Source organism: Winslowiella sp. 2C04, assembly GCF_050037805.1.
In the GTDB taxonomy this organism is placed as follows: Bacteria; Pseudomonadota; Gammaproteobacteria; order Enterobacterales; family Enterobacteriaceae; genus Erwinia; species Erwinia toletana_A.
The window spans coordinates 4,432,399-4,547,741 of record NZ_CP188300.1; the positions used below are offsets into that span (position 1 = coordinate 4,432,399).

General features: G+C 52.2%; 101 protein-coding genes (2 of these 101 only partly in view). 35 read left to right on the forward strand and 66 right to left on the reverse strand.

Going from position 1 to position 115,343, the window contains the following annotated elements; translation table 11 throughout:
* On the forward strand, positions 1–361 hold the 3' portion of the coding sequence (malT, locus tag ACP3TC_RS20190; RefSeq protein ID WP_313855112.1) for an HTH-type transcriptional regulator MalT. Its footprint begins 2,357 nt before the window's first position; the window shows 361 of its 2,718 coding nt (coding positions 2,358–2,718); the start codon falls outside the window, past its left edge; it ends in the stop codon at positions 359–361.
* A gap of 58 nt (positions 362–419) precedes the next feature.
* Here the strand turns inward: malT and ACP3TC_RS20195 are convergent, their stop codons facing one another.
* From ACP3TC_RS20195 to glpE, 3 genes are read right to left on the reverse strand one after another with little or no spacing between them, the layout of a single operon-like run.
* Positions 420–1,178: a DeoR/GlpR family transcriptional regulator gene (locus tag ACP3TC_RS20195; RefSeq protein ID WP_313855110.1), complete on the reverse strand. Its 759-nt coding sequence runs from the start codon at positions 1,176–1,178 to the stop codon at positions 420–422.
* A gap of 24 nt (positions 1,179–1,202) precedes the next feature.
* On the reverse strand, positions 1,203–2,030 hold the full coding sequence (gene glpG / locus ACP3TC_RS20200; RefSeq protein ID WP_426817121.1) for a rhomboid family intramembrane serine protease GlpG: 828 nt from the start codon (positions 2,028–2,030) through the stop codon (positions 1,203–1,205).
* A 52-nt stretch (positions 2,031–2,082) separates the two neighbouring features.
* Entirely contained in the window at positions 2,083–2,412 is a 330-nt protein-coding gene (glpE, locus tag ACP3TC_RS20205) for a thiosulfate sulfurtransferase GlpE (RefSeq protein ID WP_313855107.1), read from the reverse strand.
* A 231-nt stretch (positions 2,413–2,643) separates the two neighbouring features.
* Here glpE and glpD point away from each other — a divergent pair, with 231 nt between their 5' ends.
* A complete protein-coding gene (gene glpD / locus ACP3TC_RS20210) occupies positions 2,644–4,152 on the forward strand; it encodes a glycerol-3-phosphate dehydrogenase (RefSeq protein ID WP_313855106.1) in 1,509 nt (502 codons plus the stop codon).
* Positions 4,153–4,205: 53 nt separating this feature from the next.
* Here glpD and glgP read toward each other — a convergent pair whose 3' ends face one another.
* The 6 genes from glgP to asd form a co-directional block, all read right to left on the reverse strand.
* Positions 4,206–6,653 carry a glycogen phosphorylase gene (glgP, locus tag ACP3TC_RS20215; RefSeq protein WP_313855104.1) on the reverse strand — a complete coding sequence of 816 codons (2,448 nt, stop codon included), beginning with the start codon at positions 6,651–6,653 and terminating at the stop codon, positions 4,206–4,208.
* Positions 6,654–6,674: 21 nt separating this feature from the next.
* Positions 6,675–8,108, reverse strand: a complete 1,434-nt coding sequence (gene glgA / locus ACP3TC_RS20220; protein ID WP_313855103.1) for a glycogen synthase GlgA — start codon at positions 8,106–8,108, stop codon at positions 6,675–6,677.
* Positions 8,109–8,173: 65 nt separating this feature from the next.
* Positions 8,174–9,466 (reverse strand): glucose-1-phosphate adenylyltransferase, encoded by a 1,293-nt coding sequence (glgC, locus tag ACP3TC_RS20225; protein WP_313855102.1) that lies wholly within the window; start codon positions 9,464–9,466, stop codon positions 8,174–8,176.
* A 10-nt stretch (positions 9,467–9,476) separates the two neighbouring features.
* Entirely contained in the window at positions 9,477–11,462 is a 1,986-nt protein-coding gene (gene glgX, locus ACP3TC_RS20230) for a glycogen debranching protein GlgX (protein WP_313855101.1), read from the reverse strand.
* Positions 11,459–13,642, reverse strand: a complete 2,184-nt coding sequence (gene glgB, locus ACP3TC_RS20235; RefSeq protein WP_313855099.1) for a 1,4-alpha-glucan branching enzyme — start codon at positions 13,640–13,642, stop codon at positions 11,459–11,461. The genes glgX and glgB overlap by 4 nt, the downstream gene beginning before the upstream one ends.
* A 396-nt stretch (positions 13,643–14,038) precedes the next feature.
* Positions 14,039–15,148: an aspartate-semialdehyde dehydrogenase gene (gene asd, locus ACP3TC_RS20240; protein ID WP_313855096.1), complete on the reverse strand. Its 1,110-nt coding sequence runs from the start codon at positions 15,146–15,148 to the stop codon at positions 14,039–14,041.
* Positions 15,149–15,337: 189 nt separating this feature from the next.
* On the opposite strand from asd, the gene ACP3TC_RS20245 reads away from it, so the two are divergent.
* Complete coding sequence (locus ACP3TC_RS20245; protein WP_426817122.1) at positions 15,338–15,931, forward strand: YhgN family NAAT transporter; 594 nt, start codon at positions 15,338–15,340, stop codon at positions 15,929–15,931.
* 40 nt (positions 15,932–15,971) lie between these two features.
* Here the strand turns inward: ACP3TC_RS20245 and gntU are convergent, their stop codons facing one another.
* The 4 genes from gntU to ACP3TC_RS20265 form a co-directional block, all read right to left on the reverse strand.
* Positions 15,972–17,312, reverse strand: coding sequence for a gluconate transporter (gene gntU, locus ACP3TC_RS20250; RefSeq protein ID WP_426817123.1), 1,341 nt, complete (start codon positions 17,310–17,312; stop codon positions 15,972–15,974).
* Positions 17,313–17,317: 5 nt separating this feature from the next.
* Positions 17,318–17,854, reverse strand: coding sequence for a gluconokinase (gntK, locus tag ACP3TC_RS20255; RefSeq protein ID WP_313855092.1), 537 nt, complete (start codon positions 17,852–17,854; stop codon positions 17,318–17,320).
* A 139-nt stretch (positions 17,855–17,993) separates the two neighbouring features.
* Positions 17,994–18,989, reverse strand: a complete 996-nt coding sequence (gntR, locus tag ACP3TC_RS20260) for a gluconate operon transcriptional repressor GntR (protein WP_426817124.1) — start codon at positions 18,987–18,989, stop codon at positions 17,994–17,996.
* Positions 18,990–19,111: 122 nt separating this feature from the next.
* The gene (locus ACP3TC_RS20265) at positions 19,112–19,807 is read right to left on the reverse strand and encodes a pirin family protein (RefSeq protein ID WP_313855090.1); all 696 of its coding nucleotides are present in this window, start codon (positions 19,805–19,807) and stop codon (positions 19,112–19,114) included.
* Between the two features lie 429 nt (positions 19,808–20,236).
* Between ACP3TC_RS20265 and ACP3TC_RS20270 the strand changes: the two genes are divergently transcribed.
* Together ACP3TC_RS20270 and ACP3TC_RS20275 are read left to right on the forward strand one after the other, a co-directional pair.
* Positions 20,237–21,808 (forward strand): AbgT family transporter, encoded by a 1,572-nt coding sequence (locus ACP3TC_RS20270; protein ID WP_426817125.1) that lies wholly within the window; start codon positions 20,237–20,239, stop codon positions 21,806–21,808.
* Between the two features lie 240 nt (positions 21,809–22,048).
* The gene (locus ACP3TC_RS20275; protein ID WP_313855086.1) at positions 22,049–22,543 is read left to right on the forward strand and encodes a GNAT family N-acetyltransferase; all 495 of its coding nucleotides are present in this window, start codon (positions 22,049–22,051) and stop codon (positions 22,541–22,543) included.
* Positions 22,544–22,579: 36 nt separating this feature from the next.
* On the opposite strand, the gene ggt is transcribed toward ACP3TC_RS20275, so the two are convergent.
* Positions 22,580–24,328: a gamma-glutamyltransferase gene (gene ggt / locus ACP3TC_RS20280; RefSeq protein WP_313855085.1), complete on the reverse strand. Its 1,749-nt coding sequence runs from the start codon at positions 24,326–24,328 to the stop codon at positions 22,580–22,582.
* A gap of 223 nt (positions 24,329–24,551) precedes the next feature.
* Here ggt and ACP3TC_RS20285 point away from each other — a divergent pair, with 223 nt between their 5' ends.
* Positions 24,552–24,842: a DUF2756 domain-containing protein gene (locus ACP3TC_RS20285; protein WP_313855084.1), complete on the forward strand. Its 291-nt coding sequence runs from the start codon at positions 24,552–24,554 to the stop codon at positions 24,840–24,842.
* On the opposite strand, the gene ugpQ is transcribed toward ACP3TC_RS20285, so the two are convergent.
* The 10 genes from ugpQ to ACP3TC_RS20335 form a co-directional block, all read right to left on the reverse strand.
* Positions 24,839–25,582, reverse strand: coding sequence for a glycerophosphodiester phosphodiesterase (ugpQ, locus tag ACP3TC_RS20290; RefSeq protein ID WP_313855083.1), 744 nt, complete (start codon positions 25,580–25,582; stop codon positions 24,839–24,841). The two genes, ACP3TC_RS20285 and ugpQ, sit on opposite strands and share 4 nt — an antisense overlap.
* Complete coding sequence (locus ACP3TC_RS20295; protein ID WP_313855082.1) at positions 25,579–26,652, reverse strand: sn-glycerol-3-phosphate import ATP-binding protein UgpC; 1,074 nt, start codon at positions 26,650–26,652, stop codon at positions 25,579–25,581. Before ACP3TC_RS20295 ends, ugpQ begins: the two co-directional genes overlap by 4 nt.
* 3 nt (positions 26,653–26,655) lie before the next feature.
* Positions 26,656–27,501: a sn-glycerol-3-phosphate ABC transporter permease UgpE gene (gene ugpE / locus ACP3TC_RS20300; RefSeq protein ID WP_313855081.1), complete on the reverse strand. Its 846-nt coding sequence runs from the start codon at positions 27,499–27,501 to the stop codon at positions 26,656–26,658.
* Entirely contained in the window at positions 27,498–28,385 is an 888-nt protein-coding gene (gene ugpA, locus ACP3TC_RS20305) for a sn-glycerol-3-phosphate ABC transporter permease UgpA (protein WP_313855079.1), read from the reverse strand. The genes ugpE and ugpA overlap by 4 nt, the downstream gene beginning before the upstream one ends.
* A 55-nt stretch (positions 28,386–28,440) precedes the next feature.
* Positions 28,441–29,760, reverse strand: coding sequence for a sn-glycerol-3-phosphate ABC transporter substrate-binding protein UgpB (ugpB, locus tag ACP3TC_RS20310; RefSeq protein WP_426817126.1), 1,320 nt, complete (start codon positions 29,758–29,760; stop codon positions 28,441–28,443).
* A 235-nt stretch (positions 29,761–29,995) separates the two neighbouring features.
* Positions 29,996–30,709: a high-affinity branched-chain amino acid ABC transporter ATP-binding protein LivF gene (gene livF / locus ACP3TC_RS20315; RefSeq protein ID WP_313855077.1), complete on the reverse strand. Its 714-nt coding sequence runs from the start codon at positions 30,707–30,709 to the stop codon at positions 29,996–29,998.
* Position 30,710: 1 nt separating this feature from the next.
* Positions 30,711–31,478, reverse strand: coding sequence for a high-affinity branched-chain amino acid ABC transporter ATP-binding protein LivG (gene livG / locus ACP3TC_RS20320; RefSeq protein ID WP_313855076.1), 768 nt, complete (start codon positions 31,476–31,478; stop codon positions 30,711–30,713).
* On the reverse strand, positions 31,475–32,749 hold the full coding sequence (locus ACP3TC_RS20325; RefSeq protein WP_313855075.1) for a high-affinity branched-chain amino acid ABC transporter permease LivM: 1,275 nt from the start codon (positions 32,747–32,749) through the stop codon (positions 31,475–31,477). The genes livG and ACP3TC_RS20325 overlap by 4 nt, the downstream gene beginning before the upstream one ends.
* The gene (livH, locus tag ACP3TC_RS20330) at positions 32,746–33,672 is read right to left on the reverse strand and encodes a high-affinity branched-chain amino acid ABC transporter permease LivH (RefSeq protein ID WP_313855074.1); all 927 of its coding nucleotides are present in this window, start codon (positions 33,670–33,672) and stop codon (positions 32,746–32,748) included. Before livH ends, ACP3TC_RS20325 begins: the two co-directional genes overlap by 4 nt.
* Before the next feature lie 111 nt (positions 33,673–33,783).
* Positions 33,784–34,899, reverse strand: coding sequence for a branched-chain amino acid ABC transporter substrate-binding protein (locus tag ACP3TC_RS20335; protein ID WP_313855073.1), 1,116 nt, complete (start codon positions 34,897–34,899; stop codon positions 33,784–33,786).
* A gap of 402 nt (positions 34,900–35,301) precedes the next feature.
* Between ACP3TC_RS20335 and panM the strand changes: the two genes are divergently transcribed.
* Complete coding sequence (panM, locus tag ACP3TC_RS20340) at positions 35,302–35,703, forward strand: aspartate 1-decarboxylase autocleavage activator PanM (protein ID WP_426817127.1); 402 nt, start codon at positions 35,302–35,304, stop codon at positions 35,701–35,703.
* 105 nt (positions 35,704–35,808) lie between these two features.
* Here the strand turns inward: panM and rpoH are convergent, their stop codons facing one another.
* The 4 genes from rpoH to ftsY all read right to left on the reverse strand — a co-directional run bounded on the left by rpoH (position 35,809) and on the right by ftsY (position 40,124).
* Positions 35,809–36,666, reverse strand: a complete 858-nt coding sequence (rpoH, locus tag ACP3TC_RS20345) for an RNA polymerase sigma factor RpoH (RefSeq protein ID WP_052898428.1) — start codon at positions 36,664–36,666, stop codon at positions 35,809–35,811.
* Between the two features lie 275 nt (positions 36,667–36,941).
* Positions 36,942–37,925, reverse strand: a complete 984-nt coding sequence (gene ftsX / locus ACP3TC_RS20350) for a permease-like cell division protein FtsX (RefSeq protein ID WP_313857853.1) — start codon at positions 37,923–37,925, stop codon at positions 36,942–36,944.
* Positions 37,915–38,583, reverse strand: a complete 669-nt coding sequence (gene ftsE / locus ACP3TC_RS20355; RefSeq protein ID WP_313855070.1) for a cell division ATP-binding protein FtsE — start codon at positions 38,581–38,583, stop codon at positions 37,915–37,917. The genes ftsX and ftsE overlap by 11 nt, the downstream gene beginning before the upstream one ends.
* Positions 38,584–38,588: 5 nt before the next feature.
* Positions 38,589–40,124: a signal recognition particle-docking protein FtsY gene (ftsY, locus tag ACP3TC_RS20360; protein ID WP_426817128.1), complete on the reverse strand. Its 1,536-nt coding sequence runs from the start codon at positions 40,122–40,124 to the stop codon at positions 38,589–38,591.
* Between the two features lie 189 nt (positions 40,125–40,313).
* On the opposite strand from ftsY, the gene rsmD reads away from it, so the two are divergent.
* Complete coding sequence (rsmD, locus tag ACP3TC_RS20365) at positions 40,314–40,919, forward strand: 16S rRNA (guanine(966)-N(2))-methyltransferase (protein ID WP_426817129.1); 606 nt, start codon at positions 40,314–40,316, stop codon at positions 40,917–40,919.
* The gene (locus ACP3TC_RS20370; protein WP_426818305.1) at positions 40,909–41,178 is read left to right on the forward strand and encodes a DUF1145 family protein; all 270 of its coding nucleotides are present in this window, start codon (positions 40,909–40,911) and stop codon (positions 41,176–41,178) included. The genes rsmD and ACP3TC_RS20370 overlap by 11 nt, the downstream gene beginning before the upstream one ends.
* Positions 41,179–41,228: 50 nt before the next feature.
* On the opposite strand, the gene ACP3TC_RS20375 is transcribed toward ACP3TC_RS20370, so the two are convergent.
* On the reverse strand, positions 41,229–41,588 hold the full coding sequence (locus ACP3TC_RS20375) for a DUF2500 domain-containing protein (protein ID WP_426817130.1): 360 nt from the start codon (positions 41,586–41,588) through the stop codon (positions 41,229–41,231).
* A 175-nt stretch (positions 41,589–41,763) separates the two neighbouring features.
* Here ACP3TC_RS20375 and ACP3TC_RS20380 point away from each other — a divergent pair, with 175 nt between their 5' ends.
* Together ACP3TC_RS20380 and ACP3TC_RS20385 are read left to right on the forward strand one after the other, a co-directional pair.
* Entirely contained in the window at positions 41,764–42,390 is a 627-nt protein-coding gene (locus ACP3TC_RS20380; protein ID WP_313855064.1) for a lysoplasmalogenase, read from the forward strand.
* A gap of 126 nt (positions 42,391–42,516) precedes the next feature.
* Positions 42,517–44,772 carry a zinc/cadmium/mercury/lead-transporting ATPase gene (locus tag ACP3TC_RS20385; RefSeq protein ID WP_426817131.1) on the forward strand — a complete coding sequence of 752 codons (2,256 nt, stop codon included), beginning with the start codon at positions 42,517–42,519 and terminating at the stop codon, positions 44,770–44,772.
* Positions 44,773–44,867: 95 nt separating this feature from the next.
* Here ACP3TC_RS20385 and tusA read toward each other — a convergent pair whose 3' ends face one another.
* Positions 44,868–45,113: a sulfurtransferase TusA gene (tusA, locus tag ACP3TC_RS20390; protein WP_313855062.1), complete on the reverse strand. Its 246-nt coding sequence runs from the start codon at positions 45,111–45,113 to the stop codon at positions 44,868–44,870.
* Between the two features lie 219 nt (positions 45,114–45,332).
* Here tusA and ACP3TC_RS20395 point away from each other — a divergent pair, with 219 nt between their 5' ends.
* Positions 45,333–45,998, forward strand: coding sequence for a 7-cyano-7-deazaguanine/7-aminomethyl-7-deazaguanine transporter (locus ACP3TC_RS20395; protein WP_426817132.1), 666 nt, complete (start codon positions 45,333–45,335; stop codon positions 45,996–45,998).
* A 165-nt stretch (positions 45,999–46,163) separates the two neighbouring features.
* Complete coding sequence (locus tag ACP3TC_RS20400; RefSeq protein ID WP_426817133.1) at positions 46,164–46,721, forward strand: DcrB family lipoprotein; 558 nt, start codon at positions 46,164–46,166, stop codon at positions 46,719–46,721.
* A gap of 45 nt (positions 46,722–46,766) precedes the next feature.
* On the opposite strand, the gene iolE is transcribed toward ACP3TC_RS20400, so the two are convergent.
* The 4 genes from iolE to iolD form a co-directional block, all read right to left on the reverse strand.
* Entirely contained in the window at positions 46,767–47,663 is an 897-nt protein-coding gene (gene iolE / locus ACP3TC_RS20405) for a myo-inosose-2 dehydratase (RefSeq protein WP_426817134.1), read from the reverse strand.
* Between the two features lie 46 nt (positions 47,664–47,709).
* On the reverse strand, positions 47,710–48,594 hold the full coding sequence (locus ACP3TC_RS20410; protein ID WP_426817135.1) for a sugar phosphate isomerase/epimerase family protein: 885 nt from the start codon (positions 48,592–48,594) through the stop codon (positions 47,710–47,712).
* A 67-nt stretch (positions 48,595–48,661) separates the two neighbouring features.
* A complete protein-coding gene (locus ACP3TC_RS20415) occupies positions 48,662–49,675 on the reverse strand; it encodes a Gfo/Idh/MocA family protein (protein WP_313855052.1) in 1,014 nt (337 codons plus the stop codon).
* Positions 49,676–49,757: 82 nt separating this feature from the next.
* On the reverse strand, positions 49,758–51,698 hold the full coding sequence (iolD, locus tag ACP3TC_RS20420; protein WP_313855050.1) for a 3D-(3,5/4)-trihydroxycyclohexane-1,2-dione acylhydrolase (decyclizing): 1,941 nt from the start codon (positions 51,696–51,698) through the stop codon (positions 49,758–49,760).
* Positions 51,699–52,233: 535 nt separating this feature from the next.
* On the opposite strand from iolD, the gene ACP3TC_RS20425 reads away from it, so the two are divergent.
* Positions 52,234–54,153 (forward strand): bifunctional 5-dehydro-2-deoxygluconokinase/5-dehydro-2-deoxyphosphogluconate aldolase, encoded by a 1,920-nt coding sequence (locus ACP3TC_RS20425; RefSeq protein WP_313855049.1) that lies wholly within the window; start codon positions 52,234–52,236, stop codon positions 54,151–54,153.
* Between the two features lie 190 nt (positions 54,154–54,343).
* Positions 54,344–55,180 (forward strand): MurR/RpiR family transcriptional regulator, encoded by an 837-nt coding sequence (locus ACP3TC_RS20430; protein WP_313855048.1) that lies wholly within the window; start codon positions 54,344–54,346, stop codon positions 55,178–55,180.
* 79 nt (positions 55,181–55,259) lie between these two features.
* Here the strand turns inward: ACP3TC_RS20430 and iolB are convergent, their stop codons facing one another.
* Together iolB and ACP3TC_RS20440 are read right to left on the reverse strand one after the other, a co-directional pair.
* A complete protein-coding gene (gene iolB, locus ACP3TC_RS20435; RefSeq protein ID WP_426817136.1) occupies positions 55,260–56,078 on the reverse strand; it encodes a 5-deoxy-glucuronate isomerase in 819 nt (272 codons plus the stop codon).
* A gap of 22 nt (positions 56,079–56,100) precedes the next feature.
* Positions 56,101–57,606 (reverse strand): CoA-acylating methylmalonate-semialdehyde dehydrogenase, encoded by a 1,506-nt coding sequence (locus ACP3TC_RS20440; protein ID WP_313855046.1) that lies wholly within the window; start codon positions 57,604–57,606, stop codon positions 56,101–56,103.
* A gap of 447 nt (positions 57,607–58,053) precedes the next feature.
* Here ACP3TC_RS20440 and ACP3TC_RS20445 point away from each other — a divergent pair, with 447 nt between their 5' ends.
* Positions 58,054–58,866, forward strand: a complete 813-nt coding sequence (locus ACP3TC_RS20445) for a TIM barrel protein (RefSeq protein ID WP_313855044.1) — start codon at positions 58,054–58,056, stop codon at positions 58,864–58,866.
* Positions 58,867–58,893: 27 nt separating this feature from the next.
* Here ACP3TC_RS20445 and ACP3TC_RS20450 read toward each other — a convergent pair whose 3' ends face one another.
* Positions 58,894–60,096, reverse strand: a complete 1,203-nt coding sequence (locus ACP3TC_RS20450; protein ID WP_313855043.1) for an MFS transporter — start codon at positions 60,094–60,096, stop codon at positions 58,894–58,896.
* A gap of 196 nt (positions 60,097–60,292) precedes the next feature.
* On the opposite strand from ACP3TC_RS20450, the gene ACP3TC_RS20455 reads away from it, so the two are divergent.
* Positions 60,293–61,339 carry an AI-2E family transporter gene (locus tag ACP3TC_RS20455; RefSeq protein WP_313855041.1) on the forward strand — a complete coding sequence of 349 codons (1,047 nt, stop codon included), beginning with the start codon at positions 60,293–60,295 and terminating at the stop codon, positions 61,337–61,339.
* On the opposite strand, the gene ACP3TC_RS20460 is transcribed toward ACP3TC_RS20455, so the two are convergent.
* A complete protein-coding gene (locus ACP3TC_RS20460) occupies positions 61,336–62,025 on the reverse strand; it encodes a FadR/GntR family transcriptional regulator (RefSeq protein ID WP_426817137.1) in 690 nt (229 codons plus the stop codon). The genes ACP3TC_RS20455 and ACP3TC_RS20460 overlap by 4 nt on opposite strands.
* 189 nt (positions 62,026–62,214) lie before the next feature.
* Between ACP3TC_RS20460 and uxuA the strand changes: the two genes are divergently transcribed.
* A complete protein-coding gene (gene uxuA / locus ACP3TC_RS20465; protein WP_313855038.1) occupies positions 62,215–63,399 on the forward strand; it encodes a mannonate dehydratase in 1,185 nt (394 codons plus the stop codon).
* A 77-nt stretch (positions 63,400–63,476) separates the two neighbouring features.
* On the opposite strand, the gene ACP3TC_RS20470 is transcribed toward uxuA, so the two are convergent.
* Positions 63,477–63,806, reverse strand: coding sequence for a DHCW motif cupin fold protein (locus tag ACP3TC_RS20470; protein WP_313855037.1), 330 nt, complete (start codon positions 63,804–63,806; stop codon positions 63,477–63,479).
* Between the two features lie 167 nt (positions 63,807–63,973).
* Between ACP3TC_RS20470 and ACP3TC_RS20475 the strand changes: the two genes are divergently transcribed.
* Together ACP3TC_RS20475 and proP are read left to right on the forward strand one after the other, a co-directional pair.
* Entirely contained in the window at positions 63,974–65,551 is a 1,578-nt protein-coding gene (locus ACP3TC_RS20475) for an EAL domain-containing protein (RefSeq protein ID WP_426817138.1), read from the forward strand.
* A 430-nt stretch (positions 65,552–65,981) separates the two neighbouring features.
* Positions 65,982–67,487, forward strand: coding sequence for a glycine betaine/L-proline transporter ProP (gene proP, locus ACP3TC_RS20480; RefSeq protein ID WP_313855033.1), 1,506 nt, complete (start codon positions 65,982–65,984; stop codon positions 67,485–67,487).
* A 49-nt stretch (positions 67,488–67,536) separates the two neighbouring features.
* On the opposite strand, the gene ACP3TC_RS20485 is transcribed toward proP, so the two are convergent.
* From ACP3TC_RS20485 to ACP3TC_RS20515, 7 genes are all read right to left on the reverse strand, one after another.
* A complete protein-coding gene (locus ACP3TC_RS20485; protein WP_426817139.1) occupies positions 67,537–68,271 on the reverse strand; it encodes an EAL domain-containing protein in 735 nt (244 codons plus the stop codon).
* A gap of 21 nt (positions 68,272–68,292) precedes the next feature.
* Positions 68,293–68,970, reverse strand: coding sequence for a molecular chaperone (locus ACP3TC_RS20490; RefSeq protein WP_313855030.1), 678 nt, complete (start codon positions 68,968–68,970; stop codon positions 68,293–68,295).
* 1 nt (position 68,971) lies between these two features.
* On the reverse strand, positions 68,972–70,570 hold the full coding sequence (locus ACP3TC_RS20495; RefSeq protein ID WP_390902560.1) for a fimbrial protein: 1,599 nt from the start codon (positions 70,568–70,570) through the stop codon (positions 68,972–68,974).
* Positions 70,571–70,574: 4 nt separating this feature from the next.
* Positions 70,575–73,067, reverse strand: a complete 2,493-nt coding sequence (locus ACP3TC_RS20500; protein WP_313855027.1) for a TcfC E-set like domain-containing protein — start codon at positions 73,065–73,067, stop codon at positions 70,575–70,577.
* A 17-nt stretch (positions 73,068–73,084) separates the two neighbouring features.
* Positions 73,085–73,762: a hypothetical protein gene (locus ACP3TC_RS20505; protein ID WP_390902488.1), complete on the reverse strand. Its 678-nt coding sequence runs from the start codon at positions 73,760–73,762 to the stop codon at positions 73,085–73,087.
* 69 nt (positions 73,763–73,831) lie between these two features.
* Entirely contained in the window at positions 73,832–74,452 is a 621-nt protein-coding gene (gene ecpA, locus ACP3TC_RS20510; protein WP_426817140.1) for a common pilus major fimbrillin subunit EcpA, read from the reverse strand.
* Positions 74,453–74,501: 49 nt separating this feature from the next.
* Positions 74,502–75,047, reverse strand: coding sequence for a hypothetical protein (locus tag ACP3TC_RS20515; RefSeq protein ID WP_313855023.1), 546 nt, complete (start codon positions 75,045–75,047; stop codon positions 74,502–74,504).
* A gap of 685 nt (positions 75,048–75,732) precedes the next feature.
* Here ACP3TC_RS20515 and ACP3TC_RS20520 point away from each other — a divergent pair.
* From ACP3TC_RS20520 to ACP3TC_RS20530, 3 genes are all read left to right on the forward strand, one after another.
* The gene (locus ACP3TC_RS20520) at positions 75,733–76,764 is read left to right on the forward strand and encodes a LacI family DNA-binding transcriptional regulator (protein ID WP_426817141.1); all 1,032 of its coding nucleotides are present in this window, start codon (positions 75,733–75,735) and stop codon (positions 76,762–76,764) included.
* Between the two features lie 269 nt (positions 76,765–77,033).
* A complete protein-coding gene (locus ACP3TC_RS20525) occupies positions 77,034–77,954 on the forward strand; it encodes a TIM barrel protein (protein ID WP_426817142.1) in 921 nt (306 codons plus the stop codon).
* A 13-nt stretch (positions 77,955–77,967) separates the two neighbouring features.
* Positions 77,968–79,140 carry a Gfo/Idh/MocA family protein gene (locus tag ACP3TC_RS20530; RefSeq protein ID WP_313855017.1) on the forward strand — a complete coding sequence of 391 codons (1,173 nt, stop codon included), beginning with the start codon at positions 77,968–77,970 and terminating at the stop codon, positions 79,138–79,140.
* 32 nt (positions 79,141–79,172) lie between these two features.
* Here the strand turns inward: ACP3TC_RS20530 and ACP3TC_RS20535 are convergent, their stop codons facing one another.
* Complete coding sequence (locus tag ACP3TC_RS20535; RefSeq protein ID WP_426817143.1) at positions 79,173–79,952, reverse strand: TIM barrel protein; 780 nt, start codon at positions 79,950–79,952, stop codon at positions 79,173–79,175.
* A 198-nt stretch (positions 79,953–80,150) separates the two neighbouring features.
* Between ACP3TC_RS20535 and ahr the strand changes: the two genes are divergently transcribed.
* Positions 80,151–81,167 carry an NADPH-dependent aldehyde reductase Ahr gene (gene ahr / locus ACP3TC_RS20540; protein WP_313855013.1) on the forward strand — a complete coding sequence of 339 codons (1,017 nt, stop codon included), beginning with the start codon at positions 80,151–80,153 and terminating at the stop codon, positions 81,165–81,167.
* Positions 81,168–81,216: 49 nt separating this feature from the next.
* Here ahr and ACP3TC_RS20545 read toward each other — a convergent pair whose 3' ends face one another.
* Complete coding sequence (locus ACP3TC_RS20545) at positions 81,217–82,731, reverse strand: MDR family MFS transporter (protein WP_313855011.1); 1,515 nt, start codon at positions 82,729–82,731, stop codon at positions 81,217–81,219.
* 85 nt (positions 82,732–82,816) lie between these two features.
* On the opposite strand from ACP3TC_RS20545, the gene ACP3TC_RS20550 reads away from it, so the two are divergent.
* The gene (locus ACP3TC_RS20550) at positions 82,817–83,512 is read left to right on the forward strand and encodes a TetR/AcrR family transcriptional regulator (protein ID WP_426817144.1); all 696 of its coding nucleotides are present in this window, start codon (positions 82,817–82,819) and stop codon (positions 83,510–83,512) included.
* A 37-nt stretch (positions 83,513–83,549) separates the two neighbouring features.
* On the opposite strand, the gene ACP3TC_RS20555 is transcribed toward ACP3TC_RS20550, so the two are convergent.
* The 3 genes from ACP3TC_RS20555 to ACP3TC_RS20565 form a co-directional block, all read right to left on the reverse strand.
* On the reverse strand, positions 83,550–85,544 hold the full coding sequence (locus ACP3TC_RS20555) for a BCCT family transporter (RefSeq protein ID WP_313855006.1): 1,995 nt from the start codon (positions 85,542–85,544) through the stop codon (positions 83,550–83,552).
* Positions 85,545–85,813: 269 nt separating this feature from the next.
* Positions 85,814–86,554: a nitroreductase family protein gene (locus ACP3TC_RS20560; protein ID WP_313855004.1), complete on the reverse strand. Its 741-nt coding sequence runs from the start codon at positions 86,552–86,554 to the stop codon at positions 85,814–85,816.
* A 59-nt stretch (positions 86,555–86,613) separates the two neighbouring features.
* Positions 86,614–88,107 (reverse strand): MFS transporter, encoded by a 1,494-nt coding sequence (locus ACP3TC_RS20565; protein ID WP_313855003.1) that lies wholly within the window; start codon positions 88,105–88,107, stop codon positions 86,614–86,616.
* A 253-nt stretch (positions 88,108–88,360) separates the two neighbouring features.
* On the opposite strand from ACP3TC_RS20565, the gene rluF reads away from it, so the two are divergent.
* Positions 88,361–89,230 carry a 23S rRNA pseudouridine(2604) synthase RluF gene (gene rluF / locus ACP3TC_RS20570; protein ID WP_313855002.1) on the forward strand — a complete coding sequence of 290 codons (870 nt, stop codon included), beginning with the start codon at positions 88,361–88,363 and terminating at the stop codon, positions 89,228–89,230.
* 181 nt (positions 89,231–89,411) lie between these two features.
* On the opposite strand, the gene maiA is transcribed toward rluF, so the two are convergent.
* The 4 genes from maiA to mhbT are packed head-to-tail and all read right to left on the reverse strand — an operon-like array spanning position 89,412 to position 93,179.
* Entirely contained in the window at positions 89,412–90,050 is a 639-nt protein-coding gene (gene maiA / locus ACP3TC_RS20575; protein WP_426817145.1) for a maleylacetoacetate isomerase, read from the reverse strand.
* A gap of 8 nt (positions 90,051–90,058) precedes the next feature.
* On the reverse strand, positions 90,059–90,760 hold the full coding sequence (locus ACP3TC_RS20580) for a fumarylacetoacetate hydrolase family protein (RefSeq protein ID WP_313854999.1): 702 nt from the start codon (positions 90,758–90,760) through the stop codon (positions 90,059–90,061).
* Positions 90,761–90,774: 14 nt separating this feature from the next.
* Positions 90,775–91,812 carry a gentisate 1,2-dioxygenase gene (gene gtdA, locus ACP3TC_RS20585; RefSeq protein ID WP_426817146.1) on the reverse strand — a complete coding sequence of 346 codons (1,038 nt, stop codon included), beginning with the start codon at positions 91,810–91,812 and terminating at the stop codon, positions 90,775–90,777.
* A gap of 11 nt (positions 91,813–91,823) precedes the next feature.
* Positions 91,824–93,179 carry a 3-hydroxybenzoate transporter MhbT gene (gene mhbT / locus ACP3TC_RS20590; protein WP_313854995.1) on the reverse strand — a complete coding sequence of 452 codons (1,356 nt, stop codon included), beginning with the start codon at positions 93,177–93,179 and terminating at the stop codon, positions 91,824–91,826.
* A 117-nt stretch (positions 93,180–93,296) separates the two neighbouring features.
* Here mhbT and ACP3TC_RS20595 point away from each other — a divergent pair, with 117 nt between their 5' ends.
* A complete protein-coding gene (locus tag ACP3TC_RS20595; protein WP_426817147.1) occupies positions 93,297–94,232 on the forward strand; it encodes a LysR substrate-binding domain-containing protein in 936 nt (311 codons plus the stop codon).
* 50 nt (positions 94,233–94,282) lie between these two features.
* Here ACP3TC_RS20595 and ACP3TC_RS20600 read toward each other — a convergent pair whose 3' ends face one another.
* The 5 genes from ACP3TC_RS20600 to ACP3TC_RS20620 form a co-directional block, all read right to left on the reverse strand.
* A complete protein-coding gene (locus ACP3TC_RS20600; RefSeq protein ID WP_426817148.1) occupies positions 94,283–94,819 on the reverse strand; it encodes a fimbrial protein in 537 nt (178 codons plus the stop codon).
* A 42-nt stretch (positions 94,820–94,861) separates the two neighbouring features.
* Entirely contained in the window at positions 94,862–95,911 is a 1,050-nt protein-coding gene (locus ACP3TC_RS20605; protein WP_426817149.1) for a fimbrial protein, read from the reverse strand.
* 11 nt (positions 95,912–95,922) lie between these two features.
* Positions 95,923–98,523, reverse strand: a complete 2,601-nt coding sequence (locus ACP3TC_RS20610) for a fimbria/pilus outer membrane usher protein (RefSeq protein WP_426817150.1) — start codon at positions 98,521–98,523, stop codon at positions 95,923–95,925.
* Between the two features lie 76 nt (positions 98,524–98,599).
* The gene (locus tag ACP3TC_RS20615; RefSeq protein WP_426817151.1) at positions 98,600–99,286 is read right to left on the reverse strand and encodes a fimbrial biogenesis chaperone; all 687 of its coding nucleotides are present in this window, start codon (positions 99,284–99,286) and stop codon (positions 98,600–98,602) included.
* Between the two features lie 91 nt (positions 99,287–99,377).
* Entirely contained in the window at positions 99,378–99,905 is a 528-nt protein-coding gene (locus tag ACP3TC_RS20620; RefSeq protein ID WP_426818306.1) for a fimbrial protein, read from the reverse strand.
* A 510-nt stretch (positions 99,906–100,415) separates the two neighbouring features.
* Between ACP3TC_RS20620 and ACP3TC_RS20625 the strand changes: the two genes are divergently transcribed.
* The gene (locus ACP3TC_RS20625; RefSeq protein ID WP_426817152.1) at positions 100,416–101,135 is read left to right on the forward strand and encodes a winged helix-turn-helix domain-containing protein; all 720 of its coding nucleotides are present in this window, start codon (positions 100,416–100,418) and stop codon (positions 101,133–101,135) included.
* Between the two features lie 413 nt (positions 101,136–101,548).
* Here ACP3TC_RS20625 and ACP3TC_RS20630 read toward each other — a convergent pair whose 3' ends face one another.
* The gene (locus tag ACP3TC_RS20630) at positions 101,549–102,733 is read right to left on the reverse strand and encodes an NAD(P)/FAD-dependent oxidoreductase (protein ID WP_313854982.1); all 1,185 of its coding nucleotides are present in this window, start codon (positions 102,731–102,733) and stop codon (positions 101,549–101,551) included.
* Between the two features lie 242 nt (positions 102,734–102,975).
* Between ACP3TC_RS20630 and pitA the strand changes: the two genes are divergently transcribed.
* Positions 102,976–104,475: an inorganic phosphate transporter PitA gene (pitA, locus tag ACP3TC_RS20635; protein ID WP_313854981.1), complete on the forward strand. Its 1,500-nt coding sequence runs from the start codon at positions 102,976–102,978 to the stop codon at positions 104,473–104,475.
* A gap of 62 nt (positions 104,476–104,537) precedes the next feature.
* Here pitA and uspB read toward each other — a convergent pair whose 3' ends face one another.
* A complete protein-coding gene (uspB, locus tag ACP3TC_RS20640) occupies positions 104,538–104,873 on the reverse strand; it encodes a universal stress protein UspB (RefSeq protein WP_313854979.1) in 336 nt (111 codons plus the stop codon).
* A 357-nt stretch (positions 104,874–105,230) separates the two neighbouring features.
* Between uspB and uspA the strand changes: the two genes are divergently transcribed.
* Complete coding sequence (gene uspA, locus ACP3TC_RS20645; RefSeq protein ID WP_313854977.1) at positions 105,231–105,671, forward strand: universal stress protein UspA; 441 nt, start codon at positions 105,231–105,233, stop codon at positions 105,669–105,671.
* Between the two features lie 47 nt (positions 105,672–105,718).
* Here uspA and rsmJ read toward each other — a convergent pair whose 3' ends face one another.
* Positions 105,719–106,468 (reverse strand): 16S rRNA (guanine(1516)-N(2))-methyltransferase RsmJ, encoded by a 750-nt coding sequence (gene rsmJ, locus ACP3TC_RS20650; protein WP_313854976.1) that lies wholly within the window; start codon positions 106,466–106,468, stop codon positions 105,719–105,721.
* A gap of 8 nt (positions 106,469–106,476) precedes the next feature.
* The gene (prlC, locus tag ACP3TC_RS20655; protein ID WP_313854975.1) at positions 106,477–108,519 is read right to left on the reverse strand and encodes an oligopeptidase A; all 2,043 of its coding nucleotides are present in this window, start codon (positions 108,517–108,519) and stop codon (positions 106,477–106,479) included.
* A 261-nt stretch (positions 108,520–108,780) separates the two neighbouring features.
* Here prlC and ACP3TC_RS20660 point away from each other — a divergent pair, with 261 nt between their 5' ends.
* From ACP3TC_RS20660 to ACP3TC_RS20675, 4 genes are all read left to right on the forward strand, one after another.
* Complete coding sequence (locus ACP3TC_RS20660; RefSeq protein WP_313854974.1) at positions 108,781–109,623, forward strand: 23S rRNA (adenine(2030)-N(6))-methyltransferase RlmJ; 843 nt, start codon at positions 108,781–108,783, stop codon at positions 109,621–109,623.
* A 162-nt stretch (positions 109,624–109,785) separates the two neighbouring features.
* A complete protein-coding gene (locus ACP3TC_RS20665; RefSeq protein ID WP_313854973.1) occupies positions 109,786–110,085 on the forward strand; it encodes a DcrB-related protein in 300 nt (99 codons plus the stop codon).
* Positions 110,086–110,240: 155 nt separating this feature from the next.
* A complete protein-coding gene (locus ACP3TC_RS20670; RefSeq protein WP_313854972.1) occupies positions 110,241–110,552 on the forward strand; it encodes a hypothetical protein in 312 nt (103 codons plus the stop codon).
* Between the two features lie 190 nt (positions 110,553–110,742).
* Positions 110,743–111,168 carry a hypothetical protein gene (locus tag ACP3TC_RS20675; protein ID WP_426817153.1) on the forward strand — a complete coding sequence of 142 codons (426 nt, stop codon included), beginning with the start codon at positions 110,743–110,745 and terminating at the stop codon, positions 111,166–111,168.
* 413 nt (positions 111,169–111,581) lie between these two features.
* On the opposite strand, the gene rnz is transcribed toward ACP3TC_RS20675, so the two are convergent.
* Positions 111,582–112,499, reverse strand: a complete 918-nt coding sequence (gene rnz, locus ACP3TC_RS20680; RefSeq protein ID WP_426817154.1) for a ribonuclease Z — start codon at positions 112,497–112,499, stop codon at positions 111,582–111,584.
* A gap of 162 nt (positions 112,500–112,661) precedes the next feature.
* Between rnz and gorA the strand changes: the two genes are divergently transcribed.
* Positions 112,662–114,014, forward strand: a complete 1,353-nt coding sequence (gene gorA / locus ACP3TC_RS20685) for a glutathione-disulfide reductase (RefSeq protein ID WP_313854968.1) — start codon at positions 112,662–112,664, stop codon at positions 114,012–114,014.
* A gap of 122 nt (positions 114,015–114,136) precedes the next feature.
* On the opposite strand, the gene ACP3TC_RS20690 is transcribed toward gorA, so the two are convergent.
* Positions 114,137–115,343, reverse strand: partial view of a hypothetical protein gene (locus tag ACP3TC_RS20690; RefSeq protein ID WP_426817155.1) — the 3' portion only. 305 nt of this gene lie beyond the right edge of the window; only the last 1,207 of its 1,512 coding nucleotides appear in the window; the start codon falls outside the window, past its right edge; the stop codon is at positions 114,137–114,139.

Sequence of the window (115,343 nt, forward strand, 5' to 3'; positions counted from 1 at the left end):
GCTGAATACCCTGCCCGAACTGGAACAGCACCGTGCGCAGCGGATCTTACGCGATATCAACCAGCATCACCGTCACAAGTTCGCCCATTTTGATGAGACGTTTATCACCCGATTATTAACCCACCCACAAGTACCGGAGCTGATTCGTACCAGCCCGCTGACCCAGCGCGAGTGGCAGGTGTTAGGACTGATCTATTCCGGCTACAGCAACGATCAAATCGCCAGCGAGCTGGACGTCGCGCCAACCACCATTAAAACCCATATTCGTAATCTTTATCAGAAGTTGGGCGTGGTACATCGCCAGGAAGCCGTACAGCAGGCGCAGCAGTTATTGCATTTGATGGGAATGGGCGTGGCGTGATCAATCACCACTAAGAAATGAATGCGCGGCGGCGTTCTCACCGCCCGCAATCATAAATTCAGCACAGCTCCAGATGCACCTCATGCTGCTCAATCACTTTCATCACGCTCGGCGGCGGTGGCTCGTCGGTATACAGATGGTCGATCAGGCTCATATTACCGAGATTAACCATCGCATTACGGCCAAACTTTGAATGGTCGGCCACCAGCATCACGCAGCGCGAATTCTCGATGATCGCGCGCTTGGTGCGCACCTCATGGTAATCAAACTCCAGCAGCGAGCCATCCATATCGATGCCGCTGATACCAAGAATGCCGAAATCCAGACGGAACTGAGAGATAAAATCAAGCGTCGCCTCGCCCATGATACCGCCATCGCGAGTGCGCACTTCACCACCGGCCAGAATCAGGCGGAAGTCCGGCTTGGACATCAGCAGCATTGCCACGTTGAGATTATTGGTCACCACCCGCAGATTATTGTGATTCATCAGCGCATGGGCGACAGCTTCCGGCGTGGTACCGATATCAATAAATAGCGTGGCACCATCGGGTATCTGGCTGGCTACCCGCTGAGCGATGCGCGCTTTTTCCGCTGACCACATCATTTTACGATCCTGCCACGCGGTATTTTCGGAGCTGGAAGGCAGCGCCGCGCCGCCGTGATGACGCTGAATTTTATTCTGATCGGCCAGATCGTTAAGATCGCGGCGGATAGTTTGCGGGCTGACGTCGAAATGCTCCACCAGCTCTTCAGTACTGACATATCCCTGACGACGAACCAGATCGATAATGGCGTCGTGACGTTGCGTCTGCTTCACGAAGATCTCCGAACTTTATACTTTTTATTTGCGTACATGGCGCGTATCGACAAATGCCATTGCAAGCCCCACCAGCAAGCCGGTGACGTGCGCAGCATTGGCAATCGCTAAGCCGAACACGCCAAAGTATCCAATCACCAGCCACAGGATAGCGAAACCCATCAAACCACGCTCAAGGTAAATTCCACTTTCGGGATCGCGCTCGCCTCGCAGCCAGGCATAACCCATCAGCGCATACACTACGCCTGATAAACCACCAAACCAGATGCCGCTGAATTTTGCCTGCATCCAGCCACTGAGCAGCGCCGAAATCAGCGTAATCACGATCAGCTTGCCGCTGCCAAGGCGCTTTTCTACCGCTCCGCCGAGATACCACCACCACATCAGATTGAACAAAATATGCAGCAGTGAGAAATGCAATAAGCTATGGCTAAACCAGCGCCACAGCTGGAAATACTGACCTTCGCCATCCGGCCACGCCAGCCAGGCCATTACGGCGCGGTCGCCGAGCAGCTGCATCAGAATATAGATTGCCACGCAGACAACCATCAGCGTCATGGTCAGCGGACCGGCGCGCTGGCGAATGTTATCGAGCAGCGATGCGCTGGAATAACGCAAGCCGCTGGACGTATTGCCTGACTTCCAGCTGGCGTCCTGATAGCGCGGGTGCAGCGGATCACGCACAAACTGCTGAAGTTCGTTTTCGACCATCGCAGCCTGCGCTTCATCCGGCAGCAGGATATTCCAGCTGCCCTCCTGGTGCTCAATGCGCAGCGTCACGCCGCGCGTCGCCATATAGTCGACAAACGCCTGCGCCAGACGCGGATTATTAAAGTGGGTTATATGCCTCATTATTACTGTCAGCCCCTGTACCTGTCTGTGTTAATTGCCGGTCGGCTGAAAATCAGCTTGCTGTGGTTTCAACCTGCTGTGGGAAAGCGGCGCGCCAGGCGTCAAAGCCACCATCGATACTGTAAGCCTGATCGAATCCCTGAGTCAGCAGATACTGCGCCGCACCTTTACTGCTGTTGCCGTGATAGCACATGACCAGTACAGGCGTGCTGAAATCGGTTTGTTGCATAAAGGTGTTAAGTGAATCGTTAGTCAGATGGAAGGCACCGCTGGCATGGGCGGCTGCAAAGCTTTGCGGGTCGCGGATATCAATCAGCAGCGCCGCGCCTTGTTCCAGACGCTGTTGTGCCTGCTGCACGCTGATACATTCAAATTGTTCCATGGTGTTTTCCAGTCAATTACGAAACGAATTGGCGCTATTGTAACCTGAACCCGGTCGGCAATAACCAGACAAATGTTATTGTTACCGCGCTTTTGTGTCGCTAATTATGTTACCTGCATCACGCATAAATGTTTTTATTCGGTTAACCACTGGCATCAATGTTGGTTTCCGACTAATATCATGTTCGAAAACGAACATAATTGAGCCATTCCGAACATCGGGGGAGATGACGTGGAAACCAAAGACTTGATCGTAATCGGCGGCGGCATCAACGGTGCCGGCATTGCAGCTGATGCTGCAGGACGCGGACTGTCTGTGCTAATGCTTGAGGCGCAAGATTTGGCCTGTGCGACCTCTTCCGCCAGTTCTAAATTAATCCACGGTGGCCTGCGCTATCTGGAACACTACGAATTCCGCCTGGTCAGCGAAGCGCTGGCCGAGCGCGAAGTGCTGCTGAAAATGGCGCCGCATATTGCCTTTCCTATGCGCTTTCGTTTGCCGCACCGCCCGCATCTGCGCCCGGCGTGGATGATCCGCGTTGGCCTGTTTATGTACGATCATCTCGGCAAGCGCACCAGCTTACCGGGCAGCAAAAGTTTGCGTTTTGACTCAGATTCGGTACTTAAACCTGAAATCGTGCGCGGTTTCGAATATTCCGACTGCTGGGTCGACGATGCGCGTCTGGTTGTGCTGAATGCTCAGGAAGTGGTGAAACGCGGCGGTGAAGTCCGTACCCGCACCCGTGTTACCCGTGCATGGCGCGAAAAAGGGCTGTGGATGGTGGAAGCAGAAGACGTCGACAGCGGTAAAACCTTTACCTGGCGTGCCAAAGGTCTGGTGAATGCTGCCGGTCCGTGGGTTAAACAGCTGTTCGATGACAGCCTGAAGCTGAAATCGCCTTACGGTATTCGTCTGATTAAAGGCAGCCATATTGTGGTGCCGCGCGTTCATACGCAGAAACAGGCTTATATCCTGCAGAACGAAGATAACCGTATCGTGTTTGTTATTCCGTGGATGGACGAGTTCTCAATTATCGGTACCACCGACGTGGAGTACAAAGGCGATCCGAAGAGTGTCAAAATTGACGACAACGAGATCGATTACCTGCTGAAAGTGTTTAATGAACACTTTAAGAAAGACCTGGCGCGTGACGATATCGTCTGGACGTATTCCGGCGTTCGTCCACTGTGTGACGACGAGTCCGACTCACCGCAAGCCATCACCCGCGATTACACGCTGGATGTGCGCGATGACGAAGGTAAAGCCCCATTACTGTCGGTGTTTGGCGGCAAGCTAACCACTTATCGTAAGCTGGCGGAGCATGCGTTAGAGAAACTGTCGAAGTACTACCCGAATATCGGTGAAGCCTGGACGCGCAACTGCGTACTGCCGGGTGGTGATATCGCGGGTGGCCGTGATGACTACGCGGCCAGCCTGCGCCGTCGTTATAGCTTTATTACTGAAGGAATGGCGCGTCACTATGCGCGGACTTACGGCAGCAACAGCGAAGCGCTGCTGAAAGATGCCACCAGCCTCGAAGATTTAGGTGAGAACTTTGGTCACGATTTCTACGAAGCCGAGCTGCGCTACCTGGTGCAGCACGAGTGGGTGCGCGAACTGGATGATGCCATCTGGCGTCGTACCAAGCAGGGTATGTGGCTGAACGAGCAGCAGCAAGCGCGCATCAGCGAATGGCTTGCTACCCACCAGAAAAAGCCGGCGTTGTCGCTGGCGTCTTAAAAGATACGGGCGGCTATACAAGAACGCCGCCCGACTTCCTGCCAGTACCCTTGCTACAGCCTTATCGGTGAAATATGCCAGATCTCATCGGCATATTCCTGAATGGTACGATCCGACGAGAAGTAACCCATATTGGCAATATTATAAGCCGCACGACGCTGCCACTCTTCCGGATGACGATACAACTCATCGACCTTATCCTGGGTATCAACGTAGCTGCGATAATCGGCCAGTAACTGATAGTGATCGCCAAGGTTAACCAGCGAATCAAACAGGTTGCGATAGCGACCCGGTTCCTGCGGACTGAACACGCCAGTGGCAATCTGCGTCAGCGCCTGGCGTAACTCCGGATCTTCATCATAGTACTGATGTGAGTTGTAACCGTTACGTCTCAGCTCCTCAACCTGCGGCGTGGTATTGCCGAAGATAAAGATATTCTCTTCCCCGACGTGCTCCAGCATCTCAACGTTTGCGCCATCCAGTGTGCCAATCGTCAGCGCACCATTCAGGGCAAACTTCATATTACTGGTGCCGGAGGCCTCAGTCCCTGCCAGCGAGATCTGCTCGGAAAGATCCGCCGCCGGAATAATGATCTGTGCCAGGCTGACGCCGTAGTTAGGAATAAACACCACTTTCAGCTTATTCTTCACCTGCGGATCGCTGTTGATCACCTTCGCTACATCATTGATCAAATGGATAATATGTTTGGCGGTGTAGTATGCCGAAGCGGCTTTACCGGCAAAAATATTCACCCGCGGCACCCAGTTGGCGGTGGGATCGGCTTTGATGCGGTTATAGCGCGTAATGATATGCAGCACATTTAACAACTGACGCTTGTACTCGTGAATACGCTTAATCTGCACATCAAACAGCGCAGTTGGATCGAGCACCACATCAAGATTTTTCGCCACCCAATCTGCCAGCCGCTTTTTATTGGTCAGCTTGGCATTGGCGATATCCTCGATAAAGGTCGGATAGTCGATATGCTGTTTTATTTCACTCAGCTCGCCCAGCTCGGTGCGCCAGGTGCGGCCAATCGCTTCGTCCAGCACGCTGGACAGCGGCGGGTTAGCCAGCGCCAGCCAGCGACGCGGGGTCACGCCATTGGTTTTATTACAGAAACGACCGGGGAATATTCTGGCGAAGTCGGCAAACAGCGACTGCACCATCAGATTAGAGTGCAGCTCTGATACGCCGTTCACCTTATGGCTGACCACCACCGCCAGCCAAGCCATACGCACCTGGCGACCATTATTTTCATCAATAATTGAGATGCGTGACAGCAGCTCCCATTCGTCGGGATAGTGCTCCTGAACGGTTTTCAGGAAGTAGTCGTTGATATCAAAGATAATTTGCAAATTACGCGGCAAAATTTTGCCGATCATATCAACCGGCCAGGTTTCCAGCGCTTCACTCATCAGCGTGTGGTTGGTGTAAGAGAACACCTGGCAGGTCACTTCAAACGCCTCATCCCAGCTGAATTTATGCTCATCGATCAGCAGGCGCATCAGCTCAGGAATCGCCAACACCGGATGGGTATCATTCAGGTGAATGGCGATTTTATTGGCAAGATTGTCGAAAGTCTGATGCATGGTCCAGTGTCGATGCAGAATGTCCTGCACCGTCGCCGAGACCAGGAAATACTCCTGACGCAAACGCAGCTCACGTCCGGAATAGGTTGAATCATCGGGATAGAGCACCCGCGACACGTTTTCCGAGTGGTTTTTATCTTCTACCGCCGCGAAGTAATCACCCTGGTTAAATTTGCCGAGGTTAATTTCGTTACTCGCCTGCGCGCCCCAAAGCCGTAGGGTATTGGTTGCGTCGGTGTTGTAGCCGGGAATAATCTGGTCGTAAGCGGTTGCCAGCACTTCCTCGGTTTCGACCCAGCGCGCCTTACTGCCTTCATGCTGAATACGGCCACCGAAGCGTACTTTATAGCGGGTATTAAAACGCTGAAATTCCCACGGGTTGCCATATTCCAGCCAGTAATCCGGTGACTCCGCCTGGCGACCATCGATAATATTCTGTTTAAACATGCCGTAGTCGTAGCGGATACCGTAACCGCGCCCCGGCAGACCCAGCGTTGCCAGCGAGTCGAGGAAACAGGCAGCCAGTCGGCCCAGACCACCATTGCCCAGCCCCGGATCGTTCTCTTCCTCAATCAGCTCGGCAAGGTCAAAGCCCATCTCCTCCAGCGCCCGGTTGATATCATCATAGATACCCATCGCCAGCAGCGCGTTCGACAGGGTACGTCCAACCAGAAACTCCATCGACAGGTAGTAAACCTGGCGCACATCCTGTGACAACTGGGCCCGATTGGAACGCAGCCAGCGCTCCACCATCCGGTCACGTACTGCCAGCAGCGTGGCGTTAAGCCACTCGTGTTTATTGGCAATCGAAGGATCTTTACCCAGCGTAAACATTAACTTATAGGCAATCGAATTCTTCAGCGCTTCAACACTGAGTGTCGGTGAGGCGTAGGTGAAAGGTGCGTTCATATCAAGTATCCCATGTGCTGGTTACAGCAAGCGTTGATAAAGATCGCGGTAGGCACGTGCGGCCACCTGCCAGCTAAAATCCATCCCCATCGCCTGACGCTGTACATAACGCCAAAGTGAAGGACGGGACCACAACACAAAAGCACGCCGGATTGCTCTGAGCAGCGACCAGGCATTACTGTCCTCGAAGGTGAAACCACTGGCAATACCATCCGCCAGATTCTCCAGCGAGCTGTCGTTAACCGTGTCCGCCAGTCCGCCGGTACGGCGCACCAGCGGTAAAGTACCGTATTTCAGACCGTATAACTGCGTCAGCCCGCAAGGTTCGAAGCGGCTGGGCAGCAGAATGACATCTGCGCCGCCAATAATGCGATGGGAGAAGGCTTCGTGATAACCAATTTGCACGCCAACCTGCCCCGGATGTTCCGCCGCCGCCGCGAGAAAGCCCTGTTGAAGCACCGCATCACCGGCTCCCAACAGCACCAGTTGACCGCCCTGTTCCAGCAGTCCGGGCAGCGACTCCAGCACCAGATCCAGCCCCTTTTGCCGGGTTAAACGGCTGACCACCGCAAACACCGGCACTTTGTCATCGACTTTTAAGCCCATGGTCGTCTGTAACTGTCGCTTGTTCTCCGCCTTGGCTTCCAGCACATCACGGTTATAACGCGAACCGAGCAGCAGATCATGTTCCGGGTCCCAGATCGCCGGATCAACACCGTTGAGAATACCGCTCAGCCGCCCTTCACGTAATCGCAGCTCCAGCAGCGACTCCATGCCGTAACCAAACTCCGGCTGGGTAATCTCACGCGCATAGGTCGGGCTGACCGCCGTAATGTGATCGGCATAAAATAGCCCGGCTTTCAGATATGAGATCTGCCCGTAAAACTCGAGGCCATGCATACTGAAGAATGACCACGGCAGCTGAATTTGATCCATATGATGGGCCGAAAACAGCCCCTGATAGGCCAGGTTATGCACGGTAAATACCGACTTCGCCGGACGCCCACGCGCCGCCAGATAGGCGCAGGTTAAACCGGCATGCCAGTCGTGCGCATGCACCACATCCGGACGCCACCAGGTATCCAGCCCACATGCCAGTTCACAGCCGATAAAGCCCAGCAGTGCAAAGCGCAAATAGTTATCCGTGTAAGCAAACTGAGACTCATCGTGATAAGGGCTTCCCGGACGATCGTACAGGCCTGGCACCTCAATCAAGTAAATCCCGACGCCATTAAAATGCCCAAAATGCAGCCGAACGTAACCGGCGAAGGTTTGTAGTTCCGCAACCACTTCTGTATCGGTAATGCCTTTACGTAAATCAGGAAACATCGGTAATAACACCCGCGTATCCGTTCCTTCTGCAATCTGTGCTGCTGGTAATGCCCCGACAACATCCGCTAAACCCCCGGTTTTGAGCAGCGGAAAAAGTTCTGAACAGACATGTAAAACCTGCATTCTGGGCTCCTTAACTAGGCTCTGGCGCGCTCCAGCGCGCCAACAGCGATAACCGTTTTCATCCGTCAGCCAGCCGCTTTGGCCAGTCTGGCCAACATCGCTCGCGTCACCAGCACAATCCCCTCTTCCGAGCGATAAAACCGGCGGCTATCCTCATCAGGGTTTTCACCTATCACCATGCCTTCCGGTAGCTCGCAGGCGCGATCGATCACGCAACGACGCAGACGACATGAGCGGCCAATTACCACATCGGGTAACAGCACCGAGGAATCGATATTGCAGAATGAGTTCACCCGCACGCGCGGGAATAACACCGAGTGCACCACCACTGAACCGGAGATAATGCAGCCGCCGGAAACCAGTGAGTTCATGGTCATTCCATGACTGCCGGAACGATCCTGAACAAATTTCGCCGGTGGCAGCTGCTCCATCTGGGTTCGAATCGGCCATTCATGGTCATACATATCCAGTTCCGGCGTCACCGTGGCTAAATCAAGATTGGCGCGCCAGTAGGCTTCTAAAGTGCCGACATCACGCCAGTAAGGCGGGGCGTTATCGTCACTCTGTACGCAGGAAAGATTAAATGAATGGGCGTAAGCTTCGCCGCTGGCGACAATTTTTGGCAGCAGGTCTTTGCCAAAGTCATGGCTGGAATCAGGCTGTTGCAGATCCTCTTCCAGTAACTGATAGAGATAATCGGCGTTAAAGACGTAAATCCCCATGCTGGCTAATGACTGAGTATCATCACCCGGCATCGACGGCGGATTGGCCGGTTTTTCAACAAACTCGATCACTTTATTGTTGCTGTCCACCGCCATCACACCGAAGGCGCTGGCTTCGGCAATCGGCACCGGAATACAGGCAATGGTGCACTGCGCGCGGTTATCTACATGATCCAGCAGCATGCGCGAGTAATCCATTTTATAGATATGGTCGCCCGCCAGAATCACCACATACTGCGCGTTATAGCGTCGGATAATGTCGAGGTTTTGCGTCACCGCATCGGCAGTACCGCGATACCAGCTTTCCGTCGAGAAACGTTGCTGCGCCGGGAGCAGATCAACAAACTCGTTCATCTCCTCACTGAAAAATGACCAGCCACGCTGAATATGCTGCACCAGCGTATGTGACTGATATTGGGTAATCACGCCAATACGACGGATGCCCGAATTAATACAGTTTGACAGCGCAAAGTCGATGATGCGGAATTTGCCGCCAAAATGCACGGCAGGCTTGGCACGTTTAGCGGTAAGATCCCGCAGGCGCGTGCCGCGTCCGCCAGCAAGGATGAGGGCTACAGTTTGCGTTGGCAGCTGTCTCGCCAACATCAGATGATCTGCTCTTTCTAATTTAACCATGTCTGACTCCTTATGATTGCTTTTGGAACACGCTCACACCGTGCGCGGGTCCATGCCAGACGGTTGTAAGGATCGGGTTATCATCCCCGGCAAAAGGAGGAATGGCGCGCCACTCTCCATCAGGCAGTACGATGTCACTCACCTCTTCAGAGGCGTTTATTGTTATTAGCCAACGGTCTGAAAGCAGGATTTGCATTCTGTGCACGTCTTGCTCCCACTGCTCACTGCTCAGTGGCTGCCCGTCAGCATTCAGCCACTGTACGTTGCCGTCGCCCTCCTGCCACCAGCTGTCCTGCTGTAACGCCGGAATACGGCGGCGCAGGTGGATCAGCGCGGCGGTGAAGTCAAACAGCCCACTATCGTTGTCCTGCCAGTCGAGCCACGTCAGTTGGTTGTCCTGGCAGTAAGCATTATTATTGCCATGCTGGCTGTGACCATGTTCATCACCGGCCAGCAGCATCGGCGTGCCCTGCGCCAGCAGTAGCGAAGTCAACAGCGCATGTACGCTGTTACGGCGATGCTCAATTACCGTCAGTGGCGCCTTCAGCCCTTCAACACCGTGGTTATGGCTGTAATTATTGTTGCTGCCATCACGATTATCTTCGCCGTTGGCCTGGTTATGCTTACGCTCAAAACTCACCACATCGCGCAGTGTAAAACCGTCGTGCGCGGTAACCAGATTGATGCTGGCCGAGGGCAGACGCCCCCGCTGCTGGAACACATCACTGGAGCCGGCAAAGCGGCGGGCAAATTCGCCATTAGAAATATCGCCATACATCCAGAAGCGGCGCATCGCATCGCGAAAATGATCATTCCATTCGGCAAACGGCTCGGGGAAATTCCCCACCTGATAACCACCGGGGCCAACATCCCACGGCTCGGCGATCAGCTTGACCTGCGACAGTAGCGGATCGGCTTTCAGCGCCTCAAACATCACGGCCTGTGGGTCATAATCCGGCGAGCGGCCCATCACGGTGGCGAGGTCAAAGCGGAAACCGTCGACATGACAGACTTCCACCCAATAGCGCAGACACTCCAGCGTCCACTGCATCACCTCGGGATGGCTGATATTCAGCGTGTTACCGCAGCCGGTCCAGTTCTGGTACTCACCTTCGTCGCTCAGCCAGTAATAGCTTTTATTATCAACGCCGCGTTTCGACAGCGTGGGCCCGGTCTCTTCCAGTTCGGCGGTGTGGTTAAACACCACGTCAAGAATCACCTCAATACCCGCACTGTGCAGCGCTTTAACCGCCTGCTGAAACTCATTCAACGGATGAAGCTGATCCACGCCGGAAGCGTAACGCGCGTCGAGCGCATAGGTTGCCAGCGGGTTATAGCCCCAATAATTGGTTAAGCCCAGCCGTAACAGTCGTGGTTCGCTGGCAAAATAGGCCACCGGTAACAGTTCCAGTGCGGTGATACCCAGCCGCTGGAAATAGTCGATCATCACCGGATGACCCAGTGCGGCATAAGTCCCGCGGATCTCTTCAGGAATATCCGGATGCAGTTTCGTCAGGCCACGCACGTGGGCTTCGTAAATAACCGTCGATCCCCACGGCACGCGTGGCGGTTGGTCATCGCCCCAGTCGAAATCGTCGATAATCACCACGCTTTTCGGTGCGATGGCGGCACTGTCTTCGCCGTCTGGCTCTTCGATACCGCACTGGAAACGCGGATCGTCGGTGACTTCCCCGATCACTTCACGGGCGCAGGGATCGACCAGCAGTTTGGCCGGATTAAAGCGGTGCCCCTGCTGCGGCTGCCACGGGCCGTGTACGCGATAACCATACAGCTGGCCGGGCGTGGCGGCGGGCAGATAACCATGCCAGATATCACCACTGCGCGCTGGCAGGTCATAACGCGTTTCGTTGCCCTCGGCATCAAACAGGCACAGTTCTACGCGCTCGGCAAAGTGGGAGAACAGCGTAAAATTGATGCCTTTACCGTCATAGCTGGCACCCGACGGCTCAGGACGCCCCTCCAGTAATGAACTCATTCGCCCTCCCGCATCAGCCACACGGTTGCCAGTGGTGGTACCACCATACTGAGCGAATGTTCACGCTGATGGCTGTTGACTGGCTGACTGTGCAGCAGGCCGTTAGTCAGGTTACTGCCGTGATAATGTCCGGCGTCGGTATTAAGAATTTCACGCCAGCTGCCCGGCTGATTAATGCCAAAACGGTAGTCATGGCGTGCGACCGGCGTAAAGTTGGCGATCACGATAATCTCATTGCCCGCGTGGTCGCGGCGGACAAAGGCAAATACCGAGTTTTCATGATCGTCGACCACCAGCCATTCAAAGCCGCTGTGGTCAAAATCGAGCTGATGCATCGGTTTATGATGGCGATAGGTCAGGTTCAGATCGCGCACCAACCGCTGCACGCCGTTGTGCCAGTTGTCCTCGCCCTCCAGCAGATGCCAGTCGAGGCTGGTGTCATGATTCCACTCGCGTCCCTGAGCAAATTCGTTGCCCATAAACAGCAGCTTCTTACCCGGGAATGCCCACATCCAGCCATAGTAGGCACGCAGGTTGGCAAACTTTTGCCAGGCGTCGCCCGGCATGCGATCGAGGATCGAGCGCTTACCGTGCACCACTTCGTCATGGGACAGCGGCAGCACAAAGTTTTCGGTGTAGTTATACAGCAGCCCAAAGGTCATCAGATTGTGATGATAGCGACGATGCACCGGATCGAGCTTCATATAGTCGAGGGTGTCGTGCATCCAGCCAAGATTCCATTTAAACCAGAATCCCAACCCGCCCGATTCCGGCGGACGCGACACGCCGGGGTAGTCAGTCGACTCTTCGGCAACGGTGATACTGCCCGGTGCCGCGTGCCCTAGCGTGCGGTTGGTGTAGCGCAGGAACGACACCGCTTCGAGGTTTTCGCGACCACCATACGCATTGGGAATCCACTCGCCTGGTTTACGGCTGTAGTCGCGATAAATCATCGATGCCACCGCATCAACCCGCAGGCCATCAATACCAAAGCGCTCCATCCAGTAGAGCGCGTTGCCCGCCAGGTAATTACTCACTTCGCGGCGACCAAAGTTGTAAATCAGCGTGTTCCAGTCCTGGTGATAGCCCTCGCGCGGATCGCCGTGCTCATACAGTTCGGTGCCGTCAAACTTCGCCAGACCGAACTCATCGGAAGGAAAGTGGCCTGGCACCCAGTCGAGCAGCACGTTCAACCCGGCGGCGTGCGCCGCAGCAATAAAATAGCGGAAGTCATCACGGGTACCGAAACGGCGGGTCGGCGCGTACATCCCCAGCGGCTGATAACCCCAGCTGCCGTCAAACGGATGTTCGTTAATCGGCAGCAGTTCGATATGGGTAAACCCCATCTCTTTGACATAGGGCACCAGCTGCTCAGCCAGCTCGCGGTAACTGAGCCAGAAATGGTTATCAGTATGGCGACGCCAGGAACCGAGATGCACTTCATAGATAGAGATGGGCGCGTCAAAGGCATTCGCCGCCTTACGCTCCGGTTTCATCTCTACTTTTTCCGGCAGGCCACAAATCATCGAGGCGGTTTGCGGTCGCATCTGCGCTTCAAAAGCATAAGGATCGGCTTTCAGCCGCAGCTGGCCATACACATCGATAATTTCGAATTTATACAGCTGCCCCTGACGCGCACCCGGAATAAACAGTTCCCACATGCCGCTTTCACGGCGAAAGCGCATCGGATGGCGACGGCCATCCCAATAGTTGAATTCGCCTACCACCGAAACACGCTGGGCATTGGGCGCCCAGACGGAAAAGCGCGTGCCGGTAACGCCATCAATCACATCAGCATGAGCGCCCATGGTTTCATACGGGCGCAGGTGCGTCCCTTCCGACAGCAGCCAGCTGTCCAGCTCAGCCAGTAGCGGACCAAAACGGTAAGCATCATCAATTAAATTCTGTTCACCATGCCAGATCACCGCCAGCTGATAGCGAAACGGGTTTTTACGCCGTGGGATCACACCACTAAAAAATCCGCGTGAATCAAGGCACTTCAGCTGCACACACTTCCGCCCGGTTTTGGTTTCAATCACCCAGACTTCTGACGCATCAGGCAACAGAGCACGCACCTCCAGCCCGGCGTCGGTTTGATGCATACCAAGCAGCGCAAAAGGGTCGGCATAATGGCCGGAAATAATCGCATTGATCGCATGGCGATCGGGAAGCTCAGACATGACATTCTTCCTGTGACATTTGGCAAGCGAATCAGTGACGCATTGATAAATAATGCATCAGATGAAGGCTGCTCTTTGTTGAGCCATCAGCTCGCAGGCACGGTGAATATCCATCCGCTGGAACAGAAAACCACTGCTGCGAACAAATTCAATTTATTTGGAAAGCAAAAACAGTCAAAAATCAGAACACCTGTTCTAAGCATAGCTAAGGCCGACAATTAGCCTGGTAAGAATGCATAAATAATTTTTGTTAATGCCAAAAAGAAGAAACAAGAAGTATGAAGGACTCAGTTGAAGCAGGAACACAGGTCAGTTGTTCCGGAATGGACGCATTTTCCTTAACAGATAACGATGGACGATAAACGGGCCCGTTGCGCCGGGCCCGTCAGTATCGGGTTAGTCCACCAGCAGACGCAGCATGCGGCGCAGCGGTTCCGCCGCGCCCCACAGCAGCTGATCGCCAACGGTAAAGGCCGAAAGATAATCCGGGCCCATATTCAGTTTACGCAGACGTCCGACCGGCGTATTCAGCGTGCCGGTGACTGCCGCAGGCGTCAGTTCACGCAGGGTGATTTCGCGGTCATTCGGCACCACTTTAACCCAGTCGTTATGCGCAGCCAGCAGCTGTTCGATTTCGCTCAGCGGCACATCTTTTTTCAGCTTCAGGGTAAACGCCTGGCTGTGACAACGCAGTGCGCCAACGCGGACGCACAGCCCGTCGACCGGGATGATGCCAGCAGGTTGCAGAATCTTGTTAGTTTCTGCCTGGCCTTTCCACTCTTCGCGGCTCTGGCCGTTTTCCAGCTGCTTATCGATCCACGGAATCAGACTGCCCGCCAGCGGCACACCAAAGTTATCCACTGGCAGCACGCCAGCGCGGCTCATTTCGGTCACTTTGCGTTCGATATCCAGAATCGCTGAGGCCGGGTTTTCCAGCTCTTTTGCCACATGGTTATGCAGCATTCCCATCTGGCTCAGCAGCTCACGCATATGGCGCGCGCCGCCGCCGGAAGCCGCCTGATAAGTGGCAACCGACGCCCACTCCACCAGATCGTTAGCAAACAGGCCGCCGAGCGACATCAGCATCAGACTAACGGTACAGTTACCGCCAACAAAGGTTTTGATGCCGTTATCCAGCCCCTGGCGGATCACATGATGGTTAACCGGATCGAGGATAATGATCGCATCATCATCCATACGCAGCGAAGAAGCCGCATCAATCCAGTAACCCTGCCAGCCGCTGGCGCGTAATTTAGGATAAACTTCATGGGTATAATCGCCGCCCTGGCAGGTAATGATGATATCCAGCGCCTTCAGCGCTTCGATATCAAAAGCATCCTGCAGCGTACCTGCGGACTTGCCGGCAAATTCCGGCGCGGCCTGGCCGTGCTGTGAGGTGGAGAAGAACACCGGACGCACCACATCAAAGTCGCGTTCTTCGATCATACGCTGCATTAACACTGACCCGACCATACCGCGCCAGCCTACTAGTCCTACATTTTTCATGTCCTGGTACCTGCTTCAGGCTGCGCCAATATCGCCAGGCCTGTTAGAGTAAGTAAAACAAACGAAAGATAACTACCACCTTACAAAATGCAGCAAAACAGGCAAGTGAATTAAATCGATGCTCAGCATTTTTTCAGCAGTACGGCTTATAACCGATGAATATCGCAATGGAACAAGAGAACAACAACGATGACTGAGATGATCTCCGCAACAATATTATTGTTGCTTATCATGGATCCACTGGGCAATTTGCCGATTTTTATGTCGGTTTTAAAGCATCTGGAGCCGAAACGTCGACGAGTGGTGTTAATCCGCGAAATGCTGATCGCGTTGTTTATCATGCTGCTGTTTCTGTTTGCCGGCGAAAAAATTCTGACTTTCCTTAATCTGCGCACTGAGACAGTATCGATTTCCGGCGGCATTATTTTGTTTCTGATCGCCATCAAAATGATTTTTCCTTCGCATGAAAGCAGCAGCAGCGGCTTATCCGCGGGTGAAGAGCCGTTTCTGGTGCCGCTGGCAATACCGCTGGTAGCGGGACCGTCGCTGCTGGCAACCCTGATGCTGCTGTCGCACCAGTATCCGAATCAGATCGGGCATCTGGTGGCCGCACTGATGATTGCCTGGGGCGTAACCGTGGTGATTTTACTGCTTTCCGGCCTGTTTCTGCGCCTGCTGGGCGATAAAGGTGTCAATGCGCTGGAGCGTCTGATGGGTTTGATCTTGATTATGCTGGCAACGCAGATGTTTCTGGATGGGATTCGGGCGTATTTAAAAATCTGACAATCTGGCGGCAGTCCAAAATGGACTGCCGCCAGAAAGATTACGACAACAACTCAAACGCGATCATCCCCACTACCGCACCAACCGTGCCGAGAATGGTTTCCATCAGCGTCCAGGTTTTAAGCGTCTGCGCTTCGGTGGCACCGGTAAATCGACCAAACAGCCAGAATCCGGCATCATTCACGTGGCTCAACACTATTGACCCACCGGCGATACAGATCGACAGCGCGGCCATCTGCGCGCCCGAGTAGTTAAGCACCTCAATGACCGGCATCACCAGACCGACGGTCGTCAGGCAGGCAACGGTTGCTGAACCCTGAATCACGCGTACCGCGGCAGCCAAGATAAAGCAAGCCAGCGCAATCGGCAGCCCGGCACCAGTCAGGGCATTACCTAACGCCGGACCGACGCCGGAATCCACCAGCACCTGCTTAAACACGCCACCGGCACCGATCACCAGCAGAATAATCCCCGCCGGTTGCAGCGCGCTGCCGCAGATCTCCATCACCCGCTCTTTATCCATTCCCTGGCGGTACGCCAGGCCATAAATCGCCACCAGACAAGCCAGCAGAATGGCGGTAAACGGATGGCCGATAAACTCCAGCCACTGATACAGCGTGCTGCCTTCGGTGGTAAAACGCGCCCCGATGGTTTTCAGCCCAACCAGCACCAGCGGAAACAGAATCAGCGACAGGCTGAAGCCAAACGACGGCAGTTTGCTGCTGTCATACTCCGGCTGCGAGACGTCATCCGGCACGCGGAATTCAACATGGCGACTGATAAAGTTACCAAACAGCGGACCGGCAATAATCATACTGGGGATCGCCGCGCACAGGCCAAGCAGAATCATCCAGCCGAAATCGACGTGCATCTGTGAAGCCAGCAGCATCGGAGCCGGCCCCGGCAGCAGAAATGCGGCGGCCGCAGCCACACCGGCAAACAGCGGGATCACCAGCTTCACCAGGTTGTCGTGGGTGCGGCGCGCGACGGCAAAGGCAATACTGATCAGCAGCACAATCGCCACTTCAAAAAACAGTGGCAACGCGCAAATCAGGCCGGCAATCCCCATCGCATAGTGCGCGCGGCTTTCACCGAATGCCTTCAGCATCCGGATGGCTATCTGATCAACCGCACCGGTTTCATGCAGAATTTTGCCGAACATCGCGCCCAGTGCGACGACAATGGCGAGAAAACCGAGGGTGCCACCCATGCCTTTTTGCATGGTGTCAGCAATTTTATCGACAGGCATGCCGGAGAAAATTCCGGCACCGATTGAGACTAACATCAGCGCCACAAAGGCGTGCATACGGGCTTTCATCACGAGAAACAGCAGCAGTAATACCGAACCTGCTGCGGTCAGAACCAGTGTTGCGGTACTCATTACAACTAATCCTTTTTGATCGCACCTTCGATGGTAGCGACGGTGGCGGCAACAACCTCTTCCAGCGAATGATTGATATCAACCACTAACACGTCCTGCTCATCTGCACCCGGCTCTTCCAGCGTGGCAAACTGGGTAACCAGCATTTGCGGCTTAAAGAAGTGGCCTTTACGCGCTTTCAGGCGAGCTTCGATGGTTTCGAAATCACCCTGCAGATAGACGAATGACAGGTTGCTGTTGTCCTTACGCAGGATATCGCGATAGCTTTTTTTCAGCGCCGAGCAGACGATAATCGAGATATCGTTAGTGCGCTGCATGGCGAAGGCGGCATCGTTCAGCGACTGTAACCACGGGCGACGATCGTCGTCATTTAACGGATGACCTTCGGCCATTTTCTCAATATTGGCGCGGGGATGCAGGAAATCGCCATCAAGAAAGGCGGTTTTCAACTGATAAGAAACCTGGTTAGCAACGGCGGATTTACCGCTGCCAGATACGCCCATCAGGATAAACACATGATGTGACGAGGAATTCGTTTTCATTATTTTAACTCCGGCAGATGAGTATGCGCATGTTACCGATAACAATTGCTGATCACATTCTCAGTACGTGCGCTGGCAATGGCAACCGTTCCGCCGGGAAAAGGTGGTAAATGTGAGATACCTCAAATAATTGAAATAATCAGATGCTACCGCCTTCAGAAATCTCAAAACCGACATTTACCGGTTGAACGGCGCTTTTATTACCGCCAATCCGCGCCAGCAGCATTGAAGCGGCTTCACGCCCCATTTGCTCACGCGGCGTCAGCACCGTAGCCAGTCTTGGATTCACCACCTGAGAAATATCGTGGCCGTGGAAACCGGCAATGGCGAGATCGTCCGGCACCCTCAGCCCCTGCCGCTGGCACTCAAACATTGCGCCAACCGCCAGGTCATCATTGGTACAGAACAGGCTGTCGACGTGCGGATAACGACGTTGCGCTTCGCGTAACAGATCGGCACCGGCGGTAAACGAAGAGGCTTCTTCCATCATCACGCTCTGTGGCTGCAAACCGGCCTCGCGCATCGCGATTTCATAGCCACGCTGTTTCTGTAGCGTTCGCTCATCCAGACGCGCCCCGAGATAAACCGTATGGCGATGGCCTTTAGCAATAATCGCCCGCGTCATCTGCCGTGCCGCTTCGACGTTATCAAAACCCACCGCCATATCCAGACAGGGCGATACGCAGTCCATCATCTCAATCACCGGAATACCGGCAGTTTCAATCATTCGCAAACTGCCCGGCGTGTGGCTGCGCTCGGTGAGGATTAGGCCATCAATATTCCAGCCCAGCAGCGAACGCAGCTGCAACTCCTCTTTGTCCTGGTTGTAACCAAAGTGGCTGAGCATGGTCTGATAACCCGCAGCATCAGTGACGGCTTCAATACCGCGCAGTACATCGGCGAAAACTTGATTGGTCAGCGAGGGCAGCAGCACGCCAATGGCGCGGCTGGTGGCGTTGGATAGCATATCCGGCGCCCGATTGGGGATATAGCCAAGCTCATCCAGCGCCACAGCGATTTTTTCACGCAGGGCAACGGAGACCTGCTCTGGATTACGCAGGTAGCGGCTGACGGTCATTTTGGTGATGCCAATTCGATCGGCAACATCCTGCAGGACGGGTCTTCTTTTTTTCATCGTTATCAGACTGTGTAGTGAGGTAACGATGAGTCTATCAAAAAATGTTGCGGTAACATCATTGAGTTACCGCGCAAATAATAATGGCCAGAATAATCTGACCATTATTTATGACCCATAAATCAGACCGGTGGCAGATCAAACAGCAGGATTTCTGCGTCGCTGTCGGCCTGAATTGACAGCGCACTTTCGTCCCAGATTGCCAGCGCGTCGCTGGTGGTCACTTTCTCACCATTCACCTGAACGTCACCTTTCACTACCTGAATCCAGATGCGGCGTTCAGCCTCAACGTCGATTGCCGATTGCTTACCTTTTTTCAGCGCCCAGCGCGACAGCGTCATATCCTGATGCACTTTCAGAGAACCGTCACGGGCATCCGGTGACAGTACTAACTGACGGCCTTCAACATCGTCGAAGCGGCGCTGCTCGTAACGCGGCTCAATGCCAGCCGTATCCGGAATGATCCAGATCTGATAAAGATGCAGCGGCTGATCTTTACTGCCGTTGTACTCGGAGTGGCGCACGCCGGTACCTGCGCTCATAATCTGGAACTCACCCGCCGGAATCTGTTCTTTGTTACCCATGCTGTCCTGATGTTCAACCACCCCGGACAATACGTAGGTCAGAATTTCCATATCTTTATGCGGATGGGTACCAAAACCCTGCCCGGCGTCGATAACATCTTCGTTAATCACTCGCAGTGCGGAAAAGCCCATAAAGTCTGCATCATAGTAATTAGCAAAGGAGAACGTGTGCCAGCTGTCCAGCCAGCCATGGTTTGCGTGACCGCGATCTTCAGCTTTACGTACATAAATCATATTCAACTCTCCTCAACGTTTTGACCTAGTCTGGACTTGATTCGAGCCGGATGATAGCTGAAAAACTTCACTCCTCTGTTCAAAAAAAGTGAATGAAAAAACCCGCAGTTATTCGGCCTGATAAACGGACGATGGCGTTAATAATATCTGAAAATTGCCCAATGAGTTTTTCTAATCCATCTCACACTATTTGAAACTCAACGCTGACTAAAACAGGCTAGACCCGCAGTGAAATTCCGCACCGAACGCGCAATAAATACTGCAAAATCATATACTAACGTATCTACTGATAGCTAATAATTGCAAATTAATTCGGTTTTCCCTTGGTATCTGCTCGGCTTTGCTGCCTTGGTAACTTTTTTTACCCACGTAAGATGGCCTGACATTGGAACGCAACTGCCGGATTAGCAGCAATTTCAGGGACAGAATATGACCGACAATACAACACTAAAGCCTATCAGTCCGATTACCCGCTTTCTGAATACCGTTGAGTGGCTGGGAAACTTGCTGCCGCATCCCATCACGCTGTTTGCCATACTCTGCCTGTTTATCATCGTCGCTTCAGGCATTGCGGCCGGCTTTAACCTCAGCGTTATCGATCCCCGCCCGGAAGGCGTCAGTGGTCGCGCCGCTGATGGCGTCATTCAGGTGGTCAACCTGTTCAGCGCTGAAGGTTTACAGCGCATTATCAGCAACCTGGTCAGCAATTTTACCAGTTTTGCGCCACTTGGCACGGTGCTGGTTGCCATGTTGGGGGTGGGAATTGCCGAGCACTCCGGGCTATTGTCGGCCGCGATGCGCGCGCTGGTGTTCAGCGCACCTAAAAAGCTGATTACTTTTACCCTGGTGTTCGCCGGTATTATTTCCAACAGCGCCTCTGAACTGGGTTATGTGGTGTTAATTCCGCTGGCGGCGATGCTGTTCCACTCTTTAGGCCGTCATCCGCTGGCCGGGCTGGCTGCCGCCTTCGCGGGCGTTTCCGGTGGCTACAGCGCCAATCTGCTGCTCGGCACCGTTGATCCTCTGCTGTCAGGCATAACGCAAAACGCCGCGCAGATTATTGACCCGAGCTATACCGTTGGGCCAGAAGTGAACTGGTACTTTATGGCTATCAGTACCTTTATTATTGCGCTGCTTGGCACCTGGATAACCAACTACATTGTCGAGCCAAAACTGGGTAAATATCGCGAAAGCGAGGGCGATGCGCCACAGGGCGATATGGGCAAAGTAACGCCGCAGGAGAAACGGGCGCTGAAAGGCGCGGGGCTTACCTTTCTGCTACTGAGCCTGCTGGTGTCGCTGACGCTAATTCCGGGTTACGGCATCCTGTTGAATCCGAAGACCGATGGTTTAGCCGGTTCGCCTTTCCTGCATGGCATCGTGGTGTTTATTATGCTGTTTTTCGCTATTCCGGGTTATGTCTATGGCCGGATGCTTGGCACCATGCGTAGCGATCGCGACGTTATTAACGCGATGTCGAAAAGTATCAGTATGCTGAGTATGTATATCGTGCTGGTGTTCTTCGCCGCCCAGTTTGTCTCGCTGTTTAGCTGGAGTAACTTTGGTACGGTGATTGCGGTTAAAGGTGCCAGCCTGCTGTCAGCGATTGATCTCAGCGCCCCGCTGCTGTTTTTCAGCTTTATTATAATTTGCGGCTTTATCAATCTGATGATTGGCTCGTCATCGGCACAGTGGGCGGTCACTGCCCCGATTTTCGTGCCGATGCTGATGCTGGTGGGCTACGCACCTGAAGTTATCCAGGCGGCTTATCGCATCGGTGATTCGGTGACGAATTTAATTACGCCGATGATGAGCTATTTTGGTTTGATTATGGCGGTGGCGGCGCGTTATCAACGCAATCTTGGTATCGGTACGCTGGTGGCGATGATGCTGCCTTACTCCGTGGTATTTTTGCTCGGCTGGAGCTTACTGTTTGTGATTTGGGTGTTTGGTTTTGGTTTACCGGTAGGGCCAGGGGCTGCGACTTACTACACCATGTAATGCCGGAATAGCGGCCAAAAAAAAAGCCAGCACCCGAGCTGGCTAAGAAACACTGAAGCAATGTGAGCAATGTCGTGCCTTCACAGTAGATCCAGGGTGGACTTCCTGAGAACGCACGACAATAATAATCATTATCATTCGCATCTGTAAAGATCTTTCTGCGATTAATTTTCAATTGACCTTTTGCTTAAAGTCCCTGATCTTCAAGAGGAATAATCCACCAGCAAAAGGAGCAGCACGATGAGTCAGATATCGATTCGCCATGTGAGCATTGATGATGCACACGCCCTTCAGCAGCTTTACAGCCAGCCAGATACGCAGGCGAATACGCTACAGGTGCCGTTTCCATCACTAAAGCACTGGCAGGATCGTCTGACGGATCTGCGCCCAGGCGTGCATTCGCTGGTTGCCTGTATTGAAGGCCAGGTGGTAGGGCAAATTACGTTAGAAATTAATTCCTCACCCCGCCGCCGTCACACCGCCACCTTTGGGATGGGGGTTGACGTCAATCATCGTGGTAAAGGCGTGGCGCAGGCGCTGCTGGCGGCGATTATCGATCTCTGTGACAACTGGCTGGCAATCGAGCGCATTGAACTGACGGTATTTACCGATAATGCAGCGGCTATCGCGGTCTATCGCAAATTCGGCTTTGAAGTGGAAGGCACCGGGCGTCAGTACGGTTTGCGTAACGGCGAGAAAATTGACGCGTTTTATATGGCGCGTATGCGTGATTAAACCTGAACGGGCGGCGTGCCAGCCGCCCGATTTGCCTTAATAACCGGCGGTTGAATCATTAACCGTACGTGGATCGGATGCACCGTACAGCATGCCATCCGGCCCAATCATAATGCTCTGGGTACTGCCCATCGCTGGCTGCACCTTCACATGCTGCCCTTTGCTTTCCAACAGTCGCAGGGTATCCGGGCTGAAGCCTTTTTCGACACGCAGCTGATCCGGCAACCACTGATGATGGAAGCGCGGCACGTTGGTGGCTTCTGCGACGTTCATTCCAAAATCGATGCTGTTGACCACCATTTGCAGCACGGTGGTAATAATCCGACTGCCGCCCGGACTGCCGGTGACTAACCAGGTTTTGCCATCTTTAGCCACAATAGTCGGCGACATAGAAGAGAGCGGACGCTTATAAGGCTGGACTGCATTAGCCTCGCCACCGACCAGGCCGTAGACATTCGGTGTACCCGGCTTGGCTGAAAAGTCATCCATTTGGTTATTCAGCAAAATACCGCTGTCACCTGCGACAATACCGCTACCGAAATTGGTGTTTAAGGTATAGGTCACCGCCACCGCGTTGCCGTCTTTATCCACTACCGAGAAGTGGGTGGTCTGATTACTCTCGTAAGGTGCCAGTTTGCCGGGCTTAATTTCCGACGACGGTCGCGCTTTCGCCACGTCAATTTTCTCTGCCAGCGTTTTGGCATAGGCTTTACTGGTCAGTGCCTGCCACGGCACTTTGACAAACTCCGGATCGCCGAGGTATTCCGAGCGGTCGGCATAGGCATATTTTTCAGCTTCAGCCATCACCTGAATGGCATCAGCGCTGCCGAAACCCATTTTCGCCAAATCAAAGTTTTCGAGAATATTCAGAATCTGCACGATATGAATCCCACCGGAAGACGGCGGTGGCATCGAAAAGACTTCATAGCCACGATAAGTGCCGCTAATCGGCTGACGTTCAACCGCACGATAAGCTGCCAGATCGGCCTTGCTAATCAGGCCACCGTGCTGAGCCATTTCACCGGCAATGTCGTCAGCAATCGCGCCTTTATAAAAAGCGTCCGGCCCCTCTTTAGCAATCAGCGCCAGGCTACGCGCCAGATTACGCTGCACCAGCCGCTCCCCCTTCTGATAAGGCGTACCGTCGGCCTTAAAGAAGATCGCTTTGCTGTTAGGGTGGTTAACCAGCACTTCGCTGCCGTAGGTTTTCAGGTCGTCCGCCAGTGAATCGTTGACGACAAAGCCGTTACGCGCCAGCTCAATAGCCGGTTGCAGTAAGCGACTCAGTGGCAAGGTGCCGTATTGCTGTGCGGCCAGAGCAAAACCAGCTACCGTGCCCGGCGTGCCGGAAGCGAGGTGTGAAGTGAGTGATAATTTGCTGTCGGCATTGCCCTGCGCATCAAGGAACATATCGCGGCTGGCTTTTACCGGTGCCATTTCACGGAAATCAATCGAGGTGGTGCGGCCCGAAGCGGTGCGCAGCAGCATAAAACCGCCGCCGCCGATATTACCGGCCTGCGGATGCGTGACCGCCAGCGCAAAACCGACCGCGACCGCTGCGTCGACCGCATTGCCGCCCTGCTTCAGAATATCGACGCCAACCTGGGTGGCTATCGCATCAACTGAGGACACCATCCCGTGGCGTTCTTTTACCGGATGAAAGGTGTCTGCATCAACACCGTAAGAGACCGGAGGAGCGGGCTGCGCCGCACCAGCACCCTGCCAGAAACAAAAACATACCATCAGCGACCAGGAAACGCGTCGCATATTGCCGGGTTTGATCATCCTGCCACACCTTTTTATGATTGTTTACATTGGTTTTACATCTGGTAAGTGAATACCAGATAAGCAAAAACACCAATGCAAAGTCAAATTCGGATCACTCCTGAATTCAGAATCTGCGGGGTGCGTTAGACTTGTAACAGGCGACAACAGGTTTTGGCGGATTTCTGCCTGACCGGCAAGGCACACAGCATCCGTCGCCAGCCTGAAAGAGGAAGGATAAAAGATGAAAAAATGGTTAATAATTTTTGCCGCGCTGGTACCGCTGAGCGGAATGGCAAACATGTTGAATAACAACAGCAACAATAACAATCCTGCCCAGCCGGGTTATAACCCGAGTCAACAGCGGATGCAGCAGCAGATGCAAAGCCAGCAACAGCAGCAACAGCAGAAGCTGAGACTGGATCAACAGCGTCAGACTCAGGATACCCAGCGTAAAATGCAGGAGCAGCGCAACAGTGCCCAGCAGCGTGTGATTCAGTCGCAGCCGGGCAATAATACTAAGCAGACGCCTTAAACGAAGTGCGGCCCGATGGTGTCGATGCGATCGGTACAGATGGCATCGACACCCCAGCTCAGCAGCTCGCGTGCGCGTTGCGGCTGATTCACGGTATACACCAGAATACGCAATCCGGCGGCTTTCAGCGCCGCAGTGCGCTCCGGGTTAAGTAATTTATAATTCAGATGAATCGAGGTGCAGGCCAGTGCGGTAGTCATCTGCTGCCAGTTCTCCTCCCAGTCATCCAGCAATAAACCGCGTGGCAGCTCAGGGGCCGCCTGCATCGCTGCTTCCAGCGCCTGATACGAGAATGACGACAGCAATGGCGCGGTTTGCCCTTGCCACAGTTCGCGTGCCGCCAGCGCCACGGCCTGACCGGTTTCGCGTTCGGTGCCGCGCGTCGGTTTGATCTCGATATTCGCCATCATGCCATGCTGCTGACAGCGCTGCGCCACTTCACTCAGCAGCGGCAGCGCTTCATGCTGAAACTGGCTGCTGAACCAGCTGCCGGCATCCAGCTGCTGTAACTTTTCCCACGGCAGCTCGCCAGCAACGCCCCAACCGTTACTGGTGCGGTCCAGCGTGTCGTCATGCAGCAGGAAAATCTGCCGATCGCCCGACAGTTTGGCATCAAATTCAATCATGGTATGGCCATATTTCGCACCGACATCAATCGCTGCCAGGGTATTTTCCGGTGCCAGCTTGCCGCCGCCACGATGGGCAACGATCGTCGGATAAGGCCATGCTGTAGTTATCATTCCAGACGCATTCCCGTAGTCGAATCGAAAAAGTGTAGCGCGTTAGCCGGCAGATGCAGCCACAGGGTCTCTCCCATCGCCGGTCGTTCAGTATGTGACAACCGTACGACGACATTGTTGCCGCCCCATTTACCGTGCGCCAGGTTGTCGGCTCCCAGCATCTCCAGCGTCTCAACCACCAGTGGAATTCCACCATCTTCTGGCGTCGACAGCTGAATATGCTCCGGGCGCACGCCCAGCGTCAAGGATCGGTTAGCCCATTTAGGTCGGCTACTGGTCAGCGGCAAAGCAAAACCCGGCGACAGTTCAAAACGCGTGCCTTCTCTACTGATGGCGCCTTCCAGCAGGTTCATTGATGGCGCACCAATAAAGCTGGCGACAAAACGCGTGGCCGGCCGCTCATAGACTTCAACCGGGGTGCCAAGCTGCTCAAGCACGCCCTTATTCATCACCATCACCCGCTGCGCCAGCGTCATCGCTTCCACCTGATCGTGCGTGACATATAAACTGGTGGTATTCAGGCGACGGTGCAGCTGTTGCAATTCGAGGCGCATCTGCACGCGCAGCCGTGCATCGAGGTTAGACAGCGGTTCATCAAACAAGAACACTGCCGGTTCGCGTACAATCGCACGCCCCATTGCCACACGCTGGCGCTGGCCGCCGGAAAGTTCACGCGGGCGACGTTGCAACAGCGCATCCAGTTCGAGGCTGCGCGCCGCTTCCAGTACCCGCAGGCGAATCTGCTCTTTGCCCATCCCACGAATTTTCAGGCCCCAGGCAATATTCTCTTCCACCGTCATATGCGGATAAAGCGCGTAGTTCTGAAATACCATCGCAATGCCGCGATCTTTCGGCTCCAAATCGGTGACGCGCTGGGTATCAATATAAATATCGCCGGAGCTTACGCGCTCCAGCCCGGCAACCATGCGCAGTAACGTCGATTTACCGCAGCCGGATGGCCCGACCATCACCATAAATTCGCCGTCGTTTACCGTGACATCCAGCGGTTTGATCACCGCATTTTTGCCATCGTAAGATTTGGTCACCGCCTGAAGTTTTACGCCTGCCATCTGCTATTTCTCACTCTCAACCAGACCACGCACAAAGGCGCGCTGCATTACCATTACCACCACCACCGGTGGAATTAACGTCATTAACATTGCTGCCATTACCAGATTCCACTGCGTCGATCCGTCCCCACTGGAAATCATGGTTCTGATGCCGGCTACCGCCGTGCCCATGCTGCTGTCACTGGTGATCAGAATCGGCCAGAGATACTGATTCCAGCCGTAAATAAAGGTGATGACAAACAGCGCCGCAAGATTGGTTTTCGACAGCGGCAGCACAATGTCCCAGAAGAAGCGCATCGGGCTGGCACCATCAATTCGCGCTGCCTCAATCAGTTCGTCCGGTAACGACATAAAGAACTGGCGGAACAGGAAGGTCGCCGTGGCGGAAGCCATCAGCGGTAACGTCAGGCCGGTGTAACTGTCCAGCAGATGCAGATTAGCGATCACTTCCACCGTCGGGAAAATGCGCACTTCAACCGGCAGCATCAGAGTGATAAAAATCAGCCAGAAACAGAGATTACGCAGCGGAAAGCGAAACCACACCAACGCAAAGGCTGAGAGCATCGAGACGCTGATTTTTCCGACGGTAATCCCCAGCGCCATAATGGTGCTGTTCAGCAACAGGATGCCGATGGGCGCACTGTTACTGCTGACGCCGTCCTGCCAGATCGTGCGGATGTTTTCCCATAAATGGGTGCCGGGAATCAGCGTCATCGGCACCTGATAAACCTGCACGTTATCCAGCGTGGCGGTGACAAACGCCACATACAGCGGAAACAGAATGGTCAGAATGCCGAAAACCAGCATGATATGGCTGAAAATCGTCAGCCCGCGTCGATTTTCAATCATTGGTAGCGCACCTTACGTTCAACATAGCGGAACTGAATCACCGTCAGGCAAATCACTAACAGCATCAGCACTACGGACTGAGCGGCCGAGGAAGAGAGGTCAAGCCCGGCAAAACCTTCGCGATAAATTTTATAGATCAGGGTAGTGGTCGACTGCATCGGCCCACCGCCGGTCGCGGCATCAATGATCGGGAAAGTATCAAAGAAGGCGTAAACCAGATTGACCACCAGCAGGAAGAAACTCACCGGGGCGATCAGCGGCAACGACAGGTAAAAGAAGCGGCGCACCGGGCCAGCACCATCAATCGCCGCCGCTTCAATCAGCGAGCGCGGAATCGATTGTAGCGCGGCGAAGAAGAACAGAAAGTTATAGCTAATCTGCTGCCAGACCGAGGCCAGCACCACCAGGAACATCGCCTGGCCGCTGTTCTGCGCATGGTTCCAGTTGTAACCCAGCAGGCCGAGAAAGTGGGTTATCAGCCCAAGACCAGGGTTAAACAGAAACATCCACAGTACGGCGGCAATCGCGGGGGCCACCGCATATGGCAGCAGCATTAGCGTCTGGTAGAAGCCCTTCATTCGCAGCACATAATCCACCAGCGCAGCGAAAAATAGCGATATCAGCAGGCCAAAACCGGTCACCAGCCCGCTGAAAATCAGCGTGGTCCAGAACGAGGCCAGATAATATTCATCGTCAAACAGTCGGCTAAAGTTTTCCAGCCCGACAAACTGGCTGGACATGCCGAACGGATCGACGTTTTGCACCGAATACCACAGCGCTTCTCCGGCAGGCCAGATAAAGAAGATGGCGGTGATCAGCAGCTGTGGCAGTACCAACAGATAGGGTAGCCAGTTGGTGCGAAAACCGGGGCGAACTGAGGACATAGTTTAGCTCGGGGATCAGAAAGGATTTCGGGCGGCGAGGACGCCGCCCCTAAGGTTATTTGGTCTGCTGCTCAAAGCGACGCAGCAACAGGTTGCCACGCTGAACGGCGGTATCCAGTGCTGCCTGCGGCGTTTTTTTACCGGTCCAGACGCCTTCCAGCTCTTCATCAACAATGGTACGAATCTGCGGCATATTGCCCAGACGCATCCCTTTGGTGAACGGCAACGGTGGCTTATTCAGCATCTGGCGCGTGGCGATATCTGCCCCTGGGTTTTTATCGTAGAAGCCCTGCTTACGCGTCAGCTCATAGGCTGCGGTGGTAATTGGCAGATAGCCGGTTTTCTGATGCCATTCCGCAGCAATTTCCGGCTGGGCGAGGAACTGCATAAATTCCGCGACGCCTTTGTAAGTGTCCGCATCTTTGCCGTTCATTACCCACAGGCTGGCTCCGCCAATAATGGCGTTCTGTGGTGCGTCAGGGACTGTCGCATCGTAAGGCATCATGCCGACGCCATAGTTAAATTTGGCGTAGTGGCGAATATCGGCCAGTGAACCGGAAGAGGCGGTAGTAGTCGCACAGTCACCGTTATAGAACTTCTCGGTCGACTCATCCTTGCGGCCAAAGTAGGTGAAGGTTCCCTTCTTATTCATATCCTCCAGTAGCTGGATATGGCGCACCTGCACCGGCTTGTTAAATTCCAGCACCGCATCGGTGCCGCTAAAGCCGTTGTTCTGTGTCGCGACCGGCAGTGCGTGCCAGGCGCTGAAGTTTTCGATCTGAATCCAGCCCTGCCAGCCGCTGGCATAACCACATTTCATCCCTGCTTCACGCAGTTTGGCGCTGTAAGCGGCCAGATCCTGCCAGGTTTTCGGTGGCTGCTCCGGGTCCAGCCCGGCTTTCTTAAAGGCGTCTTTGTTGTAATACAGCACCGGGGTAGAGCTGTTAAACGGCTGGGAAAGCAGTTTGCCGCTTTTAGCATCGGTATAGTAACCGGCTACCGTTGGCACAAACTGTGACTCATCGAAACTGATGCCTGCATCTTTAAACACTTCGTTCACTGGCTTGATGGCTTTTGACGACATCATGGTGGCCGTGCCGACTTCATACACCTGCAAAATAGCCGGTGCGCGGCCAGTGCGTACCGCAGCAATGCCGGCGGCAAGACTCTGTTCGTAGTTGCCTTTGTAAACCGGAACAATTTTATAATCAGGGTGCGCCTGGTTGAAGCGCTGAGCCAGTGAATCAACCTCTTTCCCTAACTCGCCTTCCATGGAGTGCCAGAATGGGATTTCGGTTGCGGCCAGCGCGTTGCCGGTGAAAGCGAAACCCAGCACGATGCTCAGTGCGGTACGACGAAATGTGAAGGATGGCATATCAGTTTCCCATAACATGATTGTTACGCGCGATTTCACGCATCTTATGTTCGGGAAGTAACATGACATGGAAAAATGACAGTGAGATAACCGTGTTGTGACGGAAATGTGACGGGAGAGTGACGGAATAACCAGAAAAAATAGCCTGTAATTTCTGAACGGGAGCCATTTTCGACTCCCGTTCAGAGGGGATGCAATGTGCTAATCCGTGGCGCTGGGGATGAGAACGCCGCGGTTATCCGCCGAGATAGGCGCTGCGTACCGCTTCGTTAGCCAATAGCGCTTCGCCACTGTCTTCCAGTACCACATGGCCGTTTTCCAGCACGTAGCCACGGTCGGCCAGCTTCAGCGCCTGATTGGCGTTTTGTTCGACCAGGAAGATGGTCATCCCTTCCCTACGCAGCTGCTCAATGGTATCGAAAATCTGCTGAATGATAATCGGCGCCAGACCCAGCGACGGCTCATCCAGCAGCAGTAAACGCGGCTGGCTCATCAACGCACGGCCTATCGCCAGCATCTGCTGTTCGCCACCGGACATAGTGCCTGCCCGCTGCACACGGCGCTCGAGTAAGCGTGGAAACAGTTCGTAAACCCGTTGAATGCGCTGCTGATATTGCTGCCGCTCAGCAAAAAATCCGCCCATCGCCAGATTCTCATCCACCGTCATACGGGAAAACACCCGACGGCCTTCCGGCACAATCGCAATGGCTTCACGCATAATGCGCGCGGTTTGCCAGTCGGTAATGGTTTTACCGTCAAAGGTGATCGAACCCTGCGTGGCGCGCGGTTCGCCGCACAGCGTGCCAAGCAGCGTAGTCTTGCCCGCGCCATTGGCACCGATCAGGGTAACAATTTCCCCCTGATTAATATGCAGACTGACCCCGTGCAGCGCCTGAATTTTGCCGTAATGCGCACTGACGTTATCAAGTGTTAAGATCGGGTTCGCCATTTTACGCCTCACCTAAATATGCGCGGATAACATCCGGGTTATTGCGGATCTCTTCCGGTTTGCCATTCGCCAGCGGCGTTCCCTGATTCACTACGTAAATACGGTCGGAAATTCCCATCACCAGCTTCATATCGTGTTCAATTAACAGAATCGAGACCTGATGCTGACCACGCAGTTCGGCAATCAGCTCATCCAGCTCATGAGTTTCACGCGGATTCAGCCCCGCCGCCGGTTCATCCAGCATCAGGATCTCAGGGCGTGTCACCATGCAGCGGGCAATTTCCAGCCGACGCTGCTGGCCGTAAGCCAGATTCCCCGCCTGGCGGTTCGCCATTTCCAGTAATCCCACTCGTTCCAGCCAGTTGGCGGCGCGATCCAGCGCTTCACTTTCGCTGTGACGAAAGGCCGGTGTTTTCAGCAAGCCGGCAAAGACGCCGCTTTTCAGGTGCTGATGCTGAGCCACCAGCAGATTCTCAATCACCGTCATTTCACGGAACAAGCGAACGTGCTGGAAAGTCCGCACGATGCCCATGCGGGCAATTTTCTGCCCCGGCAATCCTTCAAGATGCTGATCGCGCAGCTTGATGGTGCCGCCGGTCGGACGATAAAAACCGGTCAGGCAGTTAAACACCGTGGTTTTACCGGCACCGTTCGGGCCAATCAGCGAAACAATCTCTTGCGGGTGCAGCTCAAGCTTTACATTGTTGACCGCCAGCAGGCCGCCAAAGCGCATCATCAGGCCATCTACTGCTAACAAAGGCTGGCTCATGCCTGCTCTCCTTTCCCGTCACGCTTTAACTTCAACTGCGGGCGCTGCATCGGCAACAATCCTTGCGGACGCCAGATCATCATCAGCACCATTAAGCCACCCAGCACTAACATGCTGTATTCATTCAGATCACGCATCAACTCGCGTGAAACGACCAGCAGAATTGCCGCAAGGATCACCGCAAACTGCGAACCCATACCGCCCAATACCACAATCGCCAGCACAAACGCCGACTCGGCAAAGGTAAAGGATTCCGGGCTGACAAACCCCTGGCGCGCGGCAAACAGCGTACCGGCAAAACCGGCAAAGGCCGCACTGATAGTGAAAGCGGTCAGCTTGATACGACGCGGGCTTAAGCCCAGCGAGCGGCAGGCAATTTCATCTTCACGCAGCGCTTCCCATGCGCGACCCAGCGGCATACGCAGTAAGCGATTAATAATAAACAGCGTCAGCACTACCAGCAGTATTGCCACCAGATAGAGGAAAATAATGCGGTCGCTCGGATCGTATTTCAGACCAAAGAAATTATGGAAAGTATCCCAGCCACCGTCACGCACGCTGCGGTTAAACTCAAGGCCAAAGAAGGTCGGTTTCGGAATCTGACTGATGCCATTCGGCCCACCGGTGATTTCGGTGTTATTCAGCAGCAGAATACGCACGATTTCGCCGAAGCCGAGGGTGACAATCGCCAGGTAGTCGCCGCGCAAACGCAAGACCGGAAAGCCCAGCAGCAGGCCAAACATCGCCGAAACCAGCCCCGCCAGCGGCAGGCATTGCCAGAAACCCAGACCATAGTATTGATTCAGCAACGCAAACGTATAGGCGCCAATCGCGTAGAAACCGCCGTAGCCAAGCACCAGCAGGCCGGACAAACCCACCACCACGTTTAGACCGAGACCCAGCATTACGTAGATTAGCGTCAGGGTAGCGATATCCACCGTGCCGCGTGAAACGACAAACGGCCAGACTACCGCCGCGATTATCAGCGCCACCACCAGCAGTTTCTGCCGGGTCGTGGAGCCATCAAAGCTCGGTAACACAAACGACGGGCCGGAGATCTTTTTCAGCCCGCTCTGGAACATCGGCCGCAATAACTGGAAGAAAAATACCACCGCACAGCCGACGGCGATCCAGTTCCAGCGCACGCTACCGGCGTTATTCACCACCAGCTGCGTGCCGTCGAGGTTCAGACGCATCCCCATAAAGAAAGAGGCCAGAATCAGCAGCATTAACGCCGACACGATGGCGTTAATCAGATTAAGCTGTTTCATACTTTTTCTACCTCCGGACGCCCAAGGATTCCGGTAGGCATTACCAGCAATACCACGATCAGTAGCGCGAAGGAGACCACATCTTTATATTCCGTGCTGAGATAAGCGGAGGTCAGCGCTTCAGCAATGCCCAGGATCAGGCCGCCGATCATCGCACCAGGAATGCTGCCGATGCCGCCAAGAACCGCGGCGGTAAAGGCTTTCATCCCGGCCATAAAACCGATGTAAGGGTTAATCACGCCGTAGAACTGACCCAGCAATACGCCAGCCACCGCCGCCATCGCCGCACCAATAACAAAGGTCAGCGAGATAACACGGTCGGTATTAATGCCCAGCAGGCTGGCCATTTTCAGATCTTCAGCACAGGCACGGCAGGCGCGCCCCATGCGGGAATAGCGGATAAACAGCGTCAGCGCCAGCATCGCGAGGAATGTCACCGACCAGATAACGATCTGCATGGTGGAGATGGTCGCGGCAAAACCATTGCTTTCACCCAGCGTCCACTGCCCGGTTACCAGGCTCGGCAGCGCGAGATCACGCGAGCCTTGCGTCAGGCTGACGTAGTTTTGCAGGAAGATCGACATCCCGATGGCGGAGATCAGCGCGATCAAACGCTTGGAGGATCGCACCGGGCGGTAGGCCACACGTTCGATACTCCAGCCGTAGGCGCTGGCAATCACAATCGCCATGATGAAGCCACCGGCAATCAGCATCCAGCCAACGTCAATGCCCATCATCATCAGGGCAGCAATCACGATAAAAGAGACATAACTACCGATCATATACACTTCGCCGTGGGCAAAGTTGATCATGCCAATAATGCCGTACACCATGGTGTAACCAATGGCGATCAGCGCATAGGTGCTGCCCAACGTCACGCCGTTGAACATTTGCTGCAGAAAATAGAGAAACTGCTCGGACATACCTTATTACCTTACTCATCCGCCCGTTGCCGGAAGGTACAAAAAACGCCCGGTTTAGTAACCAGGCGTTATTATTGCAGGCCAACTGGCCGCAGAGAAAATCGCCTGGCCTTACTTCACCGCTGTCGAGGTGCCGTCTGCGTGCCATTTAAACACGCCGAACTCAAAGCCTTTCAGGTCACCCTTTGCATCCCAGCTCAGATCGCCCATCACGGTTGGAACCGGCTGGCCTTCTTTCAGGTTTTTCACGATATCTTCTGGCTCTTCACTCTTACTGCGCTCCATACCGGTGGTCAGCGATTGCAGCGCGGCGTAGGTGGTCCAGACAAACGGCCCGGTTGGATCCAGTTTCTTCGCTTTCAGCGCATCCACAATCGGCTGGTTGGCAGGAACCTGGTCATAACGCTTCGGCAGCGTCACCAGCATGCCTTCTGAAGCGGCACCGGCGATATTGGACAGCGAAGAGTTACCAACGCCTTCCGGCCCCATAAACTGAGTTTTCAGCCCGGCGGCACGCGCCTGACGCAGAATTTGCCCCATTTCCGGGTAGTAACCACCGAAGTAAACGAAATCGATATTCTCTTTCTTCAGGCGTGCCACCAGCGTAGAGAAATCTTTATCACCGGCTGTTACGCCCTGGAACAGCACCACATTGCCGCCAGATTTTTTCAGGCTGTCCTGCACTGAACGCGCCAGACCTTCACCGTACTGCTGCTTGTCATGCACCACGGCAATACGCTGCGGTTTAATTTCATCAAGAATATATTTCGCCGCGGTTGGGCCCTGATCGGAGTCCAGACCGGTAGTGCGCATAATCATTTTATAACCACGGGTGGTCAGATCGGCATTGGTTGCCGCTGGCGTGATCATGATGATGCCTTCATCTTCATAGATATCAGAAGCCGGCTGAGTTGAGGAAGAGCACAGATGACCAATAACGTAACGGATGCCATCGGTAATCACTTTGTTTGCCACCGCTACCGCTTGTTTCGGATCACAGGCATCGTCGTATTCCACGCCGACCAGTTTGTTGCCATTGACGCCGCCTTTGGCGTTGATGTCAGCAATTGCCTGTTTGGCGCCGGTAAATTCCATATCGCCATACTGCGCAACAGGACCCGACATCGCCCCAACGATGGCAATTTTAATGTCTTTTGCCATTGCCGCGTGGCTCATCGCCAGCGCAACGCAACCCGCCAGAAACGCGCTACCTTTACTGATTTTCATCCGGACTTCCCCATCTGTTTGGTCTGTTGTGTGATTGCAGTTATTTTTTTGCCTGATTTATGTAGAAAACTCGTTAGCTAATAACAAGTTATCTTAAAAATCGGCTTTTTCTTGTAATAAGGCTTTATTTTTCAGGTTATTAAACAGGAATTTTATTCTGTAAATCAACTGACATCTGTCGAAACTCACGGGGTCAGCAGCATAATTACCTGGAGCTTTCGGTGGCATAATCAGCAATTTACCAGCGCGTTATGCTGTCAATATAGTCACTTGTTGATTTTTTGCTCGGATAATAAGCCAGATAAAAAACAGATAGCATCGTTTTGGCATGAGAAAAGTTACGCGCCCCGCGCTGCACAAATTCGCTACAATATGCCTTTGCCAGCATTTCGGGTGAGATGAATGAAACTGACTATTATACGGCTGCAACAACTCAGCGCGCAGGACCGACAGGATCTGAGCAAAGTGTGGCCGGAAAAAGATATCGCCGCTTTAGAAAAACAGCTGAATGACCAGCATCAGCTGTATGCCGCACGCTTTAACGATCGGCTGCTGGGCGCGCTGCGTCTTGAGATTACCGGAGCAGAGGGCAAAATTTTTGATTTACAGGTGAGAGAAGTCACCCGCCGTCGCGGCGTCGGCCACTATTTACTGGCTGAGACGCTGGTGCAGAATCCGTCGATTGACCACTGGTGGATAGCCAATGACGGCAGTGAACAACCGCAGGTGATTACGGCATTTATGCAGGCATCCGGTTTCCAGCCTGAAGCTACCGGCTGGACGAAAAGCGTGATGCCGGGGTAACACTGTCTGTTTGCTTATTGACGCCGCTCAGTTGTCATGCGACATAAAAAAAGCCCCGCGTGAGACACAGCGGGGCTTTTTTGGCTGGGTAAGCGGCTTAACGCATCAGGCTTCAATCGCCATGCGCAATTTTTTCATCGCATTCTTTTCCAGCTGACGAACACGCTCTGCAGAGACGCCGTATTGATCGGCCAGCTCCTGCAGCGTGGTTTTGTTATCGTCGTCCAGCCAGCGAGCGCGGATAATATGCTGGCTGCGTTCATCCAGCCCCTGCATCGCGTCACTCAGCTTGTCGGCAGCGTGGTTTTCCCAGTTATCCTCTTCGATGCCATCGGCAAAGTCAGAGGTTTTATCCTGCAGATAAAGCACCGGCGCCATGGATTTGCCTTCGCTGGATTCATCATCCGACGACAGATCAAAGGTCATATCCTGCGCTGCCATACGCGATTCCATTTCACGTACGTCTTTACTGCTGACACCCAGCTCGCGCGCCACCATTTCCACTTCATCCTGGTTAAACCAGCCCAGACGCTGCTTGGTTTTACGCAGGTTAAAGAACAGCTTACGCTGTGCTTTAGTGGTAGCGACTTTAACGATACGCCAGTTGCGCAGTACGTATTCGTGAATCTCGGCTTTAATCCAGTGCACGGCAAAGGAAACCAGGCGCACGCCCACTTCAGGATTGAAGCGACGCACAGCTTTCATCAGGCCGATATTACCTTCCTGAATCAGATCCGCCTGCGGCAAGCCGTAACCAGAGTAATTACGAGCGACATGAACAACAAAGCGTAGGTGAGACAGGATCAGCGTTTTAGCCGCATCCAGATCGCCCTGGTAATGCAGCCGTTCAGCCAGCGCCTTCTCTTCTTCTGCCGACAGCATCGGCCAGACGTTGGCAGCCCGAATATAGGATTCCAGGTTACCTAAAGGTGCGATAGCTAAAGTTTGCATTTCTTTGGTCATTCAAACCCTCTCAATTAAAATTGCCATATTGCCACGCGATTCCTTCGCGCCATCATTACACTACTTGAATTACCAGCAGAAATCGAAAGCAATCCGTGCTGGTTTTGACGGCAGAGTTATCCACAAGTTCAATTTTACTGTGTATATTTTACACACAAAGCAGTGAGCTGTGAAGTTGGCTTAGGAGACGCAGAAGGAACGAAAGAGGAGCACTTCCTCTGCGGCACAAACTCTTGCAGCAGAGGAATATTATAGCAGAAAAAAGTTACTGTGGGTTACTGCGGCGTAAATCGACGTAAATGCTGCACCGTCGCCAGCCATGCTGCTATCCAGCCAATCATCGCGGCTATCAGCAGTAACAGCAGGCTCTCATCCCAGGATAAGCCGCTCAGAGTGAAAGTGGTGCCGAATACCGATGCCACCTGCGTCACCACCGATTCCAGCCGTAACACCAGCACTTCAGACAGCACCAGCGACAACAGCGCACCGGCGAAACCTAACAGCGCACCGCCATATAAGAACGGACGCAGGATAAAGCCATCGGTTGCACCAATCAGCTTCTGCACGTTAATGGTGTCGCGGCGGGAAAAAATACTCAGCCGCACGCTGTTACCAATCACCAGGAATACTGCGGCTATCATCAAAATGCCGATCATCGCCGCCACCTGACCAACCAGCCCGGTCAGAGCCGCCAGCCGGGCAAACCAGCTGTCATCCATCCGCACCTCATCCACTCCCTCAACCGCCGCCACCCGATCGCGCAGGGTTTGCATGGTGTCAGAACTCTGGAAATTCAGTTTCGGCGTAATGATGGCTACCGCCGGTAGCGGATTCTGCTCCAGCATATCCAGCGCGCCGCTAAAGCCAGACCAGTTGCGGAACTCACCCATCGCTTCTTCTCGCGACAGGTAATTCACTTTATCGACACCGTCTTCTTGCTTCAGCTTTGCGACAACATTCTCGGCCGCGCTGTCATCCAGCGTTTTGCTGAGATATACCGTCAGTTGTGGTGCCGGATACCACTGGTCGGCAGCCTGACTGACGTTTTTCCACACCATATAACAGACGCTTGGCAGCGTCAGCGAGATGGCAATTACCATCACGGTTAGCAGCGTTGCCAGCGGCTGACGCCACATATCCGACAGCGAGCCGTGCAGCGCATAACGCCACTGCTCCTGCCAGCCGCCCTTCAGCGCTTTGCTTTTCGATGGCTGTTTCGCCTTCGGTGCCGGGGCGCGCTTGATACGTTTATTCACCATCATGGCCTCCGTACATACGTCCCTGATTCAGTGACATCACGCGGTAATTGCGGCGCGCAATCAGCCCCATATCGTGGGTAGCCATCAGTACGGTCACGCCAACGCGGTTAAACTCCTCGAACAGACGCAGAATATCTTCCGACAATGCATCATCGAGGTTACCAGTTGGTTCATCGGCCAGAAGTACCGCAGGTTTATTCACCACCGCACGAGCGATGCCGACGCGCTGCTGCTCACCGCCGGAGAGTTGAATCGGGAAACTCTTCGCTTTGTCGAGCAGGCCGACTTTATCCAGCGCGGCCGAGACGCGGCGACGGATATCTTCACCGCTGGCACCGGCAATAATCAGCGGAATCGCCACATTGTCGTACACCGAACGGTCCATCAACAGATGGTGGTCCTGAAAAATCATGCCAATCTGACGACGCAGGAACGGTACTTCACGGCTTTTCAGGCGGCTAATATCATGCCCGCCAAACCAGATCTGTCCGGCGCTTGGTCGTTCAATGCCACAAATCAGCTTCAGCAAGGTACTTTTCCCTGCCCCGGAGTGTCCGGTCAGAAACGACATCTCTCCAGGGCGCAGATGAAAATCTACTCCCTGAAGCGCTTGCCGACCGCCGAGATAAGCCTTACTGACCTCTTCAAAGCGAATCATCCTAATTAGTCCTCTCGGGCAAACAGTGCCTCAATAAAATCGTCGGCCTTAAATGGCCGCAAATCTTCGATACCTTCACCAACACCAATGTAACGAATCGGAATACTAAACTGATCTGCTACCGAGAAAATCACCCCACCTTTCGCGGTGCCATCCAGTTTCGTCAGCGTAATTCCGGTCAGCCCCACCGCTTCATGGAACAGCTTAGTCTGGCTGATGGCATTCTGGCCGGTGCTGGCGTCAATGGTCAGCATCACTTCATGTGGCGCATCACCATCAAGCTTCTTCATTACACGGGTGATCTTTTTCAGCTCTTCCATCAGGTGCGCTTTGTTCTGCAAACGACCTGCGGTATCAGCAATCAGTACATCTGCGCCACGTGCTTTCGCCGCCTGAATAGCATCGAAAATCACCGATGCAGAATCGGCCCCGGTTTGCTGGGCAATGACCGGAATGCTGTTACGCTGGCCCCAGACCTGTAATTGCTCAACCGCAGCAGCACGGAAGGTATCACCTGCCGCCAGCATCACCGATTTACCTTCCGCCTGATACTGACGAGCCAGCTTACCGATAGTGGTGGTTTTACCGACACCGTTAACCCCGACCATCAGGATGACAAACGGCGTTTTGCCACTGACATCCAGCGGCGCTTCCACTTTAGCCAGAATCTGCGACATTTCGGTTTTCAGCAAGCCGTAAAGTGCTTCTGCATCACGCAGCTGTTTACGATTCGCTTGCTGAGTCAGATTGGTAATGATGCGACGCGTGGTATCCACACCGACATCGGCAATCAGTAACTGCTCTTCCAGCTCTTCAAACAGATCGTCGTCGATCTTTTTGCCGCGGAACAATCCGATAAATCCTGAACCCAGATTCTGCCGCGTTTTAACCAGGCTGCGTTTCAGTCGGGCAAAGAAACCTTCTTTGGTCGGACGCTGCTGTTCAACCAGCGCCGGGATGACCTCAGCCTCTTCTGCTGCTGGTTGTTCAGCCTCGACCCGCTGCGGCTCGACAACGGCCACCGGCTCAGGGATTAATTCTGGCTCTGGTTCTGGTTCTGGTTCTGGTTCTGGTTCTGGCTCTGGCTCTGGCTCTGGCTCATAGATTAGCACTGGCTCTGGCTCAGTAACCTCTTCCGGCTCGGCCTCAACCACTGGCTCTGCAACCTGCACAGGCTCAACTGGCGCATCTTCCGGCAGCCACTCTTCAGCAACCGGCGACAGTTCAGTCGGCGTCGGCTCTTCAACCGGCGTCGTTTCTTCTTCGATGACTGGCGCAACCGGCGGCGTTTGCTCAGCAGCCTCTGGCGCAGCGCGCTCTTCTTCAGCGACCGTTTCGGTAACGGCGACAATCTCTTCAGCTAATTGCTCAGGGGTTTGCGCGTCAGCGTCAGACGGTGGGAGCGTTGCGGCATCCGATGCATTTTCAGCATCAGGCTGTTGTTCTTTTAACGTCTCTTTTTGTTCTTCCTGCGGTGAAGACTGCTCATCACGCCCAAAGCCCAGCCAGGAAAAAAAGCCACGTTTTTTATCTTTTGCCATTGTGCAACCACACTCCTCGATGGCTAAAACCCGGTCGACTGCGCGCCCTGGGTTATGAGAAATAATCTGATAATGAATCTCTTAGTCTAACACTTTCCATGCAGCGCAACACCAGCACCCTTTTTAACGTTTCCACAGCCCAATTAGCCCGTTAAACTACGCAACAAATTATGACGAGTTGTGAGCAAGATGAATAAAAAACCCCGCAGCAATGCCGCCGGACAGATTCGTATTATCGGCGGGCAATGGCGTGGCCGAAAGCTGCCGGTGCCGGACAGCGCAGGCTTGCGCCCAACCACCGATCGGGTACGCGAAACGCTGTTTAACTGGCTGGCGCCGGATATTCAGCAGGCGCGCTGTCTCGACTGCTTCGCCGGTAGCGGCGCGCTGGGGCTGGAGGCACTGTCGCGTCACGCCGCATCTGCTACTTTATTAGAGCTGGAACGCCCGGTCGCGCAACAGCTGGAAAAAAATCTCGCTACGCTGGGTGCCGCCAATGGCCGGGTGATCAACACCAACACCCTGAGCTGGCTGGCACAGGCTGGCGAGCCACACGATCTGGTGTTTATCGACCCGCCATTCCGCAAAGGGCTGCTGGAGCAAACCCTCAGCTTACTGGAAAGCCAGGGCTGGCTGGCCGATGGCGCACTGATTTATGTTGAAAGTGAAGTGGAAAACGGTATGCCGCCGGTGCCGATAAACTGGCAGTTGCACCGCGAGAAAATCGCCGGCCAGGTAGCTTACCGACTCTATGTGCGTCAGACCATCAACAAGGAGAATGATGATGTGGCTTAATCTGGGACGTTTACTGATGCTGTGCGTTTGGGCGTTTCTGCTATTGAATGTGGTGCAGCCGTTTCCCAAACCATTAAAGTACTTTGTTGATATCGCACTGTTTTTTATGGTGGTGATGCACGGATTACAGCTGGTGCTGCTGCGCGCTACTCAGCCAAAGGAAGGGCCAAAACTGAGCAAGTGGACGCAGACGAAAATTTTCTTTTTTGGCGTGTTTGAACTGCTGGCGTGGCAGAAAAAAAATTATCCAAAACAGTAAGATAAATTGATTACCGGGCGGCTCGCTCGCCGCCCTTTGCCGCAGCGCAGTTACTGCATTGCCGGGCTAAAACTGACAAAACGCGAGCCTTTCACCTGCAACTGTCCCTTCACGCCTTTATCAATCTGATGATAATCATTAGCCGTCAGCACCAGCTTAAAATCGCCCGCGCCGTTCAGCGGATGAAACCAGGCTTCATAGCGCATCTCTTCAACCGGGATCACTTCCCGCTGACGTGAGCGGCGATTTGATGCCGGAAATTCACGTTTCGTTTTCACTTCAACCGGTATCATCCGTAATGGTGAGGCATCATTGACCGCCACTTCACGCCGCTGCTTAATAAACTGGCGGGTAGCAAGAATGGCAATCATCGCCAGGACGATGAAAAAGAGTAGCGGTGGCTTGCCCATGTTTTTTCTCGTGCTCCTCAGGTATGCGGTTGAAAACATTTTACCCGGCAAAAGCATACAACCAGATCGCTGTCATTGTCACATTCAGAGCGTGTAACCTAAACTGAGATCGACATTACGGGAAATGAACACTCATTATTGAAGGACGTAAGTCCACAAAAAAAGGAATAAATTTATGCTTTGGTCCTTTTTAGCCGTGCTTTTTTCGGGCTGGCTGTATGTTGATGCTTCGTATCGTGGCCCACAGTGGCAACGCTGGGTATTTAAGCCGGTTACAATGCTGCTGTTGCTTGCCTGGGCATGGCAAGCGCCAGTGCTGAAGACCACTGATTATCTGATTCTGCTCGGCCTGCTGGCAACGCTGGTCGGCGACACCCTAACGCTACTGCCGCAACAGCGCATGCTGTACGCTATCGGCGCGTTTTTCCTCTCTCACCTGTTGTACACCATCAGCTTTGCCGGGCATATGACGCTGAGTTTCTTCTGGCCGATACCGCTGGTCATGCTGTTAATGGGTGTCGTGCTGATTGCTATTTTGTGGACGCGGCTGGAAGAGTTGCGCTGGCCAGTGTGTACTTTTATCGGCATGACGCTGGTAATGGTATGGCTGAGCGCAGAGCAGTACTACTTCCGCCCTGATGATTACAGCTTCTCGCTGCTGGTCGGCGCCATCTTCCTGCTACTGGCAAGTAGCGTCTGGTTTATCAGCCATTTTCGCCGCCGTTTCAGCGCCGATCGGGCAATTATTGCCGCCTGCTACTTTGCGGGCCACTTTATGATTGTGCGTTCACTGTATCTGTAAGCCAGCAATCGCCTGCCGTTGAGAAATACTCAGCGCTCAATCCTTGACTCTGGAGTTGACTCCAGAGTGTAGAATATTCGGACAGTCGGGTAGCTTCGCCCGCTGTCTGACTCTTCGGGAGGCTTTATGCATCAGCACACGTCCTGCGGCTGTGGCCAGCGCCACGCTGCAAACAAACCGGCCTGCGCCACTGCGTCACGCCCGGTTATCCAGAAAATTACTGCCCTGTCCGCCACCACCAGTGAAGCCGCCTGCTGCCATGACAGCGGCTGCGGTTCGGGTGAAGAGGTCGACGACGAAGGCGACAGGCCTGCTGGCGGCAAAAATTACAGCTGGCTGATTAACGGTATGGATTGCCCCAGCTGCGCACGGAAAATAGAAACTGCGGTACAGCGGATCGATGGCGTCAGCCGCGCACGCGTACTGTTTTCCACCGAAAAACTGGTGGTCAGCAGCAACACCGATCTCAGTAAAAAGATCGAACAGGTGGTTAAACAGGCCGGATTTAGCCTGAAAACACGCGAAAAAGCGCCAGAACTCAGTTTCTGGCAGCAGAATCGTACCATCCTTTTACTGAGCCTGCTGATGCTGGCCAGCTGGCTGCTGAGCAGTGTTGATGAAACCAGCGGGCGCATCGCCTTTATCGCCACCACGCTGATGGGCATCTGGCCGGTTGGCCGTAAAGCGCTGCAACTGATGCGCAGCGGTACCCCTTTTGCCATTGAAACCCTGATGACCGTCGCGGCGATTGGCGCACTGTTTATCGGTGCCAGCGCGGAAGCCGCGATGGTGCTGCTGCTGTTTTTACTGGGCGAACGTCTGGAATCTTTTGCCGCCGGTCGTGCCAGACAGGGCGTGACGGCACTGATGGCGCTGAAACCCGACGAAGCGGTGCGTCTTCGAGGCGATCAACGAGAAAGCGTGGCTGTCGATGATCTGCGCCCCGGCGATATGATCGAAGTCGCCGCCGGTGCCCGTTTACCCGCCGATGCCCGATTACTCACCGCCTTTGCCAGCTTTGATGAAAGTGCGCTGACCGGTGAATCAGTACCGGTTGAACGTTTGCAGGGTGAAACGGTGGCCGCAGGCTGCACCAGCGTCGATCGCCAGGTGCGGATGGAAGTGGTCTCACGCAGCGGCGAAAGCGCTATCGATCGCATTCTGCATCTGATTGAACAGGCCGAAGAGCGCCGTGCGCCGATAGAACGCTTCCTTGACCGCTTTAGCCGCTACTACACCCCGGCGATTATGGCGCTGGCGCTGCTGGTTACCGTCGTGCCACCGCTGTTATTCGGCGCTGAGTGGCAGCCATGGATTTATAAAGGGCTGACGCTGCTGCTGATTGGCTGTCCTTGTGCGCTGGTGATCTCGACGCCAGCGGCCATCACCTCAGGCCTTGCAGCGGCCACCCGCCGCGGCGCATTGATTAAAGGCGGCGCGGCGCTGGAAAGTCTGGGCGCAGTGCGCACCATTGCCTTTGATAAAACCGGTACGCTGACCGAAGGGAAACCGCAGGTTACCGAAGTGGTCGCGCTAAACGGTGAAGATAAAAGCTCACTGTTACTAAAAGCAGCGGCGGTTGAGAGTGGCTCATCGCACCCGCTGGCGCGCGCCATTGTGGCACATGCCGCCACGCTGAATCAGCCTGTTCCCGTCGCCGAAGGGCAACGTGCACTGGCAGGCAGCGGTATCGAAGCCTGGGTCAATGGACGCCACCTGCTGCTAAGCGCACCGGCAAAACTGACTCAGCTTAGTGAGGCGCAGCAGGCGCAGATTGCGGCGCTGGAATCGGCGGGCAATACTACCGTGGTGGTACTGGAAGAGCAGCAGCCTATTGGCCTGATTGCCCTACGCGACAGCTTACGAAGCGATGCACGACAGGCAATTAATCAGCTGAAAGCTCTCGGCATTAACAGCGTGATGCTGACCGGCGATAACCCGCGCGCCGCGGCGGCCATTGCCGATGAACTGGGCATCGACTTCCACGCCAGCCTGTTACCGGAAGATAAAGTCCAGCTGGTGGACAAACTTAATCAGCAGCAGCCATTGGCGATGGTCGGCGACGGCATCAATGATGCACCGGCGATGAAAGCCGCCACGATTGGCATCGCGATGGGCGGCGGCACTGACGTGGCGCTGGAAACCGCCGATGCGGCGCTGACGCATAACCGCCTGACCGGTCTGGTCGCAATGATACGTTTGTCACGCGCCACTCATGCCAATATCCGGCAAAATATTACGATAGCGCTTGGCCTGAAAGCGATTTTCCTGCTAACCACGCTGTTGGGTATTACCGGATTGTGGCTGGCGGTACTTGCCGATTCAGGCGCTACGGCGCTGGTTACGGCAAATGCTTTACGGTTATTGCGTCAAGATAAATGATGCAGACTTTTGTACGGCATCACGCCGTACAAATTTATCAGTGAGTTAAGCAATGTGCCGGTTAATGATCAACATCCTTACCGGCGCAGTTTTGCTTACAATCCTTTCTTCAACAAATACTTATACGGCAGTTGCTCGACGGACTCTGCCAGCAAAGTATGTTCCATAAAGCGACAAAAGCCGGGAATATCGCGGGTAGTGGCGGGATCGTCAGCAATAATCAGCAGCGTTTCGCCCGGCTGCATATTCCGCACGGTTTTACGCACCATCATTACAGGTTCAGGGCAGCGCAGACCGAGCGCATCCAGAGTCTGGTCGGCTTCGGCGAAAATATCGCTCATAACACTCTCATCAACGTAAAGACAACATTGCGGCTTATTTTACCCCTGCGCGCCAGGCGTGCAAGTAAGATGCCGGACGTTAACGTTTGCGTTAAAATTAACCATTGCATTGAAAAGTGAAATCGGTAAGATTCCGGCCGGTTGAAAGCATTAGCTTGCTATCAATAACACCACAAATTTCTGCTGGGTTCCCTCACCCCACTGTTAAAAAGGCTACATATGATTCCGTTTACTCCGCGTCAGCGCGCTTATGCGCTGGTATGGCTGTCGCTATTTCACCTGCTGGTGATCACTTCCAGTAATTATCTGGTGCAGCTGCCGATCTCCGTTTTTGGCCTTCACACCACCTGGGGTGCGTTTAGCTTTCCGTTTATCTTTCTCGCGACCGACCTGACCGTGCGTATTTTTGGCGCGCCACTGGCACGACGCATCATTCTGATGGTGATGATTCCGGCGCTATTTATCTCTTACGCGCTCTCTTCACTGTTTTATCAGGGTGAGTGGCAGGGTCTGGAGGCTTTACGCCAGATGAATCTGTTTGTTGCCCGCATTGCCTGCGCCAGTTTTATGGCTTACGCGCTGGGGCAAATTCTTGATGTGCACGTGTTTAATCGCCTGCGCCGTAACGCTAAATGGTGGATTGCTCCGGCAGCGGCGATGTTCCTCGGCAATATCAGCGACACCCTCGCCTTCTTCTTTATCGCCTTCTATAAGAGCACCGATCCGTTTATGGCGCAAAACTGGATGGAGATCGCGCTGGTGGATTACTGCTTTAAGGTGCTGATTTGCATGGTGTTCTTCTTGCCAGCCTATGGCCTACTGCTTAACGCCGCGTTAAAGCGTCTGGCCGAGCGCAGCACTAACGCCGGGCTGAATTTCGGATAACATCTCACTGGTGTTGTCAGCAAAGGCTATATTCTGTGACAGTAAGTCGGTTGCATTTAGTGACTGATTTGGTTTGTATATAGCCTGAGAAATTCGATCTGCTGATTGAAGTATCGCGGGTATCAATGCCTGACACTCCGTACGCGAATAGATAAAGGGAACCTGATGCGTAATTTAGCGAAATATGTAGGAATAGGTTTACTGGTAATGGGCTTAGCCGCCTGTGACGGAAAAGATGACAAAGCAGCAGCCGATACTCATGGCGTCAGCAGCAGCCAGTCCACTCAAACTATCAGCCTGCTTGACGGTAAACTGAGTTTTAACCTGCCAGCAGATATGTCCGACAAGAGCGGAAAGCTGGGTACTCAGGCGAATAATATGCACGTGTATGCCGACGAATCCGGCCAGAAAGCGGTGATTATTATTGTCGGTGATACCACCAACGAAGGGCTGGATGTACTGGCTAAGCGTCTGGAAGACCAACAGCGTAACCGCGACCCACAGTTGCAGGTAGTGACCAATAAATCTGTCGAGCTGAAGGGCCAGACGGTGCAGCAGCTGAACACGGTGATCTCGGCGAATAATCAGTCTGCCTGGTCTTCAGTGGTGCTGGCAAAAGTGGATGGCAAACTGCTGACAATGCAAATTACCTTGCCGGCTGATAATCAGCAGCAGGCGCAGATCGCAGCGGATAATATTATTAATACCATCACGCTGAAGTAATCAATCATGAGGGGCGGCAGTGTGCCGCCCCTGCGTAACAGCGGATTAAATACCCGCCGTCTCGCGGATATATTTCCGCGCTTTTACCGCATACTCGAACGGATTCGCTAATGCCGGATCCTGCTCGGCTTCTACCACCATCCAGCCTTTATAGCCATAATCGTCGAGAATTTTGAACACCGGTTTGAAATCGATAACGCCATCACCCGGAACGGTAAAAGTGCCTTTTTTGACGCCATCAAGGAATGACAGGCTCTCGCGACGAACCTGCGCCACAATCTCATCACGCACATCTTTCAGATGCACATGATTAATACGCGGCAGGTACTTCTTCAGCAGCGCCAGCATCTCCTGCTGCGAACCTTCAGAGTAGTAGGCGTGGCCGGTATCAAACAGCAGGAACACATCATCATTGGTCAGCGACATAAAGCGATCAACTTCTGCATTGGTCTGAATTGCCGTGCCCATATGGTGATGCAGACACACCTGCATGCCTTTTTCCGCGGCGATTTTCGCCAGCTCGTTATAGCCGTCTGCCGTGAGCTGCCACTCTTCATCAGTAAAGTGCGGTTTCTGCTCCAGAACTGCCAGCTCCGTGCCCTGAATACTCTTGCTCTGCTCGGAACAACCAATCACCTTAGCACCCATCGCGTGCAGGAAGTTCATATGATTAATGAACTCGTCGATGGTTTTTGCTTTATCGCCCTGGGCAAAAAAGGTGCTGAACCAGGCGTTACAAATCTGGATACCCCGGATCTCCAGCATCGGCTTTAACACAGCCGGATCGCGCGGATATTTACTGCCCACCTCACTGCCAGTAAAGCCGGCCAGCGCCATTTCACTGACCGTCTGCTGGAAAGTATTCTCTTTACCCAGCTCCGGCATATCGTCGTTAGTCCAGCCGATTGGCGCAATCGCCAGTTTTACATGATCTTTATTCATCGTGATGCCTCCAGGAACGGCGATCTCGCCGCCCCTACGGATACGTTTATTTGCTCAGTAATTCGCGCTCAATCAGCTCGCGGGTTTCCACTGCCTGATACTTCATTTTTTCCGGATAACCAAACAGCGAAGCGGCAATAATCGGTTCGCCGCCCACTTTGTAGCTGCGGGTGGCAAAATCGGTTTCGCGCAGCGTCTTAAACAGCGTGTCGAAATCAACTTCACCCTCACCGACGCCAACATGCTGGTGAATAGTGGCATCCACGCCCGGCGGGTTAACGATGTAGCGACAATGCTTGGTGTGGTTCATGGTATCAGCAATTAACACATGCGACAGATCGTCACCGGCGTACTCCAGCATGCTTTTCACATCGCCCTTCCCTTTGTCATAGAAGAATGTGTGCGGCACGCTGTAAAGGTACTTGACGTTCTCACTGCGGAACGACTTCACCAGATCGACGGTTTCATTGTTCTCTTCACAGAAGTCCCACGGGTGCGACTGAATTTCGATACGAATACCTTCTCGCTCAATAATCGGCAGCAGATCTTCCATCGAGCGATAGAACATCTCTTCGCAGATTTCCGGCTCGTTCGGGGTGCCAGAAAGCTCGGTATTAATCACCTGTACGCCCATTTCTACCGCGATCTCAATCATGCGTTTCCAGTTACGCACCGCCGCCTGGCGCCGCGCTTCGTCCGGGCCTGACCAGCGATAAACCACGATAAACGAGGAAAGCTCGACGCCCGTTGCCCTTAGCGCGTTTTTATATTCAGTGATAATTTCGCGGCTGGCTTTCGGATGTTTATAGAACGGGTTGATTTGCGGATGCGGCGACTGCTCAATATATTTGTAGCGCCAGTCGGCAACCTGGTGAACCATTTTGGTGATGCCTAAATCTTTTATGACATCAACATCAAAAGCAATTTTCATCAGTCTCTCCAACGTACAACAATATAAAGGGGAGATCCCCCCGCACGCAGCGGGGAGCTGTTGCAGTTTATTTGTCGTAGAATGCCGGACGCGCAGGCAGTTCAACCGGCTCAATGGCACCGCTGTTTTGGGCTTTGATACAGGCATCCGCTGCGACTGACGCGGCGTAGCCATCCCAGGCCGATGGACCTTTTAGCTGTCCCGCCGTCGCGTCATTGATAAACGCTTGCAGTTCAACGTCATAAGCATCAATAAAGCGGTCTTTCCAGTCGGTCAGAATGGTTTCAGACAGTTTGGCATCTTTGCGCATCAGCACTGACGAAGGTTCGGGAAGTTTGGCAATTCCGCTTTCACCCACCACTTCGCACTGGATGTCGTAGCCGTAAGCACAGTTAACAAAGATTTCGACGTCGATACGAATACCTTTGTTGGTTTCAAACAGCACAATTTGCGGATCTTTCAGTTTGGCATGTGACTTCGAGGTGGTACGTGGGAACACGACCTGTACCGACTTGTAGTCATCTTCAGTCAGCCAGCGCAGCACATCCAGCTCATGAATCAGGGTGTTGGTAATTGCCATATCGGTGGTATAGCTTTCCGGTACCGTCGGATTACGGTGCGCGCAGTGCAGCATCAGCGGCTCGCCAATCTCTCCGGCGCTGATAACCTTTTTCAGCGCCACATAGCCGGCGTCATACGGACGCATAAAGCCAACCTGAACCAGACGCTTACCGAATTTAATCTCAGCATCAACAATACGGCGGCAGCCCTCAGCAGACATCGCCAGCGGTTTTTCACAAAATACCGGTTTACCTGCGGCAATCGCGGCCAGCGTGAACTCTTCATGCGTCGGATCCCATGAGGTGACCAGCAGCGCATCAACGTCAGCAGACTTCACCACCTCATGACCGTCGGCATACACTTCTGCATTAAGGCCGAGCTTAGCCAGCGCCGCGCGCGCGCCCTCAACATTAATATCTGAAACCGCCACCACTTCTGCCCCTTGCAGGACTTTGCTGCAGCGACGAATATGTTCCTGACCGATGGCACCTGTGCCGATAACACCTAAACGTAGCGTCATGATAACTCCGGAATTTTGTAGGGTTGGGGCTGATTTTTTTATGATCGATGCGGGTTATCCCGCATCAGATAAAGCTGTTAAATCAATACTTACGCGCCTGATCAACATGTTCGTTGAGCATTTTAGCGACGGCATCAACGCGATCGGAGGTCGAAACCTGCGCGCCGCCAACGTGCCACCAGCTGAAGTATTTGTGCACCATGGTTTTTGGCAGCACTTTGATATCGATAAGCGTTGAAACGGTTTGCTGACGGGCATCTTCCAGCGCCTGCTTCAGCTCCGCCAGTGTGGTAACGCGGTAAGTTTTACAGCCGTATCCAGCCGCAATCGCCGCGAAGTCCACCGGCACAAACCCGCCGTTCAGTTTGCCACCTTCGGCATTACGGAAGCGGAACTCGGTGGTAAAGCTGTCCATGCCGTGTTCCATCTGTAGATTGTTAATGCAGCCGTTGGTCATATTGTCGAACAGCACCACGTTGATCTTGGCGCCTTCCTGAATGGAGGTCACCAGTTCGGAGTGCAGCATCATAAACGAGCCGTCGCCGACCAGCGTGTAGACCTCCCGATGCGGCTCTGCCAGCTTGACGCCCAGCGAGGCATTGACTTCATACCCCATACAGGAGTAGCCATATTCGACGTGGTAACTGTTGTAATCTTTGGTGCGCCACACGCGTTGCAGATCGCCAGGTAAACTCCCCGCTGCGGCGACGATCACCGCATTCTTTGGGAGCTGCTCGTTAAGCGTGCCGAGGACGCTGCTCTGCGTCAGGAAGGAGTTGGTCAGACGATTAAACTCCGCGAACAGCGCTTCACGGTCGATGCCATCGGCAATTTCCGGAATAAAATCAGCCCCGCTGTACTCAACCTGATAAACACGCTGGGTCTCTTTCAGCAACTTGCTCTGCGCCTGGCTGACCTGTTCGCCCCAGCCGCTGGTAAAGCCCTGCGCGGCCAGGCGACCGTCCAGTGCCGTCAGCGCTTCACGCGCATCGGCCACCAGCTGAACGCCGTCGAGCTTATAACTGTCGAAATTGCTGACGTTAATATTCAGGAAGCTGACTTCCGGGTTCTGGAAGATCCATTTAGATGCGGTGGTAAAATCGGTATAACGGGTGCCAACGCCAATCACCAAATCGGCCTCTTTCGCCAGCAGGTTGGCCGCCAGACAACCGGTTTCACCCACGCCACCGACATTCAGTGGATGATCGGAAACGATGGTGCCTTTACCGGCCTGCGTTTCGGCAAACGGGATATTATGGCGCTCGGCAAACTGACGCAGCGCTTCACCGGCTTCGGAATATTTCACCCCACCGCCGCAAATAATCAGCGGCTTGCGTTTGCCGGCCAACAGTTTCAGCGCATCCTGCAGCTGGGCCAGCGTCGGCAGGCGGCGATCGAGACGGTGTACGCGTTTCTGGAAGAAATAGTCCGGGAAATCCCAGGCTTCGCCCTGCACATCCTGCGGCAGCGAAAGAGTGACGGCTCCGGTTTCAGCCGGATCGGTCAGCACGCGCATGGCATTAATACAGGCCGTCATCAGCTGTTCAGGGCGGTTAATACGATCCCAGTATTTGCTGACCGCACGGAAGGCATCATTGGTGCTGATGCTCAGATCGTAACTCTGCTCAATCTGTTGCAGCACCGGATCGGGCTGGCGCGTGGCAAACACATCGCCCGGCAGCAGTAACAGTGGAATACGGTTAGCGCTGGCAGTGCCCGCGGCGGTAATCATATTTGCCGCACCCGGCCCGACAGATGAGGTACAGGCGATGATTTGACGGCGCAGTTTCTGTTTGGCGAAGCCAATTGCCGCATGAGCCATCCCCTGCTCATTGCGCCCCTGATGCACCACCAGATCGCCGCTGTCCTGCTCCAGCGCCTGACCCAGACCGAGCACATTTCCGTGGCCGAAAATGGCGAAAATCCCTTTCACGAATTTAGTTTCCACACCGTCTACCGACAAATACTGGTTATCCAGAAATCTGACCAGCGCCTGTGCGGTAGTTAATCTGATTGTGCCCATGTGCTCATCCTTTGGGTATCGGGTGCTGTCAGAGGCGACAGCAAATAAGTGAAACGTGAGGCGATTATAAACAAATATTTTTTCCACTAAATACAATTACAGAAAAAACATTTCATTTTGCGAGAGAGATCAAATTCTGTGATGAAACGACATTTGACCGGCTGTCAGCGTCCATTAATTGGAACATCTCTCTACTACAACGCGATAAAAAGGAAATTTCATTTCACTTCAACAGCTTTCTTTATATAGCAAGGCGGTGTTGCGGTACGGCTCGCCGCTTTCAGGCGGGCGGGATATGCTCTGAAAAACCGCGCCTGGATCACAGCCTCAGCCAGAGTTTTATCTACCTCACAATTTTGGGGTGATAATTTCATTTCATATTGAACTTGGAATTTTTATTCCTCATACTGCAAAACATGTTAAATCCGGTTCGAGCGGCTTTCGATTTTATCCACCAGACGTCTTCCCGCGTGCTGGTGGCGTGATTGGCGCAAAGCCCGACGGAGTCTGCTTATCACAGAAGGAAACTACAGGTATGAGTACACAACAGAAGCGGCTTGATGTGATTTGTATCGGGCGCATCGCCGTTGATCTTTATGGTCAGCAGATTGGTGCGCGACTGGAAGATATGAGCACCTTTTCCAAATATCTCGGCGGCTCGTCCGGTAATGTCGCATACGGTACCGCGATTCAGGGGCTGAAATCGGCGATGCTGGCGCGCGTGGGTGATGAGCACAATGGCCGTTTCCTGCGTGAAGAGCTGCAACGCGTTGGTGTGGATACCGAATCGCTGATCACTGACCCGTCGCGTCTGACCGGGCTGGTGATCCTCGGAATTAAAGATGAAGAGTCCTTTCCGCTGATTTTCTACCGTGATAACTGCGCTGATATGGGGCTGAAACCAGAAGATATTCGTGAGGAGTACATTGCCTCTTCACGGGCGCTGGCGATAACCGGCACCCATCTGTCACACCCGGATACCCGTGCCGCAGTGCTGAAAGCGCTGGAATTTGCCAAAGCTCACGGTCTGCGCACCGCGCTGGATATTGACTACCGTCCGGTGCTCTGGGGCCTGACCTCGCTGGGCGATGGCGAAACCCGCTTTATTGAATCACAGCACGTGACGCAGCAACTGCAGGAAGTGCTGCACTACTTCGATCTGGTGGTGGGTACCGAGGAAGAGTTTCATATTGCCGGTGGCAGCACCGACACTCTGACCGCGCTCAAAAATGTGCGTCAGGCGACCAACGCCACGCTGGTGTGTAAACGTGGCCCGATGGGCTGCGTGGTGTTTGAAGAGGCGATTCCGGACAGCTGGGAACAGATCCGTCTGCATAGCGGTGTGCGGGTAGAAGTGCTGAACGTGCTTGGCGCGGGCGATGCATTTATGTCTGGTCTGCTGCGCGGCTGGCTGAATGATGAAGGCTGGGAACAGGCGTGCCGCTATGCCAACGCCTGTGGTGCGCTGGTCGTTTCCCGCCACGGCTGTGCGCCAGCGATGCCAACCAAAGAAGAGCTGGATGATTTTCTCGGTCGCGATAACGAAGTGAAACGCCCGGACCTTGATGCCCACCTGAACCATCTGCATCGCGTCACCACACGCAAACAGCAGTGGCAGGAACTGAATGTTTTTGCCTTTGATCACCGTAAGCAACTGGCCGAAATGGCGCGTGAAGCCGGTGTGGATGAATCACGAATTCCACAACTGAAAAGTTTGTTACTGAAAGCAGCGGAATCTGCAGCGGCAGAAGCCGGTCTCGATCATCGCAGCGGTATTCTGGCGGATACCACTTATGGCCAGACGGCATTGAATGCAATTACCGGTAAAGGCTGGTGGATTGGCCGTCCGATTGAGCTACCCAGCTCGCGCCCGCTGCGTCTTGAGCATGGCAATATTGGCTCGCAGCTGATCGACTGGCCGCAGGAGCACGTGGTGAAATGCCTGGTGTTCTATCACCCACACGACAGCGCGGAGATGCGCCAGCAGCAGGATGAACTGATCCTCGACGTCTGGCGCGGCTGCAATAAATCTGGTCATGAACTGCTGCTGGAAGTGATTCTGCCGGAGGATAATCCTGATCATAACCCCTCCTACTATCACGATATGCTCAGCCACTTCTACAGCCTCGGCATCCAGCCAGACTGGTGGAAACTGCCACCGCTGCCGCTGGAAAACTGGCAGGCCATTGGCCAGTTGATCGAACAGCAGGATCCACACTGCCGCGGCATCCTGCTGCTGGGGCTGGACGCACCGGAAGAGAAGCTGAAAGCCGGTTTTGCTGACGCGGCGCAGGCATCATGGGTAAAAGGCTTTGCCGTTGGCCGCACCATTTTCGCTCAGCCTTCACGTCAGTGGCTTCAGGGCGAACTGGACGATCAGTCGCTGATTAATCAGGTGAAGAGCAACTATTTGCGGCTTATCGGCTACTGGCGCGAAGCGCGCCCGGCGCAATAAATCTGCATTAACAGCTAAGGCGACCGGCGGGTCGCCTTTTTAATCTCCGCCGAACGTAAGTCGACAGAATGTGAAGTGATTCATATTGCCATGAAATAAACTCGGCAATATTAGTCATAAAGTGAAATTTTCCATTCATCTGGTAGTATATCGTTCAGCAAAACGCCAATAATTTTAGCGAGCCGAAGTGATGACCAATAACCCTACTCAACTCTCCCTGCTGCAGGACGACATTCGTCGTCGTTATGACACTCTCAGCAAACGCCTGAAACAGGTCGCTCGCTATATTCTTGATAACAGTAACAGCATTGCTTTTGATACCGTTGCCTCGATTGCGCAGCAGGCTGACGTGCCGCCATCCACCCTGATTCGTTTCTCCAATGCTTTTGGCTTTAGTGGTTTCAACGAAATGAAACAAGTTTTCCGTCAGCATCTGATGGAAGAGACGGTCAACTATACCGAGCGCGCCCGGCTGTTTCGTCAGACCGCTACCGATGAGAATGCCGCCGCGCCGGAAAACCCGGCTGAGATCCTCAACGTTTTCACTATGGTTAACTCGCAGGCTCTGCAACAGCTGGCGATGCAGACCAATCCTGAGCAGCTGGAAAAAGCGGTGCAGATGCTGAGTGAAGCGGAAAATATTTATGTTATCGGCCTGCGTCGCTCGTTCAGCGTCGCCTCTTATCTGACCTATGCGCTGCGCCACCTTGAGCGTCGTGCTTTTCTGATCGACGGCCTCGGCGGCATGTTTACCGAGCAGCTGAGTATGGTGAACCCGAAGGACGTAGTGATTGCCATCAGCTATTCACCTTACGCGCGTGAAGCGGTGGAGTTGGTGGAGTTGGGAGCCAAGCGCGGCGCGCATCTGATTGCCATCACCGACAGCCAGGTCAGCCCGCTGGCCGCCTTCAGTGATATCTGTTTTGTGGTGCGTGAAGCGCAGGTAGATGGCTTCCGTTCGCAGGTGGCGTCGCTATGTCTGGCGCAAACGCTGGCGGTCTCGCTGGCACTGAATAACGCCGGTTAGTCGCCCAACAACCGACTGTTATAACTGCAATATATAGCAAGGGAGCCGTTTTCGGCTCCCTTACCAGCATCACTGCCCGTCATTTACTGCGTGGATATTCGTCACTGTTTACCCAGGCGTGATCTTTCTCCCAGGTAAATTTCCACAGACGTACCGGACCGGCCATCACGTTCAGATAATAGTTATCATACCCGGCGATAGTTGCCACCGGATGATAACCGCGTGGCACCGTCACCACGTCGCGGTTATACGCCGCCATGCACTCATCGAGCGAGCGGTCATCGGTATAAACACGCTGCATCGCAAAACCCTGCTCCGGATTGAACCGATGATAATAGGTCTCTTCCAGATAGGTTTCGTGTTCTGAATTTTCCTGATCGTGCTTATGGCTTGGATAAGAGCTGGTATCGCCCTCATTGGTATACACTTCAACCACCAGCAGGCTGTCGGCAGGTTTATTGTCCGGCAGAATATTGTGAACCAGCCGCTTATTGCGCCCTTTACCACGCTGTTCAACGCCGACATCCGCTGGCGTAATCAGCCGCGCTGGCAGATTGCCATTGCCGGGTGCATTACATACCGCCAGCTCAAGATCGGAATCGGCCACCACTTCCACTTTATCGCCATGCGGTACATACACCGAATAGGGTGGTGTACGCTCAAACGGTGACATGCGCTTGCCGATTCCCGGGAACTCAGCATGCCGGGTTTTGACCGACGCCAGCCCGGCGACCAGCACCAGACACAGCTCTTTATTGCCGCTTTCCAGCGTCAGGGTCTGCCCTTGCTTAAGCTGGTAGGCGTCAAACCCCACATAGCGCCAGCCTGCGCTTTCCGGCGTGACGTGCTGGATGCGACCACTGGCATCCGGTTGTTGATATTTGGCTAACAAAGACATTGGCTTCTCCTGTGCCCGGTGATTATTCCAGGGTTGGCATACTGAATTCAGACACCGTCTGCTGACCGCTTGGCCAGCGCACGGTAGCGGTTTTCATCCGGGTATAAAAACGCACGCCATCCGGGCCATGCACATTCAGCGCACCAAACACCGAGCGTTTCCAGCCGCCAAAGCTGTGGAATGCCATCGGAACCGGCACCGGCACGTTAACGCCAACCATGCCCGCCTGAACTTCCCGCACAAAGTCACGGCCAGTGTGACCATTGCTGGTGAAAATTGCGCTGCCGTTACCAAACTCGTGACTGTTAACCAGTTGCAGTGCGCTTTGATAATCTGGCGCACGCATAATGCTCAGCACCGGTCCAAAAATCTCTTCACGCCAGATCACCATATCAGAGGTGACGTTATCGAAAAGCGTGCCGCCAACGTAGTAACCTTCGTCATAACCCGGGACGCTGATATTGCGGCCATCGACCACCAGCTTCGCCCCTTCCTGCTCGCCTTTATCAATATAGCCGAGCACCTTTTTCTGATGGGCAGCGGAAACCACCGGCCCCATTTCGTTTTCGTCATTGCCTTTCTGGATGCCAGGGCCGACGCGCAACGCTTTTACCAGCGGCGTCAGGGCTGCAATCAGCTTGTCGGCAGTATCATCACCGACAGCGACCACCACCGGCAGCGCCATGCAGCGCTCGCCAGCAGATCCGAAGGCACCGCCCATAATGGCATTAACCGTTGCATCGAGATCGGCATCCGGCATCACGATGGCATGGTTTTTCGCCGCGCCAAACGCCTGCACGCGCTTGCCGTGCGCACTGGCAGTTTTATAAATATGTTCCGCCACGCCAGACGAGCCGACAAAGCTTACCGCCTGCACCCGCGGGTCGGTATACAGCTGCTCTGCATCTTCATTCGAGCAGTGAATCACGTTAAACACGCCGTCCGGCAGGCCAGCTTCGGTCAGCAACTCGGCCATGCGCACCGAAGCAGAAGGGTCGAGCGCCGGCGGCTTCAGTACAAAGGTGTTACCGCAGGCCAGCGCGATCGGGAACATCCATAATGGCACCATCGCCGGGAAGTTAAACGGGGTAATACCCGCTACCACGCCCAGCGGCTGCATCAGCGAGTAGCTGTCGACGCCGGTACCGACGTCAGCGGAGTTTTCCCCTTTAATCAGATGCGGAATACCGCAGGCGAACTCAACGACTTCGAGGCCACGCGTCAGTTCACCCAGCGCATCTGACCATACTTTGCCGTGTTCGCTGACAATCAGCTCGGCCAGCTCATCCCGATGCTGTTCCATCAGCGCTTTAAAGTTAAACAGAATTCGCGCACGGCGCAGCGGTGAGGTGCGGGACCATTCATCAAAGGCGTTATGTGCCACTTCAATCGCATTGGCGACTTCCTGCGCGCTACTTTGCGTCAGCTCGCGTACCGCTTTACCGGTAGCCGGATCGTAGACCGGAATCGTTTCGTTGCTGGCACTCAGCGAAGTTTTACCGCCAATAAAGTTACCCGTGATATTCATGTTCTTGCCTCTTTGATGTGATAGATCCCTGCAGGCAGTCTTTAACGTCACACGCTACCTGACCGGGCAAAACCCGAATGCGTGCTAAGAAAGTATTATATTGAAATAAATTTTTCAAATATTTCCCTTTGGAAAATTCATTTTTAGCGGGGTGGATCGCATTTTTGCTGCAAGCGACATTCAACGATCTCAGCCGCCGCGCCAGCAGGTCAACAAACCGCATCAGCACTGGCCTGCAAGCCAAGCTGTTCACCACAACAATCGCGCTAAATTATTGCCGATTTTGGTCTGTTATCCGGCCTCACAACCTGCGGAGACAGTGCTGATTAGCGATTTTATGCGAAGCCGATCTAAAAATTTAAATTTCACAATTAACTTATAGTGAAATAAATGTTCTCTTATGCAGCAGATGCTTTATCCCCTTTTTCTGTCCGCAGGAGTGACAACATGGCCATCGATCCAACCCGTTTTTGTATCAACCGCAAAATTGCGCCCACGCTGTCCATCAACAGCTTTTTTAAACTGGTGCACAGGCTGGGCCTGAATAAAGTTGAATTACGCAACGATATGCCTGGCGGCAAGGTAACGGACAATCTCAGCCATGCTGAAGTGAAGGCGCTGGCAAAACAATACGGGTTGGAAATTGTCACCATTAACGCGGTCTATCCGTTTAATCAGGCAGATGATGCGCTGCTGGCCAAAGCCGAGGGATTACTGAAAGATGCGCAGGGCGTGGGCGCGAAAGCGCTGGTATTGTGCCCGCTTAATGAGGGTACCGCGATCCCGGCGGAAGACACCGTAGCGGCAATGAAAAAGCTGGCTCCGCTGTTTGAGAAGTATGCTATTCAGGGTCTGGTGGAACCTCTGGGTTTCCCGGTCAGCTCTCTGCGCTCGGCGGTACAGGCGCAGGCACTGATCCGTGATGCACAGGTGCCGTTCAGTATCGTACTCGATACCTTCCACCATCATCTGTATGAACATGCAGAGCAGGAATTCAGCGCAATCGATATCAACCGCATCGGGCTGGTACATCTTTCTGGCGTTGAGGACGCCCGTGCCACTGAAGAGCTGACTGATGAACAGCGTATTATGCTGAGTGAAGGCGATCTGCTGAAAAGTGTAGAGCAGGTTCAGCGGCTGGAAAGGCTCGGTTATCAAGGAATTTACGCCTTTGAGCCCTTCTCAAGTGAACTGGAAAGCTGGAGCGAAGCGGATATCGAACGTGAAATCCGCCAGAGTATTGCACTGATGCAGGGCTGACCGCTAATCAATCCCCAGGGGGGCGTTTCAGCTCCCCTGCGGCTCAGCTTTCAGCCGCATCCGCAATGTCACCACCAGCGCCACACACACCAGTAGCCCACTTAACAGATAAATCATCGGAACCCCGGCATAGGTCATGATAAATCCGGCAACCGGGCCGGTTATTCCCAGTGATAAATCCATAAACGCGGTATAGGTTGCCAGCGCACTACCCTGATTTTGTGGCGGCACCACTTTTACCGCCACGACGCCAATTGCCGGGAACACCAGCGAGAAGCCGGCACCGGTAAGCAGTGCGCCAAGAAGCGCCATCCACGGCAGCGATGAGGCCGAGACCAGAAACAAGCCAATGGCTTCAACCGTAAAGCAACAGATGGCGACCTGTAATCCACCGTAGCGGTTGATGCTATTGGGAAACAGTAGCCGGGTACCGACAAAAGCCACACTGAACATCGTCAGTGCGAATGCCGCCCCCTCCCAACCTTTATCCTGATAAAACAGAGTGATAAAGGTGGCGATTACACCGAAACCGGCGGACGCCATCGCCAGAATCAGGCCGTAACCGTAAATCTTGCCAAGTACCGCGCGAAACGGCATCGGCTTACCTTTGCTGCCTTTAACAGCCGGACGCGGCAGTGCCAGCACCACGGCAATTACGATAATTGCCATGATGATGGCCGACAACAGCAGCAAGCCGCCAAGCCGGTAAATCAGCACCCCCAGCGGTGCGCCAATCGCCATCGCGCCGTAGGTGAAAATACCGTTCCATGAAATCACCCGTCCAATGTGCAGCGAACCGACCATGCCGACACCCCACAGCGTCGAGCCAGTACCGGCAAAACTTTGTCCAACGCCAAGAATCAGTCGTCCGGCGCACAATAACCCCAGGCTCAGCAACGGTATTGCCGCGCTGAGCGCTGCCAACGCATAACAGACGCCACTGATAAAACAGCCGCACAGACCGACAATCACCACTTTCTTCGGCCCCCAAAGATCGGCATAACGTCCGGCATGCGGGCGGCTCAGTAACGTCGAAAGGTATTGCAGGCTAATCACCAGGCCGGCCCAGAAAGCGCTATAGCCCATAACGTCGTGGACATAGCCGGGCAGCACCGCCAGCGGCAGGCCGATGGTCAGATAGCTGGCAAAGTTGAAAATGACGGTGGAGATAATGCGCAGATTTAAGCGTAATCCGCTCTGGACAACTTCCGTAGCAGGTGGCTCTGACATGAAATTTATGGCTCGCGATCTGATATTGGCGTAGTGCGGAAAAATAACTATACGCTTTTTTCAGCAATCCTCGAGTGACAATTGTTTGCTTACTGTTCACGCCTTACTGTCTTGGCGATTTCCATTACTCCTAAAATCATAAAGTTAACCGTGCAGCGACTACACTTGCAGTGCTGATCTCTTCTCAGGAGCCTTAATGAACGCACCGCTGCAGGAAAAAATAGGCCAGAACATGCTGCTGAAAATGGCGATGCTGGTAATCATCCTCGCCGGTATACGCGCGGCAGCCGAAATCATCGTGCCGTTTCTGCTGGCCAGTTTTCTTGCCATCGTACTGAATCCTTTGGTAACCATCCTGATGAAGCGCGGTATTCGCCGCAGTATCGCCATCTCGCTGGTGATCGTCGCCATTTTAGTAGTGATTACGCTATTAGTGGCGATGCTGGCCAGCTCGGTTAATGAGTTCAGTAATCTCTACCCAGAAATTCGCGCCACGCTGGAACAAAAACTCGGTGTGGTACAGCACCTTGCCGCCACGGTGCATATCAATATTTCAGCAGAATCGCTGGCTGCACGGCTCGATCCTAACTCGTTGATGAATGTCGCCACTATGGTACTGACGCAGTTCTCCGGCGCGATGACCAATTTTGTACTACTGATTCTGACGGTGGTATTTATGCTGTTTGAGGTGCGCCATCTGCCCTACAAACTGCGCAATGCGCTGGTAAATCCGCAGATTCGTATTGCAGGGATGCATAAAGCGTTAAAAGGCGTCACTCACTATCTGGCACTGAAAACGCTGATTAGCCTGATAACCGGCGTCGCCGTCTGGCTGACGCTGCTGCTGTTAGGGGTAAAATTTGCGCTGCTGTGGGGCGTGGTGGCGTTTGTACTCAACTTTATTCCCAATATCGGGCCGATTATTGCCGGTATCCCGCCGCTGATTCAGGCGCTGGTATTGAACAGCGTCTACGATGCGGCGCTGGTCGGAGCGCTGTTTACCGCTATTCATATGGTATTTGGTAATATTCTCGAACCGCGAGTGATGGGGCGCGGTCTTGGCATGTCGACGCTGGTGGTTTTTCTGTCGTTGATTTTCTGGGGCTGGCTGCTCGGCCCGGTGGGTATGCTGCTGTCGGTGCCGCTGACCAGCGTCTGTAAGATTCTGATGGAGACGACACCGGGCGGCAGCAAGCTGGCTATTCTGCTCAGCGACGGGCGACCGATGAAAAAACCAGGCTAGCCAGCACTAAACAGCCGATCGTAAACGTGCTGCAAATGCTGCTCCATACAGCTACGCGCACGTGGCGCATCGCGCCCAATAATTGCCTGGGCAATTTGCTGATGGTCGCGATTCATCTCTGCCGCAAAATCGCCTTCCGCATAATGGGTTTCCAGCCGCATAAAGCGTGAGCTGTTACGTTTGTCCCACAGATATTCCATCATATCGCGCAGCACATCGTTGCCGCTCATCTCACTGATCAGCAGATGAAATCGTTTATCGTCACGCAAAAACGCCTCATCGTTAAGCTGGTGCTGAATCAAATCCTGCGTCAGCTCCCGCAGTTCAGCACGCTGATGATCGCTGCCATTGCGGGCTGCCAGCTCGGCGGTCATCGCCTCAAAAGACTGACGCGCTTTAATTAAATCCTGCAGGCTGAATTCATCTTCCGCGCGTGCAGGAACCGCCGTCGGTAGCGGACTGGCAATAAACACCCCGTTACCGGTGCGAATCTCAACCCAGCCGGTAATTTCCAGCGCAATCAGGGCTTCACGAATCGATGAGCGGCTGACGCCCAGCTGTTTAGCCAGCTCACGTTCGGCCGGCAGCATCGCACCGGGAGAAAATTGCCCCTGACGAATACAGTTAATCAATAGATTAGAAATCTGCCGATACAGTCGCTCGACTTTAAGTGTAGGTAATTCCATACCGCTCTCTGTATAGCGCTTTGATGCCATGCAGCTTATCACAGCGTTTATCTTGCTGAATATCTGCCGGGCTGGGATCGCCATCACGGCATAACCGACAAGATTAACGTTATTCTTGGTCCAGCGGCCTGACCACTGGGCCACAATCCTCAGACGGGCGATGAGCTCGTCCCTGCGTGGAGAGAAGCAATGGAACACACATGGCGCTGGTATGGCCCGAAAGATCCGGTTTCGCTGGATGATGCCCGTCAGGCGGGAGCCACTGGCATCGTTACCGCTCTGCATCATATTGCCAACGGTGACGTATGGCCGGTGGAGGAAATTAAAGCACGGCAGGCGTTGCTGGCGGAAAAAGGGCTGGTCTGGTCGGTGGTGGAAAGCATTCCGGTGCATGAATCGATTAAAACCCAACGCGGCGACTTTAAAAAATATATCGCTAACTATCAGCAGTCGCTGCGCAATCTCGGTGCCTGTGGCATCGATACCGTTTGCTACAACTTTATGCCGGTGCTCGACTGGACGCGCACCGACCTCGAATATCCGCTGGCAGATGGCTCAAGAGCGCTGCGCTTTGATTTTATTGCCTTTGCTGCCTTTGAACTGCATATCCTGCAACGGCCTGGCGCGCAGCAGGATTACTCCGCCGAGGAGCAGCAGCAGGCAGCTGATTACTTCGCGGCGATGAGCGCCGAGCAGATCGAAAAGCTGACGCGCAATATTATCGCCGGCCTGCCGGGCGCTGAAGAAGGTTATACGCTGGAGCAGTTCCAGGCGCAGCTGTCGCAGTATGATGGCATCGACAAAGGCCGGTTACGTGAACATATGGCCGAATTTCTGCGCGCCATCGTACCGGTGGCCGAGGCGTCCGGCATTGTGCTGGCAGTGCATCCGGACGATCCGCCGCGCCCGATTCTCGGCCTGCCGCGCATCGTTTCGAATATTGAAGATATGCAGTGGTTAAAACAGACCGTCGATAGTATTCACAACGGTTTTACCTTCTGCACCGGCTCATATGGCGTACTGGCGGAAAATGACCTGGTGAACATGGTGGAAACCTTTGCTGACCGCATTCACTTCGCGCATTTGCGTGCCACTCTGCGCGAAGAGAATCCCAAAAGCTTCCACGAAGCGGCACACCTCGGTGGCGATGTTGATATGGTCGCGGTGATAAAAGCCATCCTGGCAGAAGAGCACCAGCGCGGTAAACAGGGCAAGACGCGCGCCATTCCTATGCGGCCAGATCATGGTCATCAGATGCTTGACGATCTGCATAAAAAAACCAATCCGGGCTATTCCGCCATCGGTCGGCTGAAAGGGCTGGCAGAGCTACGCGGCGTCGAGCTGGCACTGAAGCAGAGTTTTTTCCAACATTAATCTTTCCCACTGACCTTTCCCTTAAATAGGGGGAAGGTCAGTGTGGGGCAGCAGGTTGTATACTGTGTTGCCACCCATCAATCAACGATAAACAGCGTTGCGCCACTGTCGCTCCAGGAGCGGTGGGCTTCAGCATTATCCGCGACCTGATAACTCATACCCGCCTGCAAAGAAAATACCCGCCCGTCTGCCAGCTCGGTGTGAAGTTCACCCGAAAGGCACAGCAGGATATGCCCCTTGGAACACCAGTGGTCGGCGAGATAGCCAGGGCTGTATTCCACCATTCTGACGCGAACATCGCCGAATTGCTGTGTTCTCCAGGTTGCAACGCCCTTTTCACCCTGATGTTCCGTTGCCGCCACCGCCGACCATGCCGTGGTACCAAATGCAATATTGCTGAGTTTCATTGCCTTTTCCCGCTAACCGATGCAAGTCAGGTAAGATTGCTTATCTGTTAATCGACATTATCGATTTCCGGCAGTTTAGCAATATACTCCAGTGAATACCTTTGTTTAAACACCGTGCCTTGCACTACATCCGATCAGTGAATAAGGGGAAAATAGTGGTGCCATCCATGCAAAAGAAACGCGAACGCGGCTGGCTTGTGCTGTTCGCGGCGGGTCTGTTGCCACTGATTTTGGGCGTGTTTTTTACCTTTATTGTTGCACAGCGCATCGAACAGCGTCAGCTGGAGAACACTGCTGACATGGTGTTAAACCATGCGGAAAATATCAGCGATCATGCCTGGGATATGATAGGGCAGCTTGAACAATACGATCCTCGCGCCTGTGGCACGATTGGCAAAGACATTCAGCGTATTGGCTCGATTACCGCCTATTTTCGCGCTGTCGGATTGATCCACAATAATCAGGTGTTGTGCTCTTCAGCCTACGGTCAGTATCCGGGCACCTTACAGGGTATGACCCACAGGTCGTTACCGTCCCCACACCCCGATACCTGGGTTCAGTCGCTCGCCGGCACTGCGGGCGCGCCACAGCGCCCGGCAGTACTTTTTTTACGTCAGCAACCCAGCGGATACGGCGCTTACGCGCTGATCGACGGCCAGTATTTACTCGATTTTATGCATGCGCTGAGCTTATCTCGCAGCTATCAGATTACCATGCAGTTTAATCATGGCTATCGCATTGAAAGCGGCCACATTGACACCGACAGCAACCTGTTCTTCAACAGCAATAAGTATCGCGTTAACTCGGATCGCTACCCAATCACCATCAGCGTGACGTCCCCGCCCTCAGAAGCGATTAAAGCCTGGCGTCAGGTATTCCTGACGTTTCTGCCGATGGCAGCGATTCTGTCACTGTTATTTGTGGCGCTGGCCAGTAACTGGCTGAAGCGCAGGCTGTCGTACCGTGATGAAATACGGCGCGGCATCGCTAACGAAGAGTTTACAGTCAATTATCAGCCGGTTTATAACACCACTACTGCCTCTTATGCGGGTGCAGAGGCGCTAATGCGCTGGCAATGGCCTGACGGTGAGTGGGTACGTCCGGATGTGTTTATCGCCGCCGCCGAAGCCGAAGGCATGATTATCCCGTTGACCCAGCATCTGTTGCAATTGATTGCGAAAGACGTCAGTCAATGGGAAGTGCAACCCGGCTTCCATCTGGGTATTAACGTCGCTGCCGAGCATTTACAGCACCCGTGTTTCGTCAACGATATTCGTCAGTTTGCAGCCAAAGTGGCGGATAAACCGCTGGTTATCATCCTTGAACTGACCGAACGTAGCCTGATCAGTGAAGGTAAGCAGGTGGCTGAAAAGCTGGCGCTGTTGCGACGAGAAGGGATTGAAATTGCCATCGATGATTTTGGCACCGGCAACTGCTCGCTCTCTTATCTGCAAACCTTCGAACTCGATTACCTGAAAATCGATCGCGGTTTTATTAACGCTATCGAATCAGTTGACGGCGAAACGCCGGTGCTGGACGCCATCATTAACCTCAGCCATAAGCTGGAATTGCAGGTGTTGGGTGAAGGGGTTGAAACGCCGATGCAGCTGGAGTATCTGAAGAATCATGGCGTGGTATTTATTCAGGGCTATCTGTATGCCAGGCCGATGAGCAGCGAGGCGTTGATCCACTGGCTGGCGAATGAAGGCACATTGCCGTTAACCACCGTTTTTCACGCCAATTAGTGCGTTCGGCAACGATTAGCCCTGAGTGAACTCATGAGGTCATTCAGGGCTGAGGCTGCGCGTAAATCCACTGTAAACCGATAAATTCCGCCTAAAAAACCAGCAAACGATTATTCTGCGCAAGAATTTTCTTATCCCATCACCCTGCTGCCAAAGCGCATGATTACGCTATTAATCACAACATTAACTGACAATTCGCTCAGATTCGCCACAGATAAACTGACCGAAAATTACATATAGCGCTATTCAGACGATATACTGTAATCCGGAGAGTACCGATTTCCTCAGGAAATAGTTTTTCCCGGTACTTCTTTGGCATGGCTACCAAATGGCCATTATAAGAATTTATCCTGGCCCTGGACGGCCTGTTCAGTCAGTGCATACCGGTCAGTGAAAATTTTCATTTTTGGGTAAATACAGGGCATTTTATATGAAGCTACGTAGGAAGCGTGTAAAGCCAATTGCGCTGAATGATGTCACCATCATTGATGATGCAAGATTACGTAAGGCAATCACCGCAGCGTCACTCGGTAACGCTATGGAGTGGTTCGATTTCGGGGTTTACGGCTTCGTTGCCTATGCACTCGGTAAGGTCTTCTTCCCTGGTGCCGATCCTGGCGTACAGATGATTGCAGCGCTGGCAACCTTCTCAGTACCGTTTTTAATCCGTCCACTGGGCGGCCTGTTCTTTGGCGCACTCGGTGATAAATACGGCCGCCAGAAAATCCTCTCAATTACCATCATCATCATGTCGATCAGTACCTTTGCCATCGGCCTGATACCCTCCTATGCCAGCATCGGCATCTGGGCGCCAGTGCTGCTGCTGCTGGCAAAAATGGCACAGGGCTTCTCGGTAGGTGGCGAGTACACCGGCGCGTCTATCTTTGTTGCGGAATACTCTCCTGACCGTAAGCGTGGCTTTATGGGCAGCTGGCTGGACTTCGGTTCGATTGCCGGTTTCGTCCTCGGTGCCGGCGTGGTGGTACTGATTTCCGCGATTATTGGCGAAGAGAAGTTCCTTGACTGGGGCTGGCGTATTCCGTTCTTCCTCGCACTGCCGCTCGGTATTATTGGCCTTTACCTGCGCCATGCGCTGGAAGAGACGCCAGCATTCCAGCAGCACGTTGAGAAACTGGAACAGGGCGATCGTGACGGCCTGCGTGAAGGTCCGAAAGTCTCCTTCAAAGAGATCGCAACCAAGCACTGGAGAAGTTTGCTGGCCTGTATCGGTCTGGTGATTGCCACCAACGTGACCTACTACATGCTGCTGACTTACATGCCAAGCTACCTGTCACACAACCTGCACTACTCGGAAGATCATGGCGTATTAATTATTATCGCCATCATGATCGGCATGCTGTTTGTGCAGCCGGTAATGGGCCTGTTGAGTGACCGCTTTGGTCGTCGTCCGTTTGTGATTATCGGCAGTATCGCACTGATGGCGTTCGCGGTTCCGTGCTTTATGATGATTAACAGTGGCGTGCTTGGCCTGATCTTCGCTGGTCTGTTGATTCTGGCAGTGATTCTTAACTCGTTTACCGGGGTAATGGCTTCCACTCTGCCAGCGATGTTCCCGACGCATATTCGCTACAGTGCGCTGGCCAGTGCCTTTAACATCTCGGTATTAATCGCTGGTCTTACGCCAACACTGGCCGCCTGGTTAGTCGAAAGCACCGGCGATCTGTATATGCCGGCTTACTACCTGATGGTAGTGGCAGTTGTCGGTTTGATTACCGGTATCATGATGAAAGAGACGGCCAATAAGCCACTGCGTGGCGCGACTCCGGCCGCATCCGACCTGGCTGAAGCGAAAGAAATTTTGCAGGAACATCACGATAACATCGAACAGAAAATCGAAGATATCAACGATGAGATTGAACAGCTGGAGCAGAAGCGTAAGCATCTGATTAACCAGCATCCAAATATTAACGAGTAAACGAGTAATCGTTCTATCCCCTCAGGCCACTGAGGGGATATTTTTCACTTTAATGCCGGGTCATACGGCTGCCAAAAGCGCTCAGCACCTCGGCAAAACTAAGCGGTTTGCCAAAACAGAATCCCTGCATGAGCGAAAGATTAATCCGCCTCAGCTCTTCGGCCACCGCCAGCGTTTCCACCCCTTCAGCCACTACCTGCATGCCCAGTTCATGTGCCAAATCAGTGAGATGCTGGATAACCGCTTTTGGCCGTGCCTGCTGCGCATTTAATATCAGTGACTTATCAAGCTTGATCACGCTGAAATTAAATCTCAGTAAGGTGATAAACGATAAATAGCCGTTGCCAAAATCATCCAGCGCCAGCATCACGCCCATACCGTTAAGTTTTTCCAGCAGCTGAGAAATGGCGCGATCTGCGGCAATGTCCTGCGCTTCATTCAGCTCAATCATGATCCGGCCCTGATAGCCGCAAGATAGAAAATCCTGGCAGCAGGAAATCACTCGCTGATCGGCATTATTAATATTGATGTTGAAACTCAGGTAGTCAACGACAGCAAAGAAGTCGGCATGCGCCCGCACCATCATTTTGACTTTATGCATCATTTCAGCGAAATGCAGCATTTCGCGATCCACATCATTATGCAGATTAAAATCTGCCGCCGGGCTGCACCATTTTCCTGCGCGCCGCCAGCGCGCCAGCACTTCAAAAGCGACAATCTTTCTGGCTGAGTAATCGATAATGGGCTGGAAAAAAGGCGTCAGCACCTCATCCTCTTTCATCATGACGTCCGCAAAAAAACTTCATCAGAAACACCCCTTGCCAAGACGCATATACTTTTTCAGCCCGACAATGAACTTCTTGTTAATGTCTTTCAGTTTATGGCTGCTGAAATGCTCACCCGGCAATAAATTGATGCGGGTGGCACTGTTGTCGTTGGCTTCACAGCCTTTATGGATCAGCACGGTAAAATAGGTATTGCCGTTATTCATCAGCACGCCTTTCTGCTCATCAAGATGCCAGGACAAATTTATTTTGCGCGGCCTGACTATCAGGATTGTGCTCATGCTGATAACCGGCTGTGGCAGAAATGCCTGCTTCGCATCAGGTTTATGCACCAGGTTGAGCGGGGTTTCGGAATAGCTGATGCGGTAATAACGCTCCCGATCGTCCTGCGGGCCTTTGTAGTAAATCTTGAAAAACTCGCTCTGATTTTTCTCAAGAAAAAACTTCAGCGGCGCGTAAAGCAGCTCTCCCTGTTGCAGCGGCGAGGCATTCTCGCCGCCCACGCCCGGCTTATCGATCCTTACCGCCGAAACGTTATACAGCTTTGACGAACCGGTATTATTCAGTACCCGCCGCGCAATAAAGTTCTGATCGGCATCCATATCGTAAATAATCGAATCAAACCAGGCGGCCTGACTAACGGACGATGCGCTGATCCCAGAGATAAATTGCAGCAATAACAGTAATTTCTTGATCATCTTAATTCGCCGTTACGCCTATCCAGGTAGCGGTGACTTTGATCTCGCCGGATGCTGAAACCGTGCCTTCCCAGTCATCGCCGCTAACGGTTTTAAACGAGCGATTCACACTCATCGGGAATAGCAGCTTTAGATCGGTACTGTAGTAGTAACCATCGTCTTTGGACGCATCCCATGCGGTTTCCGTCCACTGCGCGTCATTCAGACTGATCGGTTCTTCACTGCAACTGTTACTTTTTCTTACCCGGGTTCCGCTGGCCGAAGTATAAGAGAGGCGGGCAGGAACCGGCACGGACACGCTGTTGTCAGCGGAAGTGAACAGACAATATGGAATGCTGTCGAGGATGACGCTACTTCCCGTCACCTGCGCAGTGATCGCATCGGCCTGCTGCGGTCCGGAAACCGTCACCCGATAATCAAGCTCAATATCGTCGCCGCCAATAGTGCCGGTTCCGCTTGGTGAGATTTCGCCGTCGCTGGCAACAATGCTGATGCCATACTCTTTTGGCGTGATCACTATCGCACTGGAGGGAGTGAACTCATAGAAGCCGGACTCAGGAACCGCTGAGTTACTGAAGGAGAATGTGAAAGGTTGCGTAGAGGTACTGATGTTGGTACCGGCATTAACAATCGCTCGCAGAAAGTTATTCGACATAAATATGTAGACATATTCACCCGAAGTGGTGAATACATTGCTGTAAGCAGTAGACTGACTGAAGTTATACCAGTTGGTACCGTTACCGCTGTATCTGACCATAGCCGCCGTTGGGGTAAAACCCAGTACGCTGTTGTCAATTTGCATCCTGAAGGTTACACCAGTGCCAAGTGCCGCCGACTGCCTAAGACTATAGGAAACCATCTGGCAGGTTACGCCGCTGACATTGTTCACCACCGCAACACTGCAATAATTTGAACCACTGTTGATACTTGGCGTGCCGTCGCTGGCAATAAACAGCTCCGCCAGCGCATTTGTGCTGACCAGCGTCAAATGGCCCAGTTTATTCAGGATAAAATTGCGATAGCGCCAGGTGGCGTTAGCCACATCCTTGCAGCGTACCCCCGCAGCGTAATCATAGTTAACGGCGGTGGTGCAATAATTCAGTACCAGAGTCTCGCTGCCACCTACGCTCATCGCTTTAAAATACTCATAGGCAGAGGAGGACAATGTTGCGAAAGCATAGGATCCGTTGTTAACGCTGTTACCGCTCAGGGCATGATAGATGCCATTGGCATCAGTAACATCAGCCGGGATGTTACTGCCAGACGGGCAGGTTGAGCCGTTATTCATGCAGCGTAGACCCCTAAACGGCGTTTGGATTGGCGAATCGTTAAACCATATATCTTTGTACTGGTTTGAATCAGCCCAGCTGGTACCGATATAGCCCAAACTACGTTGGTTGGAATTATACTTCACCCAAACGTTAGCACCGCTAAAACGTGGATCGGTCGTCCTCGGCGTAATGAAATATTCATTATCAATATCATTTTCAATAAACAGAAAATTGTTGGTCACGGCGCTGGCTGAAGTGGCCGTCGCGGCCGTCACCTGCTGCGCCCAACATGCTGCGATAAAAGAGACAATCAGCGTAATTTTTTTCATCAGATTAACGACTCGCCGTAACTTGCTGTGGAACACAATTAACATCACCAACCCATATCGCCCCTTTGGCCTTATCCAGTTGCAGATCGGCTTCACAACGCGCTCCGCTGCTGTCAGTCAGCGTCAGCACCGGGTAGTGGGTATCAATATCCATCGAGAACTCCCCTTCCTCATTGGTGCGGGTGCGGCCAATGTGGTTGTGGATATCCTGGTTGGCGGCAATGGCACCGGACGGGTATTTAACCCGGCCAAAAACCGTCACCATTTTCTTAATGGTCGGCTGAATAACCCCGACATTGCCGGGATAAAGTGTCACGCTACTCTGACGACCATCGACAATGTCAAAGCTGTCCTCTGAGTTTTTATCGTTCATAAACTCAATGTGATAACGCGCATAAGGCGGTAGCGAGATATAGCTGCCCTTACCCGACACCCTGACGGTTTTGCCATTGATTTTCGCCGCCAGATCGCCGTCATCTTTTAAGCCAGTCTTGATCATCACGCCGGCGCGCTGCTTCTCATGGCTAAAGCCCACACCACCACCACTCCAGGCAACCGATCCCATTGAAGAGAAGTTGACGTTAGTCGAGGCGTCTGAGGAGCGATTTACCGACACCGTGCCGGAGTTATACGGCGAGATATAGTTGGTAAAGCCACTAATGGCATAGTTATCAGCATGAGAGTTACCGCCATCAAGACGTTTAGATACCGATGCGCCCACCGAGCGAATCAGTCCGTCATTAAATTGTTTTCTGGCGGTCAGATTAGCGCTTTTACTGCCATTTTCACTGGAGATGCCCGCACTCAGCCATTTGCCGAGCGGCAGAGAGAAATCCAGCGAAATATATTTCTCCGTCAGGTCGCTATTGGCATTATTGGTATAGTTATAACGCTGCACACCGGCGCGTAAACCAATGGTGCCGTAGCGGGTAGACGCCAGATTAGTGGAATAATCAAAAGTGGTGTATTCATTGCCAGTGTGGCGATTATTGGTGCGGCTGAGAGTGATTAAGCCGGCACGGTTGACCAGTTGATTGAGATTCAGCGTTGCCCCTGCTGCCAGATAATCCGTCTCTTCAACCGGCAATCCCTGCTGAATACTGCTCTTATCACGACTGATCCACAGCGAGCCATAACCGGCCGGGATTTGCAGGTTAACCGTACTGACGTTACGCCACGAACGATTATTTGACACCATTACGCGGCTGTTCAGGCTCACCTGCTCACTGATGGCAAGATTCGCTTCGGTTTCACTGACGCCATTCTGGTCAAAACCGTACAGGCTCGACTTCATCGCCAGCCCCGACAGCAGCGGAAAGTTTATCGCCCCTGCAACACCCGCCAGCCAGGTTGTCTGCTGGCCATAATCGCGCGAGTAATTCCGCCGGTAGTCGATTTTATTGTATTGCAGACTGCCGCCAAAAAATTGCCAGGCCAGTTGATTCATTTCGGCAGAAGAACGAGAAAAAGCCTTATTGATCATTGCACTACGACTGCTCACCATACGGCCATTTACCACCACTTCCAGCACAACCGGATAAACGCCGTACGGCAGACGTGAAGTATCGATCTCATAACTTCCCATTGAGAAGTTTTGAATACTCAGCAGCTTGCCATCACGCAGTACATGGACTTCACCTGCCGCCGGTAAGAACACCGTAATCGGCGTCAACGACAACGTATTGTTCTCAATTTTGGTGCTGGCTTTATTGCCATAGCTGGCGCCGTAAATTTTTCCGGAGTTAAGCGTATCGAGGCTGGTGATCGATTGCAGATTCCAGGTATCGACCATCCCGGCAGCAAAGCGCCTGCCTGCGTAATCGCGTTCGTACATCGCCCGATACCATTTGCCGGACAGATCGGACGAGCCGCCACCGTATAGCGAACCATTCAGATTAAAATGATGCTCACCTTTGGACGTGGTGTTATCCAGCGTCACATAAGTTCTGGAACTGGATGTCGCGCGGTACTGGTTGTAATAGCTACCAATGGCATAGGTCAGAACCGAACTCAATCCGGTGACATCTGCCTCACCCAGCAGCGAGCTTCTCGGCTTCATCACTGCCGTAAGGGCTTTTTGTGAAACATCCAGAACCAGTTGAAATGATTTAATGTCGAGGTTTAATACCGCGTCTGACGAAAAAGCGATTTTATTATCCGCATCGAAATGGGTATCTTTCATTGCTTTGACGATATTTTTCGTTTCGATGGCAAGTTCGGTATTGTCTTTCAGTTCAACAAGTTCGATCTCTTTCACAAAAAGGCCTTGTTTATCGACAGACACAATAGCATCAGCAATTTTTTGCTGGCCTGGTGCATCCTGGCTATCAACAAACTTTAAATAGACCGGGACTTTCATGCCCTGAGAGAGCGCACGGGAAAAAGCCTTAGGAATAATATAATCACCCAGGGTATTAAAAGTCTGTTCTTTGGCCATCGCCGGACTGATTGCCGCCGCCATAAGCCAGGCCGCAGCACTCATTTTAGAGGCACGCATAATTAAACCTTTAATTATTATTTAATACTGATAAAAGTTTTTCCGCGCCAGATACCCACATGGCTTTTCGCCGAACTGAGATTTACATAGTTCAGTTTTTTCGACATACCAGGCATTACATAATATCGCTCTCTGCAGCTGTCCTGGTCTTCCATCTTTTTCAGACACTCACCATGCGCAATAATCCGAAATGACGTATTACCTTCATTGGTGACCGAACCATTCTTAAAGCTGTATTTGAAATTCTCTTTGCGTGGCGCCACGACCAGAATAGTGCCGATTTCAGCTGAAGTTGTCGCCACACCGTATTTACTGGCAGTGTTGCGGCTATTATCAGCCAGTGGTTCATCAAGCCACTGCAGACGATAGTAACGTTCCTTATTATCTTCAGGCCCTTTATAGATTAAACGAAAAACATCTTTTGCCTGACCTGGCAACACCAGACTGGCCGGTGTAGATAATAACTCCCCTTTTGACTCCATCGGGATCTCAACACCGCCGGGCAAAGGAGAGGAAATACGCACCACGTTTAACTGAATATAACGTGCGGTATTATTAGTATTGGTAATTTCTTTAGCATGAATATGCTCACCGGGATGCATAATAGAGGTAATCTCACCCACATCAATGGCGTTAACCGCGGGAAGCATCAGCATCAGCGAAGAAAATAAAAGTCCGACCGTAATTTTATGCATTTTCTCTGACTTTAAAAATGGGGCTTTAAAAGCCCCAACTGACTAATAATTGGCTTAGTTATTTAAACTTTAGGCACCAACTTGTACTGAAGAAGACTCACTGCTTGAGCTCTCATCTACCGTCCAGGTCGCGGTAAACTGAACTTTAACGTCACCACTCCAGAAACCGTCATTCAGCTGAGCAAAGGTGGTCGTCGTGCTGCCATCTGAAGTGGCAGAATCAATGCTAAAAGTGAAATTACCCTGTGCGCTGGTACGATCTGCACTGGCATAAGCATTGTTACTAATCAGACTCGCCAGCCCACTGGTCAGGTTGTTACCGTGGTTAACCAGATCGGTGGCTGCGGTGGAAGACAGCGCAGTGCCGTTCCACGCTACGCCAACATCAAGAGTGGATGCACCGCTGCCGGTAAGCGTATTGCTAAGTACCTGTGCGGCCAGTTTAAAATCGGTAGCTCCACTCTGTCCCTGAATAGTGACATCGAACGCACCATTTTGAGTATTAAAGCGCTGCATGCCTTCGGCATACTGGAAGGTGATTGAATCAAGCGGAGTGACTACCAGAGTACTGGTAGTATCTTTAGTGGCGGTTGCTGTCCAGGTTGCAGTAGCAGTTGCGGTAACGTCAGCTAAAGTATTAACGCTGTACAAACCGGCAGATAAAGCAGCTATCAGAGCAATTTTTTTCATTTTATAAATTCCCAGGTAAATATTAAAAGAACACTAATGGTATTGAGGGTTAAATTAATGCAAAAATACTCGGCACTTTCAGTTTCGTCAGTAATGCATTCCTTCTGCTATAGAGTGACTTCCGATTCATCTTGATAATATTGGCAATGGAGGTGATATCCCGCCCTCTGAGTAATTCCCGCAACAGGAAATACTCTTCGTTATTTAACGACTCGAGATTTTCCCGACAGCCATACGAAACAGGACTCGCAGGTTCGACGGCATTTATAATCTCATCGCGAATAGTATCAACATGACTGTTCAGCATTACCGTGGTGCTTTTAAAAACGTGCCCGTACTTGCGCTCGTAGTAATTAGCAATCGGCAACGTATGCTCGTCTGCCAGAAAGACAATACAATCCCTGGACAGATCTTTGCTGAACAATCCTTTTTCGTTAATTACAATTTCCCGCGTGTTACCTACGTTAAAATCCACAACAATAATAAAGTTATTGTTGGTGACTAAACTGGACTCGCTGATCAAAAACTTTATCGAAGATTCAAATAATTTATTTGCAGGCCAGAGCCACAAAACTTTCTCTCTCGCTTTGTTCACCCATAGCCTTCCTTATAAAAGTAGAACCCCTGGCATTAAAAGACAAAAAAGGCCAATCACTGATGAAATACAATGAACCATCCGGTTCGTGTGTGAAAATTATACGGAGCCGGAACAAATATCGTCAACCCCCGAAATCATTTCCGATTAATCATAAGTTAAATGCATATATAGTCACAAAGCCATATAAATCCGCCACACACAAAATAATTCACTTAAAAACCGCCAATCACACAATTTTTGTGCTGAGGCCAAACTGCGGTTTAACTCACGTTTAGGAAGGGGATCGGCTGAGTTCCGGGAATATTTACGCTTTCTTAAGAAAATTCTTGGGATAATTCGGTAATATTATTCACATTTGGAAATATCATTTCTTAATTATTCATCAATATTAATGCTGCTAATGTTTTTTGGTGAAGAAAATTAACAATAATTGTTAAGAACTTTGCCGGTTATTAAAATATTTATAAAATAAACCTGGAGTTATTAACATTCACCGATCCGCTCTCGCTGACATTCTTTGCGCCAGATCATCTTATCGTGACTTTTTTAGCGTAAAGGCGAAAAAACTCGGCACGTTGCCACTCTCTCAGGCAGATTAACCAGCCGTACTGCCGTTTTTTTCAGGCTATACATTCTGTTACGTGATAAATTTCTGTCAGGTGGACAGCAAAGTTGATGAAAGATGAGAAATCCAACAATAAAGGATATTGCGCAACAGGCGGGCGTGGGTGTGGCTACCGTGGATCGGGTGCTAAACCGCCGTGCGCCGGTACGTCAGGAAACTGAAGCAAAAGTGATGGCCGCAGCCACTCTCTTAGGCTATCGCTTTCCACAAGGCCTGCCTGATACATCCCATGCTTTCAGAACTGGCACCAGCATTAAAATGGGGTTTATCCTGCTGCCAGAAGATTACTCTTTCTATTATCCATTTTCTCAGCAGCTGAGGCAGCAAGCCGCGCCCTGGCACCAGGACGATGATCGGCCAGAATTTCATTTTCATGCCATCGATGCCATTGAAGCGACCGCTGCACGCATCCGCGAACTGGCGACCCGAGTCAATGTTATTGGGCTGGTCGCGCTGGATAATCCGCTGATCCGCCATGCGGTTGAGGAAGTAACTCGCCGGGGAGTCAAAGTCTTTGCGCTGTTATCCGACCTTTCACCCTGTGGCCACACGGGCTATATCGGGCTGGATAATCGCAAGGCGGGCCGAACTGCCGCCTGGGCGGTGGAGAGGCTTCAGCGCAAAAACGGTAAAATTGGCATTATCATCGGCGACCATCAGTTTCTCTGTCAGGAAACCTGTGAAATCAGCTTCCGTTCCTATTTGCGCGAGCGCATGGCTGGCCACCAGATTCTCGAACCGGTTAAAAGCCATGAAAGTATTGCCGGTGGCTATCAGGCTGCAATGCAACTGTTACAACAGCATCCCGATTTATCGGTCATCTATGCGCCCTGTGGTGGTGTTGAAGGGGTGATTCGCGCAACCGCAGAGCATGGCAGGCGGGAAACGTTGACGCTGATTTCTCACGGACCTTTTGCTGACAGCGATCTGGCGCTTATCAATGGTACGGTTGACCTGATTATCGGCCATCGGCTGGCCGAGCTCTCCAGCACGGTGATCGATGCGTTCAGACAAGCAGTGCTGGATAACAACAGCGGTTTTATCAATCACACCTGCCCTTTCGAACTGCTTACCGCCGAAAACTGCTAGTTCTGCTGCTACAGCCTCGGGCATTTACCGCTTGCTGTAGCACCTTTCACCGCCCGTATTCCGCATCACATTCACCTTGACTGCGCTTCTGAATGATAGATTTCTATCATTTAAAACTATCATAAATAGTTTGATCGCTATCAAAAAACAAAGATTCCATCATTGATGGTTTTGGAATATCTATTTAATACTCTCGCTAACGATCGACAGCGATCGGCGATCGATCGCTATCTCCGGATCCTTTAACCCTGTCAGTAACGGAAATAACTATGACCCTACATATTGCTAATGCCCCGTGCAGTTGGGGAGTCGATGACCCTAATAATCCTTTTTTACCGCCGTGGGAAAAAGTTATGCAGGAGGCAGCACAGGCAGGTTATCGCAGTATTGAATTAGGTCCGTGGCGCTATTTGCCAACCGACAGCCAACAGCTCACCACGGCGCTGAATCAACACGGTTTATCGCTGGTTGCAGGCACCCTCTTTGATGACCTGGTCAGCGAAGCCAATGTCGACAATATGATCGCGCTGACGCATAACATCTGTCGAATCCTGTCCGAAGTGCCGACTGCTGAGAAAACTCACGGAGATAACGCGCCAGCGCCGTATCTGGTGATTATCGATTTTGGTGATGCCAATCGCGCCAGGCTGGCTGGCCAGTATGATAAAGCGCCACGTCTGAGCGCGGCTGACTGGCAACGCATGATGCAGCACATCATCACGCTCAGCGATATCGCCCGGCAGTACGGCGTGCGCCCGGTAATTCATCCTCATGCCGGTGGCAATATCGAATTTGCCGATGAACTGGAAAAACTGGTGGCGGATATTCCGCACTCTGTCGCCGGGCTGTGCCTCGATACCGGGCACCTGTACTACGCCGGTATGGATCCTTTGATCTGGCTGGAAAAATACTTCTCACGCATCGACTATCTGCACTTTAAAGATGTTAACCCGCAGATATTTGCATCGGGCCTGAAACGCGAGCTGGACTTCTTCAGCGCTTGTGCAGAGGGCGTGATGTGCCCACTGGGCCAGGGTGCGATTGATTATCCGGCGATACGCGCTTTCCTTGCCGAACGCGATTACCAGGGCTGGATCACCATCGAACAGGAGCGCGATCCTCGTAACGTCGGGAGCAGCCTGCGCGATGTCACTGCCAGCCTGAACTATCTGCATTCCGTCGGCTTCTGACAGGGGAAATAGAATGATTAACGGTTTAAAACCTCTCGACCGCTCGCTACGCTGGGGCATGGTTGGCGGCGGCGGCACCAGCCAGATTGGCTATATCCATCGCTCCTCTGCACAGCGCGACGGCACTTTTGCCCTGATAGCCGGTGCGTTTGATATTGATGCCGAACGTGGCAAAGCGTTTGGCACTGCGCTGGGCGTTGACCCGCACCGTTGTTACGCCAGCTACCAGGCGATGTTTGCAGCTGAGGCCGCCCGCGCAGACGGTATTGAAGCGGTGTCGATCGCCACGCCAAACAACACCCATTTTGATATTTGCCGTGCCGCGCTGGAGGCCGGACTGCACGTAGTGTGTGAAAAGCCGCTGTGCTTTACCAGCGAACAGGCGCAGATCCTGGCGGATCTCTGTCGCAGCAACCATAAGATCGTTGGCGTCACTTACGGCTATGCCGGGCATCAGTTGATTCAGCAGGCGCGCGCGATGATCGCCGAAGGACTGCTCGGTGATATTCGGATTATCAATATGTCGTTCTCGCACGGCTTTCACAACCAGGCGGTAGAACGGGAGAATCCCAGCACGCAATGGCGTGTCGATCCCCGCTATGTCGGGCCGAGCTATGTACTGGGCGATCTGGCGACCCATCCGCTGTTTATTGCCGAAACCATGGTGCCCGAGTTATCGATTAAGCGCCTGATGTGCTGTCGCCAGAGCTTTGTGAAAACACGCGCGCCGCTGGAAGATAATGCGTATGTATTAATGGAGTATGACAACGGTGCCGTCGGCTCGATGTGGTGCTCGGCAGTTAACTGCGGTTCGATGCACGGCCAGAAAGTACGGGTAATTGGCTCAAAAGCCAGTATTGAATGGTGGGATGAACAGCCGAACCAGTTGCGCTACGAAGTTCAGGGGGAGCCGGTTCGCATTCTCGAACGCGGTATGGGGTATCTCACACCGCGGGCGCTGGAGGAGGATCGCATTGGCGGCGGGCACCCGGAAGGTCTGTTTGAAGCCTGGTCGAATCTCTACCGCCGTTTTGCCATTGCGATGGACGCCACCGATCGCGACGATCGGGCACTGCTGGAAGATTTCTGGTATCCCGATGTTTATGCCGGACTGATGGGCGTACGCTGGGTAGAGAACTGCGTACGCTCGGCAGATAATAACGCCAGCTGGGTGGAGTTTCGCTAATACTGCCGCCCCGCTGCGGCGGGGCGCATCGATTAGCCACTAAAGCAGTCGCGGAACTGTTCCAACGCTTCCACGTCGTCACCCAGCGCCCAGCCTTCCAGCGCCACCACGCCACGGTAATCGATCTCATTCAGCACGCGGGCAATGGCACGATAGTTAATTTCACCGGTTCCCGGCTGATAACGGCCCGGCACATCCGCGACCTGAATCTCACCAACTGCTGGCGCACTGCGCTTCAGCAACGCGATCAGGTTGCCTTCACCAATCTGCGCATGATAAAGGTCGAGATTCATTTTCAGGGCCGGACTGTTCACCGCTTCAACCAGCGCCAGGGTATCACTGGCTTTGGCAAATGGCGTGCCGGGATGGTCAACCGCAGTATTAAGGTTTTCCAGCGTAAAAACTTTTCCGGCTTTCTCTCCCATCGCGGCCAGCTGGCTCAGGGTCTGACGCGCCTTTAACCACATCGCGCCACTCACCACTTCGACCGGCTCAACCGGTAATCCTTTTTCATCAAGGCCGGTGCCGTGCAAATTGAGTCCGGGGCAATTGAGCCGCTGCGCCACCGCCAGCGATTGTTCAGCACTGTTCAGTAACGCGGCAATCTGCCGGTCGTCAGTCAGATTACCGGACAAATAGCCGGTCATGGAGGTGAAGCGCGCACCGGTCGCCACCAGCGCATCAATATCTTTATTGGCCCAGTTCCAGATCTCCACACCAAATCCCAGCCTGTCGATACGCTTCACCCGCTCGATAAACGGTAACTTCAAAAAGACCATTTCCGCACAGACCGATAACGTGTAACTCGCCATTTTTTATCCTCGCTACGCTTTCAGTTAATCCTCGTGGCATCGTAATAAAATGAACATATCGGTTTTTTATGTCAATAAAATAAATATTTCATCTAAAATTCTGCGCCGCCCTGGCGAAAACAGCCATTGCGGACACTCATTGCCCGGCCCAAGCCGCTACACTGTTATCTGAACCAAAAACTGAATCTGAGGTGAAGTGTGAAAATCAAAAGCTACGCAGCTATGGAAGCCGGTAAGGCTCTGGAATTGTACGAGTACGATGCGGGCGCGCTGAGTGCAGAGGAAGTTGAGGTTGAGGTCGAATACTGCGGCGTTTGCCACTCTGACCTGTCGATGATTGATAATGAATGGGGCATTTCCAGCTATCCGACCATTGCCGGCCATGAAGTGATTGGTCGCGTGTCCGCACTGGGTGAAGCCGCCAAAAATAAAGGCTTATCCATTGGACAACGTGTTGGTATCGGCTGGACGGCGAAAAGCTGTCAGCACTGTGATGCCTGTATTAATGGCGAGCAGGTTAACTGCCAGCAGGGCACCACCCCGACCATCCTTAATCACGGTGGTTTTGCTGAGAAGCTGCGTGCCGACTGGCAGTGGGTGATTCCATTACCGGAAAAACTGGATGCAGCCAGCGCAGGCCCACTGCTGTGCGGTGGCATTACGGTGTTTAAACCGCTGCTGATGAGCAATATCACGGCCACCAGCCGGGTTGGCGTAATCGGCATTGGCGGCCTTGGCCATATTGCAATTAAGCTGCTGCGTGCCCTTGGCGCAGAAGTGGTGGCATTCAGCTCCACTGCCAGCAAAAAGCAGTCGATTCTTGATATGGGTGCCGATGAAGTCGTCAACAGCCGCGATGCAGAAGAACTGAAGAAGCAGGCTGGCCGCTTTGATCTGATTCTCAGCACCGTGGCAGTGGATCTCGACTGGAAACCTTACTTTGATGCGCTGGCACCAAAAGGTAAATTCCATACCGTCGGTGCCGTGATGAAGCCGTTCCAGGTTCAGGCGTTTGATTTGATTATGGGCGATAAAGCGGTAACGGGTTCTTCAACCGGCTCACCAGGCCAGCTGCGTTCGCTGCTGAAACTGGCTTCACGTCGCGATATCGCGCCGCAGGTCGAGTTTTTCCCAATGTCGAAAATCAATGATGCACTGGATCATGTCCGTGCCGGTAAAGCCAATTACCGTGTCGTGCTGAAAGCGGATTTCTGATTATCTGGCGAGCGGTTTTGCACCGCTCGCCAACCCTGCCATTCCGCTATCAGTGCGCGCGCAGCGGCTGATCTTTAATAAACAGCGACAGCAAAAAAGCCACCGCCATCACACAACCCGCAATCAGATAAACGTTATGGATCGCGCCGCCGAATGCCGCAAGATAATCAGCTTGTATGCCATCAGGCAACTGACGAATCGCTTCTGCTCCCATCGCCTGTGGTAAGGCGGTTCCCTCTGGTATCAGCGCCATTAAACGCGTTTGCAGTGAATGGGTAAACACCGCGCCAAATGCGGCTACACCAATCGAACCACCGATGGAACGAAACAGCGAAGTACTTGAGGTCGCCACGCCAATCTCTTTCGGCTCAACGCTGTTTTGCGCCGCCAGCACCAATACCTGCATCACCATGCCTAAACCACAGCCCAGTAGCGCGATATACAGATACAGCCTCGACATGGCGTCGGTATTTTTCAGCGTGCCCAACAGCAGCATCGCGACCAGTGCCAGTAAGGTGCCGGCAATCGGGAACAGCCGGTATTTACCGGTTTTACTAATAATCCTTCCGCTAATCACCGAGGTCATTAACAACCCGCCCATTAGCGGCAGCAGCTGTATGCCGGCTTCTGAAGGAGTCGAACCTTTGACTACCTGCAAATAAAGCGGCAAAAAAGTCACCGAGCCCAGCAGCGCCATACCAATAATTAAGCTTATCAGGCAGCCGAGTAAAAAGGTGCGCTGACGAAAAAGATGCAATGGGATAATCGGTTCCGCCGCCAGCCGCTCTTCGTAAATAAAACCGCCGAGGCAGACCAGTCCGAAAGCCAGAATGCACCAGAGCTGGCCCGAATCCCAGGGCATTACCGACCCCCCCTCGGTGGTAAACAGAATGATGCAGGTCAGCGCACCGGCCAGATAGAGCGCCCCCAGGTAGTCAATCTCATGCTTAATTTTAGTCGCCTGCGGCTGAAATACCGCACCAATCACCAGCAGCGCAACCAGGCCGAGCGGTAAATTAATAAAGAAAATCCAGTGCCAGGAGAAATGTTGCACCAGAAAGCCGCCGATCAGCGGCCCGACCACCGTTGCCAGCCCAAACACGCCACCGAATAAGCCCTGATAACGACCACGGTCGGCGGGCGGCACCACATCGGCAATCGCCGCCATCGTTACCACCATTAATCCACCGCCGCCTAACCCCTGCAATGCGCGCATCAGAATCAGCTGAGTCATATTTTGCGCCAGCCCGCAGAGTACCGAGCCAAGCAGGAATATCATAATCGCGATTTGTAGCACCCGCTTACGGCCAAACAGATCGCCAAATTTGCCATACAGCGGCACCGCGATGGTCGATGAGAGTAAATAGGCCGTCACCACCCACGATAACTTTTCCAGCCCGCCGAGTTCGCCAACAATGGTCGGCAGCGCGGTGGATACAATCGTCTGGTCCAGTGCTGCCAACAGCATGACCAGCAGCAATGCCGAAAACAGCAGCCGTATCGACGGAGCCGGAGGGATGGCCGGTTTATCGCTTGCTGTCGAAGAAGAGTGATGCGCTGTCATCGCGTTAGTAACCTGCTTGATATTAATTAACAAGGTAATTAATATATGGGTAAAATTTATCTCTGGTCAATGGATCGCATAACCCATGGCGAGTAAAAAAAGCGTAAAACCGGCGAAGACTAAGATTGAAACACTTGATAATTCAGGTATTTCTCCGCGAAAACCGGGTCGACCTGCCGGAGGAGCAAAAGGTGCGGATCGCCGTGCATTGCTGCTGGAAACCGCGCTGACGCTGTTTGCCCGTCAGGGAATTGCCGATACACCATTAACCCTGATCGCCCGTGAAGCGGGCGTCACGCCAGCGATGCTGCATTACTACTTCAATACCCGTGAGCAGCTGCTCGATGTGCTGATTGAAGAACGTTTTTTGCCTATCCGCTCCTCTTTTCGCAATCTGTTTCAGGATCCTGATGCCGATCCGGTCGCGACGTTAACGCAGCTTGCCGAGCAGTTTATTGATATCTCGGTTAAGCATGAATGGTTCGCTCCACTGTGGGTGCGGGAGATTATCAGCGACAGCGGAATGTTGAAAAAGCGGATGGAAGAGCATTACGGCGACAGCCAGAGAAAGGCCTCTTTGCAGTGTCTGACTCGCTGGCAGCAAGAGGGAAAACTGAATGCCGATATTAATCCGGAACTGATTTTTATCTCACTGTTCGGGCTCACTTTTTTGCCGATGGCCTCTGCCCGGGTATTAAGTCAGCCATCGGGAAGCCAGCCCGATGCCAGCCAGCTGGCGAAACACGTGGTTGCTCTGTTAATCAACGGCCTGCGGCCGTAATGAAAATCGCCCGCTAACGCGGGCGATATCACGGTAATTAACGCACCAGGTGCAGAAAGTGCAGATGCTTCTCATACTGGTCGAGAATATCGTGAATAATCTGTTCCTGCGTCCAGCTCATAACATCGTAATCCTGGCCACCTTCCTTCAGATAGACTTCGGCACGATAATATTTATATTCCTCATCGCGCTCCTCATCTTTCAGGCCAGCCAGTGCGAACGCCGGTTGCAAATAGGCGCGCAGGCGCACTTCATACACAAAGTTAAGGTCCTCGCCCATATTCACCTCGAAACGAATACGGTCGTCCTCGCTGTCATTGGTTGAAGAGACAGTACCCTGTTTTGCCAGCTCTGCCTTCACCATTTCCATCGCCGGCTGAATCACCTCGGTCATAAAACGTCTGACGTTAGAGCGTTTCGGGTACCAGGCGATTTTGCGCAGTCGCTGCTGCCAGGAGATCGGATTACGTGACGCCGTCGGCGCGATAGTGGTCATCTGCTGGCTGTCGCGTTTATAAGCGTCAACACGTAGCGCTTTAAACAGGCCATAAATTGAGACCAGTAGAATTATTGAGAATGGCAAGGCACTGGCAATAGTGACGGTTTGCAGCGCGCTCATTCCCCCCGCCAGCAGCAGAGTGATAGCCACCACGCCCATCAGTCCGGCCCAGAAGATACGCTGCCAGATCGGCGTATTCTCAGTACCATCAGCCGCCAGCGTATCCACTACCATTGCACCGGAGTCAGCCGAGGTGACGAAGAACACCACCACCATCGCCATGGCGATAAACGACAGGATATTGCCGAACGGGAAGTGTTCAAGGAAGTTAAACAGCGCCAGCGCCTGGTCATTCTGCACCACATTAGCCAGTTCGCGAGCGCCTTTTTCCATGATCAACCAGATGGCACTGTTACCAAAAAACGTCATCCACAGCAGGGTAAAACCGGCCGGTACAAACAGTACACCGGTAACAAACTCGCGGATGGTACGCCCACGAGAAACCCTGGCGATAAACATACCGACAAACGGTGACCAGGAAAGCCACCATCCCCAGTAGAGTAGCGTCCATCCTCCTAACCAGGTATTAGACTTTGGCTCATAGGCATACAGGTTAAAGGTCTTACTGATGATTTCAGAAAGATAACCACCGGTATTTTCCACAAAGGATTTCAGTAACAGTACCGTCGGGCCAAGCGTACCGACCAGCACCAGCAATAATACCGCCAGCCCCAGATTAAGTTCGGAAAGAATACGGATGCCTTTATCCAGCCCGGATACCACCGAAAGGGTCGCCATCGCGGTAATAACGACAATCAGAATCACCTGCACAGTCTGATTAATCGGCAAGCCAAACAGATGGTTCAGCCCGGCATTAACCTGTAAAACGCCATAGCCCAGTGAGGTTGCCACGCCCAGCACGGTGCCAATCACCGCGAAGATATCCACCGCATGGCCAATCGGACCATTAATACGATCGCCGATAATCGGGTACAGCGCCGAGCGCAATCTCAGTGGCAGGCCGTGTCGGTAGCTGAAAAATGCCAGGATTAACGCCACTATGGCGTAAATACCCCACGCATGCAGCCCCCAGTGAAAGAAGGTAATACGCATGGCTTCTTTCGCGGCTTCAACGGTTTCAGGTGTTCCAACCGGCGGAGCCAGGTAGTGCATCACCGGCTCGGCGACGCCAAAGAACATCAGCCCGATACCCATCCCGGCGGAAAACAGCATCGCAAACCACGATACATAGCTGAAATCAGGTTGGGCATGGTCCGGACCGAGTTTAATGTTGCCGTAACGCGATAAACCAAGATAGGCCACACTCAATAAGATCAAGGCGACCGCGAGAATGTAAAACCAACTGGCATTGGCAAACAGGCTCCCTTGTAATGCCTTAAGCTGTTGGTCTGCCACTTCAGGAAAAAGGGCGGCGAATCCCACCAGAATAAAGATCAGAATTGCTGATGTGTAAAAAACGGGGGGATGAATATGACTTCGTTTAACCGGCTTATCTGGTGCAATGTGACTCATAAATTACCTGTTATAATTAAAAACAATTCTAAATGTAACAAGTCACTATGGTTCATCAATTCCTGATATGCAACTGAACCTGATGAAAAAACATCTGCAAAATCTGGAGAATTACCGCTTTGGCGTGTTTTCCTGCTTTTCCAGCGGTTAACTCAGATTCTTCCATTGGGGGATACGCTTAACGGAGGGTGGCCCGGCAGTGAACATAACAAACGGAACAGCGCAGCAAACCAGCAATAAAAAACGGAGATTTCTCTCCGTTTTTTTTGTTATTTATCAGTACCAAAGCCCTGTTGCCTGATGGCCGGGGCAACCTGAGGAAAATAGATCTTCTCATAGTAACTGCTGACGCTTTCGCTCCAGGATTCACCTTCCGTACGGCCAATCTTTTTCCAGTGCTGCGTCAGTTGCTGATTATAACTATCAATCTTCTCCACGAGGCCTTGAGTGCTGTACTTCTCGTGATGTACAAATGTTTCCAGCGGCAGACGCGGCTTAATATGAGCAGGCTGATCGACATAACCAATTGAAATCCCGGCGACCGGGAAAGTCATCTCCGGCAGGTCTAAAATTTCGATCATCTGCTGCGGATTAATTCTGATGCCGCCAATTGGCACGCCACCTAATCCTTCCGAACGTGCAGCTGCCAAAGCGGAAGCCAGGGCGATGCCAACATCGGTCGCGCCAGAAATCAGGCTCTCAATACTCTGATGTGCAATCTGTTGTTTACCGATTGCCGCCATTCCCTGTGCGCTTTTATACATATCCAGCACAAAAATCAGAAATGCCGGTGCGCGCGCGATCCACGGCTGGCCGCCCGCTAATGCCGCAATTTTTTGCTTATGCTCTTTATCCTGAACGAGGATTACCGATACCTGCTGCGAGTTAACCGAAGTCGGCGCGTGATACGCCGACAGGATAACTTTATTTAAGATCTCGTCCGCAATCGGCGTTTCTAAAAAACTTCTGTCACTACGGTGTTCTGTCAGTACTTCAACAACGCTTTTCATAACTGTCTCCTGAGCTTAAGGCGACATTCTAGGGCGATTGAGCGAAATGCTATTTGCCACTATGTGCCCGGGACTCTTTTCGGCCTGCGCAGCGCGCGTTTTAATCCCATCAGGCTGATAATCAGCAAACCAGCCGCCGCAATCAGTACCGCCAGAAAAGCCTGATCAAATGCGCTACGGGCCAGCTGCACCAACATTTCAGCTTTATCATTGCTCAGCGTAGCGGCAATGCGTAACGCCTCGTCAATGCTGTCATAAGCGCCATTGCCATTAACCACTCCCGGCGGCAGAGCTAACCCGTGGCTGTAAACCGCAGTCATTAATCCCCCCAGCAGCGTTACGCCAAGTACGCCGCCCAGTTCCCATGCCACATCTTCAATCGCCGCCACCATACCGGCTTTTTCTTCCGGCGTGTTCAGCATAATCGCCGTTGAAGCCGCGGTAAAAGTGCCACCGAGACCAAAGCCGATAATAAACAGGCTGATCAACTGTAAAAGCATATCGCTGTGAGCCAGCAGCACCTGAGCGATAATCCCTAAGGCCGTCAGGGTAAAGCCACCGAGGATAATGCGGCGCTCGCCGAGGCGCGGCATCAGCTTCCCCGCCAGCGGCGCGCCAAGTGCCGCTGCAACCGGCACCGGCAACATAAACAGCGCCGCCATCAGCGGAGACAATCCCAGTACCAGCTGTAAACGCTGAGTCAGTACCAGCTCAATACCGGTCAGCGCAATCATCGAGATAACCGCAATGGCGACGCCGCTGGCAAAATAGCGATTACGAAACAGTGAGAAATCAATCATCGGCTGCGCTGAATGTTTTTGCCGACGGACAAACAAAGCGAGAGAAAATACGCCCACCAGCGCCGCGATTAACAGAGTAATCAGCGATACATCGATTTTACTCAGCTCTTTCAGCGCATAAATCACGCCCACCAGACCTACCATCACCAGCAGCGAGCCGATGACATCACAAGGTCGACGTTGATTGCTGCTTCCGGCGGGAATCAACGCCCAGGCAAAGGGAATCACCATCAGTACAATCGGTACGTTGATTAAAAATACCGATCCCCACCAGAAATACTCCAGCATCACGCCACCCAACACCGGGCCAAGTGCCGCACCACCAGAGGCTACCGCCGCCCAGATTCCAATCGCCATCGCGCGTTCACCTTCATCAATAAATACCTGACGAACAATCGCTAACGTGGCGGGCATCATTGCCGCCGCCCCCACCGCGAGGAACACCCGCGATGCAATCAGCATCTGCGCTGAGGGTGAAAACGCCGCACACCATGATGCCAGCGCAAACAGCGGTAATCCGGTCATAAACAGTCGCTTATGCCCGATACGATCGCTCAGCATACCGGCACCGGGCAACAGCCCGGCGACGACCAGCGGATAGGCGTTGATAATCCATAACTTCTCAGACGCGGAAGCATCCAGCGTCTGCATAATACGTGGCAATGCGGTGTACAGGACCGTCATATCAACAACGATCAAAAAAAGTGTGCTGGTGAGAATTGCCAGTATCAGCCAGCGTTTATTGGCGTGCATAAAAGTGCCTCTGAATCTCAGCTTAAGCTGCCGATCAAAATAGGTGTTGTTAAAATTGAGCAACCGCTCAAGGCCGCACGATAATTGAGCGAGCGCTCAAAATCAAGCTCAGGCAGATGACGATTTAGAGATTGTTGAGAAAGTGAGTGAAGGTGTGAGGTTTAGTGGATGATAAACCGTAACGTCGATTCCCCCCGCCAGGCTTCGCAACATGGCGGAGGTAGGGTATAGTCCGCTTTTTTACGGAGGAACCATGCTGACCAACTCATCCATTCGTCTTAACAAATACATTAGCGAGAGCGGGATCTGTTCTCGTCGCGATGCCGATCGCTATATCGAACAGGGCAATGTTTTTATTAACGGCAAACGAGCTACGGTTGGCGCTCAGGTATTTGCTGGCGATGTGGTGAAAGTAAACGGTCAGCTTATCGAGCCACGTGATGAAGAAGACCTGGTACTTATTGCGCTGAATAAGCCGGTTGGCATCATTACTACCATGGAAGAAGGTGAGCGCGACAACATCAGCGATTTCGTTAACCACAGCAAACGCGTATTTCCAATTGGCCGGCTGGATAAAGACTCCCAGGGCCTGATTTTTCTGACTAACCACGGCGATCTGGTCAATAAGATCTTACGTGCCGGGAACAATCACGAAAAAGAGTATGTGGTCACGGTAAATAAACTGGTGACGGATGAATTTATCCACGGCATGAGCGCAGGCGTACCGATGCTCGGCACGGTGACGAAAAAATGCAAAGTGAAGAAAGAAGCGCCGTTTGTCTTTCGTATCACTCTGGTGCAAGGACTGAACCGCCAGATTCGCCGCATGTGTAAACACTTTGGCTATGAAGTCACCAAACTTGAGCGCACCCGCATTATGAACGTCAACCTGAAAGGGTTGCCGCTCGGTGAATGGCGTGATTTAACCGACGATGAGCTGATTGAGTTATTTAAGCTGATTGAAAACTCTTCGTCTGAAGATAAACCGACGAAGAAAGCACAAGCCAAGCCAGCCGCTAAAAAACCGACGGTTAACCGGCCAAAAATCGCCGAAAAGCCTGAAGGCAACGCGGCTTCCCGTAAGCGCTTTGCACAGCCCGGACGTAAGAAAAAGGGCCGCTAAAATCGTCCATCCTGCTCGTTGGCTGAAGCCAGTTGCAGACGCTCTATTGCAAACGTCTCTCCCTGGTGTGGTGTGGCGTTGACTGGTCCGCAACCAGCTTCAGCCAACGAGCAGGCATTTAACAAGCTATAACATTGATGTCGATACCCACGTCGACTCACTTTGCCCTGCTTAGGGTTACTCAGATTTTTTCAGGTTGATTCTCCGGTGCCGCCGCGATAAAAGCAGGTAACCGAATGCAGGTTTCATACACCGTGCGGCAACGCGGATAATCTCTGAGATCGCAACCCATTCGCAGCGCGTTCGCCCATTGTGGAATCAGACAACAATCAGCCAGTGTCGGCACATCCCCGACGCAGAATTGCCCTGATGAGTTATGTTGCAACAATTGCTCTACGGCGCTTAGCCCTTGCCGAATCCAGTGATCGTACCAGCGTTGTTTCGCTTCTTCAGTAATGTGTAATTCTTCACTCAGGTAATCTAATACCCGCCGGTTATTGATCGGATGAATGTCGCAACTGATGGCACCGGCAATTTCCATTACCCGCATACGGTGCGGATCTTCCGCCGGTAACAGCGGCGTTAACGGGTAATGCCTGTCCAGCCAGTCAATAATCGCCAGCGACTGCCCGAGCGACTCGCCTTTATCCGTTATCCACGCCGGAACCAGTCCCATCGGATTCAGGCGGCTGAACTCTGCTGTTTTCTGTTCGCCCACGCGAATGTTGACCCCGATGGACTGATAATCGATCCCCTTCAGTGCCAACGCAATACGTACGCGGTACGAAGCAGAGCTATTAAAAAAACCGTACAACTTCATTTATTACCTCAAACAATTTCCACAGCAATCGGGGTCAAGCCTTCAATTTGGCCGATGATTACATCCCCCTTCACCACTGCGCCAACGCCTTCCGGGGTGCCGGTAAAAATCAGATCGCCAGGTTGTAGTTCGAAAAAACCGGACAGATAGCTGATGGTCTCATTGACTGACCAGATTAAGTGGCGAATATCGCTACGCTGACGATCTTCGCCGTTAACTTGCAGCCAGACAGGCGCAGCGTTTACGCTGGCAACCCCGGCAGCTTTGTGTATCGGCGCAATTGGGGCAGAGAGATCAAACGCTTTACCGATCTCCCACGGGCGCCCCATTTGCCGCATCTCCATTTGGCGGTCGCGCCGGGTCATGTCCAGACCGGTGGCATAACCCCAGATATATTCGGCGGCGCTTTCCAGTGGAATATCGCGGCCTTTTTTACCAATCGCTACCACCAGTTCAATTTCATAGTGATAATTGTCGGTCTGTGTCGGATAGGGCAATTTCAGCGTTTCACCGGCAGCCACGGCTACCGTCGCATCCGCCGGTTTGCAGAAGAAGAATGGCGGTTCACGATCGGGGTCAAAGCCCATTTCACGGGCATGAGCGGCGTAATTACGTCCGACACAATAAACCCGATGTACCGGAAACTGTTCACTGCTGCCGGCAACCGGCACGGTGACAACCGCAGGTGGTTCAAAGACATATCTGGTCATTTATATTTCCCTGATTAATAACGAGCTTCACGAAATAAGCCCAACGCATCCTGTACTGGTCGATCTGAAAAACTGAACAACACCGTTTCATCGCGGCTCTGAAAAGACACCTCATGCCATGTTGGCACCACGAAAATATCTTTCGCCTGGAAGTTAAAGCTCTGTCCGCCGATAGTGACCTGGCCAGCGCCTTCCACCACATGATAGATAGTGCTGTCGGTGGAGCGTGCAATACGGGAATCAAACCCCTTTGGCAGCAGTTGCAGGAAGGCAGCGATAGACGGCATCGGATATCCTCCGGTTACCGGATTGATATAACGCATCTTGTAGCCATCCCACTCATCAGCCTCAGTCAGAGACATCAGATCGTGCAAAACCTCACGACTGCGGTCATAGCGATAGTTGAAGATTGGCGATGAATTTCCCACCTGGTGGCGTAGCGGCAGCATATTGGCAGCGTAACGCGGCAAATAATCGCCCTCTTTGCGCATCACCGGCTGCTGCTCTTGCGGATGATCTTCCGCAAAACCGCAGCCGAGATAATTGACCAGCGGTAAATCCAGACCATCCAGCCAGATAACCGGTTCATCCCCTGGATTACCGTGGTCGTGCCAGCGCCACTGCGGTGTCAGAATAAAATCTCCTGGCTGCATCGGTGTGCGCTCGCCATCTACCGCAGTGAATGCTCCCTTACCCTCAACAATAAAGCGCAATGCCGACTGGTTATGGCGATGACTTGGCGCAATCTCTCCCGGCAGAATCAGCTGCAACCCGGCATACAACGAGGCGGTAATCGAAGACTGACCGCGCAGCATCGGGTTCTCCAGTACTAATACCCGCCGCACCGCCTCCTTTGCGCCAATCAGCTTTCCGCTCTTCAGCAGCAACGGCCGCACCTCCTGATAGTTCCAGTACGCTGGCGCGCAGTTAGCATTCGGCGTCGGTGGCACCAGACGATGCAGTGACTCCCACAGCGGGGTGAGATTGTGCCCGGAAATATGCTGATAAAACTGCTGACGACCGTTTTCACTACGCTGATTGCTGTTTGACATGAGGAATATCCTTATTCATTCACCACGCCCATCCGGGCAGTTTCAGGTACAGATACCTTCCGGCGGGCAACCCGCGCCAGAACAGTAAGCATCACCATGCAGATGGCGGCGGGAACCGCGATAATGATAAACAGAGTGGCGAAAGAGAAATTCATTGCCATCATCATGCCGCCGCTGAGTGAACCGAAGATCGCCCCGCAACGCCCCACGGCGCTTGACCAGCTGACTCCCGTCGCACGGCTATGGGTCGGATAGAGTGTGGCAGTCAGCGCATTCAGGCCGACCTGCGATCCACTAATACCGATGCCGGTGCCAAAAATCGCCAGCGCCATAAACCACAAGTAGCTTTCGCTCTGGCCAATCATCACGATGCACAGCGCTCCCAGCGCATAGCTCATCGCCAGCACCTTGTAGGGGTTCACTTTGTCCATCAGCGCCCCCAGCAATAACGCGCCTAAGGTGCCACCGATCTGGAAAGCTGCGGTGATCCAGGAAGCGTGCTGTAAATTGATGCCACGTTGATTAAGCAGGGTTGGCAGCCAGCTGGAGAGCAGATAAATGATCAGCAGGCTCATAAAGAAGATTACCCATAATATAAGCGTGATCGCTAACTGACCGCCGCTGAACAGCTGCTGAATACTGCCTTTCTCACTCGCTGCCGGCTCATTCAGCCAGAATTGGGTATTTTCATAGCGCTCGCCGGTTATAGCACTCAGAGTGCGGGCAACAACGGCAGCTGGCAGCTGGCGACGCACCTGCCAGTGAGGTGATTCCGGCAATAGCACCAGCAGCGCAATAACCAGCATTAATGGCAGTACGCCGCCCAATATCAGGATGCCCTGCCAACCGATATGGGGAATCCACTGCGCGCTGATCACTCCGCCTAAGGCCGAGCCCAGCGTAAAGCCACAAAACATCAGGGTGACCAGCGTACCGCGCCGCCGCGCCGGTAAATATTCTGACGTCATGGTGATCGTGTTAGGCATCGCGCCTCCCAGCCCGAGGCCGGTTAAAAAGCGCAGTATCACCAGCGTTTCCAGATTGGGCGAAAAAGCCGAAAGCAGACTGAACGCACCAAACACCACCACACACCACTCAATGACACGTTTGCGTCCAAAGCGGTCGGACAGCGGGCCACACAGCAACGCCCCCATTGCCAGCCCCAGCAGCCCAACGCCAAATAAAGGTGCCAACTCGCCAGCAGTCAGCTGCCAGTGAGCACGAATATCTGGCGCGATAAAGCCAATTGCCGCAGTGTCAAAACCGTCCATCATCACAACCAGGAAACAACAGATGACAACGCGCCACTGCGTTGCGCTAACGGGAGCGGCGTTGATCAGTTCCTGTATTTCACGTCGTTGCGTCATAAGGAATGCCTCGGTCAGAGAGGAAAGGTTGTTTTTTATCTGCCGAGATACTGTTTCGGATAGAAAGAGAAGTACAATGGCTTTTGTGACAATGACATAACATGGAGGTTATATCAGATGGCTAACTGGACGCAGAAACTGAAGCTGCATCATCTCAAAATGCTGGTTGCGCTGGGTGAACAGGGAAACCTGACACAAGTGGCGAAAATGATAAGTATCACCCAGCCCGCGCTGTCAAAATGGCTGACGCAGCTGGAGGACGATATCGGGATTCGACTGTTTGAGCGTCACAGCAAAGGGCTGCGCACTACTCAGGGAGGCAAGTTGCTGTTGCAACATGCGCAGCGGCTGATCAAAGAAATGGAGCGTTCACAGTTTGAAATGGAGCGGTTCAAACAGGGCGGCGATGCCGGTTGCCTGAAAATTGGTTGTTCACCGGTCGCCACCGATTGCGTGGCACAAGCGATTCTGTCTCTGTTACGGGAGATGCCAGGGCTGCACCTCAATATCGAGGAAAAGGTGATGACGCCTCTGCTTGATGAGCTGCTCTCAAGCGGGGTGGATGTGGTGGTGGGGCGTGTCGGAGGACGCGCGTTACAGCTGCCGCTCAATTATAAGGTGCTGTATACCGAACCCGTCTGTTTCGTCGCCCGTCCGGCTCATCCATTAGCCAGCCGACAATACCTTAACTGGAACGATCTCGCCCCCTGGCGCTGGATTGTCTGGCCTGGCGGCACGCCGATTCGGTTAAGTATCGATCGCAGCCTGGCGGATAACGGGGTGATGTTTCCGGAAAAAATTCTCGAATCGGCCTCAATGAACGTGACCAGCCATCTGCTGCAAAGTAGCGATATGATCTCGATTCTCTCTTTACGCCTGGCCGAACGCTATGCCAGCCAGGATAAGCTCGCGATTCTCAATCTGCCACGCATTGAGCAGAAAGGCAGTGTTGGCGTCTTCTGGCGCAATAATGAAGCGCCTTCACCCGCGCTGAACTGCTTTCTGGCACACCTTAACCGCAGTGTCGCTGTAGGGGCCTGCCGCCAGAATTAGATACAACAGTCAGTGAGATAAAATGCGTGATGAAAATAACTACAGAGCATTTAATTATACGTCAGGTTTATCAGCACTGTGGTACTGATATTTCCTGAGGTGGCCTTTCCCTGAGTACTATAAACTCGCGCCCGCAACGGAAAATTAACTGATTTATCACTGGCTACTTTTATATTCATGGTAGTCTTGTCGCCCAGATTACTGCCCGTTTCAGCGTTTTGTAACTGTACAGCAACATTTTTTGCGTACTCATCTCCAGTGGCATTCGCATAAATTGTGCTGTCAGAACTGTCGGCATTACCTGAAAAAGTCGCTGTCACACTTGAGGTTCCCGTCGGACATTTGCTGAGGGTGAAGTTAAAAGGTATCCAGTCTGAATAAGAATTGGCATTAATTAATTTTACTGACGGAATTTTCTGCCCCAGATTGATATTGTACGTACCGCTATTATCGATGTTGCAGGATGAAGCAGCAACCCTCCCAGTAATATTAATCGTCACATTGTCGGCAGCAAATGTCTTGACGCTTAATAATAGAATCAGCGGAACTAAGATTAGTTTACTCATTAATTTTAATAAAAAAGTCATAAAAGATCCTTCACATGAGCACCATCACCACACGCTGATTTATTATTGATAAGTCAACGTCATGGTTGCTGTTGCATTGGCGCTACCTGGCTTAACCGTTTTTTGGGTCTGAAAATACCTTGCAGTAAAAGCTCCCGGTGGAAATTCCTGCCCACCTTCTGATGTTTTTAGCACTACATTAGTATTATTTTTCAATGGCGTAGAGCCATACAATAATTGTATGCCAACACCAGTAGCAACATCAGGGTTTCCTTTACCTGTTAATGCGATAACACTATTGTCAGCCGTATCTTCGTCCTGCGTAAAATTCATTGTGGCGTTGATTCTGGCTCCGGCATCGCAACTCAGCCCCACCGTAAACAGGCTGTCGCCTTTAGTCGATCCAACAGCATTAAAAGTATCAGCAAAAACAGTGTCCAGAGGGACAGTAACGTTAGAGCTACTGACAGAACAGGCCAACACTTTTACAGTTGCTGTGAGGTTCACTGGAATAGTCAGCAATATTGGCCCGTTTACCGTCCCTTGTCTCAGGACAACATTGGCAACTCTGCCAGAAATATTTCCGGATAGCATGGGTTGCTCGGTCTTAATAAATTGGAATAAGTTCTGTATATAAATCGGATAGGGACCTCCAGAACCACTATTCCATAATCCCGTCAGATTGATTGTGTTATTACCAGATCTGATGTAATAGCCTGTTCTGCCGGGATCACTTAGCCCCCCACTGACTCCCATAATTAAGCCTACGCCGTTGACACCTGTCGAGAAGACGGCCTTATTTCCAAAGATTGGTGTTTTTGTACTGTTCGGAATTGCTGACTCTAAATTTATGTAAAAACTGTCGTTATTTTTTATTGAGCAAGAAGCAACTTCCTGCATGTTACCGCTTAAAACATTAGAAAATGATTCACCGACAGATTTATCACGCTGGACAGATATTGTCCCCCCCGAGACAGAAATGCTGTTAACATTCTTTGTACAGGTAACTGACGCTAAAGCGTTATTTCCGGTAATTAATAATAGAAAACAGGCTAACCCTGTAATGGATTTAAACGAGTTATTAATCAAAAAATATATTTTATACACCAGCATATCATTATTCCTCAGCGACATTGGCCGCTAATATCCAGAATACCGTGCGAGTTATTCGGTAAAGAGTAATCGACACTGCACTGTTCATCAGGAGCATGGCCCCACTTAACGTTTAATTGCCCCTTAACTTTCAGCCCCGTCAGATATACCTGACCCGCATCGCCAACAATAAATCCCTGATCCTCTTTCGATGCCCGGTCTGTCACTGTCGCACCGAATGGCACCGGCTTTCCGCCAGGCCTTATGATTGTCATCAGGACGCGTGAACCTACACTGACTTTATAATTAGCCATGACAACAGCACCGCGTGTTGGCACCACTGTTTGCGTCGTTAATGCCAATTCCGTGTCATCTTTTAGCGTTTGTGTATCCAGCGTAAGATCGTTTTTACGGTATGGACTGACGTACGGAACAATGGTGTAACCGCGAAAGTCAGTGCGAACACCTGTTTGATTTTGAACACCAACGCCTTTAGCACCAGGCGCGGCTATCAGCGCTATCGTCTCCCCTTGAGGCTGCCCGAATGTCACACCGTATTCATGCGCGACTATACCGCCCTGCAGACCATAATTTACGCGTTGTGTATAGTTGTCTCTTGCATAACCACCCGTTACTTCACCATAGGTCGCACGCCAATTAGCATTAACGCCACCAGTATTACCATTGCCCTGAGTTCCATAACCTTCCTGTACATTCCAGCTCAGATTATTACGTTCAAGAAGCGTTCCGCCGATATTCACGCTATTAGTTGAATGACCATTTTTACTGGTATTCATCATGTAATTAACATACGTAGGATGGTTACGGAACAGACGATCCAGCGGCACGCTGACGTTGACTGCCAGTAACTGATCCCTTTCGTAAATACGGCTCCCTTCCCAGCCGGTCGTTGTTGCGGTTGTTGCGCTTAAGGCGTTACGGTTATAGCTGTAGCTAATCCCTATGCTGATACCACTGTATGAGTTGTTGTAGCTGGTACCATATGACGCCATACTCCGGCCAGTACTCCAGTAATCCTCACGGACGGCGGTCAATGCAATGCTCCCCCAGCCTTGCCATAAAGACTGGTTCAGCGTCATCTCCGCGCGATTTCGACGCCGTTCCTTTACCGCAGTTGAGCTGTCATTGACATAGGTATCTAATACTTCCTGCATATTCCAAAAACCTTTGGTGCCATAACGGTAACCCGACATCGCGAAATTCGTCCCGGTTTCAACGAAGTTTTTGCTGTAGCGGATCCGCCACGACTGACCACTCTCCTGTTGGTCATTTTTTCGCGTTGACCATGCCTGAGTCATATCAACAGAGATCGCCCCAAGGTCGCCCAGGTTTTTCCCCTGGCCCAGTGACACTGACTGATAGTGACTGCTGACTTGTCCGCCACCATAGAGAGTAAACCCCCACGGCAAGCCATAAATTGCCGTAGCTTCCATAAGTGGAGTTTTATCTGCGATGCTATCGTTTGAACGATAAACCCCTGATGTCAGGCTGTACTTTAAGCGCCCCGTTCGCTGCAATACCGGCAGCGAGGCATAAGGGACAACTAACTGCTGTTCGCTACCGTCAGATTCCTTTATCGTTACAAACAGATCACCCGATCCCCCTGTGGGGTACATATCATTAATTTCAAAACTACCCGGCGAGACGTAGGTCTGATACACAATATAACCATTCTGCCTGATGGTAACTTGCGCGTTAGTTCGGGCAATGCCGCGCACCACGGGCGCATAGCCTTTGAGACTTTCAGGCAACATATCATCGTCTGAGGCGAGCTGTGCTCCTCTGAAAGGAATACTGTCGAATACCTCGGAGGGTGTGGTGGTATCCCCCAGGGTCAACTGACTTTTCAGATCGATTAAATTACGCCTGGCATAAGTGTACACAGTATTCCATTTGCTGACCGTCTCATCCCTGGCATCAGCGCTGGTTCTGGACCAGGTGGTATAATTACGGAATCGCCAGGGGCCGACATTAATACCTGGCCGCAGATTGATATATTGGCTGTTAGCGTCGCTACCCTGACTGCTGTCGACGTAATTATTAGCTCCGCTGACGCTATAGTTAATTAAGAATGCTGAAATACCATCATCCCATTGTTTAGCGTCCACCCAACCCCGAACAGAATTGCTGACTAATGACTGTGGGAAACTCAGCAATAGCTGTTGCCGGCCGAATATGAAATCGCTACTGACATCTGGTACAGCCTGCAAATTAGCGCAATTGAAACCAGCGACATTTAAATCTGGAATTTTTTTTACCAGCACTCCCCAGTTTTCGAGATCGCTGATTTGAAGACAGGGCTGCAAAGTCTCGATTCCAGCCTGATTCTTCATCATGCGAAACTCAACCTCGCGGGTTTCCATCATTGTATTATTCAGATAAATATCTACACGATAGGTTCCCGGAATTTGTCCACCTTTTTTCTCAAAGATAGACAAATCGGCTGCCATTTGATCGGGCGCTGTTAATTCCAGTAGTGCTGGATTAAAATAATCCTCTGCTTGTGCATATTCCATCAATCCTGCCGCCAGGGCTAATTGGGCTGCAAAAAAATATGCCAGTCTGGTTAAATATTGTTGATTAGTTTTATTTTTGCGATTAATGATGTTCATCCTTAATCCCTTAGGCTCTGTAGTAAATATGTTCTTTTTTATTGTTATTTAAGCCCATGCTTCTCGGAATATGCTGCTACTGGCTATTTGTGTACTGTTTTCCAAAACCACCGTAATCGTTAATTAACGCCCAGGAAACGCTGCCTGATGCGCCTGTGGGCATAGTGAACGTAGCCTGAGAGTGAGGCATCACATAGGTCGCGGTCTTTATTTCCTTCCCGCCTACTTTTACCGACTGGAAGTTCATTACGAACGGTGTCGGATTAGTGACAGTCAGCTGATTACCGGACTGACGCCAGTGAAGTTTAGCGGCCACATCTTCCGGAACGCCGCGAAGAGTTTGAGGCCGATAAATCAGTTTTATGCGAGTTTTAACCGCGATCTGCAGGGTATTAGTCGCTTCGTTTTTGTTTGCGGCCGGGATCGTTTTTATGTTCAACCAAAAAAGGGATTCACGATCTTCCGGGAGATGACCCCCCGTGCGTACGACTCGCAGCACGTTCTGCTGATTACCTTCCAGACGAAACAGCGGAGGTGTAACAATAAAAGGCGCTTTACCTGCACCATTATCCGAGTTTTCCGCCCAGGACTGGATAAGGTAAGGAATGGTATCCGTATTAGTGACGTTTATAGCGGCTTCTTTTTTTGCACCCTCATAGATTAAGCGAGTACCGCCTACAGTCACTCCACCCGCTCCCGCCGCCTGAGCAAAGCTTGTGGTTAGAAGTAAAATAATTGATAAAGCCTTAAGGCAGTTTTTCATAACATCCACTCCGGATAAATATACGGACTGGTTATATCCAGTCCGTATATATTTTAACCCCGCCCGGTAATGGGCAAGTTTCAATCACCGCTTAGTTATAAGCAATTGTAAACTGACTGGTCGAGTTAGCCGGGCCTGCTTCAACTTTGTCTGCAATCGAGAGATAGCGTGCGACAAAATTAAGACTATTTTCACCCTGAACAAGATCGTAGACAGAAGAGTCTATATATAACGGCACAATTGCATTCTGAGCATCAGTAATCTGAATTCCGACCCCAGTTGCAACGTCAGTATCTGCAGTGAGTGCCAGAGCGGTGTTATCGCCATTAGCTGATTTTCCGTCAAACTTCACAGTTGCACTGGTAACAGTTGAAGGACAATCTGTCAGCTTTATGGCAAAACTCGTTGGAGCCGCTGTTTTACCTGCACCGCCATCCAGCGACGTACGGTTAACTGTGCCTAAGGTCACCGTCAGGGGATTACCCGGATTATTCACCACAGTGCAGGCCTCATCGGTAATACTGCCGACAAAGTTAATCCGGCCATCCTCAGCGAAGACATTTACGGATGAAAAAAGACTTGTTGATAGAATTGTTGCTACAAATAATTGCTTTTTCATATCGAACTTCCATTTCATTATGTTTACTAATTTCATGGGATAGAGATCCTGGCACTATAATTAAATCAATCACGCTAATCACAATGTTTATCAAAATTACTTGATATCATCTGTGTATATGAATTTAAGAAACATCTCGGTTTTGCCGTGAGAAAATATACAGTTATTAGGATATTTCTTTGAATGAAGTAATGTTAAATATTCTTATTAAGAGAAAAATATATAAATAACAACGAATTAGCCGGTTATGGCCAGACTCCTGTAACACTCCTTAAGTTTTATCTTGCAGCATAAATAAAGAACACAGTTTATTTATTAAATCATTGTTATATATGAATATAATTTCTTAAGAAAAAAATCTTAAGCTGCTGTATGATCACTTAAGAAATTTATTGCTTCAAGTTATAGGTTATTGAATTTATGGAAAAAATACTACTGGAAAACATTGTGATCTTCAGTCCCTCCGATCGTACGCTTACTCCATTGGGATTGCGCGGCAAGGAGACCCTTATGAACACTCCTGTAAGCCGATTTCTGCTATTACTCTTGCATAATCACGGAGAAGTAGTGAGTCAGGAAAAAATATTTAAAGAGGTCTGGGAAAAGCACGGACAGCTGGTGACTGCGAATACTTTATATCAAAATGTTTCACTTCTACGCAAAAATTTGCGTAGCGCAGGCATCTTACACTCCACGGTAAAAACCATTCCTAAGATAGGATTCACCTTTATAGGGGCGGTTGATTTTATTGAGAAAGAAGAAAAAATAGCAGATCCGATATTGTTGGAAGAACTGTCAGATGACAATACAGAAACGCCTCCTGAGAAGGCTATACCAGAGAAAAATTCGTGGATAAAAAGTTTGAATTTGAAAATAATCATTCCTGCTTTATTTTTTCTGGTATTAGCCATCATAATTTACTTTTCCTTAATCGCTTCGCCAATACACCGCGAACAGCTTGTCTACGCTCACAATAAAATAGCGCGTATAAATGATTGTAACGTCTATGTAGACAACAATAACTTCAAGGCAAACTGGGATAAATATGTAGGCCTGTTGAAAGATAAGGAGTTTACCTGTTCATCAAACGAATTTATGTACCTGACGAAAGTTCAGGAAGCCAATAAGGATGTTTTTGCAATGATTTGTTCATCGGAAACTGATAAAGGCTTACGATGTGTAACACGCTACAAAATTATAGAAAACAGTATTGCTACGATATCGGAGTAATCGTCCATTAATCAATTAAGTACTCAAATTTTCTACGTTCTTATATTGCAACCAATCGGCAACGTTAAGTGTTAATCAGCTAATAATTTTGGCGTATCAGATGGCGATAATCGTCGATGGCGTAACTCGTTAAGGCTTAAAAGTCTGCTAAACAATGAGCATCTAAAGCAAGGTATCGACTCTGACTTCAGAATGCTGATGATTTTCCGGTATTTTTATCATACTTTTGGCAATGTGCCCCCCAGGCAACTCAAGCGTTTACCTGTAAGACGCACCATCGACAATGTCATCCACTCTCTCTTTGAGCTGTTCTGAGTACAGGTGAAGCCTAATCAATGTCCTGATGCCAAAGTTCACAAGGATAACTTCGTACAAAACAGAAGCGTTATGTACAACGTTTATCGCCCAAAAATTTAAACCGCTTGCGCGCAAGCCCAGGCCGAGCTCCATGCCCACTGGAAGTTATAACCGCCTAACCAACCGGTGACATCGACCACTTCACCGATAAAGTACAAACCGGCCACCTCACGCGCTTCCATGGTTTTGGATGAAAGCTGAGTGGTATCGACCCCGCCCAGCGTCACTTCGGCGGTGCGGTAGCCTTCAGTGCCATTTGGCTGCACCCGCCACTGGTGCAGCGTCGCCGCCAGTTCACTCTGCTGACGACTGTTCAGCTGCTTAAGCGTGACGTCCGGCACAATCGCCAGCGTTTGCAGCACCTCAATCAACCGCTTCGGCAACACTTTTGCCAGGGTATTTTTCAGGCTCTGATTCGGATGAGCCGCGCGCTCTTCATTAATAAACGCTTCCAGATCCTGCGCTGGCGACAAATCGATGGTAATAAACTCACCCGGTTGCCAGTAGCTGGAAAGCTGTAATACCGCCGGACCGGAAAGCCCACGATGGGTAAACAGCATCGCTTCTTTAAACACCGTGCCGTCTTCAGCGCTCATTACCGTCGGCAGCGATACGCCGGAAAGCGTCTGCAAATGGTCGAGTAAAGGTTTATGCAGGGTAAAGGGCACCAGTGCGGCGCGCGTCGGGAAGACCCGCAGGCCAAACTGTTCAGCCAGTTTGTAACCGAACGGCGTGGCACCTAAGCCCGGCATGGATAAGCCACCGCTGGCGATCACCAGTTTTTCCGCCTGCACCGTGCCGCCATTCAACTGCAGGGTATAACCCTGCTCATCGCGTTCGACATTCAACACTTCACTGCGCAGGCGCAGCGTGACATTCCCCTGCTGACACTCTTTCAGCAGCAGCTCAACAATCTGTTGCGCCGAGTCATCGCAGAACAGCTGACCAAGCGTTTTTTCATGCCAGGCAATGCCGTGACGGTTAACCAGATCGATAAAATCCCACTGGGTGTAACGCGCCAGTGCCGATTTGGCAAAATGCGGGTTGTGCGACAGATAGGCCGCCGGTTCGGTATAGAGATTGGTGAAGTTGCAGCGCCCGCCACCGGACATCAGAATTTTGCGTCCTGGCTTTTTGCCGTTATCCAGCAGCAGCACCCGGCGACCGCGCTGGCCTGCCTGTGCGGCGCAGAACAGTCCTGCGGCCCCGGCGCCTATGATGATAACGTCAAACTTTTCCACAACTCACTCCTGCCGGCTGGCAAAAAACGCTGATTGTAGAGAGTTGCTGGCGGTGATGCCAGCGTAACAAAACTGTTGGGAAAGTAACACAATGTAACCGTTTAATTTATAGGCTTTTTTCACCCCCTAATCGGGTCTTATTACGCTTTAATGTCAAAAAAAGTCTATATTTCACTTTCCCCCGGCGCGGTTTGTCGCTGATAATGCGCCGCGTTCATGTCCTCCAAAATGGCGTAACGCTTATGCTGCATCTGTTTGCTGGTCTTGATTACCATACCGGCCTGTTATTAGTACTCGCTCTGATGTTTGTGCTGTTCTACGAAGCTATCAACGGCTTCCATGATACCGCCAACGCAGTAGCTACTGTTATTTATACCCGTGCAATGCGCTCGCAATTAGCGGTTGTTATGGCCGGGGTATTTAACTTCTTTGGCGTTTTGCTGGGCGGTTTAAGCGTTGCCTATGCAATTGTCCACCTACTCCCCACCGATTTACTGCTCAATGTAGGATCGGCTCACGGGCTGGCGATGGTCTTTTCCATGCTGCTCGCCGCGATAATCTGGAACTTAGGCACCTGGTATTTCGGTTTGCCTGCGTCCAGCTCCCATACGCTGATTGGTGCCATTATTGGTATCGGTCTGACCAACGCGTTGCTTACTGGCACCTCGGTGGTCGATGCGCTTAATATTCCCAAAATGATCGGCATTTTCATGTCGTTAATTTTGTCTCCGATTATTGGTCTGGTAGTAGCAGGTGGTCTGATTTTCCTGCTGCGTCGTTACTGGAGCGGCAATAAAAAACGTCGCCGTATCCATATGACACCCGCCGAGCGCGAGAAGATCGACGGTAAGAAAAAGCCGCCATTCTGGACGCGCATCGCCCTGATCGTTTCCGCTATCGGCGTGAGCTACTCACACGGCGCGAACGATGGTCAGAAAGGTATCGGCCTGATTATGCTGGTATTGATCGGCGTGGCACCTGCAGGCTTCGTGGTGAACATGAATGCTTCCGGTTACGACATCACGCGTACCCGCGATGCGGTCAACCATCTCGAGCAGTATTACCAGCAGCACAGCAAAACGCTGGCGCACATTATCGAGATGGCACCACCGGCCGTGCCAACGCCGGAACAAGTGCCAAGCGGTCCGACTGAGTTCCACTGTGACAGCGCCCGCGCCCTGTCGGCGATTCAACAAGCTCAGGGTCTGCTGAATAATCTGCAGAGCTATGACAGCCTGAACGTCGATCAACGCGCCCAGATGCGTCGTCTGTTGATGTGTATTTCCGACACCGCCGATAAAGCGGCGAAACTGCCGGAAACCAGCGCGGATGACAAACGCTTCCTCAATAAGCTGAAAGGCGATCTGCTGAATACCGTTGAATATGCACCGGTGTGGATTATTATTGCGGTTGCGCTGGCACTGGCGATTGGCACCATGATTGGCTGGCGTCGTGTGGCGACCACCATTGGTGAGAAAATCGGTAAAAAAGGCATGACTTATGCTCAGGGGATGTCGGCGCAGCTGACCGCAGCGGTGTCAATTGGCGTGGCAAGTTATACCGGAATGCCGGTATCCACCACCCATATCCTCTCCTCTTCCGTAGCCGGTACCATGCTGGTTGACGGCGGCGGCGTACAGAGTCGCACCATCAAGAGCATCGCGCTGGCGTGGGTATTTACCCTGCCAATCTCGATTTTGCTTTCTGGTAGCCTGTACTGGATTGCATTGCGGTTTATCTGATAGCAGTGTCTTTAAGGGCGGCAGTGATTAACTGCCGCCCTTTTTCATTTCAGTGCCGGCATTCAGTGCCAGATTGCTAATCCTACCAGGCTGAGCACCACCAGCCCACAGAGCGCGCTGGTCAAAATAAACTGCCCACGCAGCCGCTGGCAGCGGCGAATAAACTCATCGTCATGATGATCGCGATAACGCTCCGCCCAGATATAGCGCACCAGCCGCACCTGCTTACTCGGCTGTCCATGCGAGGTAAAGAAGCCTGCGCCATCAACGTATTGATAAAGTAATGGGTCACAGCCGCGCAGCACCACCAGCAGCGCACGCAGAGAAGAGTAATACCGCGCCATATTCACTAAACAAACCACACATAACGCCCAAAACAATGCGATGGTGCTGATCATGATCCCCTCCCGGCTAATTACCGCAGGGACAGTTTTCAACGGGTCACGCTGAACACGCCCCACAACTTATTGCCAACCATTATTGAACCGGACCGAATTGTTTTTTATAAAAGAAGATGGCGACCATCAAGCGATGTTGAGACCGTCATACTTCAGTGTAGGAGATATGCTCAATTTTTTTCCAGCGATGTTTCACCGCTTACGACAAAATGGAAAAAATTTCACATTGATCGCTATCGCAAAGGATGCGTCTGGCAACAACATCTGTTAACAATTAGCGCTATACTCAAGGTATAACAAAGTGATGCGGGCAGCACATGCGCCTCATGGCAGGCATCTAATGGAAGGAGTTTAATAATGGCTTATAAACATATTCTGATAGCAGTAGATCTTTCCCCGGAAAGTAAACTACTGGTCGAAAAGGCAGTCTCGCTGGCACGCCCTTATGACGCCAAAGTGTCACTGATTCATGTTGACGTAAACTATTCCGATCTCTATACCGGGCTGATTGATGTCAATCTCGGTGATATGCAGAAACGCATCTCCGAAGAGACCCACAGCGCGCTGACCGAACTTTCGCAGAGCGCCGGTTACACCATCAGCGAAACGCTGAGCGGTAGCGGTGATTTGGGCCAGGTGCTGGTTGATGCGATTAAAAAATACGATGTGGATTTAGTGGTTTGCGGACATCACCAGGATTTCTGGAGCAAGCTGATGTCATCCGCACGCCAGCTGATTAACACCGTCCACATTGATATGCTGATCGTGCCACTGCGCGATGAGGAAGACGACGAGTAATTACCACGCTGATTCCGGTCTTCCCCCAGAGGGTGGGGGAAGCGGAATTACGCCAGCGGGGGATAAATATCAAAGCGGTGGCTTTTGGTAGTCACCGCAGATTGCGTGACCACTTCTGCCAACGGCGGCGCATAGTCAGGGCGCTTTACCACCACGCGTTTCTTCGCCAGTAAACGAGCCGGTTCCAGCAGGCCATCCGCGTCTTCATCAGCACCGACCAGAGTCTGAAATACCCGCATCTCTTTCTTTACCAGCGCACTTTTCTGCTTGTGCGGATACATCGGATCAAGATAAACCACATCAGGCGGCGGCGTAATATCGGTCAGCGCCGTCAGGCTCGAAGCATGTAATAACGTCAGACGCTCACGCAGCCAGCCGCCAATCTCCGCATCCTGATAGCCACGTTGCAGGCCATCATCCAGCAGTGCCGCTACCACCGGATTACGCTCCAGCATCCGTACATGGCAACCCACTGACGCCAGCACAAATGCATCGCGGCCTAATCCGGCAGTGGCATCCACCACGTCCGGCAGATAGCCACTTTTGATACCGACCGCTTTGGCAACCGCTTCGCCGCGCCCGCCACCAAATTTACGACGATGCGCCATCGCGCCGCCGACGAAATCGACAAAGATACCGCCCAGCTTCGGCTCATCGCGTTTGCGCAGCTCAAGATGCTGCGGCGTCATCACCAGCGCCATCAGCGCCTCGTCGTCATGCTCTAACTGCCAGCGCTGCGCTAAAACAGATAAGGCGCCGTTATCGGCGCCTGACTCATTGATTAAACAGATCTTCACGCGCGGCGTTATCCCTTAATGCCGTAATGATCCAGCATCGCGTCGAGCTGCGGCTCACGGCCACGGAAGCGTTTAAACAGCTCCATTGGTTCTTCAGAACCGCCGCGCGTCAGGATGTTATCAAGGAACGACTGACCGGTTTCGCGATTGAAAATACCCTCTTCTTCAAAACGTGAATACGCATCCGCCGCCAGCACGTCGGCCCACAGATAGCTGTAGTAACCGGCCGCATAACCACCGGCAAAGATATGGCTGAAGGCGTGCGGGAAACGGCCCCATGACGGGCTTGGTACTACCGCCACCAGCTTTTTAATTTCTGCCAGCATGGTCAGGATTTGCGCGCCCTGTGCCGGATCGAATTCAGCATGCAGGCGGAAATCAAACAGGCCAAACTCCAGCTGACGCAGAATAAACAGCGCCGCCTGGTAGTTCTTCGCCGCCAGCATTTTGTCCAGCAGCTCCTGCGGTAGCGGCTCGCCGGTTTCGTAATGACCGGAGATAAACGCCAGCGCTTCCGGCTCCCAGCACCAGTTTTCCATAAACTGGCTTGGCAGCTCGACTGCATCCCATGGCACACCGCTGATACCTGACACTCCCGGCGTTTCAATGCGCGTCAGCATATGATGCAGGCCGTGACCAAACTCGTGGAACAGCGTGGTGACTTCGTCATGGGTAAACAGCGCAGGTTTGCCACTCACCGGACGGTTAAAGTTACAGGTCAGATAAGCGACCGGTTTTTGCAGCGTGCCATCTGCTTTACGCATCATGCCAACGCAGTCGTCCATCCATGCACCGCCGCGTTTGTGCTCGCGCGCATAGAGATCAAGATAGAAACTGCCGCGCAGTTCGCCGCTCTCATCGAACAGATCGAAGAAACGCACATCGTCGTGCCAGACATCGACATCTTTACGCTCTTTCGCCGTAATGCCGTAGATGCGTTTTACCACTTCAAATAGACCGTTTACCGCGCGCTCTTCCGGGAAGTACGGGCGCAGCTGCTCGTCGCTGATGGCATACAGATGCTGTTTCTGCTTCTCACCGTAGTAAGTCAGATCCCACGGCTGCAGTTCGCTGATACCGTGCTGTTGCTCGGCAAAAGCCCGCAGTTGTGCCAGCTCTTGCTCGGCCTGAGGACGCGCGCGTTTCGCCAGATCGGTCAGAAACTCCGTCACCTGCGCCGGGTTTTCCGCCATTTTGGTCGCCAGCGATTTATCGGCATAGGAGTCAAAGCCGAGCAGCTGTGCCAGCTCATGACGCAGCGCCAGCTCTTCCGCCATCACTTCGCTGTTATCCCACTTACCGGCATTCGGCCCCTGATCGGAAGCACGCGTCGAGTAAGCACGATACATCTCTTCACGCAGCGCCTGGTTATCGCAATAGGTCATTACCGGCAGGTAGCTGGGAATATCCAGCGTCAGCAACCAGCCCTGTTGTTCTTTGGCTTCGGCCTGTGCCTTTGCTGCCGCCAGCGCGCTTTCCGGCATACCGGAGAGCTCCGCTTCGTCGGTGATCAACTTGCTCCAGCCCATGGTGGCATCCAGCACGTTATTGCTGTAGGTCGAACCCAGTTCAGACAGGCGCGCAGCGATTTCGCCATAGCGTTTTTGCTTCTCTTTCGACAAGCCGATACCTGACAGCTCAAAATCGCGCAGTGCATTATCCACTGCTTTTTGCTGCGGCTGGCTGAGCGCAGCATAGCTGTCGCCCTCTTTCAGATCGCGATAAGCCTGATACAGGCCTTCATGCTGGCCAACCCAGGTGCTGTACTCGGACAGCAGCGGCAGCGTCTGCTCATAGGCCTGACGCAGTTCCGGGCTGTTTTTAACGGAATTCAGATGGCTGACCGGCGAGAACAGGCGACCAAGGCGATCGTCCACTTCGGCCAGCGGCTGGCAAAGATTATCCCAGGTGTAAGGCGCGCCCTGAGCAACGGTTTTCTCTACCGCTGCACGGCAATCATCAAGTGCCGCCTGAACGGCTGGCACAACGTGTTCTGGTTTGATTGCGGAAAAAGGAGGAAGCGTAAAAGAAGAAAGTAACGGATTGGTCATAGCGCAGTCCTTATGGTTGTGAGTGGCGCTGCTTTGCGCGCAATCTGGCAATCTGATTAACATGCGGTTAAGTGTAGCGAAAATCAATGGTCGTCGGTCGAGTTGGCGACAACATAAGCAGCCTGATAAAAAACCCCTGTCGACTTTTCAGCAATTTTTCTCTCTTCCAGGTATACTATCGCCATATACGCGCCCGCATCGTCTGCGCAGCTATCGCCCCTCTCCTGCTTCGTCAGGAACGCACCGGATATCACCAAAGTTATGTTGAGTTATCGCCACAGTTTTCACGCCGGCAACCACGCTGACGTTCTTAAGCACACCGTACAAAGTCTGATCATCGAAGCACTGAAAGAGAAAGAGAAACCTTTTCTCTATCTCGACACCCATGCGGGTGCCGGACGCTATCAGCTGAGCGGTGAGCATGCAGAGCGCACCGGCGAATATCTGGAAGGCATTGCGCGCATCTGGCAACAGGACGATCTGCCGGAAACGCTGCTGCCTTATATCGATGCGGTTAAAGCGCTGAATAAAAACGGTAACCTGCGTTTTTATCCGGGTTCGCCGCTGATTGCCCGCCACCTGCTGCGTGAAGATGACAAACTGCAGATGACGGAACTGCACTCCAGTGATTTTCCAATGTTACGCAATGAGTTTCTGAAAGATAACCGCGCGCGCACTGAAAAAGCCGATGGTTATCAGCAGCTGAAATCGAAGTTGCCACCTCACTCACGCCGTGGCCTGATTTTAATCGATCCCCCTTACGAGCTGAAAACTGACTATCAGGACGTGGTTAAAGGCATCCAGGAAGGCCACAAACGTTTTGGTACCGGCGTGTTCGCCCTGTGGTATCCGGTGGTACTACGCCAGCAAATTAAGCGTATGTGTAAGGATCTGGAAGCCACTGGCATTCGTAATATTCTGCAGATTGAACTGGCGGTGCGTCCGGACAGCGATCAGCGCGGCATGACCGCTTCCGGAATGATCGTGATTAACCCACCGTGGAAACTGGAAAAGCAGATGCGCGACCTGCTGCCGTGGTTGCATAAAACGCTGGTTCCTGCCGGCACCGGCCATACCAGCGTCAATATGCTTGTCCCGGAATAATCACTGACCACGGTTTGAATCGATAAGCATCCGCCAGCACGCTGCTGGCGGATTTTTTTTGCCCGTTATTCGATCCCGCTCGAAACTTCCGCCCGTTAAAAATAGTAATTTTGCGTAATCTTTCAGGGGCTTTACCTGTCAGGAGCACAAGGATGCTGCGCAATGAAAACCACGCCACAATATTGCCGCTTTAATCACGGTAGCGTGATTCTGCCGGAAGGTTATCAGGACCGGACGGTAAATGTTTTTATCTCTGAACAACCCGCCGCGCCGGGCGTTAATATCTCCCGCGATATTTTGGCTGACGGCGAGACGGCGGCAGCCTATATCGATCGCCAGCTATTACTGCTGAATCAGCAACTGACCGACTGGAAACTGCAGGAACGCCAGCCCGTCTGGCTGGGCGATCAACTGTTACCTGGTGAGTGTGCGCTCACAAACTATCGCTACGATAGCCGCTGAATCTGGCAGCAACAGGCGATATTTGCTGTCGGGCAGACGCAGCTGCTGGTGTTTACCCTAAGCAAATCCAATCCGCTAAATGATTCTGACACTCAGCTGTTCAGCAGCCTGCTTGGCAGCTTTGCTTTCCATCGTTAACAACAGGGATTGTTGCTATGTATGAAGCAGCACGTATCGGGGACGATATCGGCCACTCAGATGCGCTGGCTGGGATGCTGGCTGGCACACTGGTCGGTGGCCTGATCGCAACAGCCGGTGGCATTGCAGCCGGAGCACTACTGGTTGCCGCCAGCCTGGCGGTTGGCTATCTGGCCGTTGAGGCCGCCGAGTCTGCACGTAGCGAAATGAGTGAGAACGGCAGGGGCAGAGTGCGTAAAAGGGGCACCATTCGTAGCGGCTCGCCAGACGTATTTATCAACGGTCGCTCCGCCGCAATTGCCGGTGGAAGTGATAAGGCGTGTACGTAATGGGGAAGATGTTTTAGTTTCTACAAAACAAGAAGCAAGAGCTATTGCCCGAGCTGTTGAACACGGTAAACCCATGATGCATGCACCTCACGTTAATCCATTAACAGGATCAACAGCAGGCCGATTACCTCATGCGCATCCAAATCAACATCTTAGTAACCACGGGCATATTTTTTATGGGCAAGATTAAATGAGCTATTTTATATTATATTTTGAACAACGTTCTAAAAATGGAACGCACCATGATCAGTGTAAGGATATTAACGTTTACTCCATTGATGGTGAGATTTCAGAAGGCACGGTGTCTGTTATGTATAAAGGAGCTAACGTTGAGAGCAGTATTTTATCCTCCAGAATGGATGCAACATTATTTTATATTTTTAATAAACCGACACGGTTAGTATCTGTTGCTCAAAGAGTTAGAGATAAGTTATTCAAATTTTTAAAAGGAAGAGTTGGCTTGGGATTTGACTGCTATTTTTTTGTTCTTGACTTGCCAGGCAGTTGGCCTGCTAAAGTAAGTATAGTTGAATCCCCTGTAGAAATAACCATTTCTGAGCTAAAGGATTTCTTTAAATCAGGTATTAAAACTGTTCTTTTCAAAATATTGAAATAGAGGTTGATATTTGAAGCTGGAAATATTAGTGACACTTAATTTAATAATAAGTCAGGTGTTTGTTTAAAATATCCCAGCTTTACGATCCGAATGAATTCTGTAGCCCGCTGGCGCAGATTGATCACCTCGCCGATAAGGCACAGGGCTGGGGTTGAGCCAGGAGTGTTAAACAGCACGAACCCGCCATGTACCTGACCGTCATATAAGACGTCACAACAATTTATAGTTCGAATGCCTTATGAACAGTAATGTAAATTAAACATCGATTATAACCGAGACTGACAGTACTATCCCAAAGATCGGCATTTTAATAAGCAAGATCCGGTAGGGCGAGCTAAAACTGTCTGCTTCTAATCCGCTCAGCCGGTTTGAACCTTATGGATCAACCAGATAAACGGATTGGCCGCTAACCGTTACACTTTAAACACCGCAAAATCTCTCGCCAGCTCAGTGGCAGGAAAAATCGCCCGGCACTCTGCCAGCAACCTTTCACTGTCGGCAAAGCTGTAGCGTGCACTGAAATGCGTAGCAATCAGCCGCTTCGCCCCCGCCAGTTTTGCCGCGTTTGCTGCCTGAACGGTAGTCGAATGACCGCGTCCGTTGGCTTTTTCCGCCATCGAAGCCTCCAGGGTGGTTTCATGCACCATCACATCAACATTTGCCGCCAGTTCGCTGGCTACCGGCGTTGGCCCAGTATCACCGAATATCGCCAGCGATTTACCTTTAATTGAGGGACCAAGATAATCCCATCCGCAAACTTGGCGCCCGTCTTCCAGCACCACGGTTTCGCCACGCTTCAGGCGCTGGAACCAGTTGCCAGCCGGAATACCATCCGCTTTTAAACGCGCGGCATCCAGCACACCCGGTTTATCATGTTGTTCAATACGGTATCCATAACACTCAATCACATGTGACATCGGCCATGCAGTAACACGTATCTGGCCGTCATCACACACTTCTCCGGCGCTAATCTCGATAATCTCCAGCGGAAAAGTGACATAAGAAGCGCTGAGGCTCAGCGAGGTGTCGACAAAAGCCTTAATCCCCACCGGGCCATAAATGGTCAAAGGCTCAGTTACGCCGCCCATTGAACGGCTGGTCAGTAGACCCGGCAAACCAAAAATATGATCGCCATGCAGGTGAGTGATAAAGATTTTTTCCATTTTCCCCGGCTTTAACGGGCTGCGCATCATCTGATGCTGCGTGCCCTCACCGCAGTCAAATAGCCAGTAACCTCCGCTGCCACTGTTGCCCAGCGTCAGCGCGATTGAAGTGACATTTCGCTCCCGGCTGGGAGTTCCGGCACAGGTGCCGAGGAAAAGCAGTTCCATGTAATGATTCCAGTTTTACTCATTAAATCAGCAGATCGAATCGGCTATATTAAGCCAGTTAATTCCTACCCTATCACAACCATAGACGCAAACTTTGCGGCAATACGGCGAGTGGCGTTACACTCTATGGCAATTTCCTACTCAACTTATGGAACAGGTTCGATGACCAGACATTATGATTACCTTGCAATCGGTGGCGGCAGCGGCGGAATCGCCTCCATTAACCGCGCGGCCATGTACGGACAGAAATGTGCGCTGATCGAAGCAAAAGATCTTGGTGGCACCTGCGTCAACGTGGGTTGCGTGCCGAAGAAAGTGATGTGGCACGCTGCTCAGATCGCCGAAGCTATCCATCAATATGGCCCGGATTATGGTTTTGATACCACCGTTAACCAGTTTAACTGGGATATCCTGGTTAAAAACCGCAGCGCCTATATCGACCGCATTCATGCCTCATACGACAACGTATTAGGCAAAAACAAGGTCGATGTGATTAAAGGTTTTGCCCGTTTTGTTGACGCGCACACCGTGGAAGTAAACGGTGAAACCATTACAGCAGACCATATTCTAATCGCCACCGGTGGCCGCCCAAGTCATCCGAATATTCCGGGTGCGGAACACGGTATCGACTCCGATGGCTTCTTTGAGCTGGATGCACTGCCAAAACGCACTGCGGTAGTGGGTGCCGGTTATATCGCGGTAGAAATTGCCGGTGTGCTTAACGCGCTGGGTTCTGAAACCCATCTGTTCGTGCGTAAACACGCACCACTACGTAGTTTTGATCCGCTGATTGTGGATACGCTGGTCGAAGTGATGAACGCCGAAGGCCCGGCGTTGCATACCGAATCGATCCCGCAAGCGATTGTGAAAAATGCCGATGGCAGCCTGACGCTGACGCTGGAAAATGGCAAACAGCATACCGTTGATTGTCTGGTATGGGCGATTGGCCGTGAGCCTGCGACCGATAACCTCAATCTGCAAGTGACTGGCGTGGCGCTGAATGATAAAGGCTATATCAACGTCGATAAGTTCCAGAATACCAACGTCAAAGGGATCTATGCGGTAGGTGATAACACCGGCGCAGTAGAGCTCACACCGGTCGCCGTTGCTGCCGGTCGTCGTCTGTCAGAGCGCCTGTTTAATAACAAGCCAGATGAGCACCTGGATTACAGCAATGTGCCAACCGTGGTATTCAGCCATCCACCGATTGGTACTGTCGGCCTGAGTGAACCGCAAGCGCGTGAACAGTATGGCGACGACGAAGTCAAAGTTTACAAATCGTCGTTTACCGCCATGTACACCGCGGTGACTCAACATCGCCAGCCTTGCCGTATGAAGCTGGTGTGCGTCGGCAAAGACGAAAAGATCGTCGGCATTCACGGTATTGGTTATGGTATGGATGAAATGTTGCAGGGCTTCGCGGTGGCGCTGAAAATGGGCGCAACCAAGAAAGACTTCGACAATACCGTTGCTATCCATCCGACTGGTTCGGAAGAATTTGTCACCATGCGTTAAGCCATCCGGTGTCACCCAACAGGCTATGCGTCGATGCATAGCCTGTAATACAGGGATGATTCAGTATCACTCGTCGGCCCACATTAGCGAAGGGTGAAGTTATTATTTAATAACCAGTTTAATCAGTTAACGGCAATTTCTAACGTATTAAGTAAATCATAGTTACTGTAACCTTTGGTCATGGCGAATTCATTTACAATAAGGCTGGATGTCATTTCAACAATACTATCCGCACCGATAACGATGACACCAAATCCGGATTCAATAAGACTTTCCTCTGTATGATTGCCATTTCTGTCGATCACTATCCTCACCTCACCTTCTTTATTCAATACGACGTAACACTGCTTACGCCTCGCGATTTCTTGTGCTATTTTCTCCACTGAAAATTGATTAATTTCAAATTTAACAACTTCATCTTCTATAAATGAGAAAGCATTATCAATCTCATCAATTTCCGCTTTGGATTGAATATTCTGCCGAACTTCAACACCACTACTCGCCTTTAAAATTATTTCATCGGCAATATCGATAATAAAATCTTTCACCTCAGCGGTAATCTTTCCGTTGTTATGCGATTGAACGAGGTCCCGACTAAGAAGATCGCGGCTATGTAAAGCATTCTTGATAAAATCAGCGGATGACTGATAAGAATTCCCCAATATCTTACGTATCCCATAGGGAAGGGTGACTTTTTTGGTCTGGAAGTCATAACTCATCGCTTCCCCATGACGCAGATAAGAAGTGGCCAGTATATTAACCCCAGGCAACGACGGATCATCATACTCATTTAGATTGGGCGCTACGTTACCATTATAATCCGCATAGCCAATAGATAAGCCGAACCAGAGATAATTATCCCGTTCGTTACCACCGGGAATTGCCCATTCCACGATTTTATCCATGACAGAAGGAATGGACAGTAAGCCAATAATCGAACCAATAATCCCCAGCTGATGATAAGCACGAGTCAGCAACAAAGTCGCAGCCGGTACCTGGGTAATCGTATCCTGTACCGCATGTTGCAATGATCTGAACAGCGTTCGGGTTTTACTGGTCATTCCCAGCTCTACCGCCACAGTAAACTGCAAACCGGATTTACCGTAAGGAATATCCAGCTCCACTCTTCCCAGCTGTTGCCGGTTATAAGTGAGAGTTCGATCACACCAATTGAATTCAATGCCCTGTTGATTAACGCCCAGAGCATAGCCATTAACATAGTCAGAACCCATTGGAATTACCGTTCCCACTTCGGTATGCCAAAGATAACCTTCCACATGATCGCTTGCTAATACCAGGGTAGGAGTGAATTTAAAATCGATGCCGGTT

What these genes read in the sequence shown, in the direction of transcription:
- glpG (WP_426817121.1), bottom strand. Translation starts at nt 2,030, where the DNA reads ATGAGGCATATAACCCACTTTAATAATCCGCGTCTGGCGCAGGCGTTT.
- glpE (WP_313855107.1), bottom strand. Translation starts at nt 2,412, where the DNA reads ATGGAACAATTTGAATGTATCAGCGTGCAGCAGGCACAACAGCGTCTG.
- glgP (WP_313855104.1), bottom strand. Translation starts at nt 6,653, where the DNA reads ATGAACGCACCTTTCACCTACGCCTCACCGACACTCAGTGTTGAAGCG.
- glgA (WP_313855103.1), bottom strand. Translation starts at nt 8,108, where the DNA reads ATGCAGGTTTTACATGTCTGTTCAGAACTTTTTCCGCTGCTCAAAACC.
- glgC (WP_313855102.1), bottom strand. Translation starts at nt 9,466, where the DNA reads ATGGTTAAATTAGAAAGAGCAGATCATCTGATGTTGGCGAGACAGCTG.
- glgX (WP_313855101.1), bottom strand. Translation starts at nt 11,462, where the DNA reads ATGAGTTCATTACTGGAGGGGCGTCCTGAGCCGTCGGGTGCCAGCTAT.
- glgB (WP_313855099.1), bottom strand. Translation starts at nt 13,642, where the DNA reads ATGTCTGAGCTTCCCGATCGCCATGCGATCAATGCGATTATTTCCGGC.
- asd (WP_313855096.1), bottom strand. Translation starts at nt 15,148, where the DNA reads ATGAAAAATGTAGGACTAGTAGGCTGGCGCGGTATGGTCGGGTCAGTG.
- ACP3TC_RS20245 (WP_426817122.1), top strand. Translation starts at nt 15,338, where the DNA reads ATGACTGAGATGATCTCCGCAACAATATTATTGTTGCTTATCATGGAT.
- gntU (WP_426817123.1), bottom strand. Translation starts at nt 17,312, where the DNA reads ATGAGTACCGCAACACTGGTTCTGACCGCAGCAGGTTCGGTATTACTG.
- gntK (WP_313855092.1), bottom strand. Translation starts at nt 17,854, where the DNA reads ATGAAAACGAATTCCTCGTCACATCATGTGTTTATCCTGATGGGCGTA.
- gntR (WP_426817124.1), bottom strand. Translation starts at nt 18,989, where the DNA reads ATGAAAAAAAGAAGACCCGTCCTGCAGGATGTTGCCGATCGAATTGGC.
- ACP3TC_RS20265 (WP_313855090.1), bottom strand. Translation starts at nt 19,807, where the DNA reads ATGATTTATGTACGTAAAGCTGAAGATCGCGGTCACGCAAACCATGGC.
- ACP3TC_RS20270 (WP_426817125.1), top strand. Translation starts at nt 20,237, where the DNA reads ATGACCGACAATACAACACTAAAGCCTATCAGTCCGATTACCCGCTTT.
- ACP3TC_RS20275 (WP_313855086.1), top strand. Translation starts at nt 22,049, where the DNA reads ATGAGTCAGATATCGATTCGCCATGTGAGCATTGATGATGCACACGCC.
- ggt (WP_313855085.1), bottom strand. Translation starts at nt 24,328, where the DNA reads ATGATCAAACCCGGCAATATGCGACGCGTTTCCTGGTCGCTGATGGTA.
- ACP3TC_RS20285 (WP_313855084.1), top strand. Translation starts at nt 24,552, where the DNA reads ATGAAAAAATGGTTAATAATTTTTGCCGCGCTGGTACCGCTGAGCGGA.
- ugpQ (WP_313855083.1), bottom strand. Translation starts at nt 25,582, where the DNA reads ATGATAACTACAGCATGGCCTTATCCGACGATCGTTGCCCATCGTGGC.
- ACP3TC_RS20295 (WP_313855082.1), bottom strand. Translation starts at nt 26,652, where the DNA reads ATGGCAGGCGTAAAACTTCAGGCGGTGACCAAATCTTACGATGGCAAA.
- ugpE (WP_313855081.1), bottom strand. Translation starts at nt 27,501, where the DNA reads ATGATTGAAAATCGACGCGGGCTGACGATTTTCAGCCATATCATGCTG.
- ugpA (WP_313855079.1), bottom strand. Translation starts at nt 28,385, where the DNA reads ATGTCCTCAGTTCGCCCCGGTTTTCGCACCAACTGGCTACCCTATCTG.
- ugpB (WP_426817126.1), bottom strand. Translation starts at nt 29,760, where the DNA reads ATGCCATCCTTCACATTTCGTCGTACCGCACTGAGCATCGTGCTGGGT.
- livF (WP_313855077.1), bottom strand. Translation starts at nt 30,709, where the DNA reads ATGGCGAACCCGATCTTAACACTTGATAACGTCAGTGCGCATTACGGC.
- livG (WP_313855076.1), bottom strand. Translation starts at nt 31,478, where the DNA reads ATGAGCCAGCCTTTGTTAGCAGTAGATGGCCTGATGATGCGCTTTGGC.
- ACP3TC_RS20325 (WP_313855075.1), bottom strand. Translation starts at nt 32,749, where the DNA reads ATGAAACAGCTTAATCTGATTAACGCCATCGTGTCGGCGTTAATGCTG.
- livH (WP_313855074.1), bottom strand. Translation starts at nt 33,672, where the DNA reads ATGTCCGAGCAGTTTCTCTATTTTCTGCAGCAAATGTTCAACGGCGTG.
- ACP3TC_RS20335 (WP_313855073.1), bottom strand. Translation starts at nt 34,899, where the DNA reads ATGAAAATCAGTAAAGGTAGCGCGTTTCTGGCGGGTTGCGTTGCGCTG.
- panM (WP_426817127.1), top strand. Translation starts at nt 35,302, where the DNA reads ATGAAACTGACTATTATACGGCTGCAACAACTCAGCGCGCAGGACCGA.
- rpoH (WP_052898428.1), bottom strand. Translation starts at nt 36,666, where the DNA reads ATGACCAAAGAAATGCAAACTTTAGCTATCGCACCTTTAGGTAACCTG.
- ftsX (WP_313857853.1), bottom strand. Translation starts at nt 37,925, where the DNA reads ATGGTGAATAAACGTATCAAGCGCGCCCCGGCACCGAAGGCGAAACAG.
- ftsE (WP_313855070.1), bottom strand. Translation starts at nt 38,583, where the DNA reads ATGATTCGCTTTGAAGAGGTCAGTAAGGCTTATCTCGGCGGTCGGCAA.
- ftsY (WP_426817128.1), bottom strand. Translation starts at nt 40,124, where the DNA reads ATGGCAAAAGATAAAAAACGTGGCTTTTTTTCCTGGCTGGGCTTTGGG.
- rsmD (WP_426817129.1), top strand. Translation starts at nt 40,314, where the DNA reads ATGAATAAAAAACCCCGCAGCAATGCCGCCGGACAGATTCGTATTATC.
- ACP3TC_RS20370 (WP_426818305.1), top strand. Translation starts at nt 40,909, where the DNA reads ATGTGGCTTAATCTGGGACGTTTACTGATGCTGTGCGTTTGGGCGTTT.
- ACP3TC_RS20375 (WP_426817130.1), bottom strand. Translation starts at nt 41,588, where the DNA reads ATGGGCAAGCCACCGCTACTCTTTTTCATCGTCCTGGCGATGATTGCC.
- ACP3TC_RS20380 (WP_313855064.1), top strand. Translation starts at nt 41,764, where the DNA reads ATGCTTTGGTCCTTTTTAGCCGTGCTTTTTTCGGGCTGGCTGTATGTT.
- ACP3TC_RS20385 (WP_426817131.1), top strand. Translation starts at nt 42,517, where the DNA reads ATGCATCAGCACACGTCCTGCGGCTGTGGCCAGCGCCACGCTGCAAAC.
- tusA (WP_313855062.1), bottom strand. Translation starts at nt 45,113, where the DNA reads ATGAGCGATATTTTCGCCGAAGCCGACCAGACTCTGGATGCGCTCGGT.
- ACP3TC_RS20395 (WP_426817132.1), top strand. Translation starts at nt 45,333, where the DNA reads ATGATTCCGTTTACTCCGCGTCAGCGCGCTTATGCGCTGGTATGGCTG.
- ACP3TC_RS20400 (WP_426817133.1), top strand. Translation starts at nt 46,164, where the DNA reads ATGCGTAATTTAGCGAAATATGTAGGAATAGGTTTACTGGTAATGGGC.
- iolE (WP_426817134.1), bottom strand. Translation starts at nt 47,663, where the DNA reads ATGAATAAAGATCATGTAAAACTGGCGATTGCGCCAATCGGCTGGACT.
- ACP3TC_RS20410 (WP_426817135.1), bottom strand. Translation starts at nt 48,594, where the DNA reads ATGAAAATTGCTTTTGATGTTGATGTCATAAAAGATTTAGGCATCACC.
- ACP3TC_RS20415 (WP_313855052.1), bottom strand. Translation starts at nt 49,675, where the DNA reads ATGACGCTACGTTTAGGTGTTATCGGCACAGGTGCCATCGGTCAGGAA.
- iolD (WP_313855050.1), bottom strand. Translation starts at nt 51,698, where the DNA reads ATGGGCACAATCAGATTAACTACCGCACAGGCGCTGGTCAGATTTCTG.
- ACP3TC_RS20425 (WP_313855049.1), top strand. Translation starts at nt 52,234, where the DNA reads ATGAGTACACAACAGAAGCGGCTTGATGTGATTTGTATCGGGCGCATC.
- ACP3TC_RS20430 (WP_313855048.1), top strand. Translation starts at nt 54,344, where the DNA reads ATGACCAATAACCCTACTCAACTCTCCCTGCTGCAGGACGACATTCGT.
- iolB (WP_426817136.1), bottom strand. Translation starts at nt 56,078, where the DNA reads ATGTCTTTGTTAGCCAAATATCAACAACCGGATGCCAGTGGTCGCATC.
- ACP3TC_RS20440 (WP_313855046.1), bottom strand. Translation starts at nt 57,606, where the DNA reads ATGAATATCACGGGTAACTTTATTGGCGGTAAAACTTCGCTGAGTGCC.
- ACP3TC_RS20445 (WP_313855044.1), top strand. Translation starts at nt 58,054, where the DNA reads ATGGCCATCGATCCAACCCGTTTTTGTATCAACCGCAAAATTGCGCCC.
- ACP3TC_RS20450 (WP_313855043.1), bottom strand. Translation starts at nt 60,096, where the DNA reads ATGTCAGAGCCACCTGCTACGGAAGTTGTCCAGAGCGGATTACGCTTA.
- ACP3TC_RS20455 (WP_313855041.1), top strand. Translation starts at nt 60,293, where the DNA reads ATGAACGCACCGCTGCAGGAAAAAATAGGCCAGAACATGCTGCTGAAA.
- ACP3TC_RS20460 (WP_426817137.1), bottom strand. Translation starts at nt 62,025, where the DNA reads ATGGAATTACCTACACTTAAAGTCGAGCGACTGTATCGGCAGATTTCT.
- uxuA (WP_313855038.1), top strand. Translation starts at nt 62,215, where the DNA reads ATGGAACACACATGGCGCTGGTATGGCCCGAAAGATCCGGTTTCGCTG.
- ACP3TC_RS20470 (WP_313855037.1), bottom strand. Translation starts at nt 63,806, where the DNA reads ATGAAACTCAGCAATATTGCATTTGGTACCACGGCATGGTCGGCGGTG.
- ACP3TC_RS20475 (WP_426817138.1), top strand. Translation starts at nt 63,974, where the DNA reads ATGCAAAAGAAACGCGAACGCGGCTGGCTTGTGCTGTTCGCGGCGGGT.
- proP (WP_313855033.1), top strand. Translation starts at nt 65,982, where the DNA reads ATGAAGCTACGTAGGAAGCGTGTAAAGCCAATTGCGCTGAATGATGTC.
- ACP3TC_RS20485 (WP_426817139.1), bottom strand. Translation starts at nt 68,271, where the DNA reads ATGATGAAAGAGGATGAGGTGCTGACGCCTTTTTTCCAGCCCATTATC.
- ACP3TC_RS20490 (WP_313855030.1), bottom strand. Translation starts at nt 68,970, where the DNA reads ATGATCAAGAAATTACTGTTATTGCTGCAATTTATCTCTGGGATCAGC.
- ACP3TC_RS20495 (WP_390902560.1), bottom strand. Translation starts at nt 70,570, where the DNA reads ATGAAAAAAATTACGCTGATTGTCTCTTTTATCGCAGCATGTTGGGCG.
- ACP3TC_RS20500 (WP_313855027.1), bottom strand. Translation starts at nt 73,067, where the DNA reads ATGCGTGCCTCTAAAATGAGTGCTGCGGCCTGGCTTATGGCGGCGGCA.
- ACP3TC_RS20505 (WP_390902488.1), bottom strand. Translation starts at nt 73,762, where the DNA reads ATGCATAAAATTACGGTCGGACTTTTATTTTCTTCGCTGATGCTGATG.
- ecpA (WP_426817140.1), bottom strand. Translation starts at nt 74,452, where the DNA reads ATGAAAAAAATTGCTCTGATAGCTGCTTTATCTGCCGGTTTGTACAGC.
- ACP3TC_RS20520 (WP_426817141.1), top strand. Translation starts at nt 75,733, where the DNA reads ATGAGAAATCCAACAATAAAGGATATTGCGCAACAGGCGGGCGTGGGT.
- ACP3TC_RS20525 (WP_426817142.1), top strand. Translation starts at nt 77,034, where the DNA reads ATGACCCTACATATTGCTAATGCCCCGTGCAGTTGGGGAGTCGATGAC.
- ACP3TC_RS20530 (WP_313855017.1), top strand. Translation starts at nt 77,968, where the DNA reads ATGATTAACGGTTTAAAACCTCTCGACCGCTCGCTACGCTGGGGCATG.
- ACP3TC_RS20535 (WP_426817143.1), bottom strand. Translation starts at nt 79,952, where the DNA reads ATGGCGAGTTACACGTTATCGGTCTGTGCGGAAATGGTCTTTTTGAAG.
- ACP3TC_RS20545 (WP_313855011.1), bottom strand. Translation starts at nt 82,731, where the DNA reads ATGACAGCGCATCACTCTTCTTCGACAGCAAGCGATAAACCGGCCATC.
- ACP3TC_RS20550 (WP_426817144.1), top strand. Translation starts at nt 82,817, where the DNA reads ATGGCGAGTAAAAAAAGCGTAAAACCGGCGAAGACTAAGATTGAAACA.
- ACP3TC_RS20555 (WP_313855006.1), bottom strand. Translation starts at nt 85,544, where the DNA reads ATGAGTCACATTGCACCAGATAAGCCGGTTAAACGAAGTCATATTCAT.
- ACP3TC_RS20560 (WP_313855004.1), bottom strand. Translation starts at nt 86,554, where the DNA reads ATGAAAAGCGTTGTTGAAGTACTGACAGAACACCGTAGTGACAGAAGT.
- ACP3TC_RS20565 (WP_313855003.1), bottom strand. Translation starts at nt 88,107, where the DNA reads ATGCACGCCAATAAACGCTGGCTGATACTGGCAATTCTCACCAGCACA.
- rluF (WP_313855002.1), top strand. Translation starts at nt 88,361, where the DNA reads ATGCTGACCAACTCATCCATTCGTCTTAACAAATACATTAGCGAGAGC.
- maiA (WP_426817145.1), bottom strand. Translation starts at nt 90,050, where the DNA reads ATGAAGTTGTACGGTTTTTTTAATAGCTCTGCTTCGTACCGCGTACGT.
- ACP3TC_RS20580 (WP_313854999.1), bottom strand. Translation starts at nt 90,760, where the DNA reads ATGACCAGATATGTCTTTGAACCACCTGCGGTTGTCACCGTGCCGGTT.
- gtdA (WP_426817146.1), bottom strand. Translation starts at nt 91,812, where the DNA reads ATGTCAAACAGCAATCAGCGTAGTGAAAACGGTCGTCAGCAGTTTTAT.
- mhbT (WP_313854995.1), bottom strand. Translation starts at nt 93,179, where the DNA reads ATGACGCAACGACGTGAAATACAGGAACTGATCAACGCCGCTCCCGTT.
- ACP3TC_RS20595 (WP_426817147.1), top strand. Translation starts at nt 93,297, where the DNA reads ATGGCTAACTGGACGCAGAAACTGAAGCTGCATCATCTCAAAATGCTG.
- ACP3TC_RS20600 (WP_426817148.1), bottom strand. Translation starts at nt 94,819, where the DNA reads ATGACTTTTTTATTAAAATTAATGAGTAAACTAATCTTAGTTCCGCTG.
- ACP3TC_RS20605 (WP_426817149.1), bottom strand. Translation starts at nt 95,911, where the DNA reads ATGCTGGTGTATAAAATATATTTTTTGATTAATAACTCGTTTAAATCC.
- ACP3TC_RS20610 (WP_426817150.1), bottom strand. Translation starts at nt 98,523, where the DNA reads ATGAACATCATTAATCGCAAAAATAAAACTAATCAACAATATTTAACC.
- ACP3TC_RS20615 (WP_426817151.1), bottom strand. Translation starts at nt 99,286, where the DNA reads ATGAAAAACTGCCTTAAGGCTTTATCAATTATTTTACTTCTAACCACA.
- ACP3TC_RS20620 (WP_426818306.1), bottom strand. Translation starts at nt 99,905, where the DNA reads ATGAAAAAGCAATTATTTGTAGCAACAATTCTATCAACAAGTCTTTTT.
- ACP3TC_RS20625 (WP_426817152.1), top strand. Translation starts at nt 100,416, where the DNA reads ATGAACACTCCTGTAAGCCGATTTCTGCTATTACTCTTGCATAATCAC.
- pitA (WP_313854981.1), top strand. Translation starts at nt 102,976, where the DNA reads ATGCTGCATCTGTTTGCTGGTCTTGATTACCATACCGGCCTGTTATTA.
- uspB (WP_313854979.1), bottom strand. Translation starts at nt 104,873, where the DNA reads ATGATCAGCACCATCGCATTGTTTTGGGCGTTATGTGTGGTTTGTTTA.
- uspA (WP_313854977.1), top strand. Translation starts at nt 105,231, where the DNA reads ATGGCTTATAAACATATTCTGATAGCAGTAGATCTTTCCCCGGAAAGT.
- prlC (WP_313854975.1), bottom strand. Translation starts at nt 108,519, where the DNA reads ATGACCAATCCGTTACTTTCTTCTTTTACGCTTCCTCCTTTTTCCGCA.
- ACP3TC_RS20660 (WP_313854974.1), top strand. Translation starts at nt 108,781, where the DNA reads ATGTTGAGTTATCGCCACAGTTTTCACGCCGGCAACCACGCTGACGTT.
- ACP3TC_RS20665 (WP_313854973.1), top strand. Translation starts at nt 109,786, where the DNA reads ATGAAAACCACGCCACAATATTGCCGCTTTAATCACGGTAGCGTGATT.
- ACP3TC_RS20670 (WP_313854972.1), top strand. Translation starts at nt 110,241, where the DNA reads ATGTATGAAGCAGCACGTATCGGGGACGATATCGGCCACTCAGATGCG.
- ACP3TC_RS20675 (WP_426817153.1), top strand. Translation starts at nt 110,743, where the DNA reads ATGAGCTATTTTATATTATATTTTGAACAACGTTCTAAAAATGGAACG.
- rnz (WP_426817154.1), bottom strand. Translation starts at nt 112,499, where the DNA reads ATGGAACTGCTTTTCCTCGGCACCTGTGCCGGAACTCCCAGCCGGGAG.
- gorA (WP_313854968.1), top strand. Translation starts at nt 112,662, where the DNA reads ATGACCAGACATTATGATTACCTTGCAATCGGTGGCGGCAGCGGCGGA.